The 115,343-nt window shown below is 70.1% G+C and carries 94 protein-coding genes and 3 pseudogenes (2 of these 97 cut by a window edge); 46 read left to right on the top strand and 51 right to left on the bottom strand.

The genetic code is table 11. The features are described from left to right. Nucleotides 1–1,685, top strand: the 3' portion of a protein-coding gene (gene metG / locus OG390_RS26645; RefSeq protein WP_406171689.1) for a methionine--tRNA ligase. The gene continues 31 nt to the left of window position 1, outside the view; 1,685 of the gene's 1,716 nt are visible here — the last part of the coding sequence; its start codon lies beyond the left edge, outside the window; the stop codon is at nucleotides 1,683–1,685. Nucleotides 1,686–1,887: 202 nt separating this feature from the next. Next, nucleotides 1,888–2,370 (top strand): hypothetical protein, encoded by a 483-nt coding sequence (locus OG390_RS26640; protein ID WP_406171687.1) that lies wholly within the window; start codon nucleotides 1,888–1,890, stop codon nucleotides 2,368–2,370. Nucleotides 2,371–2,656: 286 nt separating this feature from the next. On the opposite strand, the gene OG390_RS26635 is transcribed toward OG390_RS26640, so the two are convergent. The 4 genes from OG390_RS26635 to OG390_RS26620 form a co-directional block, all read right to left on the bottom strand. Then, nucleotides 2,657–3,316 (bottom strand): hypothetical protein, encoded by a 660-nt coding sequence (locus OG390_RS26635; protein ID WP_406171685.1) that lies wholly within the window; start codon nucleotides 3,314–3,316, stop codon nucleotides 2,657–2,659. A 121-nt stretch (nucleotides 3,317–3,437) separates the two neighbouring features. Continuing rightward, nucleotides 3,438–3,839, bottom strand: coding sequence for a hypothetical protein (locus OG390_RS26630; protein ID WP_406171683.1), 402 nt, complete (start codon nucleotides 3,837–3,839; stop codon nucleotides 3,438–3,440). Continuing rightward, nucleotides 3,836–4,015 (bottom strand): DUF397 domain-containing protein, encoded by a 180-nt coding sequence (locus OG390_RS26625; protein ID WP_406171681.1) that lies wholly within the window; start codon nucleotides 4,013–4,015, stop codon nucleotides 3,836–3,838. The genes OG390_RS26630 and OG390_RS26625 overlap by 4 nt, the downstream gene beginning before the upstream one ends. A 3-nt stretch (nucleotides 4,016–4,018) precedes the next feature. Beyond that, nucleotides 4,019–4,870, bottom strand: coding sequence for a helix-turn-helix domain-containing protein (locus OG390_RS26620; protein ID WP_406171680.1), 852 nt, complete (start codon nucleotides 4,868–4,870; stop codon nucleotides 4,019–4,021). A gap of 244 nt (nucleotides 4,871–5,114) precedes the next feature. Here OG390_RS26620 and OG390_RS26615 point away from each other — a divergent pair, with 244 nt between their 5' ends. The 4 genes from OG390_RS26615 (at nucleotide 5,115) to OG390_RS26600 (ending at nucleotide 8,589) form a co-directional block, all read left to right on the top strand. After that, nucleotides 5,115–5,546 (top strand): ATP-binding protein, encoded by a 432-nt coding sequence (locus OG390_RS26615; RefSeq protein WP_406171678.1) that lies wholly within the window; start codon nucleotides 5,115–5,117, stop codon nucleotides 5,544–5,546. 80 nt (nucleotides 5,547–5,626) lie between these two features. Next, entirely contained in the window at nucleotides 5,627–6,553 is a 927-nt protein-coding gene (locus tag OG390_RS26610; protein WP_406171676.1) for a hypothetical protein, read from the top strand. Continuing rightward, complete coding sequence (locus OG390_RS26605; RefSeq protein ID WP_406171674.1) at nucleotides 6,550–6,993, top strand: hypothetical protein; 444 nt, start codon at nucleotides 6,550–6,552, stop codon at nucleotides 6,991–6,993. Before OG390_RS26610 ends, OG390_RS26605 begins: the two co-directional genes overlap by 4 nt. A gap of 159 nt (nucleotides 6,994–7,152) precedes the next feature. Beyond that, a complete protein-coding gene (locus OG390_RS26600; protein ID WP_406171673.1) occupies nucleotides 7,153–8,589 on the top strand; it encodes a VCBS repeat-containing protein in 1,437 nt (478 codons plus the stop codon). 83 nt (nucleotides 8,590–8,672) lie between these two features. Here OG390_RS26600 and OG390_RS26595 read toward each other — a convergent pair whose 3' ends face one another. Next, entirely contained in the window at nucleotides 8,673–9,623 is a 951-nt protein-coding gene (locus OG390_RS26595) for an intradiol ring-cleavage dioxygenase (RefSeq protein WP_406171671.1), read from the bottom strand. A gap of 117 nt (nucleotides 9,624–9,740) precedes the next feature. Further along, on the bottom strand, nucleotides 9,741–11,501 hold the full coding sequence (gene aspS / locus OG390_RS26590) for an aspartate--tRNA ligase (RefSeq protein ID WP_406171669.1): 1,761 nt from the start codon (nucleotides 11,499–11,501) through the stop codon (nucleotides 9,741–9,743). Nucleotides 11,502–11,682: 181 nt separating this feature from the next. On the opposite strand from aspS, the gene OG390_RS26585 reads away from it, so the two are divergent. Continuing rightward, nucleotides 11,683–13,869, top strand: coding sequence for a SpoIIE family protein phosphatase (locus OG390_RS26585; RefSeq protein ID WP_406171667.1), 2,187 nt, complete (start codon nucleotides 11,683–11,685; stop codon nucleotides 13,867–13,869). Here OG390_RS26585 and OG390_RS26580 read toward each other — a convergent pair. The 4 genes from OG390_RS26580 to OG390_RS26565 all read right to left on the bottom strand — a co-directional run bounded on the left by OG390_RS26580 (nucleotide 13,836) and on the right by OG390_RS26565 (nucleotide 17,539). After that, complete coding sequence (locus tag OG390_RS26580; RefSeq protein ID WP_406171665.1) at nucleotides 13,836–14,885, bottom strand: AI-2E family transporter; 1,050 nt, start codon at nucleotides 14,883–14,885, stop codon at nucleotides 13,836–13,838. The two genes, OG390_RS26585 and OG390_RS26580, sit on opposite strands and share 34 nt — an antisense overlap. 91 nt (nucleotides 14,886–14,976) lie before the next feature. After that, nucleotides 14,977–15,765, bottom strand: coding sequence for a VOC family protein (locus OG390_RS26575; RefSeq protein WP_406171663.1), 789 nt, complete (start codon nucleotides 15,763–15,765; stop codon nucleotides 14,977–14,979). 189 nt (nucleotides 15,766–15,954) lie between these two features. Continuing rightward, on the bottom strand, nucleotides 15,955–16,926 hold the full coding sequence (locus tag OG390_RS26570) for a pirin family protein (RefSeq protein WP_406171661.1): 972 nt from the start codon (nucleotides 16,924–16,926) through the stop codon (nucleotides 15,955–15,957). 133 nt (nucleotides 16,927–17,059) lie between these two features. Continuing rightward, nucleotides 17,060–17,539: an SseB family protein gene (locus tag OG390_RS26565; protein ID WP_399075893.1), complete on the bottom strand. Its 480-nt coding sequence runs from the start codon at nucleotides 17,537–17,539 to the stop codon at nucleotides 17,060–17,062. Nucleotides 17,540–17,682: 143 nt separating this feature from the next. On the opposite strand from OG390_RS26565, the gene OG390_RS26560 reads away from it, so the two are divergent. The 3 genes from OG390_RS26560 to OG390_RS26550 all read left to right on the top strand — a co-directional run bounded on the left by OG390_RS26560 (nucleotide 17,683) and on the right by OG390_RS26550 (nucleotide 21,560). After that, the gene (locus OG390_RS26560; RefSeq protein WP_406171659.1) at nucleotides 17,683–19,509 is read left to right on the top strand and encodes an acyl-CoA dehydrogenase; all 1,827 of its coding nucleotides are present in this window, start codon (nucleotides 17,683–17,685) and stop codon (nucleotides 19,507–19,509) included. Nucleotides 19,510–19,919: 410 nt separating this feature from the next. Next, nucleotides 19,920–21,215, top strand: coding sequence for a M18 family aminopeptidase (locus OG390_RS26555; RefSeq protein ID WP_406171657.1), 1,296 nt, complete (start codon nucleotides 19,920–19,922; stop codon nucleotides 21,213–21,215). A 99-nt stretch (nucleotides 21,216–21,314) separates the two neighbouring features. Further along, complete coding sequence (locus OG390_RS26550) at nucleotides 21,315–21,560, top strand: DUF6458 family protein (RefSeq protein WP_406171655.1); 246 nt, start codon at nucleotides 21,315–21,317, stop codon at nucleotides 21,558–21,560. 21 nt (nucleotides 21,561–21,581) lie between these two features. Here OG390_RS26550 and OG390_RS26545 read toward each other — a convergent pair whose 3' ends face one another. Continuing rightward, the gene (locus OG390_RS26545) at nucleotides 21,582–23,465 is read right to left on the bottom strand and encodes an NHL domain-containing thioredoxin family protein (protein ID WP_406171654.1); all 1,884 of its coding nucleotides are present in this window, start codon (nucleotides 23,463–23,465) and stop codon (nucleotides 21,582–21,584) included. A 64-nt stretch (nucleotides 23,466–23,529) separates the two neighbouring features. Here OG390_RS26545 and OG390_RS26540 point away from each other — a divergent pair, with 64 nt between their 5' ends. Beyond that, nucleotides 23,530–23,751 carry a hypothetical protein gene (locus tag OG390_RS26540; protein ID WP_406171652.1) on the top strand — a complete coding sequence of 74 codons (222 nt, stop codon included), beginning with the start codon at nucleotides 23,530–23,532 and terminating at the stop codon, nucleotides 23,749–23,751. 318 nt (nucleotides 23,752–24,069) lie between these two features. On the opposite strand, the gene OG390_RS26535 is transcribed toward OG390_RS26540, so the two are convergent. The 4 genes from OG390_RS26535 to OG390_RS26520 form a co-directional block, all read right to left on the bottom strand. Continuing rightward, a complete protein-coding gene (locus OG390_RS26535) occupies nucleotides 24,070–24,918 on the bottom strand; it encodes a helix-turn-helix domain-containing protein (protein WP_406171650.1) in 849 nt (282 codons plus the stop codon). A 48-nt stretch (nucleotides 24,919–24,966) separates the two neighbouring features. After that, a complete protein-coding gene (locus tag OG390_RS26530) occupies nucleotides 24,967–25,425 on the bottom strand; it encodes a DUF6879 family protein (RefSeq protein ID WP_406171649.1) in 459 nt (152 codons plus the stop codon). Between the two features lie 34 nt (nucleotides 25,426–25,459). Further along, nucleotides 25,460–25,702, bottom strand: a complete 243-nt coding sequence (locus OG390_RS26525; protein ID WP_406171647.1) for a hypothetical protein — start codon at nucleotides 25,700–25,702, stop codon at nucleotides 25,460–25,462. Nucleotides 25,703–25,891: 189 nt separating this feature from the next. Then, nucleotides 25,892–26,545 carry a zinc ribbon domain-containing protein gene (locus OG390_RS26520; RefSeq protein ID WP_406171645.1) on the bottom strand — a complete coding sequence of 218 codons (654 nt, stop codon included), beginning with the start codon at nucleotides 26,543–26,545 and terminating at the stop codon, nucleotides 25,892–25,894. A 92-nt stretch (nucleotides 26,546–26,637) separates the two neighbouring features. Between OG390_RS26520 and OG390_RS26515 the strand changes: the two genes are divergently transcribed. Continuing rightward, nucleotides 26,638–26,910 carry a hypothetical protein gene (locus OG390_RS26515; protein ID WP_406171643.1) on the top strand — a complete coding sequence of 91 codons (273 nt, stop codon included), beginning with the start codon at nucleotides 26,638–26,640 and terminating at the stop codon, nucleotides 26,908–26,910. Nucleotides 26,911–26,978: 68 nt separating this feature from the next. Here OG390_RS26515 and OG390_RS26510 read toward each other — a convergent pair whose 3' ends face one another. Beyond that, complete coding sequence (locus OG390_RS26510) at nucleotides 26,979–27,371, bottom strand: cupin domain-containing protein (RefSeq protein WP_406177864.1); 393 nt, start codon at nucleotides 27,369–27,371, stop codon at nucleotides 26,979–26,981. Nucleotides 27,372–27,549: 178 nt separating this feature from the next. On the opposite strand from OG390_RS26510, the gene OG390_RS26505 reads away from it, so the two are divergent. Next, nucleotides 27,550–28,572 (top strand): GlxA family transcriptional regulator, encoded by a 1,023-nt coding sequence (locus tag OG390_RS26505; RefSeq protein WP_406171641.1) that lies wholly within the window; start codon nucleotides 27,550–27,552, stop codon nucleotides 28,570–28,572. After that, complete coding sequence (locus tag OG390_RS26500) at nucleotides 28,569–29,063, top strand: LURP-one-related/scramblase family protein (RefSeq protein ID WP_406171639.1); 495 nt, start codon at nucleotides 28,569–28,571, stop codon at nucleotides 29,061–29,063. The genes OG390_RS26505 and OG390_RS26500 overlap by 4 nt, the downstream gene beginning before the upstream one ends. Before the next feature lie 195 nt (nucleotides 29,064–29,258). Here the strand turns inward: OG390_RS26500 and OG390_RS26495 are convergent, their stop codons facing one another. Further along, the gene (locus OG390_RS26495; RefSeq protein WP_406171638.1) at nucleotides 29,259–30,086 is read right to left on the bottom strand and encodes a carbon-nitrogen family hydrolase; all 828 of its coding nucleotides are present in this window, start codon (nucleotides 30,084–30,086) and stop codon (nucleotides 29,259–29,261) included. A 154-nt stretch (nucleotides 30,087–30,240) separates the two neighbouring features. On the opposite strand from OG390_RS26495, the gene OG390_RS26490 reads away from it, so the two are divergent. Continuing rightward, nucleotides 30,241–31,065 (top strand): maleylpyruvate isomerase family mycothiol-dependent enzyme, encoded by an 825-nt coding sequence (locus OG390_RS26490; protein ID WP_399075910.1) that lies wholly within the window; start codon nucleotides 30,241–30,243, stop codon nucleotides 31,063–31,065. 152 nt (nucleotides 31,066–31,217) lie between these two features. Continuing rightward, nucleotides 31,218–31,979, top strand: a complete 762-nt coding sequence (locus tag OG390_RS26485; RefSeq protein ID WP_406171635.1) for an SAM-dependent methyltransferase — start codon at nucleotides 31,218–31,220, stop codon at nucleotides 31,977–31,979. 59 nt (nucleotides 31,980–32,038) lie between these two features. On the opposite strand, the gene OG390_RS26480 is transcribed toward OG390_RS26485, so the two are convergent. Together OG390_RS26480 and OG390_RS26475 are read right to left on the bottom strand one after the other, a co-directional pair. Continuing rightward, nucleotides 32,039–33,343: a nitrate/nitrite transporter gene (locus tag OG390_RS26480; RefSeq protein WP_406171633.1), complete on the bottom strand. Its 1,305-nt coding sequence runs from the start codon at nucleotides 33,341–33,343 to the stop codon at nucleotides 32,039–32,041. Next, nucleotides 33,340–34,026, bottom strand: coding sequence for a GntR family transcriptional regulator (locus OG390_RS26475; RefSeq protein WP_406171631.1), 687 nt, complete (start codon nucleotides 34,024–34,026; stop codon nucleotides 33,340–33,342). Before OG390_RS26475 ends, OG390_RS26480 begins: the two co-directional genes overlap by 4 nt. Nucleotides 34,027–34,248: 222 nt before the next feature. Between OG390_RS26475 and OG390_RS26470 the strand changes: the two genes are divergently transcribed. After that, nucleotides 34,249–35,145 (top strand): D-alanyl-D-alanine carboxypeptidase family protein, encoded by an 897-nt coding sequence (locus OG390_RS26470; RefSeq protein ID WP_406171629.1) that lies wholly within the window; start codon nucleotides 34,249–34,251, stop codon nucleotides 35,143–35,145. Between the two features lie 94 nt (nucleotides 35,146–35,239). On the opposite strand, the gene OG390_RS26465 is transcribed toward OG390_RS26470, so the two are convergent. The 4 genes from OG390_RS26465 to pdhA (OG390_RS26450) form a co-directional block, all read right to left on the bottom strand. Then, complete coding sequence (locus tag OG390_RS26465; protein WP_406171628.1) at nucleotides 35,240–35,803, bottom strand: hypothetical protein; 564 nt, start codon at nucleotides 35,801–35,803, stop codon at nucleotides 35,240–35,242. A gap of 266 nt (nucleotides 35,804–36,069) precedes the next feature. After that, complete coding sequence (locus tag OG390_RS26460; protein WP_406171626.1) at nucleotides 36,070–37,482, bottom strand: dihydrolipoamide acetyltransferase family protein; 1,413 nt, start codon at nucleotides 37,480–37,482, stop codon at nucleotides 36,070–36,072. Between the two features lie 10 nt (nucleotides 37,483–37,492). Beyond that, nucleotides 37,493–38,473, bottom strand: a complete 981-nt coding sequence (locus OG390_RS26455; RefSeq protein ID WP_406171624.1) for an alpha-ketoacid dehydrogenase subunit beta — start codon at nucleotides 38,471–38,473, stop codon at nucleotides 37,493–37,495. A gap of 2 nt (nucleotides 38,474–38,475) precedes the next feature. Further along, on the bottom strand, nucleotides 38,476–39,681 hold the full coding sequence (gene pdhA / locus OG390_RS26450) for a pyruvate dehydrogenase (acetyl-transferring) E1 component subunit alpha (protein ID WP_406171622.1): 1,206 nt from the start codon (nucleotides 39,679–39,681) through the stop codon (nucleotides 38,476–38,478). A 379-nt stretch (nucleotides 39,682–40,060) separates the two neighbouring features. On the opposite strand from pdhA (OG390_RS26450), the pseudogene OG390_RS26445 reads away from it, so the two are divergent. The 3 genes and pseudogenes from OG390_RS26445 to OG390_RS26435 all read left to right on the top strand — a co-directional run bounded on the left by OG390_RS26445 (nucleotide 40,061) and on the right by OG390_RS26435 (nucleotide 42,438). Beyond that, a pseudogene (locus OG390_RS26445) lies at nucleotides 40,061–40,721 on the top strand (response regulator). Nucleotides 40,722–40,825: 104 nt separating this feature from the next. After that, nucleotides 40,826–41,279 (top strand): annotated as a pseudogene (locus OG390_RS26440) (pyridoxamine 5'-phosphate oxidase family protein). Between the two features lie 103 nt (nucleotides 41,280–41,382). Then, nucleotides 41,383–42,438, top strand: a complete 1,056-nt coding sequence (locus tag OG390_RS26435; RefSeq protein WP_406177863.1) for a phosphotransferase — start codon at nucleotides 41,383–41,385, stop codon at nucleotides 42,436–42,438. A 112-nt stretch (nucleotides 42,439–42,550) separates the two neighbouring features. On the opposite strand, the gene OG390_RS26430 is transcribed toward OG390_RS26435, so the two are convergent. After that, nucleotides 42,551–44,125, bottom strand: coding sequence for a protein kinase domain-containing protein (locus OG390_RS26430; RefSeq protein ID WP_406171620.1), 1,575 nt, complete (start codon nucleotides 44,123–44,125; stop codon nucleotides 42,551–42,553). Nucleotides 44,126–44,507: 382 nt separating this feature from the next. On the opposite strand from OG390_RS26430, the gene OG390_RS26425 reads away from it, so the two are divergent. Further along, nucleotides 44,508–46,145, top strand: a complete 1,638-nt coding sequence (locus tag OG390_RS26425) for a protein kinase domain-containing protein (RefSeq protein WP_406171618.1) — start codon at nucleotides 44,508–44,510, stop codon at nucleotides 46,143–46,145. Nucleotides 46,146–46,261: 116 nt separating this feature from the next. Here OG390_RS26425 and OG390_RS26420 read toward each other — a convergent pair whose 3' ends face one another. Then, nucleotides 46,262–46,804, bottom strand: a complete 543-nt coding sequence (locus OG390_RS26420; protein ID WP_406171616.1) for a bacterial proteasome activator family protein — start codon at nucleotides 46,802–46,804, stop codon at nucleotides 46,262–46,264. A 168-nt stretch (nucleotides 46,805–46,972) separates the two neighbouring features. On the opposite strand from OG390_RS26420, the gene OG390_RS26415 reads away from it, so the two are divergent. Beyond that, complete coding sequence (locus tag OG390_RS26415) at nucleotides 46,973–47,404, top strand: hypothetical protein (RefSeq protein ID WP_406171614.1); 432 nt, start codon at nucleotides 46,973–46,975, stop codon at nucleotides 47,402–47,404. Between the two features lie 64 nt (nucleotides 47,405–47,468). Here the strand turns inward: OG390_RS26415 and OG390_RS26410 are convergent, their stop codons facing one another. The 7 genes from OG390_RS26410 to pdhA (OG390_RS26380) form a co-directional block, all read right to left on the bottom strand. Continuing rightward, nucleotides 47,469–48,449, bottom strand: coding sequence for an NAD(P)H-quinone oxidoreductase (locus OG390_RS26410; RefSeq protein ID WP_406171613.1), 981 nt, complete (start codon nucleotides 48,447–48,449; stop codon nucleotides 47,469–47,471). 88 nt (nucleotides 48,450–48,537) lie between these two features. Then, nucleotides 48,538–49,635 carry a potassium channel family protein gene (locus OG390_RS26405; protein ID WP_406171611.1) on the bottom strand — a complete coding sequence of 366 codons (1,098 nt, stop codon included), beginning with the start codon at nucleotides 49,633–49,635 and terminating at the stop codon, nucleotides 48,538–48,540. A gap of 102 nt (nucleotides 49,636–49,737) precedes the next feature. Further along, on the bottom strand, nucleotides 49,738–51,108 hold the full coding sequence (locus tag OG390_RS26400) for a molybdopterin molybdotransferase MoeA (RefSeq protein WP_406171609.1): 1,371 nt from the start codon (nucleotides 51,106–51,108) through the stop codon (nucleotides 49,738–49,740). Next, nucleotides 51,105–52,130, bottom strand: coding sequence for an NTP transferase domain-containing protein (locus tag OG390_RS26395; RefSeq protein WP_406171607.1), 1,026 nt, complete (start codon nucleotides 52,128–52,130; stop codon nucleotides 51,105–51,107). Before OG390_RS26395 ends, OG390_RS26400 begins: the two co-directional genes overlap by 4 nt. Before the next feature lie 75 nt (nucleotides 52,131–52,205). Beyond that, nucleotides 52,206–53,687: a dihydrolipoamide acetyltransferase family protein gene (locus tag OG390_RS26390; RefSeq protein WP_406171605.1), complete on the bottom strand. Its 1,482-nt coding sequence runs from the start codon at nucleotides 53,685–53,687 to the stop codon at nucleotides 52,206–52,208. Further along, entirely contained in the window at nucleotides 53,687–54,691 is a 1,005-nt protein-coding gene (locus OG390_RS26385) for an alpha-ketoacid dehydrogenase subunit beta (protein WP_406171603.1), read from the bottom strand. The genes OG390_RS26390 and OG390_RS26385 overlap by 1 nt, the downstream gene beginning before the upstream one ends. Further along, on the bottom strand, nucleotides 54,688–55,848 hold the full coding sequence (pdhA, locus tag OG390_RS26380) for a pyruvate dehydrogenase (acetyl-transferring) E1 component subunit alpha (protein ID WP_406171601.1): 1,161 nt from the start codon (nucleotides 55,846–55,848) through the stop codon (nucleotides 54,688–54,690). Before pdhA (OG390_RS26380) ends, OG390_RS26385 begins: the two co-directional genes overlap by 4 nt. Before the next feature lie 189 nt (nucleotides 55,849–56,037). Between pdhA (OG390_RS26380) and OG390_RS26375 the strand changes: the two genes are divergently transcribed. Then, the gene (locus OG390_RS26375; RefSeq protein ID WP_406177861.1) at nucleotides 56,038–56,523 is read left to right on the top strand and encodes an Lrp/AsnC family transcriptional regulator; all 486 of its coding nucleotides are present in this window, start codon (nucleotides 56,038–56,040) and stop codon (nucleotides 56,521–56,523) included. 3 nt (nucleotides 56,524–56,526) lie between these two features. Here OG390_RS26375 and OG390_RS26370 read toward each other — a convergent pair whose 3' ends face one another. Both OG390_RS26370 and OG390_RS26365 read right to left on the bottom strand, forming a co-directional pair. Further along, nucleotides 56,527–57,117 (bottom strand): TetR/AcrR family transcriptional regulator, encoded by a 591-nt coding sequence (locus tag OG390_RS26370; protein WP_399075957.1) that lies wholly within the window; start codon nucleotides 57,115–57,117, stop codon nucleotides 56,527–56,529. After that, complete coding sequence (locus tag OG390_RS26365; protein ID WP_399075959.1) at nucleotides 57,114–58,628, bottom strand: 3-hydroxyacyl-CoA dehydrogenase; 1,515 nt, start codon at nucleotides 58,626–58,628, stop codon at nucleotides 57,114–57,116. The genes OG390_RS26370 and OG390_RS26365 overlap by 4 nt, the downstream gene beginning before the upstream one ends. A gap of 148 nt (nucleotides 58,629–58,776) precedes the next feature. Between OG390_RS26365 and paaN the strand changes: the two genes are divergently transcribed. Then, nucleotides 58,777–60,468 (top strand): phenylacetic acid degradation protein PaaN, encoded by a 1,692-nt coding sequence (gene paaN / locus OG390_RS26360; RefSeq protein WP_406171598.1) that lies wholly within the window; start codon nucleotides 58,777–58,779, stop codon nucleotides 60,466–60,468. A gap of 43 nt (nucleotides 60,469–60,511) precedes the next feature. On the opposite strand, the gene OG390_RS26355 is transcribed toward paaN, so the two are convergent. From OG390_RS26355 to OG390_RS26345, 3 genes are read right to left on the bottom strand one after another with little or no spacing between them, the layout of a single operon-like run. Further along, on the bottom strand, nucleotides 60,512–61,354 hold the full coding sequence (locus OG390_RS26355) for a TrmH family RNA methyltransferase (protein ID WP_406171597.1): 843 nt from the start codon (nucleotides 61,352–61,354) through the stop codon (nucleotides 60,512–60,514). Then, nucleotides 61,351–62,571, bottom strand: coding sequence for an HTTM domain-containing protein (locus OG390_RS26350; protein WP_406171595.1), 1,221 nt, complete (start codon nucleotides 62,569–62,571; stop codon nucleotides 61,351–61,353). Before OG390_RS26350 ends, OG390_RS26355 begins: the two co-directional genes overlap by 4 nt. Further along, nucleotides 62,568–63,596, bottom strand: coding sequence for a DUF5819 family protein (locus OG390_RS26345; RefSeq protein ID WP_406171593.1), 1,029 nt, complete (start codon nucleotides 63,594–63,596; stop codon nucleotides 62,568–62,570). Before OG390_RS26345 ends, OG390_RS26350 begins: the two co-directional genes overlap by 4 nt. Before the next feature lie 261 nt (nucleotides 63,597–63,857). Between OG390_RS26345 and paaA the strand changes: the two genes are divergently transcribed. From paaA to OG390_RS26315, 6 genes are all read left to right on the top strand, one after another. Then, on the top strand, nucleotides 63,858–64,922 hold the full coding sequence (gene paaA, locus OG390_RS26340) for a 1,2-phenylacetyl-CoA epoxidase subunit PaaA (RefSeq protein WP_406171591.1): 1,065 nt from the start codon (nucleotides 63,858–63,860) through the stop codon (nucleotides 64,920–64,922). Further along, nucleotides 64,919–65,206 (top strand): 1,2-phenylacetyl-CoA epoxidase subunit PaaB, encoded by a 288-nt coding sequence (gene paaB / locus OG390_RS26335; protein ID WP_095935482.1) that lies wholly within the window; start codon nucleotides 64,919–64,921, stop codon nucleotides 65,204–65,206. The genes paaA and paaB overlap by 4 nt, the downstream gene beginning before the upstream one ends. Next, complete coding sequence (gene paaC / locus OG390_RS26330; protein ID WP_406171588.1) at nucleotides 65,203–65,922, top strand: 1,2-phenylacetyl-CoA epoxidase subunit PaaC; 720 nt, start codon at nucleotides 65,203–65,205, stop codon at nucleotides 65,920–65,922. Before paaB ends, paaC begins: the two co-directional genes overlap by 4 nt. Continuing rightward, on the top strand, nucleotides 65,916–66,449 hold the full coding sequence (gene paaD / locus OG390_RS26325; protein ID WP_406171586.1) for a 1,2-phenylacetyl-CoA epoxidase subunit PaaD: 534 nt from the start codon (nucleotides 65,916–65,918) through the stop codon (nucleotides 66,447–66,449). The genes paaC and paaD overlap by 7 nt, the downstream gene beginning before the upstream one ends. Next, nucleotides 66,449–67,513, top strand: coding sequence for a 1,2-phenylacetyl-CoA epoxidase subunit PaaE (gene paaE, locus OG390_RS26320; RefSeq protein WP_406171584.1), 1,065 nt, complete (start codon nucleotides 66,449–66,451; stop codon nucleotides 67,511–67,513). The genes paaD and paaE overlap by 1 nt, the downstream gene beginning before the upstream one ends. A 203-nt stretch (nucleotides 67,514–67,716) precedes the next feature. Then, the gene (locus OG390_RS26315) at nucleotides 67,717–68,859 is read left to right on the top strand and encodes an acyl-CoA dehydrogenase family protein (RefSeq protein WP_406171582.1); all 1,143 of its coding nucleotides are present in this window, start codon (nucleotides 67,717–67,719) and stop codon (nucleotides 68,857–68,859) included. A 167-nt stretch (nucleotides 68,860–69,026) separates the two neighbouring features. Here the strand turns inward: OG390_RS26315 and OG390_RS26310 are convergent, their stop codons facing one another. The 4 genes from OG390_RS26310 to OG390_RS26295 form a co-directional block, all read right to left on the bottom strand. After that, entirely contained in the window at nucleotides 69,027–69,356 is a 330-nt protein-coding gene (locus OG390_RS26310; RefSeq protein ID WP_399076064.1) for a rhodanese-like domain-containing protein, read from the bottom strand. Nucleotides 69,357–69,452: 96 nt separating this feature from the next. Further along, nucleotides 69,453–70,445: a hypothetical protein gene (locus OG390_RS26305; protein WP_406171580.1), complete on the bottom strand. Its 993-nt coding sequence runs from the start codon at nucleotides 70,443–70,445 to the stop codon at nucleotides 69,453–69,455. A 298-nt stretch (nucleotides 70,446–70,743) separates the two neighbouring features. Further along, complete coding sequence (locus tag OG390_RS26300) at nucleotides 70,744–72,180, bottom strand: DUF2252 domain-containing protein (protein ID WP_406171579.1); 1,437 nt, start codon at nucleotides 72,178–72,180, stop codon at nucleotides 70,744–70,746. Between the two features lie 156 nt (nucleotides 72,181–72,336). After that, nucleotides 72,337–72,732 (bottom strand): winged helix-turn-helix transcriptional regulator, encoded by a 396-nt coding sequence (locus OG390_RS26295; RefSeq protein ID WP_406171577.1) that lies wholly within the window; start codon nucleotides 72,730–72,732, stop codon nucleotides 72,337–72,339. A 138-nt stretch (nucleotides 72,733–72,870) separates the two neighbouring features. Here OG390_RS26295 and OG390_RS26290 point away from each other — a divergent pair, with 138 nt between their 5' ends. From OG390_RS26290 to argS, 12 genes and pseudogenes are all read left to right on the top strand, one after another. Next, nucleotides 72,871–73,524: an FMN-dependent NADH-azoreductase gene (locus tag OG390_RS26290; protein WP_406171575.1), complete on the top strand. Its 654-nt coding sequence runs from the start codon at nucleotides 72,871–72,873 to the stop codon at nucleotides 73,522–73,524. A 335-nt stretch (nucleotides 73,525–73,859) separates the two neighbouring features. Then, nucleotides 73,860–74,765, top strand: a complete 906-nt coding sequence (locus OG390_RS26285) for a SpoIIE family protein phosphatase (protein WP_406171573.1) — start codon at nucleotides 73,860–73,862, stop codon at nucleotides 74,763–74,765. Nucleotides 74,766–75,222: 457 nt separating this feature from the next. Then, complete coding sequence (locus OG390_RS26280) at nucleotides 75,223–75,420, top strand: hypothetical protein (RefSeq protein WP_406171571.1); 198 nt, start codon at nucleotides 75,223–75,225, stop codon at nucleotides 75,418–75,420. Nucleotides 75,421–75,722: 302 nt separating this feature from the next. Beyond that, nucleotides 75,723–77,969 carry an asparagine synthase (glutamine-hydrolyzing) gene (gene asnB, locus OG390_RS26275; protein WP_406171569.1) on the top strand — a complete coding sequence of 749 codons (2,247 nt, stop codon included), beginning with the start codon at nucleotides 75,723–75,725 and terminating at the stop codon, nucleotides 77,967–77,969. Nucleotides 77,970–77,979: 10 nt separating this feature from the next. Further along, entirely contained in the window at nucleotides 77,980–79,023 is a 1,044-nt protein-coding gene (locus tag OG390_RS26270) for a diiron oxygenase (RefSeq protein ID WP_406171567.1), read from the top strand. Next, on the top strand, nucleotides 79,020–80,267 hold the full coding sequence (locus OG390_RS26265; RefSeq protein ID WP_406171565.1) for an MFS transporter: 1,248 nt from the start codon (nucleotides 79,020–79,022) through the stop codon (nucleotides 80,265–80,267). The genes OG390_RS26270 and OG390_RS26265 overlap by 4 nt, the downstream gene beginning before the upstream one ends. A 46-nt stretch (nucleotides 80,268–80,313) precedes the next feature. Continuing rightward, nucleotides 80,314–81,102, top strand: a complete 789-nt coding sequence (locus OG390_RS26260; protein ID WP_406171563.1) for a hypothetical protein — start codon at nucleotides 80,314–80,316, stop codon at nucleotides 81,100–81,102. Next, entirely contained in the window at nucleotides 81,099–81,377 is a 279-nt protein-coding gene (locus OG390_RS26255; RefSeq protein ID WP_406171561.1) for a PqqD family protein, read from the top strand. The genes OG390_RS26260 and OG390_RS26255 overlap by 4 nt, the downstream gene beginning before the upstream one ends. A gap of 201 nt (nucleotides 81,378–81,578) precedes the next feature. Then, the gene (locus OG390_RS26250; RefSeq protein WP_406171559.1) at nucleotides 81,579–82,328 is read left to right on the top strand and encodes an ArsR/SmtB family transcription factor; all 750 of its coding nucleotides are present in this window, start codon (nucleotides 81,579–81,581) and stop codon (nucleotides 82,326–82,328) included. Nucleotides 82,329–82,356: 28 nt separating this feature from the next. Further along, on the top strand, nucleotides 82,357–85,218 hold the full coding sequence (gene lanM, locus OG390_RS26245) for a type 2 lanthipeptide synthetase LanM (protein WP_406171557.1): 2,862 nt from the start codon (nucleotides 82,357–82,359) through the stop codon (nucleotides 85,216–85,218). Nucleotides 85,219–85,333: 115 nt separating this feature from the next. Next, nucleotides 85,334–86,223, top strand: a pseudogene (locus OG390_RS26240) (IS701 family transposase); the annotation flags it as partial. 154 nt (nucleotides 86,224–86,377) lie between these two features. Beyond that, a complete protein-coding gene (argS, locus tag OG390_RS26235; RefSeq protein WP_406171555.1) occupies nucleotides 86,378–87,943 on the top strand; it encodes an arginine--tRNA ligase in 1,566 nt (521 codons plus the stop codon). Nucleotides 87,944–88,079: 136 nt separating this feature from the next. Here argS and OG390_RS26230 read toward each other — a convergent pair whose 3' ends face one another. From OG390_RS26230 to OG390_RS26185, 10 genes are all read right to left on the bottom strand, one after another. Continuing rightward, nucleotides 88,080–88,607, bottom strand: a complete 528-nt coding sequence (locus OG390_RS26230) for a cysteine dioxygenase (RefSeq protein WP_406171553.1) — start codon at nucleotides 88,605–88,607, stop codon at nucleotides 88,080–88,082. Beyond that, on the bottom strand, nucleotides 88,604–88,828 hold the full coding sequence (locus OG390_RS26225) for a hypothetical protein (RefSeq protein WP_406171551.1): 225 nt from the start codon (nucleotides 88,826–88,828) through the stop codon (nucleotides 88,604–88,606). Before OG390_RS26225 ends, OG390_RS26230 begins: the two co-directional genes overlap by 4 nt. 26 nt (nucleotides 88,829–88,854) lie before the next feature. Then, on the bottom strand, nucleotides 88,855–89,634 hold the full coding sequence (locus OG390_RS26220) for a thioesterase II family protein (protein ID WP_406171550.1): 780 nt from the start codon (nucleotides 89,632–89,634) through the stop codon (nucleotides 88,855–88,857). A gap of 25 nt (nucleotides 89,635–89,659) precedes the next feature. Further along, nucleotides 89,660–96,949 carry an amino acid adenylation domain-containing protein gene (locus OG390_RS26215; RefSeq protein ID WP_406171548.1) on the bottom strand — a complete coding sequence of 2,430 codons (7,290 nt, stop codon included), beginning with the start codon at nucleotides 96,947–96,949 and terminating at the stop codon, nucleotides 89,660–89,662. 62 nt (nucleotides 96,950–97,011) lie between these two features. Continuing rightward, nucleotides 97,012–102,666, bottom strand: coding sequence for an amino acid adenylation domain-containing protein (locus OG390_RS26210; RefSeq protein WP_406171546.1), 5,655 nt, complete (start codon nucleotides 102,664–102,666; stop codon nucleotides 97,012–97,014). A 31-nt stretch (nucleotides 102,667–102,697) separates the two neighbouring features. Then, nucleotides 102,698–106,522, bottom strand: coding sequence for an AMP-binding protein (locus OG390_RS26205; RefSeq protein WP_406171544.1), 3,825 nt, complete (start codon nucleotides 106,520–106,522; stop codon nucleotides 102,698–102,700). Between the two features lie 2 nt (nucleotides 106,523–106,524). Then, nucleotides 106,525–107,568 (bottom strand): TauD/TfdA family dioxygenase, encoded by a 1,044-nt coding sequence (locus OG390_RS26200; RefSeq protein ID WP_406171542.1) that lies wholly within the window; start codon nucleotides 107,566–107,568, stop codon nucleotides 106,525–106,527. An 8-nt stretch (nucleotides 107,569–107,576) separates the two neighbouring features. Next, complete coding sequence (locus tag OG390_RS26195) at nucleotides 107,577–108,890, bottom strand: MFS transporter (RefSeq protein WP_406171540.1); 1,314 nt, start codon at nucleotides 108,888–108,890, stop codon at nucleotides 107,577–107,579. Beyond that, nucleotides 108,881–110,395, bottom strand: coding sequence for a condensation domain-containing protein (locus tag OG390_RS26190; protein WP_406171538.1), 1,515 nt, complete (start codon nucleotides 110,393–110,395; stop codon nucleotides 108,881–108,883). Before OG390_RS26190 ends, OG390_RS26195 begins: the two co-directional genes overlap by 10 nt. After that, nucleotides 110,392–110,607: an MbtH family protein gene (locus OG390_RS26185; RefSeq protein WP_406171536.1), complete on the bottom strand. Its 216-nt coding sequence runs from the start codon at nucleotides 110,605–110,607 to the stop codon at nucleotides 110,392–110,394. The genes OG390_RS26190 and OG390_RS26185 overlap by 4 nt, the downstream gene beginning before the upstream one ends. A 289-nt stretch (nucleotides 110,608–110,896) precedes the next feature. Here OG390_RS26185 and OG390_RS26180 point away from each other — a divergent pair, with 289 nt between their 5' ends. From OG390_RS26180 to OG390_RS26165, 4 genes are all read left to right on the top strand, one after another. After that, a complete protein-coding gene (locus tag OG390_RS26180; RefSeq protein WP_406171534.1) occupies nucleotides 110,897–111,046 on the top strand; it encodes a hypothetical protein in 150 nt (49 codons plus the stop codon). Between the two features lie 185 nt (nucleotides 111,047–111,231). Further along, a complete protein-coding gene (locus tag OG390_RS26175; RefSeq protein WP_406171533.1) occupies nucleotides 111,232–112,470 on the top strand; it encodes a helix-turn-helix domain-containing protein in 1,239 nt (412 codons plus the stop codon). Nucleotides 112,471–112,983: 513 nt separating this feature from the next. Further along, on the top strand, nucleotides 112,984–115,218 hold the full coding sequence (locus OG390_RS26170) for an FAD/NAD(P)-binding protein (protein WP_406171531.1): 2,235 nt from the start codon (nucleotides 112,984–112,986) through the stop codon (nucleotides 115,216–115,218). A 56-nt stretch (nucleotides 115,219–115,274) separates the two neighbouring features. Then, nucleotides 115,275–115,343, top strand: partial view of a non-ribosomal peptide synthetase gene (locus OG390_RS26165; protein WP_406171529.1) — the 5' portion only. 1,767 nt of this gene lie beyond the right edge of the window; only the first 69 of its 1,836 coding nucleotides appear in the window; it begins with the start codon at nucleotides 115,275–115,277; its stop codon lies off the right edge, out of view.

Below are 115,343 nucleotides of genomic sequence, written 5' to 3'. Positions count from 1 at the left end.
CGTACATCAACGGGATCAAGCACCTGGGCAACATGGTGGGGTCCATGCTCCCGGCGGACGTGTACTCCCGGTACCTCCGCCAGCGCGGTCACGACGTTCTCTACATCTGCGCGACGGACGAGCACGGCACCCCGGCCGAGCTGGCAGCCAAGGAGCAGGGCCTGCCGGTCGACGAGTTCTGCGCGCAGGCGCACGACGCGCAGAAGGCCGTGTACGACGGCTTCGAGCTGGCCTTCGACTACTTCGGCCGCAGCTCCAGCCCGGAGAACCGCGAGATCACCCAGCACTTCGCGCGCCGCCTGAACGAGAACGGCTTCATCGAGGAGCGCTCGATCCGCCAGGTGTACTCGCCGGCGGACGGCCGCTTCCTCCCGGACCGCTATGTGGAGGGCACCTGCCCGCACTGCGGCTACGACAAGGCGCGCGGCGACCAGTGCGAGAACTGCACGCGCGTGCTGGACCCGACGGACCTGATCAACCCGCGCTCGGCGATCTCCGGCTCGACGGACCTGGAGGTCCGCGAGACGAAGCATCTCTTCCTGCTCCAGTCGAAGCTCCAGAGCGAGGTCTCGGAGTGGGTGGCGCGCCACGAGCACGAGTGGCCGCAGCTCGCCTCCTCCATCGCCCGCAAGTGGCTGACGGAGGGTCTGCACGACCGCGCGATCACCCGTGACCTGGACTGGGGCGTCCCGGTTCCGGCCGACACATGGCCGGAGCTGGCGGCGGAGGGCAAGGTCTTCTACGTCTGGTTCGACGCCCCGATCGAGTACATCGGCGCGACGAAGGAGTGGGCGGACCAGGACCCGGAGAACCGCGACTGGAAGTCGTGGTGGTACGAGGCGGACGACACGGTCCGCTACACGGAGTTCATGGCGAAGGACAACGTCCCGTTCCACACGGTGATGTTCCCGGCCACGGAGCTCGGCGTCCGTGAGCCCTGGAAGAAGGTCGACTACGTCAAGGCCTTCAACTGGCTGACGTACTACGGCGGAAAGTTCTCCACGTCCCAGAAGCGCGGTGTCTTCACCGACCACGCGCTGGACATCCTCCCGGCCGACTACTGGCGCTACTTCCTCATCGCCAACGCCCCCGAGTCCGACGACTCGTCCTTCACCTGGGAGCACTTCACGGCCACGGTCAACAAGGACCTGGCCGACACCCTCGGCAACTTCGTCAACCGCGTCCTGTCCTTCTCCAAGAAGCGCTTCGGCGAGGAGGTCCCGGCGGGCGCGGAGGCGGGCGAGGCGGAGGCGAAGCTGGGCGAGGAGATCGCGGGTCTCCTGGCCGAGTACGAGACCCAGATGGAGGCCCTCCAGTTCCGCAAGGCCGCGGCGGCGCTGCGCGCCCTGTGGTCGGCGGGCAACTCCTACCTGGAGGAGAAGGCCCCCTGGCTGGAGATCAAGACCAACCCCGAGGGCGCGGCGCTGACCCTGCGCACGGCGATGAACCTGATCCACCTCTACGCGGTGGTCTCGGAACCCTTCATCCCCGCGTCCTCCCGCGCGATGCGCTCGGCCTTCGCCCTCACGGACGACACGGCCGCCTGGGTCACGACCGACGAGGCCAAGTCCCTGGACTCGGTCCCCGCCGGCACCCCCTTCACGGTCCCCCCGGTCCTCTTCGCCAAGATCACGGACGAGGACCTGGAGACGTACAAGGAGCGCTTCGGCGGCGCACCGGAGTGATCCACCGGCGATCGGGGCCCGGGAGCGTACCGCTCCCGGGCCTTCGCCATACCCGCGCACCACCGGCGACGGAAAGGCCACAACATGGCGGAACGGCGCGACGGGAGCCTGAGAGCAAACCGCTCAGGAGCGGGCGAAGGCGGGTGTCGAAGGGGTGGCCCCCGCTTCTGGCATGTCCCCGCTCACCCGTATGGTTTCCGCCATGGCAGTCCCAGTCCCCGAGCTCATTCCGATCGCCTACGAGCCGAAGCACCGTACCGAGACCATCGGACGGTACGCGGACGGTCAGTTTCTGGCGACGATCACGTACGCCTTCCCCGAAGGGTTCCGTCCCGACGACGGCTGGGAAGAGCACAAGCGCCTCTACGTGGTGCTCCACACCTTCGACTCCGCGGGCAGCTACCGCGATTCGGAGATCTGGTGCGCCGGCACCTGGGCCGAACAGCAGCGCAACCCGCACGGCGACGACTCGGTGCTCTCCCGCGCCCGGGTCCACCTGGCGAAGCTCCTGCGCAGCCTCCCGCGCCGCTCCTACACGGACATCGCGATCCGCCCCTTCCACCTCACCGTCGACGGCGTGCTGTTCGGCCTGGTGACGGGAGAGGACGAGGGCGAGGCCTGGGCCGAGCTCTACCCGGACCGCCTCGGCTTCGGCGAGCCGTGGGACGGAACGTACGACACCTGAGCGACACCCCGCCGCCGCGCGGCACGGACCTCGCCCCGACCGTCTCGCCAGGGCCGATCCGAAAGGCCCGGGACAGAGGAAGCGCCCCGGGCCATTACCTGGGCTTTGGCCCGAGAGTTGATGGTGTAGAGGGGGATGCCAAGGATGAGTCCTTACGTGTTTGTGGAGCACGTGCTGTGCGTGTGGAGCCCCGGTGAACGGGGCTTCCGACTCATCAATGGTCGCGGGGAGGGGAAAGGTTGCCGGGATTTTCAGCCAGGGCGGAGATCGGCCGGGCGCCCACCGACTACGGCGTGAAGACCTGCTCCAGGCGGTGGATGGCCCCGTCGTCGCCGGTCTCGTACTTGAACACCAGGCCGGAGTCGGGGTGCGCATCGATCCAGTCGATCAGCTCCTGCACGCCGATCCGCTGGTTCTCACTGCTGTCGGTGATGGGGTTGGTGGCGGTGACATACGCGGCCTGGTCGAGTGCCCAGCGGCTGTCCTCGCCCGTGACGACGAAGGGCGCGCCGTCCGTGTCCTTCCCCGGGCATCCCCAGGCCCCGTGCTGGATGACGAGGTTCACCTTCCCGGTGCTGCCGTCGAGTTCCTCGACGCGGTAGACGGCGATCTCGTCGGGGTCGACGTGGTCCGGGCTCGGCGGCTCGTCGACACACTTGGCGGCCGGCGCGCCGGCCGCTGCTGATCCGGTGTGCTGGACGGCGGGCTTTGCGGCCGGCGTGCCGCTGTCGGCCGCACCGGACGACGAGGTGGCCGTGGCTCCCCCGCTAGGCGCCCCGTCGGGCGCCCCGGCCGTCCTGCTGAGCGATGGTGCGGCCGTGGCACCCGCGCTCGGCACCCCGCCGGCCCCGGTGGCAGAGCCGTCCTTCTGGCACCCGGTGAGCATGGCGGTCAGTGCGACGGCGGTGAGCGCGAGCACGGCGGGTCTGAGGCGGTTGGCATTCATCTGGGACGTCCCCCTGGTCACAAGCGGCCTCATCGGCCGCACCCCGGAGCGGGACCGTAGCAACGGCGTCGTCCCACCGCAGCACTGGAACGCCTGGTGTCACAGAGCCGGGACGAGGCCGTCACGGCGTGCGGACGGTGTCCCCCAGTGGGGGAAGTTCGCCAATGCGGCTCACGCTCACCCCGGTCTTCGGGCAGACCCACACCGCCACGCCCTCGACGACGGTCGCGGCCGACGGATGCGAGTCCGGATGGGCCGGGCAGCGCGGCCACACCGCCGACTCGCCCTCCGTCCACAGCGCTTCGACCGCCCACTCCTGCACCTGGTCCGCGACCTCGGCGAGCCGCACACCGGGCCGGTCGTCCGGCCCCCAGTACACGCCCTGGCCGGAGCCGTCGGGGGCGTGGAGCATGAGGCCGGGGTAGTCGTCTTCGGGCTCGCGCACGTCGGGCTGTACGGAGCACTGGGCGCGGAGGTCCCGAAGGACGGTTTCGAGGACGCGGGCGAACTCGTCGTCGCTCACGTACGGTCCGCGTGGATCCGCTTGAGCAGGGCGGCGAGGCCGTCTCGGGAGACGGGGAGTATTCGGGCGGGCTCGTCGCTTTCGCGGAGCAGCAACGTGCCATTGCCGTGGGCGAGTTCCACGCACTCGTCACCATCGCCGCCTCCGGAGTAGGAGGACTTCTGCCACTGGTTCACGCCCTACAGCTCCTTCGCCATACGGTGCACAAAGTCCCGCGACTTCGCCGGGTCGAGCGAAGCCGACTCCACCTTACGAAAGAGCGTTCGGAACCGGGCGAGCTGGGACTGCGCGTCCAGAAACGGGCCCCCGTGGGGCGCATCGCGCTTGGCGGTGTCCAGTTGAGGCAGGGGACCACCCGCGTACAGCATCGAAGCGTTGGCACCGGCGAAGCCGTCCACGTCGAACGGAATGACACGTACCGAGACGTTCGGGCGCTCCGACTGCCGCAGGATTTCCTCGAGTTGGGCCCGCGCTGCGCGGCGATCGGCAACACGTGTCCGGAGCACGGACTCGTGCACGACTGCCTCGTACGAGACCGCCTCGTCCTGCTCGACCACGACCCGCCTGCGCATACGGTGCGCGACGCGCGGCTCCAGCTCACTCGCCGGCAACTCCGGCACCATGTAGGCAAACACGGCTCGGGCGTACTCCTCGGTCTGCAGTACACCCGGCACGTGAGCTGTGGAGATCACCCGCAGGAAGCGCGCGTGATGCTCAAGCTCAGACAGGTCGAGGAAGCCGGGTGGCAGCACACCACGGAACTCCTCCCACCAGCCTCGCGTACGATCCGTCGCCATCGCCACCAGCGCCTCGATCAACTCCTCCTCCGCGCAGGCGTAAAGGGCGGCAAGCTTCCGTACGCGCTCCTCGCTGACCCCGGAAAGGCCGGACTCGACCTGGCTCATCTGCGCCGAGGTGGACGACAGGAGCTCTGCCACCTCACGGGCCGACATCCCTGCCGCGTCCCGCAGTTTGCGCAACTCGGCCCCCAGTCGCACCTGACGCGCGGTGGGCTGACTCCTCGGCGCCATGCGGTTCATCTCCTCAACGGCACTGCTTGCAGCGCCGGTTGGTGACCTCGTTCGGGTGCCAGATTACGCTCACGGCTTGCGCGAGGAGAAATTTCTCCCCTACCTTCAGTGACGCGACGCACACGCTGCGGAACCCCGGGGCCCCCGGAAGCGCACCGCCCCGCCACGCCATGACGGGGGCGGCATGCCACCGCCCGAAAACCACAGCTCCCCCCAACTCCCCCTCCCTGACCAGGAGTCCCGCATGCCCGAAACCGGAGAAACCACCGACGACCAACCCTGGGAGTACACCCTCTACATCCCCAACGACCCCCGCGCCGTCACGATCTGCCGCCGCACGCTCCGTCTGATCCTCACCGCCCACGGCCTCCCCCACTTCACGGAAGCCGCCGAGCTGCTGGCGACCGAGCTGGTCACCAACGCCGTACAACACACAAAGGGCCCCGCAGCCATAAAGCTCCGCGCGGAAAACGGCGCCCTCCGCATCGGCGTCTGGGACGCGGACCCCACACCATCGCACCCGCCCCGGCACACCACCCCGGACGCCGATTCAGGCCGCGGCCTCACCCTCGTCCGCAGCTGCGCCAACACCTGGGGTTGGGTCCCCCAACGGGACACCAAGAACGTCGTCGGCAACGGCAAGTACATCTGGTGCGAACTGGCCGCGACGGCGTGAACGTTTTCGCTGTCCCCGAAAGAGTGAACGCATAGCCATCGGCCGGGCACCACGGTCCTTGATCCACCTAGGTTGCGCACATGGTCACATCAGCTCACGAGGGCATGCACCGCATCTTCCAGGAGCGGCCCGAGATCCTGGCTCCCGTGTTTGGGGTGCTGGGCATCGAGTTACCCGAGAAGGCGGCCGTCTACGCGGTAGCCACCGACGCCACGGAGGCCAAACCCATGGCCCGGCACATCGACACCGTGCTGCGTGTCGGGCCCTCCGACGGGGACGACTTCCTGCTCGCCGTCGAGGCGCAGGAACGACGAGACCGCAAGAAGGAGTCAAGCTGGCCTTATTACGTCGCCTATCTCCAAGCGAAGTACAGCCTGCCCGTATTGCTTCTCGTCGTCTGCCGGGACCGGGCCACCACCAAATGGGCAGCCGGTCCATTCGACTGCGGAGCCCGCGGCTGGACCGCGCAGCGGACGTACCCGCTGGTCGTCGGGCCGGACAACCTCCCAGTGATCGCCGACGAGAGAACCGCGGCCGAGAAGCCCGCGATGGCCGCGTTCTCCGCCCTGGCACACGCCAACAGCCCCGACGTCGACGGCATACTGGACTCACTGGGCCGTGCCCTTGCGGGCATGGAGCCGGACGCCGCCAGCTACTTCTACCAGTTCCTGGACAGTGCCCTGGGGGCATCCCCCGCCGGAGACAAATGGAGGAACATCGTGACGTTCGTCAACTACTTCCCCGGCCGGGGCACACTGCTTGAGAAGACCTTCCTCGAAGGTGAGGCGAGGGGAGAGGCCAAGGGTGAAGCCAAGGGTGAAGCCAAGGGCATCCTGCGTGTCCTGGAGGTGCGCGGCCTCCCCATCTCCGACGTCGTCCGTGAACGCATCACCGCATGCACCGACCTCGATCGTCTGAACGACTGGCTCGACCGGGCCGGAACAGTCGCTCACGCGGAGGACCTGTTCACCGGGGACGGCGACGTCTCGGAGGACGCCACCCCATGAAGCCAGACCTCCAGTTCGACCGGCTGAGCCCGGAACTTCAGGAGAAGCTGAGGGGTCGCATGACGGTCACGGCGCTCTGCATGGCCATCGGCCTGCCCACAGATCAGGCGATCGCCGACCACAACGCGCACCTGAACGAAATCAGCCGACGCGATTCCCTCGCGCTGCACGAGGTCAGTTACCTGCGTTCCGAGGCAGGAGGCTGGGCCGAGGAATACACAGAGGGATGGGCCGACGGATTCGCCGAGGGGCGTGCCACGGCGGTGCTCAGGGTCCTGCAGGCCAGGAACGTCCACATCACCGGCAACACCTGGGAACGCGTCACAGCCTGCTCAGACTTGGCCACGCTCACCCGGTGGCTGAACCTGGCCTTCACCGTCACCCGTACCGAGGACCTGTTCGCGGCAGAGCCCGGACACGTACAGGAACCCTCGCCTTGACTGTCAGTGCTCCGGCTGCAAGTCCCTGTTCTGACCGCCAGGTTGAGCAATGAGTGGAGCACCCGGAGCACACGGCCCCGGGCGCTTTACAATCCCCGCGTGATGTCGGCGCACAGGTGCTGCGCCTGGGGCGAAGGGGCTCACATGACAAATGCTCGCATGACCAGAACCAGAGGCTGGTGGAGAGCCGCGGCGATCGTGCTGGCCGGGGTGGTCGGGGGCGCGCTGCTGCCCGCCGCTCCCGCCGCCGCCGTGCACGGGCCGGTTCCCCGCGACTTTAACGGTGACGGGTATCGCGACGCCGTTCTGCCCGCTCCCGGCGCGAACGTGTCCGGCAAGGAAAGCGCCGGTGCGGTAGTCGTGCTGTACGGATCCGCGTCCGGACTCTCGACGACGCGGCGGAAGACCATCACGCAGAACACCTCCGGAGTGCCGGGCACCAGCGAGGCGTACGACGGCTTCGGAACCGCCACCACCACGGCCGACCTGAACCGCGACGGCTACGCCGACCTTGTGGTCTCGACGCCCTACGAGGACACCTCCCAAGGCGCCGACTCCGGCCTGGTCACGGTCCTGTGGGGCGGCAGCGGCGGGCTGACCAACGGCACGAACCTGCCAACCCCCTCCGACGACCCCGGGTACTTCGGTCTCGATGTCGCCGCACTCAGCAGCGGGCCGGGCCCGGACACCGAGGTCCTGGTCAGCGGGTACGACGGATCCGTCCGCTTCCGGGGACCGTTCCGCCGTACCGGCACCTTTGGATCCGCCTCCCTGAACCAGAGAACCCCATCCGTCGAGACCGTCGCGCTCGGCGACGTCAATGAGGACCTGTCGCCGGACGAGGCAGTGATCACCTCACGCATGAGCGGGCTGACCGGCGGCGAGATCTATCTGAACCCCGAGTCCGGGGCCGACCGGCCGACCTCCCTGAAGAAGGGCAACGGTCTGGTCGCGGCCTACGGCGACCTCAACGGCGACGGGTACGACGACCTGGTGGTCGGCGACCCGGATGAGCCCGAAGTCCCGGGCGCGGACGGCGCGTTGGGCGGGAGTGTCTCCGTCTGGTACGGGTCGGCGGATGGCATCGCGACCGACGCGCAGCCCGTGCGCATCTCGCAGGACACCGCAGGCGTACCCGGCACGAGCGAAAAGTACGACGCCTTCGGCGGGTCCGTGGCGGTGGTCGACCTCAACCACGACGATCTTGCCGACATCGTCGTCGGGACCCCGTACGAAAGCCTCGGCGGCGCGAAGCGTGCCGGAATGGTGACCGTGATCCCCGGCCGGGCGTCGGGCGCGCTCGGCACCGGGTCGTACTCCTACACGCAGGACACCTCCGGTATGCCGGGCAGCTCGGAGACCGACGACTTCTTCGGGACCACGGTTTCGGCCGCCGACATCAACCGGGACGGCAAGCCGGAGCTCTTCATCAGCGCATCCGGGGAGAACCTCTCGCTCGGCGCGGTCTGGGTCCTGCCCGGCGCCTCCACACGCCCCACGACCACAGGCAGCAGGATGATCCTTCCCTCCTCGGTCGGCCTCACCCAGAGCACCCTGGTCCTGCTGGGCGGCAACGGCCTGCTCAATGTGATCTGAGCGGCAGGACAACCAAGAGGGGCATGGGGAAGGGCCCGGAACCGTGCTGGTTCCGGGCCCCTCGTGTCATGTCCGTACGAGGATCAGCTCGCCGAAGCCGACGCGCTCGGCTGCGTGTCCGTGCTGTCGTGAGTCTCGTCCGGGGCGACGCCCATCGTCAGGTGGGCGTGGACGCCCTTGGCCATGTTCTTCTTGTTGTACTTGAGGTACAGGAGGCCGCCTTCGTGGCCGTTGTCCGGGTAGATCGTGTCCTCGTCGAGGGTCGTGCGGGTGGTGGTGTTCGTGGAGTACGGGGACACCTCCGCCGATGCCAGGACCGCCTTCTCGGCGAAGAAGAGCTGGCCGGTGTGGCAGGTGTGGCCACCCTCGTAACCGGCGGACGTCCACTCGCCGTCCACGTGGACCTTCACATGGATGTGCACACAGCGGCCCTGGTACCAGCCCGGGAAGATCGTCTTGAAGGTGACGTAGCCGTGCTTGTCGGTCTTCCAGGTGCCGCGCAGGTACCGCTCGTCGTCGGTGGGCTCGGAGTGGCCGCCGCCGGTGCCGCCCGAGGGCGCGCCGGACGGGGGCTCGCCCGTGGGCGTCCCCGAGGGGGCGTCGGAGGGAGCACCGGACGGCGGGGTGCCACCGCCACCCGCTCCGCCGCTGCCCATCGCCTCGTAGCCGGAGTACACGCCGAGCGCCGTGCAGTGCCAGATGTCGACGGCCGCGTTCTTGACGGGCTTGCAGGTCTCCGCGTCGATCACCTTGAGCTCGAGGGTCACGGGGATGCCCTCCTGGTCCTCGGTGATGTCCTGGCGGATCTTGTCCGCGTCGATGTAGTACGGGCCCTCGGTGGTCTCCGTGGTGAGCTTGTAGCACGTCTCGGCGCTCGACGCTGATGACGAGGCGTCGCCGCCCGTCTCGCCCGCGAACGCGTTCACGGCGATGCCGCCGCCCACGCCCACGGCCGCGACAGCCGCTCCACCTGCTACGACGACCTTGCGTCGCGTCATGTTCCGTTTGTGCGCCGGTCCTTGGGTCTCAGTCATGCGCCGGACGCTAGGGACGGAACCTGTCAATGACGTGGGTAAGGACTGTGGTTTCGCGTGTTCACGCAAAAGTGGCTCGGAACCGGTGTCGGTTCCGAGCCACCCTCACACGAAGAACTACTTCGGCTGCGGCTTCCGCACCGAGAGGTGCAGCTCCCGCAGACGGGCCTCGTCCAGCTCCGTCGGCGCGCCCATCATCAGGTCCTGCGCGTTGCCGTTGAGCGGGAACGCGATCGTCTCGCGGATGTTCGGCTCGTCCGCGAGCAGCATGACGATGCGGTCGACGCCCGGGGCGATGCCGCCGTGCGGCGGGGCGCCGAAGCGGAAGGCGCGGAGCATGCCGGCGAACTGCTCCTCGACGGTCTCACGGGCGTAGCCCGCGATCTCGAAGGCCTTGAGCATGATCTCGGGCTCGTGGTTCCGGATCGCGCCGGAGGACAGCTCGACGCCGTTGCAGACGATGTCGTACTGCCAGCCGAGGATGTCCAGCGGGTCCTGGGTCTCCAGGGCTTCCAGGCCGCCCTGCGGCATCGAGAAGGGGTTGTGCGAGAAGTCGATCTTCCCGTCCTCGTCCTTCTCGTACATCGGGAAGTCGACGATCCAGCAGAACCGGAAGACGTTCTCCTCGAAGTGACCGGCGCGCTTGGCGGCTTCCACCCGCACCGCGCCCATGATCTTCGAGACCTCGTCGAACTCGCCCGCTCCGAAGAAGACCGCGTGGCCGGCGGAGAGCGACAGGCGCTTCGTCAGCTCCGCGACGTTCTCCTCCGTCAGGAACTTCGCGATCGGCCCCGTCAGTGAGCCGTCTTCGGCGACACGGACCCAGGCCAGGCCCTTCGCGCCCTGCGAGACCGCGAAGTCACCGAGCTGGTCGAAGAACTTCCGGGGCTGCGACGACACGTCCGGCACCGGCAGGGCGCGTACGTGCCGGCCCGCGAAGGCCTTGAACTCGGAGCCCTCGAAGATGTCGGTGATGTCGACGAGCTCCAGCTGGGCCCGCAGGTCCGGCTTGTCGGAGCCGTACTTCAGCATCGCCTCGCGGAACGGGATGCGCGGGAAGGGGGACGTCACATGACGGCCGTTCCCGAACTCCTCGAAGAGTTCCGTCATGAGCGTCTCGATGGGCTGGAAGACGTCTTCCTGCTCTACGAAGCTCATCTCCACGTCGAGCTGGTAGAACTCGCCCGGCGAGCGGTCCGCGCGCGCGTCCTCGTCGCGGAAGCACGGCGCGATCTGGAAGTAGCGGTCGAAGCCGGAGATCATCAACAGCTGCTTGAACTGCTGCGGAGCCTGGGGGAGGGCGTAGAACTTGCCCGGGTTCAGACGGGAGGGCACGACGAAGTCGCGGGCGCCCTCGGGGGAGGTCGCGCTCAGGATCGGCGTCGCCATCTCGTTGAAGCCCAGCGCCGTCATCTTGTGACGGATCGCCGAGATCACGGCCGTACGCAGCAGGATGTTGCGGTGCATGCGCTCGCGGCGCAGGTCCAGGAAGCGGTACTCCAGGCGCCGCTCCTCGTTGACCCCGTCCTCCGCGTTGATCGTGAACGGGAGCGGGGCGGCCGCACCGAGCAGCTCGACCTCGCTCACCTCGACCTCGATCTCGCCGGTGGGCAGGTCCGTGTTCACGTTGTCCGCGCCGCGCGAGACGACCTTGCCGTCGACGCGGACCGTCGACTCCTTGGAGAGCTTGTCGAGGGCCTCGTAGGCGGGCGTGCCGGGGCGGGCGACCAGCTGCGTGATGCCGTAGTGATCGCGCAGATCGATGAAGAGGATGCCACCCAGGTCTCGGCGATTGTGCAGCCAGCCGCTCAGCCGGACGTCGCTTTCGACGTCAGAGGCGCGGAGCTCGCCGCAGGTGTGGGACCTGTACCGATGCATCGTCGTTCATCCAGTCTTCGCGGATTGGGGGCTGATGATCCGGATCTGCTCATCCGGGTCTGTTTCACGTGAAACGTCGGGGCCGAAGCCCGGACCTCCCAAGGGTACCGGGCACCCCAAGATCGCCACTCCCCAATACTCTCGGTGGCAGGCATCGATTACCTCTTCATACAGTGGGGCAATGCGCACTGGTGAGCCCCTGCCCGGCGTGGGGGACGTCCTGGCCGCCCTCGCGACCGGCCTGTGGCGCTGGGACAACGCCGCGGGGCTGGTCACCTTCGATGCCGAAGCCGCCCGGCTCATCGGGCTGCCCCCGAAGCCCACGACACTCACCGAGGCGGGCACACGCGCCCATTTCCATCCCGTCGACTGGAACGAGATCGACGGAGTCGTGCAGCTCGCCGTCGCCGAGGGCACTCTCGCCGAGGCCCGGATGCGGATCATGGACGAGCACGGCCGGGTGATCCGGACCGTCCGCAGCCGCTCCAAGCCGATCATCGACCCGCAGACCGGGGAGTACGAGCTGATCGGCACCCTCCAGGAGGTCAGCGAGCAGCCGCCGGGAGCCGCCGCGCGCACCCCCGTCACCGGCGACTGGCGCCGCTCTCGGGAGGCGTTCCTGCTGGACGCGGGACGGGCGCTCGCCGAGGCGCGGTCCACGGCGGAGGTGCTGCGGGTCGCGGCCGGCCTGTCGATGCCCGGGTTCTCGCCGGACGGGCTCGCCGTCTTCGGCGCGAAGGGCGACCGGCTGACGATCATCGGTCATCACGGGCATCTGCCGGGGGCCGAGGAACCGTTCTCGCACATGTCCCTGACCACGGACTATCCGGCCGCCGAGGTCGTCCGCACCGGCCGTGCCGTCTATCTCTCCTCCCCCGAGGACTACAAAGAACGCTACCCCGTCTCCTGGCCGCTGGCTCAGACCTTCGGCCGGCATTCCTGGGCCTTCCTGCCGCTCACCGTCGCGGGGCGCACCATGGGCGCGTGGATGGCGGCCTTCGCGTATCCCGTCAGCTTCACGCCCGACGAGCGCTCGGTTCTGACGACCGTCGCCCGCATGCTCGCGCAGGCCCTCTCGCGCGCCGGAGCCGCCGAGACCGAGCGGGAGCTGACCGACGGCCTCCAGCGCTCGATGCTGCCCACGCTGGGCCCCGAGATCCCGGGCATGACCGTCGCCGCCCGCTATGTGCCCACCGGTGGCGGCCTGCAGGTCGGCGGCGACTGGTACGACATGATCCCGCTCCCCACCGGCCGCTTCGCCCTGGTCATCGGCGACGTCCAGGGCCACGACGTCCGCGCGGCCGGCCTGATGGGCCAGCTCCGCATCGCCCTGCGCGCGTACGCCTCCGAGGGCCACCGCCCGGACGCGGTACTCTCCCGGGCCTCGCGTTTCCTGTACGGGGTCACGGACTCGGTGACGTACGGGTCGAGCGGCGGCGGTACGAGTGAGGGCGCGGGCGGCGGGCCCGACGGGGACGACGGCGCTGACCTGCGCTTCGCGACCTGCCTGTACGTCGAGGTCGACCCGGCGACCGGGACGCTCGACATCGCCCGCGCCGGGCACCCGGACCCAGCGATACGCATGACCGACGGAACCGTGCTGATGCGGCCGACCGCGGGCGGGCTGCCGCTCGGCATCGATCCGGACGCCGACTACCCGACGACCCGGCTCGTCCTGGAGCCCGGGGAAACCATGCTGATCTGCACCGACGGGCTGATCGAGACCGGGGGCCACGACCTCGACACCGGCTGGCGGCGCATCCGCCGGACCCTCGAAGCCCACGACGGCGACATGGAGTCCCTCGCCGAAGCCCTGGTCCAGGCCGTGCATGGGCCCTCCTCGCACCACACCACCGGGCCGCTGGCCGACCGGCGCGAGGACGACATCGCCGTACTGCTGCTGTGCCGGGTGGCGCCCGGCTGCGGCTGCGGCGACACGGTCACGGCCGTACGGCCGCCGATGCGGCGCACGATGCTGACCGTGGCGCAGGCCGAGCCCGAGCGGATCGCCGGGGCCCGCCAGCAGGTGCGGGAACTCCTCCACGACTGGGCCTGCGAGGACCAGCGCGACTCCGCGGTCCTGCTCGTCTCGGAGATGGTCACCAACGTCCTCGTGCACACCGACGCCGACGCGCTGCTCGTCGCCGAGGTGGCGGGCGACCCGGGCAAGCGGCGGATACGCGTCGAGGTCACCGACGCCAGCGACGACCTGCCGCACCGGCGCCATCCCGGGGAACTGGCGTCCTCGGGGCGGGGATTGGTGCTCATGGAGCTCCTCGCGGAATCGTGGGGCGTGGACCCGCGGGGCGAGGGGAAGAGCATCTGGTTCGAGTTCTACGAGCCCGCCGAGCCGTCCGGCGAGGCGTAGCGCGTCCGCAGTTCCGAGACGACCCCGAACGCGGCCGCGGTCAGCGGGACGGCGAGCAGCATGCCCAGGATTCCGGCGACGGACGCGCCCCCCGTGATCGTGAGCATCACCACCGCCGGATGCATCTGCACAGTCCGGCTCTGGATCATCGGCTGCAGCACATGCCCCTCCAGGACCTGCACGGCGAGGACCACCCCGAGCGCCCACAGCGCGATGACGAACCCCCGGTCCGCGAGCGCGACCAGCACGGCCACCGAGCCGGAGAGGAACGCGCCGAGATACGGGATGTACGCGGTCACGAAGACGAGCGCACCCAGCCCCACCGCGCCCGGGACGCGCAGGATCAGCAGCCCGATGGTGATGCAGAGGGCGTCGATGAGCGCGATGATCGTCGTCCCGCGCATGAAGCCCTCGACGGCCTGGAAGGCGCGCCGGGCCATGGCTTCGACCGTGTCGGAGGTGCCGCGCGGCGCCAGCGACCGAAGCGCGCCGACCGCCCGGTGCGAGTCTCGCAGGAAGAAGAAGACGAGCAGCAACGCCAGTACGGCCACGGCGATGGACTCGCCCACGACGCTCACGCCGCTGATGACATTGGACGCGGCCGTGCCGCCGAACTTGGTCAGCAGATCCTTGGAGTTGGAGGCGAGGTCGTCGAGGGAGGTGCCCGCCGCCCCGAAGTGCTCCGCGACGGACTTCGCCGCCTGTTTGAGCGAGGCGACGATCTGGTCCCCGGTGTCGATGAGCGCGGCGACGACGATGTAGACGGCGCCACCGACGACCACGACCACGGCGACACAGGTGAGCCCGGCGGCGAGCGACCGGTTGACCCGTACCTTCACCAACTGCCGGTACAGCGGCCTGAGCAGCGCGGTCCCGAGCAGGGCGAGCAGTACCGGCACCACCGCCGTACGGAACTCCCCGCACAGCCGGACCCCGACCCACGCCACACCGGCGACGAGCAGGAGCACGACGCACCACGCGGCCAGCCGCCGGGCGCCTTCGGGGAGTAGCTGCACGCTTCCACCCGAACACGCGCCGGGCGCGCCGTCCTCCGGTGAGGGCCCGCCCGGGTGACACAGCGTCAGCGACCGGCGCCACGCGGTACGGTCAGGCCGTGGCGCTGGTGATCACGGCGAAGGGCGCTCCGAACGGGTCGAGCAGCATGGCGAGGCGTCCGACACCTTCGGCGTCGACGGCGGGGATGATGACCGTCGCGCCCAGCTCCTGGGCCCTGGCCACCACGGTGTCGCAGTCCTCGACCTCGAAGTACGGGTGCCATTCGGAGGACGAACCGCGCTGCATGTGCTCCGCCGGGAGCTGCATGATGCCGCCGTGCATGGTCGTCTCGCCGCCGCCCGCGGGACCGGCGATGGTGTAGACGACGTCCGGGCCCATGGGCATGTCGCGCATGTCCCACGACAGGACCGTGCGGTAGAAATCCTTCGCAGCCGCGGCATCGGTGGTGTAGAGCTCGATCCAGCTGAGGGTGCGGGGCTCGTTGACGACCTCCAGGCCGTCCATGTCCCGGGCTTCCCATACGGCGAACTCGGCGCCCGTGGGGTCCGTGAAACCGGCCATCCGCCCCTCGGTGAAGACGTCGGTGGGCGGGAAGCGGACCGTGCCGCCGGCCTGTTCCACCGCTTTCGCGGTGGCGTCGGCGTCCAGCGTGCGGAAGTAGACCGTCCAGGCGGACGACGCCCCCTCCTCGGTCAGCGGGCCGACCGCGGCCAGGGTCTTGCCGTCCTTCTGCAGGAAGCCGTACCCCCCGGCCTCCGGTCCCGCGGACTGGAACTGCCAGCCGAACGTGCCCTCGTAGAAGGCGGCGGCCGCGTCGATGTCCGGTGTCCCCAGGTCGAGCCAGTTCGGCCCGCCCGGAACGTCTGTCGAGGTGAGCATGGAGCGCTCCTAGCAGGTGAGTTGCGGTGGCTCGGAGGAGAAGAGCCGGGTCGCGATGACCCCGCCGACACGTCTGCCCGACAAGCTACCCGCCGAGCACCGAGCGGGCATGCCGAACAGCACGCGCGCACGGGAAAGCCCCGTCCGGTGAAACGGACGGGGCTTTCCCGTGACTCGTCCGACGGAGGCCTACAGCCCGCTCTCGGACATCCCGTGCACGGCGGGGATCGTCCCGAGCCGGCCCTTCTGGAAGTCCTCGAACGCCTGCTGGAGTTCCTCGCGGGTGTTCATGACGAACGGGCCGTAGTGCGCCATCGGCTCACGGATGGGCTGTCCGCCGAGAAGGACGACCTCCAGGTCCGGCGTGTGGGAGTCCTGCTTCTCGTCCGCGCGGACGGTCAGCGCGGAGCCGTCGCCGAAGACGGCGGTCTGGCCCAGCTTGACCGGACGACGGTCGGTGCCGACCGTGCCGCTGCCGGCCAGGACGTACGCCAGGCCGTTGAAGTCCTCGCGCCAGGGCAGGTTGAGCTCCGCGCCCGGTGCCACCGTCGCGTGGATCATCGTGATCGGGGTGTGGGTGATGCCGGGGCCCTGGTGGCCGTCCAGCTCACCGGCGATGACCCGCAGCAGCGCGCCGCCGTCGGGCGTAGTCAGCAGCTGGACGTTGCCGCCGCGGATGTCCTGATAGCGCGGCGGCATCATCTTGTCCTTGGCCGGCAGGTTCACCCACAGCTGGAGACCGTGGAAGAGGCCGCCCGAGACAACCAGGTGCTCCGGCGGGGCCTCGATGTGCAGCAGGCCCGCACCCGCGGTCATCCACTGGGTGTCTCCGTTGGTGATGGTGCCGCCACCGCCGTTGGAGTCCTGGTGGTCGAAGATCCCGTCGATGATGTAGGTGACGGTCTCGAAGCCGCGGTGGGGATGCCACGGGGTCCCTTTCGGCTCCCCAGGCTGATACTCAACCTCACCCATCTGGTCCATCATGATGAACGGGTCCAGGTGCTGGTAATTGATCCCGGCGAACGCCCGGCGGACCGGGAAGCCCTCGCCCTCGAAGCCGCTGGGCGCGGTCGTCACGGCGAGCACGGGACGGGCTACGGCGTCGGCGGGCGCGACCACACGGGGCAGGGTCAGCGGGTTCTCGACAGTCACTGCAGGCATGTCGGTACCTCCTTGTGGTCCGAGTTTAGTTGAACGATGAACTTTCCGCCACCCATAACAACGGACGCCCGGAGGGCATTCCCTCCGGGCGTCCGGGATGTCGTACGAGAGCGGGGCCTGTGGCCCCTGAGGCCTATCCGTACATACGACGCATCGCGAAGTCGACCATCTGCTCGACGGCCTTGGCATCGAAGACCATCCGGTGCTCGCCCTCCATGTCGAGGACGAAGCCGTAGCCGGTCGGCAGTAGGTCGATCACCTCGGCACCGGTGATCACGAAGTACTTGGACTCCTTGCCGGCGTACCGGCGCAGCTCCTTGAGCGAGGTGAACATCGGAATCACCGGCTGCTGGGTGTTGTGCAGCGCGAGGAATCCGGGGTTGTCGCCGCGCGGGCAGTACACCTTCGACGTCGCGAAGACCTGCTGGAAGTCCTCGGCGGACATCGACCCCGTGGTGAACGCGCGGACCCCGTCCGCGAGGGACGGTGGGGACGGCTCCGGGTACAGCGGGGGCTGCTGGCCGTAGCCGCCGGGCATCTGCCCGCCCGGCATCTGCTGCTGCGGCGGGACGTACCCCTGCTGGGCGCCTGCGCTCTGGTCGTAGCCGTACATGCGTCAAAGAGTAGTGGGCCACATATGGACCATCAGGGGTTGATTCTTATTACTGACGGGTAGCATCATCGTAGCTACTTGTTGGTACGTGAACTAGGTGCGAGGAGTCAGTGCCTCGCCGATCCCTTAACGGAGCCGTCGCCATGGGGCACTACAAGTCGAATCTCCGCGACATCGAGTTCAACCTCTTCGAGGTGCTCGGGCGCGACAAGCTGTACGGCACCGGCCCGTTCGCGGAGATGGACACGGACACCGCCAAGAGCATCCTCGAGGAGCTGACGCGCCTCTCGGAGAACGAGCTGGCCGAGTCCTTCGCGGACGCCGACCGCAACCCGCCGGTCTTCGACCCGGAGACCAACACGGCGCCCGTACCCGAGACCTTCAAGAAGAGCTACAAGGCCTTCATGGAATCCGAGTACTGGCGCCTCGGCCTGCCCGAGGAGATCGGCGGCACCACCTCGCCCCGCTCCCTGATCTGGGCGTACGCGGAGCTCGTGCTCGGCGCCAACCCGGCGGTCTGGATGTACTCCTCCGGCCCGGCCTTCGCGGGCATCCTCTACGAGGAGGGCAACGAGGTCCAGAAGCACATCGCGAAGATCGCCGTCGAGAAGCAGTGGGGCTCCACCATGGTCCTCACCGAGCCGGACGCGGGCTCGGACGTGGGCGCGGGCCGCACCAAGGCGGTCCAGCAGGAGGACGGCTCCTGGCACATCGAGGGCGTGAAGCGCTTCATCACGTCCGGTGAGCACGACATGGAGGAGAACATCCTCCACTACGTCCTCGCCCGCCCCGAGGGCCACGGCCCCGGCACCAAGGGCCTGTCCCTCTTCCTCGTCCCGAAGTACGAGTTCGACTTCGAGACCGGCGAGCTGGGCGAGCGCAACGGCGCCTACGCGACGAACGTCGAGCACAAGATGGGCCTGAAGGCCTCCAACACCTGCGAGATGACCTTCGGCGACCGCCACCCCGCCAAGGGCTGGCTGATCGGCGACAAGCACGACGGCATCCGTCAGATGTTCCGCATCATCGAGTTCGCCCGCATGATGGTCGGCACGAAGGCGATCTCCACGCTGTCGACGGGCTACCTGAACGCCCTCGAGTACGCCAAGGAGCGCGTCCAGGGCCCCGACCTGGCGAACTTCATGGACAAGACCGCGCCCAAGGTCACCATCACGCACCACCCGGACGTGCGCCGCTCGCTGATGACGCAGAAGGCGTACGCGGAGGGCATGCGCGCTCTGGTGCTGCACACCGCCGCGATCCAGGACGAGATCCAGGTCAAGGAGGCCGCCGGCGAGGACACCGCCGCCCTCGAGGCCCTCAACGACCTGCTCCTGCCGATCGTCAAGGGCTACGGCTCCGAAAAGGGCTACGAGCAGCTCGCCCAGTCGCTGCAGACCTTCGGCGGCTCCGGCTTCCTGCAGGAGTACCCGATCGAGCAGTACATCCGCGACGCCAAGATCGACACCCTGTACGAGGGCACGACGGCGATCCAGGGCCAGGACTTCTTCTTCCGGAAGATCGTCCGCAACCAGGGCACGGCGCTGAACTCCCTCGCCGAGGACATCAAGAAGTTCCTGGCGCTCGGCACCGGCGGCGAGGAGCTCTCCACCGCCCGTGAGCGGCTCGCCAAGGCGGCCGTCGAGCTGGAGGCCATCGTCGGCCTGATGCTCACCGACCTCGCGGCAACCGAGCAGGACGTCAAGAACATCTACAAGGTGGGCCTGAACACGACCCGCCTGCTGATGGCCTCCGGCGACGTGGTCGTCGGCTACCTGCTGCTGCGCGGTGCCGCCGTGGCCGCCGAGAAGCTGGAGACGGCCTCCGCCAAGGACAAGCCCTTCTACACGGGCAAGATCGCGGCCGCGAAGTTCTTCGCCGCGAACGTCCTGCCGGGCGTCACCGGCGCCCGCAAGCTCGCCGAGGGTGTGGAGCTGGACCTGATGGAGCTGGACGAGGCGGCGTTCTAAGAGATCACCCGCCGCGGCTGCGGGCAGTCCCACCGCAAGTGGCGACTGCCCGCCGGTCCTGGCTGCGGCTGCGGGCAGTCGTGCCGCTGGGGCGACCTACCCGCACAGCTGCGGGCATGCACGCCGGCCCTGCCCGGTACCCGGGCTCGGGGTTGCCGTCGGATGGGTGCGCTCATCGGCACCGGGCAGGGTGCCGCTCTCTTCGGGACGGGTGCCGCCCCTTGCGACACACCTGCCCGTAGCCAGGACGGTGATCTGCGCGCCCGGCGCGATCACCCCACCCGGGACCGGGTGGGGCGACTGACCGGACCCTGTCCGTCCGGTCGGTCGCCCCACCCTCCCCATCCCCCTTACGAGGGCCCGCTCCCATCCTTGGGGAGTGGGCCTTTGTGCGTCGTTAAGGTGAACCCATGAGTGCACCCTCCCGCTTCGATCGCGGCCATACCGACGACCTCATGTCCTTCCTGGCGGCGAGCCCGACGCCGTACCACGCGGTGGCGAACGCCGCCGAGCGACTGGAGAAGGCCGGATTCCGTCAGGTCGCCGAGACCGACGCCTGGGAGGGCACGAGCGGCGGGAAGTACGTGCTGCGCGGCGGCGCGATCGTGGCCTGGTACGTGCCGGAGGGCGCCGCGCCGCACACCCCGTTCCGGATCGTGGGCGCACACACCGACTCCCCGAACCTGCGGGTCAAGCCGCTGCCGGACAGCGGCGCGCACGGCTGGCGGCAGGTGGCCGTGGAGATCTACGGCGGACCGCTGCTGAACTCCTGGCTGGACCGCGACCTCGGCCTCGCGGGACGCCTGTCGCTGCGGGACGGCTCGACCCGCCTGGTGAACATCGACCGCGCCCTGCTGCGCGTGCCCCAACTCGCCGTCCACCTCGACCGTTCCGTCAGCACCGACGGGCTCAAGCTCGACAAGCAGCGCCATCTGCAGCCCGTCTGGGGGCTCGGCGACCCCCGCGAGGGCGACCTGATCGCCTTCCTGGAGGAGGAGCTGGGGCTCGCCACGGGCGAGGTCACCGGCTGGGACCTGATGACCCACTCCGTCGAGCGGCCCTCCTACCTCGGCCGCGACAAGGAGCTGGTGGCGGGCCCGCGCATGGACAACCTGCTCTCCCTGCACGCGGGTACGGCGGCGCTGGTCGCGGCGGCGGCGGGCGACTCCGGGCTCCCGTACATCCCCGTACTCGCGGGCTTCGACCACGAGGAGAACGGCTCGCAGAGCGACACCGGTGCCGACGGGCCGCTGCTCGGCAGCGTGCTGGAGCGTTCGGTGTTCGCGCGCGGCGGCTCGTACGAGGACCGGGCGCGCGCCTTCGCGGGCACGGTCTGTCTGTCCTCCGACACGGGCCACGCCGTCCACCCCAACTACGCCGAGCGGCACGACCCGACGCATCACCCGCGCGCCAACGGTGGCCCCATCCTCAAGGTGAACGTCAACAACCGCTACGCCACGGACGGTTCGGGCCGCGCGATCTTCGCCGCCGCCTGCGAGAAGGCCGGAGTGCCCTTCCAGTCCTTCGTCTCCAACAACGCGATGCCCTGCGGCACCACCATCGGCCCCATCACCGCGGCCCGGCACGGCATCAAGACCGTCGACATCGGCGTGGCCATCCTCTCCATGCACAGCGCCCGCGAACTCTGCGGCGCCGACGACCCGTTCCTGCTGGCCAACGCACTGGTGGCGTTCTTGGAGGGATAGTCCCCCGTCGTTCCCCCACGGCGATTCCGCATGGCCCGTGGGGTCGCGGGTACTCGGCTCCCGCCCGGAACACCTGGACCGGGCAGGGAGGCGAGACTTATGGGCCTGGGCGGATGCATCATCCTGATCGCCGCGGGCGCGATCCTCACGTTCGCGACCGACTGGAACATGCAGGGAGTCAACCTCGACCTGGTCGGGGTCATCTTCATGATCGTCGGGCTGATCGGCGTGGCGACGTTCAGCAGCATCGCCCGGCGCAGGCGGGTGGTCGTGCCGCCGACCACCCCGGTGGTCGAGGAGGAACGACACCACCGGGGCGGCTACAACGACGGATACGGCGTGTAAGCGCTCAAGTCCGGCCGTACGTCAGTCGTCCAGGCCCGCGAGGACGAGCGCCAGCCGGTCCGCACCGCCCTCGGTGAGGCGGACCGGTACTCCCCAGTCCTGCTGGTGGACGTGGCAGGCCGGGTACTCGTTGGCGGGATCGTCGTCGCAGGACGCCGCCATCGCGGAGACGTGCAGAACCCCTTCGGTGACAGCCGGGTTCAGCTCCAGGGCGCGGAAGAGATCGGTTCCCGCGCCCTCGCCCTCGATCAGCAGCTCGGGCGGGGTCGAGGAGACCAGCAGCCGGGTGGACGGGCCGATGGGGGTCCCCCCTGCTCGAGCGGAGTCGAGAACTTGGGGGAGGGTGTCCAGCTTCTGGCCGGCCGGCGCCTGGAAGATGACTTCCAACCGGAGGCCACCCGGGGCGACTTCGGTGGCCGCGCGCTGTGTGCGGTGGGCGACCGACTCGACCCGCACGGCCTCCTCGGGGAGCCGCAGCCGGGTCAGCCGGTGGCGGGCGGACTCGACGACCACGATGTCGTCGCCGACGAGGACCGCGTCGCTCGGTTCCCGCAAGTCCGTGGCCAGCGTGGTCACTTCGCCGGTCACCGGGTCGTAGCGGCGCAGCGCGTGGTTGTACGTGTCGCTCACCGCCACCGAGCCGTCCGGGAGCGCGGTGACGCCCAACGGGTGTTGGAGCAGCGCCTGTTCGGCCGCTCCGTCGCGGTGTCCGAAGTCGAAGAGTCCGGTGCCGACGGCGGTGTGCACGACACCGTCGAGGTCCACCCAGCGCAGCGCGGACGTCTCGGAGTCGGCCAGCCAGAGCCGGTCGGCGGTGGCGGCGAGCCCCGACGGCTGCGCGAACCAGGCCTCGGCGCCCGGCCCGTCGACGAGCCCCTCGTTGGTCGTACCGGCGGCGACCCCGACGGTCTTGTCGGCCGGGTCGTACGCCCACAACTGGTGCACACCGGCCATGGCGATCCACACGCGCCCGCCGAACACGGCCACGTCCCACGGCGAGGACAGGTCGACCGACCGCGCGGGCCCGGACGTCGGCGAGCCCTGCCACCACTGGCGGCCCGTCCCCGCGAGCGTCGTGACCTCGCCGGTCGCGAGATCGAGGCGGCGCAGGGCGTGGTTCACGGTGTCGGCGACGACCACGGCCCCGTCGTCCAGCAGCGCCAGCCCCTGCGGCTCGCTGAACCCGGCCGCCTCGGCCGCGCCGTCCACCAAGCCCCGTACACCGGATCCGATACGCCGTACGACGGTCTCGCCGTCGGCCTCCAGCTCCACCAGCTGATGCCGGGTCGTGTCGCTGACCAGCAGGTTCCCGCTCGGCAGGGCGAGTGCCTTGCCGGGGAAGCGGAGCGTCGTGGGCTCGGGCTCCGGCGCCACGTACGGTCCGTCGCCGCGCCGCAGAGTGCCCTTCGCCGCGTGCTCGGCCTCCAGTTCCTCCACCAGCCGGGCGATCGCGTGCGCATGCCCCTCGCCGGCGTGCTGTGCGACGACGTACCCCTCGGGGTCGATCACGACGAGCGTCGGCCAGGCGCGCACGGCGTACTGCTTCCAGGTCGCGAGCTCGGGGTCGTCGAGGACCGGGTGTTCCACCCCGTACCGCTCGACCGCGTCGACGACCGCCTGGTGCTCGGCCTCGTGCACGAACTTCGGCGAGTGCACCCCGATGATCACCACCGTGTCCCGGTGCTTCTCCTCCAGCTCCCGCAGCTCGTCCAGGACGTGCAGACAGTTGATGCAGCAGAACGTCCAAAAATCGAGAATCAATGTGCGACCTCGGAAGTCGGCGAGCTTCAGGTCCTTCCCACCGGTGTTGATCCAGCCGCCCTTGCCGATCAGCTCGGGGGCACGGACACGAGCACGCTTGCGGAGTGCGGGCGCGGGGGTGGGCGCCGGGGCAGCATCGTTCATGCTTCAAAGCTTGCCATCCTGGTATGAACGTCGGATCACACGCGTACGGCGGGGGGAGCGACGAATGGCTGCGGACGGGAACGAGACGACTGCCGGTGAGACGGCGCGGACGGAACAGAGCTTCATAGCGCTGCCGGACCGCACCGAGGACAAGCGGGAGCCATTCGCCACGTGTCTGGTGCATACGTCCGCGCTCCCGGTCGGCGCGGCTGTCCACTGGCAATCCGGGTTCAGGCATCGCGCCGTGGCCGTCGTCTCCGCTGAGGGGTGGCGGTGCATGACGTAGCTGACGTACCGGAGCACGGCTCTCACGGTCATGCGGCTCCCTCGGGGTGCGGGTGGTTCCGAAGCTCCACGTTGCAATCGCTGGCCCTGGAGTGGTCGCCCCGGAGGCGGGCTTCCCGGCGCTGTGTAGCCAGGGCGGCGCAGACCCCGCAGCCGGCCACCGGTACGGGCTCGGGGTCTGTTCGCAATGGCAGCTCTACCGGGGGTTGCGTATACGTGATCGCCTTCACGGCCCCGCTCCTTGTGTCGTCGGTGTAGCGACCACGCTAGGAACGCCGGAGCTGCAACTCCCGGGAGATTGCACGAGGTTGCACGGTTTTCACCTGAGTGTCTGCATGGCGCTCGTGATCAGCGCGCGGGCCTTCACTCCGTAGACGGCCATGTCGGCGAGTTCGGTGAACGTGTCCGCGTACGCGGCAACCTCGCTCGGCTGGGTCAGCGTGAGGTAGCCAGAGACCAGCTCGACGTTGACCTGTCCGGTGTCGAAGATCCAGAACCCTTCCACCGGCATCCGGGAGCGTTCGGTCCGTGTGGGGACCACGCCCAGGCTGACGCTGGGCAGTGAGCCGACCGTGAGGAGGTGGCGGAGCTGTTCCTCCTGCACGTCCGCCCCGCCGAGCCCGTTCCGCAAGACCGATTCCTCAACCAGGAACGCGAACCGCCGGTCACCCTCGTAGAGGACGCGCTGACGCTCCATGCGGACGGCGACCGCGTCGGCCACGTCGTCCACCTCTACTCGCCTCCACTGGACGGCCCGCAAAACCGTTTCGGTGTAGCCGTAGGTCTGGATCGGGCCCGGGATGAACCACGAGGAGTAGGAGCGGAACCGGCGGGTTCGCTCGAAGAGCGGGAGACGGGCTTCCTGTGCCTGCTTGAGCCCGGCGCGCTCCATGCGCCGCCACCCGACCCACATGCCTTCGGCGGTGCGCAGCGAGGCCAACAGGTCTTCCGTTTGATCTTCCGACCCGCACGCCTGGCACCACGCCCGGATGTCGTCAGCGGACGGGGGCGTGCGCGCGTTCATGATCCGTGACGACTTGGACGGGTGCCAGGAGCACAGACGGGCGATGTCCCGTCCGGTGAGGCCGGCATCCCGGCACAGCTCAGCGAGTCGATTCGCCAGAGCCTGCCGGGCCTGCTGTGCGCTTGATGAGGGTGAGACGGCCATGGTGGTGACAGCTCAGCGCGGTCGGTACTCCTCGTGCGGAACGGCCCGTTACCAGGCTGCTTCGAAGGCGACGGCGCACAGCTTCACCCGCTCGGGCTCCTCCGTGTACTCCCGCCCGTCCTGGTCGAGCTGCCCGTTCCCGGTGAAGTGGTGGAACAGCGCTTGCCCACCGTCGAACAGCCAGAAGTCAGTACCCGGCAAGGCCAAGTCCGTGGTCTGCCGCCGTGGCAGCCACCGGACCAGTTCACCCGCCGCGATGTTCGTGAAGGTGCAGTCGTGCTCGTACCGCACGTAGTCGCTGATCGGCTCCGACACGATCCGAAGCCGCCGGACCACGACCCCTCGGGCCGTCGCTTCGCTTACCGCGTCGTGCCAGCCGCCCCACCACGAAGACCGGTCACCGGGGTCGAGGCGCTTCCCCTGCTGCCACGCGATGAACTCGGGGTCATCGAGCATGTAGCTGTCACGCAACTCAAGGTGCACCGCCGAGTGCTGTGCTCGTGCCATTGCATGACGGGCGGGTGGCTGCACGGCCTGCCTCTCAGTTGTCGTCCGGGCGCGGGATGTAATTCAGCATCACCGCGGGCAACCGGATGATCGTCTCGTGGTCTGGAACGTCCATGGAGTGGCCCGGGATCGAACCGATCTCCTGGCACGCCTTCACCTCGTCCTCGGTCGCCTTGTACGACTGAATCAGAAGGTCGCCGGTCTCCTCGTGGAGCCAGATCGTCGGAGACTCGTCAGGCGGCGTGTTCGGGATGATGCCGAGGAACTTTAGGGTCATGGTCGCTCCCGCCGTCGAGTGGGTTGCACCAGCGTGCACGAGCCTCACCCCTGCGGCTGAGCCGCGCAAGAGGGCCTTCAGACAAGCGGTTGGGGTGCCAGCGAAGGGGCGAGAGCCCCTGCGCTCGCCGTCCCGATCAGAGGTGACGAGTGCGGAGGCTCGTGGTGTTGCCCTGCCCTCCGGGCGGCATCATAGATCCGCGCGCAGCCCCTCGATCCGGGTATGAAGTCGTCCGGCGAGCCGGTTGTACCGGTCGATCGCGTCTGCGCCGGTGAACTCGCCACGGACGTACCTGGCCTCCTCGTCCTCGATCTCCGCCTCGATGGCATCTCGCTTAGCGAACACCTCCGGGTCCTGCCTCTGCACCCAGCGATCGGCAATTACGGCGAGCAGCGAGTCCTGGGGCTCCAGGGACGGCAGGCGTGAGAGGAATGCCTGGGTCACGTAGTCGTCGATGCTCTCCACCCGAGCCGAGACGCCGGAGCATCCTCGCCCCATCCGGTGGCTGGAGCACTGGTACGACGTGCCGGCCTTGCTCATCCGAGCCCCGCAGAGCCCGCAGCGCGCTACGCCAGTGAGCAGTGACTTGCCCTGCTTGTGGCCGTGCCGCTTTCCCGCCAGAGGAAACGTCCGCGCTTCGAGCTGGCGGAGGATGAGCTCACGCTCCCCGACCGTGATGATCCCCTCACCGATACTCACGGTTTCGAGCGTCTCCGGATCCCGGTAGGGAGAAACCCGGTTCATGTACTCGAGGATGCCGATACATCCTCGCAGGTCGGCGGGGGTGTCCTGGGTGTCTCCCGTATTTCGTCGCCCGCCACGGGGTATCGGCACGGCGGTCACCGAGTGTGCGTGTTCGGCCACCGGATGCGCACGGACCGGGACGGAGAGATGCTCTAGTCACGCAGGGGGGCCACTGCGAAGGAGCAGTTTCCATGGGACGCAAGCCCAAGAACCCCGGTACGCACGAATCCGGCACGCCCGACTCCCAGATGCGCGATTCCGGCATGAGCGACGCCGCCGTGCGGGACCCCGGCGGCAAGCGGATGCGGGACGACGACCGGACGGAGCACCGCGGGCCGGGCTCCGGCATACGGGACGACCACAAACGCGACTCGGACATGCGTGACTCCGACATGCGCGACCGCGCCATCCGCGACGACCACCCCGTCGAGGACGAGGACGACATGCGTCGGGACGGCTTCTAGCAGCCGCGCAGCAGAACGCGTCGAGTCCCCCGCCGCCACGGCAGCGGGGGGCTCGACCGCGTCCGTGCTCAGGCCAGCGCGCGCCCCGTCGTCGCGTCCACGTGGTCCGGTACCTCGTCGTGGCGGTCGCCGACCGTGAGGGTGCCCGTGGGTTCGAACATCAGGATCGCGGCGCCGGCCGGGGCGTACGGCTTGTGCTCGGTGCCGCGCGGGACGGTGAAGACCGAGCCCTTGGGGAGGACGACGGTGCGCTCGCCGTCCGGTTCCCGTAGCGCGATGGTCAACTCGCCCTCCAGGACCAGGAAGAACTCGTCCGTGTGGTCGTGGACGTGCCAGACGTGTTCGCCCTCGACCTTGGCGATGCGTACGTCGTAGTCATTGACGGCGGTGACGATGCGGGGGCTCCACAGGTCGGTGAAGGAGGCCAGGGCGGCGGAGAGGGAGACGGGTTCGCCGCGCAGGACCGGTTCGCCGCGCAGGACGGGTTCGCCGCGCGGGGCGGATCCGCTGATCGGCTCGGGTTCGCTGATCGGCTCGGGTTCGCTGATCGGCTCGGGTTCGCTGATCGGCTCGGGTTCGCTGCTCATAGGGGGATCCTCGGCGGTGGCCGCGCGTCGCCGCGAGTGCTAGAAATCGCATATGCCGCAAGGATCCTCTCAGACGCCGCCCCGTGGGGTGACCCACCGCGGGGCCGCCCACCGCGTCGTCCTCGTGGTCGACGAGAACTCGAATCCCTTCGAGATGAGCTGCGCCATCGAGATCTTCGGGCTGCGCAGGCCCGAACTCGGGCGGGAGCTGTACGACTTCAGGCTGTGCGCCGCCGAGCCACGCACCCGGATGCGGGACGGGTTCTTCACGCTCACCGATGTCGCCGGGCTCGACGCCGCCGAGAGCGCGGACACGCTGATCGTGCCGAACCGGCCCGACACCGACGCCCCGCGCTCCCCCGAGGTGCTGGACGCCGTACGCCGCGCGCACGAGCGGGGCGCCCGGCTCATCGGTTTCTGCTCCGGCGCGTTCACGATCGCGGAGGCCGGACTGCTGGACGGGCGGCGGGCGGCCTGCCACTGGATGTGGGCGGAGTCCTTCCGGACGCGGTTTCCGCGGGTACGCCTGGAGCCGGACGTCCTCTTCGTCGACGACGGGGACATCCTCACCGCGTCCGGCAGCGCGTCCGCGCTGGATCTCGGGCTGCACGTCGTGCGGCGCGACCACGGCGCGGAGATCGCCAACGCGGTCTCCCGCCGGCTGGTCTTCGCCGCCCATCGCGACGGCGGGCAGCGCCAGTTCGTCGAGCGGCCGGTACCCGACGTACCGGACGAGTCCCTCGCACCCCTGCTGGCCTGGGTGCAGGAGCGGCTCGGCGAACCGCTGACGGTCGCGGACCTGGCGACGCGGGCGGCGCTCAGCCCGGCGACGCTGCACCGGCGCTTCCGCGCCCAACTGGGGACGACCCCCCTCGCGTGGCTCACCGGCGAGCGGGTCGCGCTCGCCTGCCGGCTCATCGAGCGCGGGGAGGAACGGCTGGACGTGGTGGCGGATCGCAGCGGTCTGGGGACCGCCGCGAACCTGCGGGCGCGACTGCGCCAGGCGACCGGACTCAGCCCGTCGGCCTACCGACGGCGTTTCGGACCGCCCACCGGGGAACCGGTGAGGGCATGAGATACCTCGTACGCGACCGGCTCCTCGGCCTCGGTGAGGACTACTGGATCGAGGACGACCGTGGCAACAAGGTCTTCCTCGTCGACGGCAAGGCCATGCGGCTGCGGGACACCTTCGAGCTGAAGGACACCGGCGGGCGGGTCCTGATCGACATCCACCAGAAGATGCTCGCGCTGCGCGACACGATGATCATCGAGCGGGACGGCGGTCCTCTGGCGACCATCAAGCGCAAACGCCTGTCCCTGCTCCGCAACCACTACCGTGTGTCCCTCGTCGACGGCACCGAACTCGACGTCAGCGGCAAGATCCTCGACCGCGAGTTCGCCATCGACTACGACAACGAACTCCTCGCCCAGATCTCCCGCCGCCGGCTCCACATCCGCGAGACGTACGGCGTCGACGTCGTACGCGAGGACACCGACCCCGCCCTGCTGATCGCGGTGGCGGTATGCGTCATCCACTTGGCGGAGAAGGAACGGTCGGAGGACTGACGTCGGCTCGGCTGCGAGCAGGCGTGCGGCGAGGGACGGCGCCCCACCCACCCGTCACAGCTGCGGGCAGTCGTGCCGCCGGGGCGGCACGGGTGGGCGCAGCGGCACCCACAGCGCCGGGCTGCGCAACCCACCCCGAGCTCGGCGCCGACGCCAGGTGCCGACGCCGGGCGCCGACGCCGGGTGCCGAAGCAATCAGCGGCGAGGAGCGGCAAGCCCCAGCAACCGGTCCTTCAGCGCAGGGAACTGCTCCCGCGTGGTCGCGACCTTGGCGGGGTCGAAGTCCACGGTGAGGACCTCCTCTCCGGACCCCGCCTCGGCGAGAACCTCCCCCCACGGGTCGACCACGATCGAGTGCCCCGCCTGGGGAACTCCCGCATGCGTGCCCGCAGTCCCGCAGGCCAGCACGAACGCCTGGTTCTCAACGGCCCGCGCCTGCGCAAGCAGCGTCCAGTGCGAGCGCCTCCGCTCGGGCCATCCCGCCGGGATGACAAATGTCTCGGCGCCCGCGTCGACAAGTCCGCGGAAGAGCTCCGGGAACCGCAGGTCGTAGCACGTGGCAACCCCGACCACCGTCTGCGGCAGCCGCACCGTCACCAGCTCGGCCCCCGCTCCCATCAGCACGGCCTCGCCCTTGTCGAAGCCGAACCGATGGATCTTCCGGTAGGCCGCGGCGAGTTCACCGGAGGGCGAGAAGACGAGAGAGGTGTTGTACAGGGGCCCCAGGGGCCCCTCGCCCGCGGCGGAGCCGCTGTCGGATGCCGTCCGCTCGGGAATCGAGCCCGCGTGCAGCCACACTCCCGCGTCGCTCGCCGCCTTGGCCATCACCTCGTACGTGGGCCCCTCCAGCGGCTCGGCCTCCGCCCCGAACCCCTCGTACGCGAACGCCCCGGTCGTCCACAGCTCGGGCAGCACCACGAGATCGGCACCGGCTTGTTCTCGTACGAGAGCCGCCACACGCTGCCGACGCGCATCGACCGATTCCGCCTCGTTTACGTCGATCTGGAGGAGAGAGGCGCGCACACTACCACCGTCCTGGCATTCGAGCCGTCCATACGGGCCTACGATCGTCACACGAAAGCACTGCCGGGGTGCCTCACAGCAGCGTAACTTAGCGTCCCAAGACACCCGCTGCCTGTGCACTGCCCGCGCCCAACCGCCCGAGGGGTCCCGTTCCGTGAGTCTGCATCCCAGCCTTCAGTCCTACGCCGACGCCTGGACCCATTCGATCGAAGCGATATCAGAGCTGGTGCAGCCCCTTGTGGAAGGCGAGTGGAACCGGCGGACCCCGTGCCCCGGCTGGTCCGTCCGCGACCTCGTCTCGCACGTCATCGGGATGGACTGCGAAATGCTCGGCGACCCGCGGCCGATCCACACGCTCCCCCGCGACCTGTACCACGTGACGAACGAGCACCAGCGGTACATGGAGATGCAGGTCGACGTACGCCGCCACCACACCGCGCCGGAGATGACCTCCGAGCTGGAGTACACGATCATCCGCCGCAACCGCCAGCTGCGGAACGAGTCCCGGCAGCCCGACACCAAGGTGCGCGGCCCCCTCGGCACCGAGATCACTCTCGAGCAGGCCATGCGCAACCGCGCGTTCGACGTCTGGGTGCACGAGCAGGACCTCCGCGCCACCCTCGGCCGGCCGGGCAACCTCGACTCCCCGGGCGCGCAGATCGTCCGCGACGAACTCCTCGCCGCGCTCCCGAAGGTGGTCGCCAAGGACGCGGGTGCCCCGGCGAACTCGGCGGTCGTCTTCGACGTCCACGGGCCGGTCGAGTTCCTCCGCACGGTCCGCGTCGACGCCGACGGACGCGGCTCCATAGACGGCGCCCCCTCCCTCGGCCCGGCCGCCTCCCTCGCTCTCGACTGGGAAACCTTCGTCCGCCTGACCTGCGGCCGCGTCCACGCCGACGCCGTCGCGGACCGCATCAAGGCAGAGGGCGACCCGGACCTGACGGCAGCGATCCTCAGGTCACTGGCCATCACGCAGTAGGAAGTTCTCGGCCCGTCCGGCGTTCGAGGACGAGGCCGTCAAGGCCGAAGCGGGGGTCCGGGGGGCGGCAGCCCTCCGGATACGGGACGGGCCAGGGGCGGTGGGGGCGAAAAGAACTACTGCCGCCGCCCCCGCGAACCTACCCTTCCCCCATGACCGATCCCTCGGCCCCACCCCGCCTCACCCGCCTCACCTTCCACGGCCCCCTCTCCGAGGCACGAGCAACGCGCCTGGTGCAGCGCCTGACCCGGACAAACCCCACCACCGTGCTCGACATCGGCTGTGGCTGGGCCGAGCTGATGCTCCGTCTCCTGGCCGCCGCCCCCGGCGCGAAGGGCATCGGCATCGACCTGAACGCCGATGACCTGGACCGCGGCCGACGCAACGCGGCGCAGCGAGGGCTTGCGAACAGGGTCGAGTTCGTCGAGGAGTCCGCACTCGGCACGGCTCACGGCCCCGCCGACGTCGTCCTTTGTCTGGGTGCCGGCCACGCCCTCAGCGAGGCCGAACCCCCCGGGCACACCGTCGAAGCCCTCCGCGAGCTGCGCCGCCTCGTCAGCGACGAGGGCCGCGTGCTGCTCGGCGAGGGGTTCTGGCAGCGCACGCCCACACCCGCCGAGCTGTCCGGGATGTGGCCGGGCGCCTCGGCGGACGAGCAGTACGAACTCCCGGCACTCGTCGATCTCGCCGTCGCGGCCGGTTTCCGGCCCGAGTGGATCGAGACGGCCTCCCTGGAGGAGTGGGAGGAGTTCGAGTCGGGCTACCAGGCGGACGCGGAGGTGTGGCTCGCCGGCCACCCCGACCACCCCCTCGCGGCCGAGACCCGGGAACGCCTGGACCGCCACCGCCGCGCCTGGATGGGCTACCGCGGCGTCCTGGGCCTGGCCTACCTCACGCTGGTCCCCACGACCTGACGTACCACTGCGCATTGACGCACCGCGGCCCCTGACGCATCGCTGGGCCATACGCACCGCTACGCAGGCACGTGCACCGTCTCCACCCGGCTCGCGACCAACCGCTCCCGCTCCCTGCGAGCCGCCTGCTTCCGCAACCGGAAGATCTGGCTCAGGCCGACCGCCTGGAGGACGAACACGGCGGCGAAGGCGACGCGGTAGTTGTCGCCGGTCGCGTCGAGGAGCACGCCGATGGCCAGCAAGGTCGTCATGGAGGCGACGAAACCGCCCATGTTGGTGATGCCGGAGGCGGTGCCCTGACGCTCGGGCGGGTTGGCGGGCCGGGCGAAGTCGAAGCCGATCATCGAAGCCGGGCCGCAGGCCCCCAGCACGACGCACAGCACGATCAGCAGCCACATCGGGTCGTGCTCGGCGGGATAGGCCAACGCCACCGCCCAGACGATCGCCGTCGCCGTCACCGTGCCGAGCGCCAGCGGAAGCCGCGCCGCGTGATGCCGGGCGACGATCTGCCCGTAGATCAGGCCGACCACCATGTTGGAGAGGACGACGAGCGTCAGCAGCTCACCGGCCGTCGCCCGGCTGAGCCCCTGCGCCTCGACCAGGAACGGCAGGCCCCACAGCAACAGGAACACCATCGCCGGGAACTGCGTCGTGAAGTGCACCCACAGGCCGAGCCGCGTGCCGGGCTCCCGCCAGGACGCGGCGATCTGGCGACGGACGTATGCGGCCCCCTGGTGCGGGAACGGCTCCGGCTCGTGTCCGTCGGGGTGGTCCTTCAGGAACAACAGCAGGAGTACGAGGACCACGACGCCGGCGAGGGCGCTGCCCGCGAACGCCGCCGTCCAGCCCACCCCGTGCAGCAGCCGCGCGATGACGAGGGTCGAGACCAGGTTGCCCGCCATGCCGACCAGACCGGCGAGCTGCGCCACCATCGGACCGCGCCGGGCCGGGAACCACCGGGTGCCGAGCCGCAGCACGCTGATGAACGTCATCGCGTCGCCGCAGCCCAGCAGCGCGCGCGAGGCCAGCGCCATGCCGTACGAGGAGGAGAACGCGAAGCCCAACTGCCCGGCCGTGAACAGCAGGACGCCGATGGTCAGCACCTTCTTCGTGCCGAGCCGGTCGACCAGCAGGCCGACGGGTATCTGCATGCCCGCATAGACGAGGAGTTGGAGGATCGAGAAGGTGGACAGCGCGGAGGCGCCCACCTGGAAGCGGTCGGCGGCATCGAGCCCGGCCACCCCCAACGACGTGCGGAAGATGACGGCGACGAAGTAGACGGAGACACCGATGCCCCAGACGGCGATCGCGCGCCGACCGCCGGGCGGGTCTCCGGGCAGCGACAGGGCGGAGCTGGAGCTCATCGGACCTCGCCCCGCGCAAGGTTGGAGAACCAGGAGACGTGCCGGTGAATGATGCCGACGACCACTTCCGCGTCGCCGGAGCGCAGCGCTTCGAGGATCTGCTGGTGTTCGGCGAGCGTCTTGGTGATCCGGTCGGGGTGCGCGTGCATGACGGCGACTCCCATCCTCAACTGCCGGTCTCGGAGCTGGTCGTAGAGCCGGGAGAGGATCTCGTTGCCGCCGCTGCGGACGATCTCCGCGTGGAAGCAGCGGTCGGTGATCGCGGCTCCCGCCAGATCCCCGGCGGCGGCCTGCTCCCTCTGCTGCGCCAGCAACTCCTCCAGACGTGCGATGAGCTGGGGAGAAGCCGGCACGGCCTTGCGCGCGGCATGCTCCTCGACGAGCTGCCGGGTCTCGACCACGTCCGCGATCTCCTGTGCGGAGACGGGCAGGACGAGCGCACCCTTCTTCGGGTAGAGCTTGATCAGCCCCTCGGCCTCCAGCCGGAGCAGCGCCTCGCGCACCGGCGTGCGCGAGACCCCCACGGCCTCGGCGAGCTCGCCCTCGGTCAGCAGCGTCCCGCCCTCGTAACGGCGTTCCAGCACACCCTGCTTGACGTGCGCGTAGACACGGTCGGCGGCGGGGGGTTGCTTCATGGACTGCTTCAGCGACTGGTTCGCGGGCACGGATGGGGCTGAGGGCATGCGCACATCATAGATACAACACGCACCCATGGCCGCGGGCATTCCAGCATGCGGACCACGGGAGATGCCCATGGATCACGCGACGCTTCCGATGTAACCCGCGTCACAAAACTCTCACCCCTTCGCCGTACATCCCTTTCCGCGCCTCACTGGTCCGTACGGGAGACGGCACTGCCATGTGTCGTTCTCCCAGGGGCATTTCGCGCATTCGGAGCGTTCATTTTGATTACCGGCATTAAGGGCACGCGTTTCCGCAGGGCCGCCGCTGTGACTCTCACGACCGGCGCCGTGCTGGCCGCCGGCGCCTTGGGTGCGGCGCCCGCGGGCGCTGTGACCACGCCCACGATCGCCGCCGCGGGCGGCTATGTGATGAACAACGGCACGGGCACGACCCTCTACACCAAGGCCGCGAACACCCGCCGTTCCACCGGCTCCACCACCAAGATCATGACCGCCAAGGTGGTGCTGGCCCAGTCGAACCTCAACCTGGACGCCAAGGTCACCATCCAGAAGGCGTACAGCGACTACGTCGTCGCCAACAACGCCTCCCAGGCGCACCTGATCGTCGGTGACAAGGTGACGGTTCGTCAGCTCCTGTACGGGCTGATGCTGCCGTCCGGCTGTGACGCCGCCTACGCGCTTGCCGACAAGTTCGGCAGCGGCACGACCCGTGCCGCGCGCGTGAAGTCGTTCATCGGCAAGATGAACACCGCCGCGCAGAGCCTCGGCCTGAAGAACACGCACTTCGACTCGTTCGACGGCATCGGCCACGGCGCCAACTACTCGACGCCGCGCGACCTGACGAAGATCGCCAGCAGCGCGCTGAAGAACTCCACCTTCAAGTCGATCGTGAAGACGGTCAGCACCAAGCAGAAGGCCACCACCAAGAGCGGCGGCTACCGCTACTACTCCTGGGAGAACACCAACAAGCCGCTGCTGACCGGCTACACCGGCACCATCGGCGTCAAGACCGGTTCCGGTCCCGAGGCCAAGTACTGCCTCGTCTTCGCCGCCACCCGCAACGGCAAGACGGTCATCGGCACGGTCCTCGCCTCCACTTCCATCGACGCCCGCACGGCGGACGCGAAGAAGCTGATGAGCTACGGCTTCGCCAAGTAGCCGAGGCACACGGACCTTCACCCAGGAGGCCCGCGCACACGACGAAGAGGGCCTGCCGCGAGCCGCGCGGCAGGCCCTCTTCGGTCTGCGGGGATCAGCCGTGCATGAGCGGCGAGCCGTACAGCTCCTTGGTGATCGCGCCCTTGCCGTCGCCCTCGATGTCGTACACGACCGTCGAGTCCGAGGACCAGTACAGGTCCTTGTTGTACGTCACCGACGGCACGGTGCAGGTGCTCGCGGGACCGGGCTCACCGGGGCCCGAGTAGTCGTTGTTGAACAGGGCTGTCCAGTCGTACGTCTTCGAGGCCACGATCGTGTCGCTGCCGCCCGAGTCCGCACGCGACTCGACTCGCGTGGTGATCTTGAACGAGGTGAATCTCTTGCTGTTGTCGATCACCTGGTCGTCGACGATATTCCAGGTGACATTGCTCGACGCGGTCATCTTCCCCGAGGTCACGGCGGCACAGTTCTCTATGTAGTACGTCGTCTCGGGCTTCTGACCCGGGAAAACAATGTTGAACTGGTGCGCGAACGCATCCGAGCACGAGCTGACCGCGGCCGCCGGAGAGGCGAACGCGATATCGCCGGCGAGCGCGCCGCCCACGAGGGCGAACATGGCGAGAGACTTGCCCATCGTCCGGGAATTTCCAACCGTCAAGGGATTTCCTTTCGAGTAGGGCCCACGTCCGAAAAGGTGGGCCCGCCGAACGACTTCCGAGTCGGCGGGCTCGAGCCCTTTTCCCCCCGCCAGCTGCCGAATGGCTGGTCGAACCACCCGACGGTGGTGATCTCAGGCAGGCAAAGATCAAGGAAAGCAGGTAATTCGAAACTTGGCTGGTTCCATTCGCTCGGAACACTCGGGATCCCACGCACAGGGCGCCCCTTCTCGTTCGAGAAGGGGCGCCCTGTGACGGACTGCGGGCTTTACGCCCAGGTGATCAGCCGCTTCGGCTGCTCCAGGATCGCCGCCACATCGGCGAGGACCTTGGAGCCCAGCTCGCCGTCGACCATGCGATGGTCGAAGGAGAGCGCCAGCGTGGTGACCTGACGGGGCTTGACCTTGCCCTTGTGGACCCAGGGCTGGAGCTTGATCGCGCCGATCGCGAGGATCGCGGACTCGCCGGGGTTGAGGATCGGCGTGCCCGTGTCGACGCCGAAGACGCCGACGTTCGTGATGGTGACCGTGCCGCCCTGCATCGCGGCGGGCGAGGTCTTGCCCTCACGGGCCGTGGCCACCAACTCGCCGAGTGACTCGGCCAGTTGGGGCAGGGTCTTGGCGTGGGCCTCCTTGATGTTCGGCACGATCAGGCCACGGGGCGTGGCCGCGGCGATGCCCAGGTTCACATAGTGCTTCTGGACGATTTCCTGGTTGGCCTCGTCCCAGGACGCGTTGACCTCGGGGTTGCGCTTGATCGCGACCAGCAGGGCCTTGGCGATGAGCAGCAGCGGGTTCACCCGCAGCCCCTGCATCTCCTTGTCCTGCTTCAGCTCCTCGACGAGCTTCATCGTGCGCGTCACGTCGACCGTCACGAACTCGGTGACATGCGGCGCGGTGAACGCCGAGCCGATCATGGCCTGAGCGGTCGCCTTGCGGACGCCCTTGACCGGGATACGGGTCTCACGCACCGTGTCGTACGTGACGGCCGGGGCGGGCGCCTGGGCCCGAACCGGAGCCGGGACCTCCGCCACGACCGGGGCCGGGGCGGGTGCCGGGGCGACCGCCGCGTGCACGTCCTCGCGCGTGATGATGCCGTCCGGGCCCGACGGTGTGACCGTCGCCAGGTCGACGCCGAGGTCCTTGGCGAGCTTGCGGACCGGGGGCTTGGCGAGGGGACGCTGCTGGGTGTGTCCGTGGCCGTTGAGCTCGCCCTGGATCGCCGTGGCCGCCAGGAACGGCTCGGGCTGCTGCGCCGGGACCTCGACGCCCTTGCGGGGGCGGCGCTTGGTGGAGGACTCGGCGACGCCGTACCCGACGAGCACAGGCGTGCGCCCCTCGGGCTTGGGCTCTTCGGCGGGAGCCGGCTCCTCGGTGACGGTCTCCTGGGCCGGGACCTGCTCGGCGGGTGCCCCACCGGCCACGTCCACCGCGATGATCACCTGGCCCACGTCCACCGTCGTCCCCTCGGGGAAGCGGAGTTCGCGCACCACACCGTCGTAGGGGATGGGCAGTTCCACGGCGGCCTTGGCGGTCTCGACCTCGCAGACGACCTGGCCGTCGGTGACCTGGTCACCGGGCTGGACGTACCACTTGAGGATCTCCGCCTCGGTGAGTCCCTCGCCCACGTCGGGCATCTTGAACTCGCGGAGCCCCGACGCGTTCTCAGTCATCGTCGTCACGACCCTCTCCTCAGTACGCCAGCGAGCGGTCGACGGCGTCGAGCACCCGGTCCAGGCCCGGAAGGTACTCCTCCTCCAGGCGCGCCGGCGGATACGGGGCGTGATAGCCGCCGACCCGCAGGACGGGTGCCTCCAGGTGGTAGAAGCACCGCTCCGTGATGCGGGCGGCGATCTCCGCGCCCGTACCGAGGAACACCGGGGCCTCGTGCACCACGACCAGGCGGCGGGTCTTCTCGACCGAGGCCTGGACGGAGTCGAAGTCGATGGGGGACATCGAGCGCAGGTCCAGGACCTCGACCGACTTGCCCTCCTCCTGGGCGGCCGCGGCGGCCTCCAGGCAGACCTTCACCATCGGGCCGTACGCGGCGAGTGTCAGGTCGGCGCCCTCGCGCACCACGCGTGCCTTGTGCAGGGGGCCGGGGATCGCCTCGGTGTTGACCTCGGACTTGTCCCAGTAGCGCCGCTTGGGCTCGAAGAAGATCATCGGGTCGTCGCTCTGGATGGCCTGCTGCATCATCCAGTACGCGTCGGACGCGTTCGACGGAGAGACCACCTTCAGCCCCGCCACGTGGGCGAACAGCGCCTCGGGGGACTCGGAGTGGTGCTCGACGGCGCCGATGCCGCCGCCGTAGGGAATGCGGATCACGACGGGGAGCTTGATCTTGCCGAGCGCCCTCGCGTGCATCTTCGCGAGCTGCGTGACGATCTGGTCGTACGCCGGGAAGACGAAACCGTCGAACTGGATCTCCACCACCGGGCGGTAGCCGCGCAGCGCGAGGCCGATCGCCGTGCCGACGATGCCCGACTCGGCGAGCGGGGTGTCGATCACCCGGTCCTCGCCGAAGTCCTTCTGCAGGCCGTCGGTGACCCGGAAGACACCGCCGAGCTTGCCGACGTCCTCGCCCATGATGAGGACCTTGGGGTCGGCGTCGAGGGCCGTGCGCAGCGACTCGTTGATCGCCTTGGCCAGCGCCATCTTCTCTGCAGCCATCGCTACTTGCCCTCCCCAGCATCCGCGAACGACGCCTGGTAGGCGGCGAACTGGGCCCGCTCCTCGTCGACGAGCGCGTGCCCGTCCGCGTACACGTTCTCGAAGATGGCGAAGTGGTCCGGGTCCGGCATGGCCCGTACGACTTCGCGTACTCGTTTGCCCAACGCTTCGCTCTCGGCCTCGAGTTCCGCGAAGAATCCCTCGTCCGCGTGGTTCGAGGCTTCGAGGTACGTACGCAGGCGCAGGATCGGGTCCTTCGCCTCCCAGGACTCGCGCTCCTCGTCGGCCCGGTACTTGGTCGGGTCGTCGGAGGTGGTGTGCGCGCCCATGCGGTAGGTGTACGCCTCCACCAGGGTGGGGCCCTCGCCGCGGCGGGCCCGCTCCAGCGCCCACTTGGTGACGGCCAGGCAGGCGAGGACGTCATTGCCGTCGACGCGGACGCCCGGGAAGCCGAAGCCCTGCGCGCGCTGGTAGAGCGGGACGCGGGTCTGCTTCTCGGTCGGTTCGGAGATCGCCCACTGATTGTTCTGGCAGAAGAACACGACGGGGGCGTTGTAGACCGCGGAGAAGGTGAACGATTCGGCGACATCGCCCTGACTGGAGGCGCCGTCTCCGAAGTACGCGATCACGGCCGAGTCGGCGCCGTCCTTGGCCACGCCCATGGCGTAGCCGGTGGCGTGCAGCGTCTGCGAGCCGATGACGATCGTGTAGAGGTGGAAGTTGTTGCTGTTCGGGTCCCAGCCGCCGTTGTTCACGCCGCGGAACATGCCGAGCAGGTTGGTCGGATCGACCCCGCGGCACCAGGCGACGCCGTGCTCGCGGTAGGTCGGGAAGACGTAGTCGTCCTCGCGGGTGGCCCGGCCGGAGCCGATCTGGGCGGCCTCCTGGCCGAGCAGCGAGGCCCACAGGCCCAGCTCGCCCTGGCGCTGCAGGGAGGTGGCCTCGGCGTCGAAGCGACGGGTCAGCACCATGTCCCGGTACAGGCCGCGCAGCTCTTCGGGGGTGATGTCGGCGACGTACGGGTCGTACGTCGCGTCCTTGACCCGCTTGCCTTCCGGGGTCAGCAGCTGAACGAGCTCGGGCTCGGCGCCCGTCGTACCCGGCGATTTCTTGGCGGCCGGGCTGGTGCGCTTGGCACCGGCGCTCGCGGCGCTCTTCGTACCGGCGCTGCGTCGCGGCTTGCTCGCGGCAGTGCTCTCCACGGTCACGTGTGCTCCTCCGTCGGTCCGGCCCCAGGGGTTGCCGGGTGGCCAGTGCGGCTCGCCTGTTCCAGTACCCGTGCACGGGGTGGGTGCACTCGGCCGGGAACAGGCGTGACAGGTGCCCCGGCGAGCGCCCTGCAACAGTCACGTTACCCAGTGCTTCACAATTCTGTGAAACCCCTCCTGACCTGCGTTTTTGCTTGGATTTCCAAGTACTTTTTAGTCGGATTTCCAAGTAATTCGCGTCCGTCGGGAACAGTCGCTGGTCACAGCACTGGTCACAGCCTTGCAGGAGGCCGGAACACCGGCACGTTATCCCGGCCACCCCGGACTCGGGAAGAGTTCACTTCCGGCAGGGCCGATGGCTGTGTGTGACACTGACTTTGTGCGCGAAGACGGAAAAGTCACCGTATTTCTTCTCGACGACCATGAGGTGGTGCGCCGAGGAGTTCATGAGCTGCTCTCGGTGGAGGACGACATCGAGGTGGTCGGCGAGGCCGGCACGGCGGCCGATGCGCTGGTGCGGATTCCCGCCACCCGACCGGACGTGGCCGTCCTGGACGTACGGCTCCCGGACGGCAGCGGCGTGGAGGTCTGCCGCGAGATCCGGTCCCGCAACGAGGACATCAAGTGCCTGATGCTGACCTCGTTCGCCGACGACGAGGCCCTCTTCGACGCGATCATGGCCGGCGCTTCGGGCTATGTCCTCAAGGCCATCCGCGGCAGTGAACTGCTCTCGGCCGTACGGGACGTCGCCGCCGGACAGTCCCTGCTCGACCCGGTGGCCACCGCCCGCGTCCTGGAACGGCTGCGCGACGGCGGCGGCGCCAAGAACGACGCCGAACTCGCGCACCTCACCGAGCAGGAGCGCAAGATCCTCGACCTGATCGGCGAGGGCCTCACCAATCGCGCGATCGGGGAACGGCTGCACCTCGCCGAGAAAACGATCAAGAATTTCGAGTCTGCTGTCCAAGCTGGGAATGGCACGGCGGTCCCAGGCGGCGGCGTACGTGGCGCGGGTACAGGCGGAGAAGCAGAACCGCTGAGCCGGCTTTTCGCGCACGCCGCCGATTGATTCGGGACTTTCGGCCCCCCACAGGGGGGCGGGTGCCCCTTTTCCGGCGCCCCGAGGTGCCGGAGATTGGGAGGCATGCCCACCGACGAACGGTCCGCCGACGAGCGGTCCGCCGACGAAAAGCTCGCCGTGGAGCTGATCGGCCGCACCGATTACGGCCGGGTGGCCGATCAGCATGCGCGCACTGCCCTTCCTCGCGTTCGCCCGCCACATCGTGGTCGACGGCCGCGTGCTGCTGCGGATGCCCCGCAACTGCGGCTATCACCACGCCTGCGCGGGCAGCGTCATCGCGTACGGCACCGACAACCTGAGCTCCGCGCGACCGGGCGAGAGCCTGTGGTCCGTGCAGGTCGTGGGCCATTGCGAGCCCATCGCGCCGACCGAGGCCGAACGGGAGCTCTTCGGTCCCGCTCCGCGTTTCGTCGACGGCGAGCCCTTCGAACCGGTCTATCTGGGCATCGACCCGCAGTTCGCCACCGTGCACTCGACGGACGGTGGCCTGGAACGGCAGTTCCAGCACATCCTGTGACTCTGCCGTGATCGAAGACGACTGTCTGTGACAACGTCGAGGTCAGGGCCCCGACTCGTGCCCTAGCATCTGCCGCGTGCCGCGTTCCTCTGTACCACCCCCGGTGTCTCACGCGCCCCCTCTGGGCGCCCTCCTCCGCCAGTACGCCGCCGGGTCCGCGCTCACCTGCGATCCCGTCGACCAGGGGCTGCTCAACCGCGGCTACCGGCTGTGCACCACCCGCGGCCGGTACTTCCTCAAGCACCACTTCGACCCCGAGACCGCCGACCCCGCCGCCATCGCCCGCCAGCACCGGGCGACCCAGCGCCTCGCGGACCTCGGCGTTCCCGTCGCCCCACCGCTGACCGGCACCGACGGGCGCACGGTCGCCATCGTCGGGGGCCACTCCTACGCGCTGCACCCGTGGATCGACGGGCGACACCGGCACGGCGGCCAGCTCACCACGGAGCAGTGCGCGCGCCTGGGGGCGCTCCTGGGCGTCGTACACGCGAGTCTGGAACGGGTGATGCCGGCGCAGGGGCGGGCGGCGGCGAGACCGGCCGACGGCGAGTCCACCAAGGGCGCCTGGACCACGGAAGGCGTCGATCCCGCCCGGGGCGCCGACCCCGCCGACACCTTCGCCCTCATCGACCGCCTGCTCGCCCGGGTACGCCGGCACCGTCCCCCCGACGCCTTCGACGAGCTGGCCCGGCACCGGCTCCTGGAACGGCGCGCCCTCCTGGAACGGCACGCCGACCGACGGCCCCCGATGGGCGGCTCGGTGGGCTGGGTGCACGGCGACTTCCACCCGTTCAACCTGCTGTATCGCGACGGCGAACCGGCCGCGATCGTCGACTGGGACCGGCTGGGCGTCCACCCCCGCGCCGAGGAGGCGGTCCGTGCCGCGGTGATCTTCTTCGTACGCCCCGTCGGCACACTCGACCTCACGAAGGTGCGGGCCTACGCGCGCGCGTACCGGCGCGCCGCGGGGGCCACACCCGGCCAACTCACGGCCGCTGTGCACCGCGTGTGGTGGGAGCGCCTCAACGACTTCTGGATACTGCGCTGGCACTACGAGCGCGGGGACACCCGCGCCGATCCCCAGTTCCCGGCGGCCTCGGCGCTGGCGGTGTGGTGGACCCGGGAGTACGAGTCGGTGTGCGAGGCGTTCGTGGGGTGATCCTCACACCCCGGGCAGCCTGGTCGAACGCCACGCGCGCGTGGAGCCCGATTCGGGCCGCACGCGCGCGTGGAGGGCGTTTTCGCTCAGCGGGTCAGCCGAACAGCGTGGGTCAGGGACCACCCTCGCCACCGGCTGTCGTGCCACCGATGTCGACGCCGCCGTCCGTCGGAGCCGCCGTCGTCGGGTCGTCCGTCGGCGTCGTCTGGTCGTCCGTCGGCTCATCGGTGGTCGGCGTCGTCTTGGTCGGCTCGTCGGTCGGCTGGTCCGTCGGCCGGCTGGTGTCGCTGGCGGAGGGCGTGTACGACGGGGTGTAGTCCGAGCTGCCGCCGGTGCTGGTGGAGTCGTCCGTGGAGGTGTCCGTGGCCTCGTCGGTCGCCTCGTCGCTCGGCGTCTCGGTGGACTGGTCTTCGGTGCTGGCGTGCGTGGTGGCCGGCGAGTGCGTCGTGCCCGTGTCCCCGCCGCTGCCGCCGCCCGTCTTGTGGAGCGCGAGCGCGACACCCGCCGCGATCGCGATCACCGCGAGCACCGCGAGGATCCACAGCTTGCCGCGGCCGCCGCCCCGATTGCCGTGCCCCTCGAAACCGCCGTCGTCCCCGCCGCCGTATCCGGCGGGCAGGATCGGCTGCGGGATCTGCGTGGTGCCCGAGTCGGTGGGGTGCGGCAGCACCGTCGTGCCCGCGAAACCCGCCGCCGGAGTGTGCAGGCCCTCGTGCACGGTGACCGGGCCGGTGTTCCAGGTGCCCGTGTGGCTGCCCTGGTCGTACAGCATCTGCAGCCCGTACTGGACGAGCCCGCGCATCTCCTCGGCGGTCTGGAACCGGTCGTCCGGCTCCTTCGCGAGCGCGCGCATGACGAGCCCGTCGAGCTCCGGCGGCGCCGCGTCCGAGACCTCGGAAGGGGGTACCGGAGTGTCCTGGACGTGCTGGTAGACGACCGACAGTGGCGTCTCACCGGTGAACGGGGGCCGCAGCGCGAGGAGTTCGTAGAGCAGGCAGCCGGTCGCGTACAGGTCGGAGCGGTGGTCGACGGCCTTGCCGAGCGCCTGCTCCGGGGAGAGGTACTGCGGCGTGCCCATGACCATGCCTGTCTGCGTCATCGTCGACTGCGCGCCGTGCAGGGCGCGCGCGATGCCGAAGTCCATGACCTTGACCGCGCCGGTGTCCGTGATGATCACGTTCGCCGGCTTGATGTCGCGGTGCACGATGCCGTGCTGGTGCGAGTAGGCGAGCGCCTCGAGGACACCCGACACGATGATCAGCGCCTGCTCGGGCCCGGGGGCCTCGGCGTTGATCAGCAGATCGCGGATCGTGCGGCCCTCGACGATCTCCATCACGATGTACGGGACGACGCCGTGGCCGACCACGTCCTCGCCGGAGTCGTACACGGCGACGACCGCGTGGTGGTTGAGCCCGGCGACCGACTGTGCCTCGCGGGTGAAGCGGGCCTTGGACACCGGGTCCTCGGCCAGATCGGAACGGAGCAGCTTGACCGCGACGGTCCGTCCGAGGCGCACGTCCTCGGCCGCGAACACCTCGGCCATGCCGCCCCGGCCGAGTCTGCGGGTCAGCCGATATCGGCCGTCGCCGACCAGCCCGCCGTTACCCCACATCTCCGGCGCATCTGACATACCGCCGCCAGTCGCCTCGGGGTCGGACGGGCCCTGAGCGCGCTGCTGCTGTGCCATCAGTCCTCGCCGTCGTTTCTGCCCGCGGTCTGCGCGGTGGTTGTTACGGTCTCCGTCGGGCCACGCTACAGGCTCGGCGCAAGGCGCCGAGCCGAGATGGACGTGAGATGGACCGGCCATCAAACCCGTCACAGGGGCCCGCATGCAAATTCTGTGTACCGGCCGTACGGCACCTGTAACGCTTCCGCGACGCTTCTTTCGCAGACGGTCACGGAACGGGCACCGAGCTTGACGTGTCAGGGCCCTGGGGCAGACTTGGCCGGGAATAAGCCAATCGATCACCGAAGACCGGCCGCGCACCGCTCAGTTGCGCGCCACACAACAGATCACGGACCGCGGGAGCAACCAGCCGCTGCCGCCGCGCCGATGGGGGACGCAGAACATGAGCCAGGACGGCGCACAGGGCCGGTACGCGGGGCGTGCGGTCGCCGGCGGCCGCTACCAGCTGCGCGATCTGCTCGGCGAGGGCGGCATGGCCTCGGTGCATCTCGCGTACGACTCGGTGCTCGACCGCCAAGTGGCGATCAAGACCCTGCACACCGAGCTGGGCCGCGAGCAGGCCTTCCGCGAGCGCTTCCGCCGCGAAGCCCAGTCGGTGGCGAAGCTCACGCACACGAACATCGTCTCGGTCTTCGACACCGGCGAGGACGACCTCGACGGCATGACGACTCCGTACATCGTCATGGAGTACGTCGAGGGCCGCCCGCTCGGCTCCGTGCTCGACCAGGACATCGCGCAGTACGGCGCCATGCCCGCCGACAAGGCCCTGAAGATCACCGCGGACGTGCTCGCGGCCCTGGAGATCAGCCACGAGATGGGCCTGGTCCACCGGGACATCAAGCCGGGCAACGTGATGATGACCAAGCGTGGCGTCGTCAAGGTGATGGACTTCGGCATCGCCCGCGCCATGCAGTCCGGTGTCACCTCGATGACGCAGACCGGCATGGTCGTCGGCACCCCGCAGTACCTCTCCCCGGAGCAGGCCCTCGGCAGAGGCGTGGACGCCAGATCCGACCTGTACTCGGTCGGCATCATGCTGTTCCAACTGGTCACCGGGCGGCTGCCGTTCGAGGCGGACTCCCCGCTGGCCATCGCTTACGCGCATGTTCAGGAGGAGCCGGTCGCGCCCTCCTCGATCAACCGCTCGCTCCCGCCTGCCGTGGACGCGCTGGTCGCCCGCGCACTGAAGAAGAACCCGAACGAGCGTTTCCCGAGCGCCGAGACCATGCGCGACGAATGCCTGCGCGTGGCCCAGTCGTTCCAGGCCGCCGCTCCGAGCATCGTGCCGGGCGCCCAGACGTCGAGCGGCGCGGGCGTCGGCTCCGCCGTCTTCCCGCCGGTCGAGCAGGGCACCCCGGCGCCGGGCCCGGTACAGATGCCGTACCAGCCGGGCCCGTACGGCACCCCGACTCCGGCGCCGGGCCCTGCCCCTTCCCCGGCGTACGGCTATCCGCAGCAGGGCGGCTACCAGACTCCGCCGCAGACCGCGGCGTACTCCCCGCAGCAGGGGACGTCCACTCCGCCGCCGTACAACCTGACGCCTCAGCCCACGACCCCCGTCTCGGGCGGTTCGGGGAGCAAGAAGAGCAACAAGGGCGTCGTCGTCGGGTCGATCGTGGTCGCGCTCGTCGCGATCGGCGGCCTGATCACGGCACTCACGCTGAACGGCGGCAGCGACGACGACAAGGGCGGCAGCGACGCCAGCAAGTCGCCCTCCGTGGTGGCGGGGCACAAGGGGCCGGACACGACGAAGACGATCGAGACGGCCAAGTGCACGGAGCCGCAGGAGTCGTACGACGACCCGGACAAGATCCAGGTCCCCGACTTCACCTACAAGTACATCAAGTCGGTCAAGTCCTGCTTCCAGGCCGCGGGCTGGCAGATGAAGGAGACGAAGGTCGACGAGAACACCTTCGGCGAGGGCACGGTCATGGACCAGTTCCCCTCCGCCGGGACGGACGTCGACCCGAAGGAGATGCCCGAGATCGAGCTCAAGATCTCGACGGGCAACCCGTCCTGATCCACGTTCGGCGCGCGCTGATGCGCCTCTGACAAGCGAAGGGCCCGGCACTTTCGTGCCGGGCCCTTTCGTAGGGGGTGTAGCTCCCCGGTTTCGTAGGGGGTGTCGCTCCCCGGCTACAGGTACGGTCCGCCCGAGCGGCCGCCCGCGCGGGGGTCCTCGTCGCCGTCGGGGCCTCCCATGCCCGGCGGGAGGGCGCGGCGCATCTGCTCCAGCTGGGCCCTGGCCGCCATCTGCTGGGCGAACAGGGTCGTCTGGATCCCGTGGAACAGTCCCTCGAGCCATCCCACCAACTGGGCCTGCGCGATCCGCAGTTCCGCGTCGCTGGGCGTCGCCTCGTCGGCGAAGGGCAGGGAGAGCCGCTCCAGTTCCTCGACGAGCTCGGGGGCCAGGCCGTCCTCCAGCTCCTTCACGGAGCTCGCGTGGATCTCCTTGAGCCGGACACGGCTCGCCTCGTCGAGAGGTGCGGCTCGCACTTCCTCCAGCAGCTGCTTGATCATGCTGCCGATGCGCATCACCTTGGCGGGCTGTTCCACCATCTCAGTCACCGGGACCTCGCGGGAGTCCTCGTCTCCGGTGCCACCGAGAGCCATTCCGTCCTGGCCTACGACCAGGATCTGAGGGTTCTCCGGCGACCTTTCGTTCCTCGGCATCTCCATGCCGCCATTCTCTCGCACCCGTGGACCACATCTCTGTGGTGCCCCCACTGCGGGGTGATCCACCGTGTATGTCCCTCAATGGGCGGCCGCTGGGATGCCGGGGCAAAAGGAGCGTGTGAGGCTTGTCCCGTTGATCTCGGGACTCCTCACCAGGAGGGGGTCACCGGCATGACTCCATGGCTTCGCACGCTGCGCGTGACAGGACTGCTGCTCGCCCTCATGACGGGCGCCGTACCCCTGTCGTACGCCGCCGATCCCGCCCCCTCGGCAGACGCCTCCCGCGCGGGGAGCGTCGCAGGTGAGGGGCGCGCCCGGCCCGGGCGCGCGGAGCCGATGGAGCCGGACACCCCTGACGACCCCGACACCGGGGACGGGGAGCCGACGGACGCCGGCCTCGATCCCGCAGTCCCCGGCCGCCCGGAGGCGAGCGCCGCCACCGAGCCGCCCGGGAACGCGGTGATCCCCGTCCGGCAGAACGGGGTCGGCCCGGCGCCCGCCCCCGAACCGGTCCTGCAGATCCTGCCCCTCGGAAGCGGACTGATCCTGATCGGGCTGGGCCTGGGGCTGGCCTTCGTCGGCCTGCGCGTACGGCGCCGCTGAAGGCGTACGGCGCCGCACGGCCAGTGCGCTCGCCAGGGGGTGCGCTCGCCAGGCAGTGCGCTCGCTAGGGTGCGACGAGCAGCACCTTGCCGATGTGGCTGCTCTCCTCCAGGACCCGGTGCGCCGTCGCCGCGTCACTCATCGCCAGCTCGCGGTCGATGATCGGGCGTACATGGCCGGAGTCGATCAGCGGCCACACATGCTCGCGTACGGCCGCCACGATCGCCGCCTTCTCGCCGAGCGGGCGGGCACGCAGCGAGGTCGCACTGATGGCGGCACGCTTGTTGAGGAGAGCGGCGATGTTCAGCTCGGCCTTGATTCCGCCCTGCATTCCGATGATCGCGAGCCGTCCGTTGACGGCGAGGGTGCGCACATTCGGATCCAGGTACTTGGCGCCCATGTTGTCGAGGATGACATCGGCGCCGGCGCCGTCCGTGGCCCGCTTGATCTCCTCGACGAAGTCCTGCTCGCGGTAGTTGATCAGGATGTCCGCGCCCAACTCGGCGCAGAAGTCGAGTTTCTCCTTGCTGCCCGCCGTGACCGCGACCGTCGCGCCGACGGCCTTCGCCAGCTGGATCGCCATGGTACCGATACCGCTGGAGCCGCCGTGCACGAGCAAGGTCTCGCCCGGGCGCAGGTGGGACACCATGAAGACGTTGGACCAGACGGTGCAGGTCACCTCGGGCAGCGCGGCCGCCTGCTTGGCGTCCAGGCCCGCCGGCACGGGCAGCAGCTGCCCGGCCGGAACGACGACCTTCTCGGCATATCCACCGCCCGCGAGCAGCGCACACACCTCGTCACCGACCGCCCACCCCGATACACCGGGACCGATTTCGACAATGCGTCCCGAACATTCGAGCCCGGGGTACGGGGACGCGCCGGGCGGCGGGTTGTAGAGGCCCTGCCGCTGCAGCAGGTCGGCGCGGTTGACGGCGCTGGCCACCACCTCGACCAGCACTTCGCCCTCGGCGGGCACCGGATCCGGGACCTCGTCCCACACCAGCGCCTCGGGCCCACCAGGTTCTGGAATCGTGATCGCGTACATGAGGGGGACGCTACTCCTCGGCCGAGGCCGGGATGTCGGGAGACTCCGCGCGCGGATGGCGAGCCCGGCCTGATCCGAACGACAGGCCCTAGTCCTGAGGAAGCGGTCGCATGTGGGGCGCCACCTGTGTGCCCGGTGTCGCCCGCACGATCGTGATGAGGCGGTCCGTCAACTGGAGTGTCCCGACGGCCGGATCGTCGTAGCCGAGGACCCGGTGTCCTCGTACGACACTGACCACCAGGTCGTCCGTCTCGCGTACGCCCTTGCCGACCTCGGACTTTATGACCGGCCGTTCGACGATGTCGAGACCGGTGCCCTGCTGGATGAGGTCCTCCATGACCATACCCGCGGCGGGGCTGAGCACGGAGAGTCCGAGCAGCCGGCCGGCGGCACTGGCGCTGGTGATGACGGCGTCGGCGCCGGACTGCTTGAGAAGCGGCGCGTTTTCCTCCTCTCGTACGGCGGCGACGATCTTCGCCGCACGGTTGAGCTGGCGGGCGGTCAATGTGACCAGCACGGCGGTGTCGTCCCGCTGCGTGGCGATGATGATCTGCCGGGCCTTGCGGACCTCCGCCCGTACCAGCACATCGCTGCGCGTCGCGTCCCCGACGACCCCCGCATACCCCTCGGCCGTTGCGGCGTCGACCACCTTGGAGCTGGGGTCGACGACCACGACCTGCTCCTTCTTCAGCCCGGTCGCGCAAACGGTCTCGATGGCCGACCGGCCCTTGGTCCCGAAGCCGACAACGACGGTGTGATCCCTCAAGGCCGCCCTCCAGCGGTTCAGCCGCCACTCGTCCCGGGTGCGTTCCGTGAGGACCTCGAGCGTGGTGCCGACCAGGATGATCAGAAACAGCACACGCAGCGGCGTGATGACGAAGATGTTGGTGAGCCGGGCGGCGTCGCTGACCGGGGTGATGTCGCCGTATCCGGTGGTGGAGAGGGTGACGGTCACGTAGTAGAAGGAGTCGAGCAGGTCGACCGCGCCGTCCGAGTTGTCGTTGTAGCCATCGCTGTCCGCCCAGACGATGAGCGCGGTGGCGACGAGCACCAGCAGCGCCATCGCCAGCCGCTTGAGGACCTGGCGGATCGGGCGTTCCACGACTCTCCTCGGGAGTCTCACGCGATGGGTCACGAGATGTTCGTCCGCTTGGCGGGCGATCGCGTCATGGCCCGGAAGTTTCACGTGAAACACACCCCGTTCGGATTCATCTGAACCGCGCCCCGTTCGGATTCATGTGAACCGCACCCCCCATGTGGATTCATGTGAATCGCGGCCTGTCCTCGCTCACGTGAAGCACGCGTCGATCCCGGCGGTGGCCCAGGGCAGGTCGAGAAGTTCCAGCTCCTGACCCGCCCGTGCGCCGCCCGGCGGTACGACCACGAGGGCGTCGGACGCCGCGATGCCCCGCAGCATCGCCGGACCGTTGTAGTGCAGCGGCACGGCCCGGTCGGCGCGCAGCGCAACGGGAACGAGTCGGGTGTCGCGCGGGTGCCCGTGCACGGCGTCCTGGAGGGGCAGCGTGTACGGCTCCGGGGCCGTGTGTCCGGCGAGGGTGCGCAGCAGGGGCTCGGCGAGCGTGAGCAGGCCGGAAACGGCGGCCAGCGGGTTGCCGGGCAGCCCGACGAGGTGCTGGTTCTCCTTGGTGCGGGCGAGGAGCATCGGATGCCCGGGACGCACCTTGACGCCGTCCACGAGGAATTCGGCGCCGATGCGGCGCAGGGTGGGGTGGACATGGTCGACAGGGCCCGCCGCGGTACCGCCGGTGGTGACGATCAGATCGGCGTTCGAGCCGGCGATGGCCTTGTGCAGCGCCTTGGCGTCGTCGCCGAGCCTGCGCACCGCGACGACCTCGGCGCCGAGCGCGCGCAGCCACGGCGGCAGCATCGGGCCGAGCGCGTCCCGGATGAGCCCCGCCTGGGGCAGTCCCTCGGTGAGCAACTCGTCACCGAGCACGAGGACTTCGACCCGCGGACGGGGTACGGCTGCGAGCGTGTCGTACCCGGCGGCCGCGGCGAGGCCCAGCACGGCGGGCGTGACCAGCACACCGACCGGCAACAGCTGATCGCCGCTGCGGCACTCCTGGCCGCGCGGGCGGATGTCCTGCCCGTGCACGACATCCCGGGTCGCGTGCAGCCGCCCCTTGTCGTCGATCCGCCCGTGCTCACTGCGCAGTACGGCGGTGACGTCCGACGGGATTCTCGCCCCGGTGGCGATGCGGACCGCCTCGCCGTCGGTGAGCGGCTCCGGCTCCGCGTGCCCGGCGAGCACGCCGTTCTCCCGGACCTCCCAGGGCCCGGGTCCCGCGACCGCCCAACCGTCCATCGCGGAGGTGTCGAAGGAGGGGAGGTCCGTGAGCGCGGTGAGGGGGGCGGCGAGGACGAGGCCGAGGGAGGCGTCGAGGGGTACGGAGACGGGGGCCCGACGGGGCACGGACCGGGCGGCCCGCTCGGCGACGACGCGGGCCTCGGGCCAGGGAGTGGCCTTGTGATGGGCGTGCCCGGACCGTCGTCCGGGCTGCTCGGCTCCGGGGGCGGGCGCAGGCACCGAACGGCCCTCGGGGGCGGATGCGCCGTCTTCCTTGACCAAGGCGAGCGCCTCCTCGACGTCGAGGTCGTCGGCGTCCTGGCTGTCCCGGGTCGAGTGGGCGGGCGTCATCCGGCGTCCGTCCCGGCTTGAGGGGTGCTTCCGGTGTCCGGCTTGGCGGCCGAAGGGTCTGCGGTGCCCGGCTTGGCGGCCGAGGCGTCCTCGTCGGCCCAGCGGAGCGCCAGCGCCGCGGCCTTGCGGGCTGCCTCCGCCACGGCTTCCGGGCCTCCGCCGGCCCGCGCGGCCGCGTACCCCACGAGGAACGTGGTCAGCGGTGCGGCAGGCCGGGCCACCCCGTGCGCGGCGTCGCGCGCCAGGTCGAGCAGGACGCCGGTGTCGACCTCCAGGTCGAGGCCCAGCTCGTTCTTGACTGCGGAAATCCATTCGTCCAACACGTGTCCATGCTCCCTGATACGTGCCCGGGCGGCGGCGATGTCGTCCCAGGTGTCGCAGTCGAAGGACGCGACGGGGTCGGAGATGCGGGTGAGGTCGAGCGCGGCGGTGAGCCGCCGCAGCGGCAGCCCGGTGAGTGCGCCGTGGGTGGCGGCGAGCGCGGCCAGCTCGCGGCGCAGGGCCTGCGCGCGGTACGCGGCCACGAGGGGCTGATCCCGGCCGTCGGGGTCGGTGAGCAGCACACCGTCCGGTTTCGCCGGCTGCTGCGGGGAGCGGCTCTCCAGAAGGGGGGTCAGCAGGCGCCGTACCGTTCTCTCGTCCAGGAACGGCAGATCGGCCGAGAGCACGACGACGTACTCCGCGCCGGTGTGCCGCAGCCCGGCGTCGAGCGCGGCCAGTGGTCCTCCGCCGGGTGGGTCCTCGCGGGCCCACTCCACAGGGCGTGCCGTCGCCCTGGGCTCGGCCACGACCACCGTGGTGACGGCATCGGCGCAGGCGGCCAGCACCCGGTCGAGCAGCGCCCGGCCGCCCACGCGCACGCCGGGCTTGTCCGCGCCGCCGAGCCGCCGCGCGGCTCCGCCCGCGAGCACGACAGCGTCGTACGGGACATCGGCGCCGGGGGTGCCCGGTGGCACGGGGCTGTCCGACGGCCCGGGCGTACCCGGTGTCTCGGGCGTACCTGGTGGCTCGTACGCGGTCATCCCCCGAGTATGGGCGTCCGAAGGATCATTGCCATCCCCGTGCACAGCATGTGGACGGGGGTGGCCGCGGCGGGGCTACAGCGTCCGCAGCAGCACCGCCGGATGTTCCACACAGTCCGCCACATACCGCAGGAAGCCGCCCGCCGTGCCACCGTCGCACACCCGGTGGTCGAAGGTGAGCGAGAGCTGGACGACCTGCCGCACCGCCAGCTCGCCCTCGTGCACCCAGGGCTTGGGGACGATGCGGCCGACGCCGAGCATGGCTGCCTCGGGGTGGTTGATGATCGGCGTGGAGCCGTCGACGCCGAACACCCCGTAGTTGTTCAACGTGAAGGTGCCGCCCGTGAGTTCCGCGGGCGTCAGTGTCCCGGTCCGCGCCGCCTCGGTCAGCCGGGCGAACTCCGCGCTCAGCCCCTCCGCGTCGCGCGCATGCGCGTCCCGTACAACGGGTACGACGAGCCCCCGCTCGGTCTGCGCCGCAAAGCCGAGGTGCACCTGGTCGAGTTGGACGACCTCGCGGGCCTCCTGGTCGACGGTCGAGTTGAGCTCGGGGAAGCGCGCCAGCGCGGCGGTACAGATGCGGGCCAGCAGCGCCAGCAGGGAAATCTTCGGACCGCCCGCGGAATTCATCGCCACGCGCGCGTGCATGAGCTCCGTCGCGTCGGCGTCCACCCAGCAGGTCGCGTCGGGTATCTCGCGGCGGCTGCGGGAGAGCTTGTCGGCGACGGCGCCGCGGACGCCCCGGAGAGGGACCCGGATGCCGTGCGCGGGAGACGACGCCCCGGTGAGCCCGGGTGAGGCGGGCGCTCCCATGCCGCGCGTGGCGGGAGGGGTCTGCAAAAACTCCCCGGAAGCAGGAGTCGGCGCCGACACGGGGGCAGGCACAGGCGCGGGCGTCCGCACCTGACCGGCCGCCGCACGCAACGCGTACTCCACATCCGCCCGCAGGATCAGGCCGTCGGGCCCGGAGCCCTCCAACTCCCGCAGATCCACTCCGTTCTCCCGGGCAAGCCGGCGCACAAGCGGTGAGATGACGGGGACGGGACCGTCGGCGTGCAGGCGCGCGGCGTTGTGGTGACCGCCGCCGCGCGCGTCGGTGAGCTGCCCTGTCCGCCCCGGCTCGCGACGCACGGGAGTGGTGGCCGTGCGGCGGTCCTCGCCCGCGGGCGGACCCGCCGACGGGCGTACCGGAACCGCCCCGGCGGACGGCCGCACCCTCCTGCGCCGCGCCGGAGGCGCTCCCGTGCCGTACCCCACCAGCACATTGCCGGATCCCTCTTCGCCCGCGTCACCGCCGACGGAGGATGCCGGAGCACCCACGGCGACAGTCAGCAGCGGCGCGCCCACGGGCAGTTCCGTGCCCTCCTCGCCGAAGCGGGCGGTGACCACACCGCCATAGGGGCAGGGGACCTCGACCATCGCCTTGGCGGTCTCCACCTCGACGACTGGCTGGTCGATGGCGACGACGTCGCCGACCTCCACCAGCCAGCGGACGATCTCCGCCTCGGTGAGCCCCTCCCCGAGGTCGGGGAGCTTGAACTCCAACACCTGCGCCATCAGCTGTCCGCCTCCCACTGCAGACGCCCCACGGCGTCCAGGATCCGGTCGACGCCGGGCAGATGGTGCCGCTCCAGCATCGGAGGCGGATACGGGATGTCGAACCCGGCCACGCGCAGCACCGGCGCCTCCAGGTGGTGGAAGCAGCGCTCGGTCACGCGGGCCGCGATCTCCCCGCCCGGGCCGCCGAACCCGCCCGACTCGTGCACGACGACCGCGCGCCCGGTCCGCCGCACCGAGGCCGACACCGTCTCGTCGTCGAACGGCACCAACGAGCGCAGATCGACGACTTCGAGGTCCCAGCCCTCGGCCCGTGCCGCCTCGGCGGCTTCGAGGCAGACGGGCACGGACGGCCCGTACGTGATGAGCGTGGCGCTCCGGCCGGAGCGCCGCACCACCGCGCGGCCTATCGGCTCAACGGCCGGCGGCTCGTCAGGGTTCCAGGAATCCTTCGACCAGTACAGCCGCTTGGGCTCCAGGAAGACGACCGGGTCGTCGGAGGCGATGGCGGCGCGCAGCAGCCCGTAGGCGTCGGCGACCGTCGCGGGCGTGACGACATGGAGCCCCGGAGTCGCCACGTAGTACGCCTCGGAGGAGTCGCTGTGGTGCTCGACGCCGCCGATGCCGCCGCCGTAGGGAACGCGGATCGTGATGGGGAGCGGCATGGCGCCCCGCGTGCGGTTGCGCATCCGCGCGACATGGCTGATCAACTGCTCGAACGCGGGGTAGGCGAACGCGTCGAACTGCATCTCCACGACCGGCCTCAGGCCGTACATGGCCATGCCGACGGCCGTCCCGAGGATGCCCGCCTCGGCCAGCGGGGTGTCCGTACAGCGGTCCTCGCCGAACTCCTTGGCGAGCCCGTCGGTGACCCGGAAGACACCGCCGAGGGTGCCGACGTCCTCGCCCATGACGTGGACCGTCGGGTCGGCGGCCATGGAGTCGCGCAGGGCCCGCCCGAGGGCCTGCGCCATGGTCGCCGGTTTGAGGGCAACGGTGGTCATCGCCCGGCTCCTTCCGACCCGTGGTGATGCGGACCGTCCGCCTCGGCGTCGAGCTCGGCCCTCAACTGGGTCTCCTGCTCGAGCAGTTGAGTGGTGGGCTGGGCATACACATGGGCGAACAGATCCATGGGGTCGAGCACCGGTTCCTGGTTCATACGCTCGCGCAGATCCGCGGCCATCGTCTCGGCGTCCTCGCGCGCGGCCCGGATGCCTTCGTCGTCGAGCAGCCCGCGCTCGGTCAACTCGTGCTCCAGGAGCGCGATCGGGTCGTGCGCACGCCAGGTCTCCACCTCGGCGTCGCCGCGGTAGCGGGTCGCGTCGTCGGCGTTGGTGTGGGCGTCGATGCGGTACGTGACGGCTTCGACGAGCGTCGGACCGCCTCCCGCGCGCGCGTGGGCGATGGCCTCGCCGAGCACCTCGTGCACCGCGGCCGCGTCATTGCCGTCCACCAACCGGCCCGGCATCCCGTAGCCGACGGCCTTGTGGGCCAGCGACGGGGCGGCGGTCTGCTTGGCGAGCGGGACGGAGATGGCGAAGCCGTTGTTCTGGACGAGGAAGACGACCGGGGCCTGCCAGACGGCGGCGAAGTTCAGTGCCTCGTGGAAGTCGCCCTCGCTGGTGCCGCCGTCGCCGACCAGGGCGAGCGCGACCACGTCGTCGCCCTTGAGGCGGGCGGCGTGTGCAAGGCCCACGGCGTGCGGGAGCTGGGTCGCTAGGGGGGTGCACAGGGGTGCGACGCGGTGCTCGCGGGGGTCGTACCCGGTGTGCCAGTCGCCGCGCAGGAGGGTGAGCGCCTGGACGGGGTCGAGGCCGCGGGCGACGGCGGCAAGGGTGTCCCGGTAGCTGGGGAAGAGCCAGTCACGGTCTTCCAGGACCAGCGCGGCGGCGACCTCGCAGGCCTCCTGGCCGGTGCTGGAGGGGTAGACGGCGAGGCGGCCCTGCTTGGTGAGGGCCGTGGCCTGCGTGTTGTAACGGCGGCCACGCACCAGTTCCGCGTACAGCCGGCGCAGCAGTCCCGGGTCGACCTGCGCGGCTGCCTCGGTGCCGAGGACGCGGTACGGCAGCGCGTCGGGCAGCAGCGGCGCGGGGTCGGTGCGGGGCTGCCAGGCGGGCGGCGGCGTTGGCCGGTAAGCGCCTCGCTGCTCCATGACCGTCATGACGGCACCTCCTCGTGGGAGCGGCTTCAGGCGCACCACGGGTGTGAGGCGCCTCACCTACCGATTGTTCGGTCGTCGGCACATTTTGGCTACAGGCACCGCCAGGCTGTGGACAAACGGTTCTGCACAGCCTGAGATGGACGCAGTACGTCCATGGTAGGGAGGCGGGGGGACATGGCACCTGAACAAATGGCCGAGCCACCGGAGGCCGGCCCCGTCCTTCCGCCCGCCCGCCCGCTCGACGCCATCGATCAAGACATCCTGCAGATGCTCCAGGCGGACGGTCGCGCCTCGATACGCTCCGTGGCCGAACGCGTCCATGTGTCTCGGGCCAACGCCTACGCGCGGATCAACCGTCTCATCGAGGACGGCGTGATCCGTGGCTTCGGGGCCCGCGTCAACCACGAGCGCGCCGGACAGGGAACCTCGGCGTACATCACCCTCAAGATCGTGCAGAACTCCTGGCGCACGGTGCGCGAGCAGCTGAGGGCGCTCCCGGGGGCTTCCCACATCGCGCTGGTGGGCGGCGACTTCGACGTACTGCTCCTGGTGCACACGCCGGACAACAAAACACTCCGCGAGCTGGTGCTCACCCGCCTCCAGGCCATTCCGGAGGTGCTCAGTACGCGCACACTGCTGGTCTTCGAGGAGGAGGACCTGGAACCGGAGGGCTGAGTCTCAGCGCTCGCTGCGCAGTCCCGCGAAGACCAACTGCACCACCGCGTCGGCCACTTCCCGCTCGCCCATGCCCCGCCCGTCCGGCCGGTACCACTCCACGATCGAGTTGATCATCCCGAACACCAGCCGGGTCGCGAGCCGGACCTCCACGTCGCCGCGGAGGTCCCCGTCGGCGGCCGCGGCCTTCAGGAGCTCGGCCACCTGGTGGTCGAACTCGCGGCGCCGCTCCAGGGCCCAGCGCTCGGTGTCCGTGTTGCCGCGCACCCGCAGCAGCAGCGTCACATACGGAAGCTCGGCGGTGAGCACCTCGACCATGCGCCGCACGACGTACTTCAGGCGCTCCACGGCACGCCCCACGCGCGCGTGCTCCTCGTCGAGGATCCCGAAGAGGCCGTCGAGGGCCCTGCTGACGGCCCGGCGCAGCAGCTCCTCCTTGCCCGCGACGTGGTGATATATGGACGACTTGGAGATGCCGGCCGCCTTGGAGAGGTGCTCCATGGAGGTGCCGTCGTAGCCGCGCTCATTGAAGACCCGGACGGCGACGGAGAGCAGGGTCTCCGGGGTGTAGGTGTCGCGCTTGGCGGTGGTCATGAGGTGCCCTCCCGCTTCTCGGAGGCGTACGCGTGGCGGTAGAGCGCGAGGGACGGCGCGTAGCGCCCGGAGGGGTCACGCTGGTGCAGATCGTCCAGGACGGAGCACGCCCAGCTCCTGCCGAGCCTGCGGCTCCATTCGAAGGGACCCAGGGGGTAGTTGACGCCGAGCCGCATCGCGGTGTCGATGTCCTCCTCGGTGGCCACTCCCTTGGCGACGGCGTCGTGCGCCAGGTCGACGATCCGGGCCACCGTCCGGGCGACGATCATGCCGGGGACGTCCCCGATGACGCTGACGTCCTTGCCGAGCGCCTGGAAGAGTCCGACGGCCTCGGAGAGCGTCCGGGGAGCGGTGTCCTGGGAGGCCGACAGGGCGATCCGGGTCGCCTTGCGGTAGTCGAGCGCCAGATCGAAGTAGACGACGTCGCGGAACTCCACCGAGGTCTGGCCGTCGGCGAGGACCAGTTGGCCGCCGCTGGGCAGCACCAGGCGGGTTCCGTGGTCCTCCTCGTCCTCGCGGACCTGGATGCCCGCCTCGCGGATCAGGGCGAGCAGCTCGGAGGCCGGTCCAAGATCGCCCTCGGCAACGACGTACGCGGGCGCCTGTGCCTTCTCCGCGGTGTGCGGTTCGGAGCGCTCGGCGTCGTCCGCGTAGTCGTACCAGCCATGTCCCGTCTTGCGGCCCAGTCGGCCGGACTCGACGAGGCGCCGCTGGGCCAGCGAGGGAGTGAACCGCACGTCCTGGAAGAAGGACTGCCACACGGAGTGCGTGACGGACTCGTTGACGTCCTGGCCGATCAGGTCGGTGAGCTCGAAGGCGCCCATCCTGAAGCCGCCGGATTCCCGCAGGATCGCGTCGATGGTGGCCGGGTCGGCGGCCTGGGCCTCGTACACCGCGAAGGCCTCGGCGTAGAAGGGCCGCGCGATGCGGTTGACGATGAAGCCGGGGGTGTCGGCGCAGGCGACCGGCGTCTTCCCCCAGGCGCGAGCCGTCTCGTACGCGCGCGTGGCCGACGAGAAGTCGCTCGCGTACCCGGAGACCACCTCCACCAGGGGCAGCAGGGGCGCGGGGTTGAAGAAGTGCAGTCCTACCAGACGGCCGGGGTTGCGCAGGGCGCCGCCGATGGCCGTGACGGACAGGGAGGAGGTGTTGGTGGCGAGCAGGCAGTCGTCCTCGACGATGTCCTCGAGATCGCGGAACAGCTGCTGCTTCACGTCGAGTTGTTCGAGTACCGCCTCGACGACGAGCACGCAGTCCGCGAGGTCGGTGAGGCTCCCGGCCGGCTGGAGCCGGGCTCGGGCGGCGTCCCGGTCGGCGCCGGTGAGCCGGTCCTTCTCGACGAGCCGGTCGAGGCGCGCGCCGATCGCTTCGGCCGCGGCGTCGGCACGCCCGGGAACGGCGTCGTAGAGCCGCACGGGGTGGCCCGCTACCAGCGCGACCTGGGCGATGCCCTGGCCCATGGTGCCGGTGCCGACGACTGCCACGGGGCTGCTGAGGTCGAGTGCTGTCATGTGCGCGATCCTCCCGCACGGGGTTTTCCACAGATGCGGCGGACCCCCTTGTCCCGACCGATCGTTCGGTTACTCTAACTCTGTCCGGCTGTTTCTGCCCAGGTCATGAGTTCAACGAAGAGCTCTTGAGACGAGGAGTTGGTCCCGCATGGCCGCCGAACTGTCCGCGCACCAGCTGATCGCCCAGCACCGGCCCACTCTCGACCAGGCGCTGGAAGCGATCCGCACGCGCGCGTACTGGTCCCCGCACCCCGAGCACCCCAAGGCGTACGGCGAGAACGGCAGCCTGGGCATGGCGGAAGGCAAGGCCGCCTTCGACGCCCTCCTGGGCACCCGCCTCGACCTCGGCCAGCCCGGCACGGACGACTGGGTGGGCGAGGAGAAGTCGCCGTACGGAATCGATCTGGGCGTCACGTACCCGCACGCGGACCTCGACGTGCTGCTGCCCGCCATGCGGGCCGGACAGCGCGCCTGGCGCGACGCGGGCGCGGAAATCCGCGCCGTGGTGTGTATGGAGATCCTCAAGCGCATCAGCGACCGCACGCACGAGTTCGCGCACGCGGTCATGCACACCAGCGGCCAGGCCTTCATGATGGCGTTCCAGGCGGGCGGCCCGCACGCGCAGGACCGCGGCCTGGAGGCGGTGGCGTACGCGTACGTGGAGCAGGTCCGCACCCCGGACAACGCCGAGTGGACCAAGCCCCAGGGCAAGCGCGACCCGCTCGCGCTGACCAAGCAGTTCACGCCCGTCCCGCGCGGCATCGCGCTGGTGATCGGCTGCAACACCTTCCCGACGTGGAACGGCTACCCGGGCCTGTTCGCCTCCCTCGCCACCGGCAACGCGGTCCTGGTCAAGCCCCACCCGCGCGCGGTGCTGCCGCTCGCGCTCACCGTCCACGTCGCGCGCGAGGTGCTCGCCGAAGCGGGCTTCGACCCGAACCTGGTGGCACTGGCCGCCGAGCGCCCCGGAGAGGGCATCGCCAAGACCCTGGCGGTCCGGCCCGAGATCCGGATCATCGACTACACGGGCTCGACGGCGTTCGGCGACTGGCTGGAGACCAACGCCCGCCAGGCGCAGGTCTACACGGAGAAGGCCGGCGTCAACACGGTGATCGTGGAGTCGACCGGCGACTACAAGGGGATGCTGTCCAACCTGGCGTTCTCGCTGTCCCTGTACAGCGGCCAGATGTGCACGACCCCGCAGAACCTGCTGATCCCCCGCGACGGCATCCGCACGGAGGAGGGCCCCAAGTCCTACGACGAGGTGGTCGCCGACCTCGCGAAGTCGGTCGGCGGACTCCTCGGCGACGACGCCCGGGCCAACGCGCTGCTCGGCGCCATCGTGAACCCGGACGTGAAGGCCCGCCTGGAGGCCGCCACGGGTCTCGGCGAAGTCGCCCTCCCCTCACGGGAGATCAGCAACCCGGAGTTCCCGAACGCGGTCGTCCGTACGCCGCTGATCGTGAAGCTCGACGGCGCCAAGCCGGACGACGAATCGGCCTACATGAGCGAGTGCTTCGGGCCCGTCTCCTTCGCCGTCGCGGTCGACTCCGCCGCGGACGCCGTGGAGCTGCTGCGCCGCACCATCAGGGACAAGGGCGCGATGACGGTCGGCGCTTACACCACCGACGAGGAGGTCGAGCAGGCCGTGCAGGAGGCCTGCCTGGAGGAGTGCGCCCAGCTCTCCCTGAACCTCACGGGCGGGGTGTACGTCAACCAGACGGCGGCCTTCTCGGACTTCCACGGCTCAGGCGGCAACCCGGCCGCCAACGCCGCGCTGTGCGACGGGGCTTTCGTCGCCAACCGCTTCCGGGTGGTCGAGGTGCGCCGGGAGGCATAAGCGTTTGCGCCGGGGCGGCGCCTACACCGGCGCCGTGCCGTGGCTACGCCGATGCGCTCCCCGTCGCACTCCAGTGGAACAGCGTCATGGCCACACTGGTCGCGAGGTTGTAGCTGGAGACCTGGGGGCGCATCGGCAGCGACACCAAGTGGTCGGCTCGGGCGCGGAGTTCCGGGGAAAGGCCGCTGCGCTCGGAGCCGAAGGCGAGCACGGCGTCGTCGGGAAGCTTCAGCCCCCGGATGTCCTCACCCTCCGGGTCGAGGGCGAACACCGGGCCCGGCGGCAGCTCGTCCACCCGCAGCCGCTCCACGGCGGTCGCGAAGTGCAGGCCGGCCCCGCCGCGCACGACCGTGGGGTGCCAGGGGTCGAGCGTGCCCGTGGTGACCACACCGGTCGCGCCGAAGCCGGCCGCGAGCCGGATCACGGCACCGGCGTTGCCCAGGTTGCGGGGGTTGTCGAGGACGACGACGGGCGTGCTGCGGGGCGTGCGGGCCAGCGTCTCCAGATTGGCCGCCCTGGACGGACGTACGGCCAGAGCCGCCATCGCGGTGGGGTGCGGGCGCGCCACGAGAGACGCGAACGTCGCCTCCGAGACCTCCACCAGCAGCGCGTCGACGGCCTCGCGTACGTCAGGGGCCAGTTCGTCGGCCAGCGCGAGCGCCGCCTTCCGGTCGGTCGTGACGGCCGCGGGGATACGCGCCTGGAAGCGCACCGCGTGCTTGAGCGCGTGGAAACCGTCGAGCAGGACGGACCCGTCGGCGAGCCGTCGCCAGGCGCGTACGGCATGCGCACCGCCCGAGACGTCCGGAGTGCCGGCAGCGCGCTCGTCGCCCGGCGTACCGGCGCCGATCTCCTCGTCCGGCGTACGGGCGTCCGTCTCGTTCATGCCGTGAAGCCTACGTGGGTGTCCTCGGCCTGCTCCGGGATGCGCTCCTGCTGCTCGCGCGGCCCCGGCACCGTACGGCCACGGCCCGCGAACAGCCCTCCACGCGCGCGTGCCGCCCGTCCGCCGAGGCTCCGCAGGAAGGGGGTCGGCAGAAACACCGCGTCGGCGGCGATCATCGCGAGCGAGAAGAACGGCAGTCCGAGGACCACGGCGATCACGGCGTGCTCAGTCATCATGGCCGCCAGGAGGACGTTCTTGACCCGTCGGTTGAACAGGGTGAAGGGGAAGGCGACCTGCGCGGCGACCGTCCCGTACGTCACCACCATCACGATCGTGCCGTGCGCGGACATCAGGTCGGACAGCGCGGGCCAGGGCGAGAAGTAGTCCAGGTGGAGGGGGTAGTAGACGGCGGTGCCGTCCTGCCAGCGCGAGCCCTGGATCTTGTACCAGCCGGCGGTCGCGTAGATCAGACACGCCTCGGCCATGATCACGAGCAGCGCCCCGTTGTGCACGAGGTTGGCGAAGACGTCCAGCAGGACCCGTGGCTCCGCGGTGCGGGCGCGGCGGCCGACGACCCACCACAGGGCCTGCGCCGCCCACAGTCCCCAGAAGAACACCAGCCAGCCCGGGCCGACCCGGCCGGTGAGCGTCACCCCGGCCAGCGCCAGACCTAGCACCGCCCACAGGGCCGGCCCGACGCGGTCGGGTCCGGTCCGCTCGCCACGCGCGCGTGCCTCCCGCGCGAGCCGCGCCCTCCAAGCGTCCAGCGACCACACCTGGCCGCAGCGTGTGAACACCAGGTAGATCGCCATCAGGTGGATGACGTTGTCGCCGCCGTCCCCCATGAAGACGCTGCGGTTCTGCAGGGAGAGCACGCCCACCATGAAGAGCACGGACATCGTGCGGGACCGCCAGCCCACGAGCAGCAGGCCGCTGGAGAGGACGGCAAGGGCGTAGACGATCTCGAACCAGACCTGGCTGTCGGACCACATCAGGGCCGTGAACGAGTGATTGGTCGCTATGAGCTGCTGGGCGAGGTCCCAGTTCCACGGTCCGTCGGGCCCGTACATCTCCTGGCGGTGCGGGTACTCGCGCAGCAGGAACAGCAGCCAGGTGGCGGCGAAACCGATGCGGATCACGGCGCTCTGGTACGGGCCGAGGGCGCTCTCGGTGACTCGGGTGATGCCGCGCGAGACCAACAGGGCGAATCGGCTCATCGGGCGCTCGCCTCCATCAGCCCGCCCCTGCGGTCGCTCTCGGGGACGGACCACCAGGGCAGCTCGCGGACGATGGGCTTGTCGGACACCTTCTCCTCGCTCCACTTGGGGGGCGGAACATTGGTGGTGCGGGAGCGGACCTGGACGCGTTCGACGACGGCGCCCGCGCCACCCGCGTGCTCGCGGTCGAGGCGCAGTACGGCGATCCGGCGCAGATAGCGTTCGGAGAGGTCGCCGCGCAGGCCCGCGGGGCGGTTCTGGCCGTCGTGCGTACTGGCGTAGAAGTCCCAGGCGCGGCGCAGTTCGTTCTGCTGGGTGTGGCTCGGCAGCAGATTGCCGTCGATGGCCTGGCCATCGAGCGCGGACAGGTCGTACCAGCCGGTCTCGCGGCTGGTGCCGTCCGAAGCGCGGACCAGGGCGCGGACCTGGATCGCGATGTTCTGCTGCAGCGGGTTGGGGGCGAAGAGTTTCCAGTTCTGCTCGAACTCGGGATAGATCCATTCGTCGATCGCCCGGCCGTGCTGCTTGGTGACCGTGTTCGAGGGCGCGACGTGCAGGAACACCATGCCGAGGTGCACACAGGCGACGACCGCGACGACAGCGAGGGCGAGGGCGGCGGCGATCTGGGAGCGAAGGGGGAGGGCGGCGATGCCGGTGGGTGTGGAGGGTTCGACGACGGGCTCCGTCTGTTGGCGGGCAGGCGCCTCGGACGCTGATACCTCGAAGGCGGGGGGCCCGGGGGGCGCGGGAGGCGCGGGAGGCGCGGGAGGCGCGGGAGGCCGGGGGGAGGCGGGAGGCTCGGGGGAGGCGGGAGGCCGGGATGTGGCGGCCTCGGATGTGGGGGTTTCCGATGTGCGGGGCTCGGTCACGGAGCTGTCAGGCACCGAACTGTCACGCGCGGCCCGGTCACGCGCAGACCCATCGCGCACAGACCCGTCCCGCACAGACCCATCGGGCAGGGAAGCGTCCGGCGTGGCACCGTCCGGCCCTGGCCCGGTCCTCGCGCTCTCGTCGTACGCGTCCATTCCGCCCCGATTCACGATCCCGAATCCGATGCCGGCCGCCGGGCCGCGGGCACCGTACCGTCACCGCGTACCGCGCCGCGACGTTCGCACCGGCACCGTACTCAGACCGTGCCATCCGGCACAGCCCCATGAGACACAGCGGCCACACCAGTGCCCATGAGGTTATCCACAGCGGTTGACACCTTACGGCGCTCGGCCGACCATGGATTCGAGCGGACCGAACGATCGGTCGGTCGGGAGTGAGAGGTCGAGGGGGACCGCATGGCGACAGCAGCAGCGCACCACACGGCCCGTGTACAAGCGGACGGACCGGCGGCCGAAGCGGCGCGCACCGCGGCGCACGAGGCCGTCTTCGACGCCGCGGTGGCGGCCGACGAGCGCATCGAGCCCCGCGACTGGATGCCCGACGCCTATCGCTCCACCCTGGTCCGGCAGATCGCGCAGCACGCCCACTCCGAGATCATCGGCATGCAGCCGGAAGCCAACTGGATCACGCGCGCGCCCTCCCTGCGCCGCAAGGCGATCCTGATGGCGAAGGTCCAGGACGAGGCCGGACACGGGCTGTATCTGTACAGCGCGGCCGAGACTCTCGGCACCGGCCGCGACGAGCTCCTGGACAAGCTGCACACCGGCCGCCAGAAGTACTCGTCGATCTTCAACTACCCGACGCTGACCTGGGCAGACGTCGGCGCCATCGGCTGGCTGGTGGACGGCGCCGCGATCACCAACCAGGTCCCCCTGTGCCGCTGCTCGTACGGGCCGTACGCACGCGCGATGGTCCGCATCTGCAAGGAGGAGTCCTTCCACCAGCGCCAGGGGTACGAGCTGCTGCTGGCCCTCAGCCGCGGCACCCCCGAGCAGCACGAGATGGCGCAGGACGCGGTGAACCGCTGGTGGTGGCCCTCCCTGATGATGTTCGGCCCGCCCGACGACGAGTCCTCGCACTCGGCGCAGTCGATGGCGTGGAAGATCAAGCGCCATTCGAACGACGAGCTGCGCCAGCGCTTCGTGGACATCTGCGTCCCCCAGGCCGAATCACTGGGCCTGACCCTGCCGGACCCGGACCTGGTGTGGAACGAGGAGCGGGGGCAGCACGACTTCGGCGCGATCGACTGGACGGAGTTCTGGGAGGTCCTCAAGGGGAACGGCCCCTGCAACGAACAGCGCATCACGCAGCGCAAGCGCGCACACGACGAGGGCGCGTGGGTCCGGGAGGCCGCCGCGGCGTACGCGGACAAGCAGGCCGACCGTGCGGAGCCCGCCTCCGGGCGCGGGGACGAACACAGCGGCGGCACGGCCGGCGAGAACGGGAAGGCGCGAGCATGACAACCAACGACTGGCCCCTGTGGGAGGTCTTCGTGCGCTCGCGCCGCGGCCTCTCGCACACCCACGCCGGCAGCCTGCACGCGCCGGACGCCGAGCTGGCCCTGCGCAACGCACGCGATCTGTACACGCGCCGCGGCGAGGGCGTCTCGATCTGGGTCGTCCCGTCTGCCGCCATCACGGCTTCCTCGCCCGATGAGAAGGACCCGTTCTTCGAACCGGCCGCGGACAAGCCCTACCGGCACCCGACGTTCTATGAGATCCCGGAAGGGGTGAAGCACCTGTGACGATCACCGTGAACACCGCGGCCGCCCTGGCCCTCGGCGACGACGCCCTGGTGCTCTCGCACCGTCTGGGGGAGTGGGCGGGCCACGCTCCCGTCCTCGAAGAGGAAGTCGCCCTGGCCAACATCGCTCTGGACCTGCTGGGCCAGGCCCGGGTGCTGCTGACCATGGCCGGTGACGAGGACGAGCTGGCCTATCTGCGCGAGGAGCGCGCCTTCCGCAACCTCCAGCTCGTCGAGCAGCCGAACGGCGACTTCGCCCATACGATCGCCCGCCAGCTGTACTTCTCCACCTACCAGCGGCTCCTGTACGCGCAACTGGCCTCCGGGGAGGGTGCCTTCGCGCCGCTCGCCGCGAAGGCGGTCAAAGAGGTCGCCTACCACCAGGACCATGCCGAGCAGTGGACGCTGCGGCTCGGCGACGGCACCGACGTCAGCCATGAGCGGATGCGACGGGCATGCGAGGCGCTGTGGCGGTTCACGGGCGAGATGTTCCAGCCGATCGAGGGCGTGGACATCGACTGGGACGGCATGCAGGTCGCCTGGCTGGACTCCGTGGGGAGCATTCTGCGCCGCGCCACCCTGTCCCTCCCCGAGGGACCGCAGTCCGGGGCGTGGACGGCCGGCGCGGGTCGCCAGGGTCTGCACACCGAACCCTTCGGGCGGATGCTCGCTGAGATGCAGCATCTGCACCGCAGTCATCCGGGGGCGTCATGGTGACGACCACCGCCCTCGAGGAGGAACTGCGCAGACTGGCCGGTTCGGTTGCCGACCCCGAGCTGCCCGTGCTGACCCTGGAGGAGCTCGGCGTACTGCGCGCCGTGCATGTCCGAGGCGCGGACTCGGTCGAGGTCGAGCTGACCCCGACGTACACCGGCTGTCCGGCCATCGAGGCGATGTCCGTGGACATCGAGCGGGTGCTGCACGAGCACGGTGTACGGGAGGTGTCGGTCCGTACGGTGCTCAGCCCGGCCTGGTCGACGGACGACATCTCGGACGAAGGCCGCCGCAAACTACGGGAGTTCGGGATAGCACCGCCGCGCGGCGGACGCCCGACGGGGCCGGTGACCGTCGCACTGGGGCCCACTCGGACGGTGACCGCCAAGCCGGAGCTGGAGCCGGTGCGCTGTCCGCACTGCGGATCCGCCGACACCGAGCTGCTCAGCCGCTTCTCGTCCACCGCGTGCAAGGCGCTGCGCCGCTGCCTGTCCTGCCGCGAACCGTTCGACCACTTCAAGGAGTTGTGATGGCCCGGTTCCACCCGCTCCCGGTGGCCGCGGTCGACCGGCTCACCGACGACTCGGTGGCCCTGACCTTCGCGGTACCGCCCGCCCTGCGTGAGGACTACCGGCACGCGCCCGGCCAGCACCTCGCGCTGCGCCGCACGGTCGACGGCACGGAGGTCCGCCGTACGTACTCGATCTGCTCACCGGCGCCCGCCTCCGCCGACGAGGGCCCGCGAACGCTGCGGGTCGGGGTGCGCCTGGTCGACGGCGGGGCGTTCTCGACGTACGCGCTCAAGGAGATCGCCGTCGGCGACGAGGTGGAGGTGATGACGCCGGCGGGACGCTTCACGCTCGAACCCGCGGCCGGGCTGTACGCCGCCGTGGTGGGCGGCAGCGGGATCACCCCGGTGCTGTCGATCGTCTCGACGCTGCTGGCGCGCGAGCCCGAGGCGAGGTTCTGCCTCATACGCAGCGACCGGACGTCGGCGTCGACGATGTTCCTGGAGGAGGTCGCCGACCTCAAGGACCGCTTTCCCGAGCGGTTCCAGCTGGTGACGGTGCTCTCCCGGGAGGAGCAGCAGGCGGGACTGCCGTCCGGGCGGCTCGACCAGGAGCGGCTCACCGGGCTGCTTCCGGCGCTGCTGCCCGTGGACCGGGTCGCCGGGTGGTTCCTTTGCGGGCCGTTCGGTCTGGTGCAGGGGGCGGAGCGTGCGCTGCGCGGACTCGGCGTGGCGCGGACGCGCGTCCACGAGGAGATATTCCATGTGGACGAGGGGGCCGCGACGGCTCCCCGTGTGTCGGCCCCCGCGCACAGCATGGTGACCGCCCGGCTCGACGGCCGCGGCGGGACGTGGCCCGTCCACGACGGCGAGTCGCTCCTGGAGGCGGTCCTGCGCAACCGGCCGGACGCGCCCTACGCCTGCAAGGGAGGGGTATGCGGGACCTGCCGCGCCTTCCTGGTCTCGGGCGAGGTGCGGATGGACCGCAACTTCGCGCTGGAGCCGGAGGAGACGGAGGCGGGGTACGTACTGGCCTGTCAGTCGCATCCGGCCACGGAGAAGGTGGAGTTGGACTTCGACCGGTAGGTCGAGGCCGGCAGGCTCGATGCCGGCCGACGGCTCGCTCCGGCCGACGGCTCTGTGCAGTCGGCGGCTCTGCGTGACCGTCGGTGAGTCGAGGCCGACCGTTCCCTTCTCACAGAACCTGTTCTATCTTGACGGTCCGTCAGATCAGGAGCCCGGAGATCCGGAACTCCGGTCGGTTGGCCGGCGCGTGGGAGGACAGGACCGTGGACTTCACCTTCACCGAGGAGCAGCAGGCGGCGGTCGAGGCGGCGAAGGCGGTGTTCGGCGGGGTCGCGCCGGACGGGGTGCCCAGCCCCGCGCTCACCGCGGGCGCCGTCGCCGAGGACTTCGACCGGCCGCTGTGGACGAGGCTCGCCGACGCGGACCTGCTGAGCCTGCTGCTCGACGCGGAGTACGGCGGGGTGGGCCTGGACGCGGTCGCGCTGTGCCTGGTGCTGCGCGAGTCGGCGAGGGTGCTGGCGCGAGTGCCACTGTTGGAGAGCTGTGCGGCGGCGGTGGCCGTGCAGACGTACGGCGGTGCGGAGTTGAAGGCGGAGCTGCTGGCCCGGGCGGGCCGGGGCGAGCTCGTGCTGACCGTCGCCGCCCATGGCCGCACCGGCCACGATCCGGCCGAGCTCGCCGTGACCGCACGACACGACGGCCGGGACGGTGACGTGTGGGTGCTGGACGGAGTGCAGACGGCGGTTGCCTGGGCCCACAACGCCGACTACATCGTCGTACCCGCGCACACGGACGCCGACCGGGCGGTCCTCGCCCTCGTCCCCCGCGTCCACGAAGGGGTCGTGCTCGCCGAGCAGATCTCCACCACCGGTGAGCGGCTCGGCGAAGTGCGTCTTGAGTCCGCGCGGATCTCCGTCCGGGACGTCATCGACGCGGAGGGGGCGTGGGAGTGGCTGCGCGAACTGCTGGCCACCGGGACATGTGCGCTGGCGCTCGGGCTCGGGGAGGGCGTCCTCGGAATGACCAGTGAGTACACCAGCAAGCGCGAGCAGTTCGGGTTCCCGGTCGCTACGTTCCAGGCGGTCGCCGTGCAGGCCGCCGACCGCTATATCGACCTGCGCGCCATGGAGGCCACACTGTGGCAGGCCGCCTGGCGGATCAGTACGGGGGCCGGGGGTGCGCTGCCGGCCTCGGGGGACGTGGCTGTCGCCAAGATCTGGGCTTCGGAAGGGGTACGGCGAGTCGTCCAGACCGCCCAGCACCTGCACGGAGGATTCGGCGCCGACATCGACTATCCGCTGCACCGGTACCACGCCTGGGCCAAGCAGCTGGAACTCTCGCTCGGACCGGCGCCGGCGCACGAGGAGACGCTGGGGGATCTGCTGGCAGCACATCCGCTGGGGTGAAGGCCGGGGCGACCGCATCCGCCGGGCTGATCCCGCCACGCCACAGTGCACCGGCCGGGCGGCGCAGTTGTCAGGCACCGCACTGGCCGGGCTGATCGCCGGGCCGGCGCCACCGCGCGGGCTCACCTTCGCCGCCGCGGGTGGCCGGCACCCCCGGTCACCGGGGGCTACAGCACGAAGCCCGGCTGACCCTTGTCGTCCACGACCGGGCGGCCGACGGCTGCCCAGACCTGCATGCCGCCGTCGACATTCACGGCGTCGATGCCCTGCTGAACCAGGTACTGCGTGACCTGGGCCGAACGGCCACCGGAGCGGCAGATCACATGGACCCGACCGTCCTGCGGGGCCGCCTCGGTCAGCTCGCCGTAGCGGGCGACGAACTCACTGATGGGGATGTGCAGCGCGCCCTCGGCATGACCTGCCTCCCACTCGTCGTCCTCCCGGACGTCCAGCAGGAAGTCACCGTCCGTGAGATTCCCGACCTCGACCGTGGGCACACCAGCTCCGAAACTCATGCCTCCGACGCTACCTGACCGCGTGGGCAGCCCGGTGCCCTGTCGACAGCCCGCTGTCCTTCAAGGACGTCGGAGTCCTCAGGGAGCCTGGGCGATCAGCTGGGCCAGCTCCGCCTTGCGCTCGTCGACCTGGGTCAGCAGCTGTTCGGCGATCTCCTCCAGGAGGCGGTCCGGGTCGTCCGGGGCCAGCTTGAGCATCGCACCGATGGCGCTCTCTTCCAGTTCGTGGGCGACGAAGGTGAGCATTTCCTTGCGCTGGGCGAGCCATTCGAGGCGGGCGTAGAGCTCCTCGCTGCGGCTCGGCTTCCACTCCTCGGCAGTAGGACCCGCGGCCCACTCCTCGGAGAGCTCCCGCAGCAGCGCCTCGTCGCCCCGGCCGTACGCCGCGTTCACCCGGGCGATGAACTCGTCGCGCCGCTTGCGCTCGTCCTCGTCCTGTGCCAGGTCCGGGTGGGCCTTTCGGACCAGCTCGCGGAAGAGTTTGCGGGCCTCCTCACTGGGGCGCACGCGCTGCGGGGGCCGTACGGGCTGGTCGGTGAGCATCGCCACAGCCTCCGGGAACAGGCCCTCCGAGTCCATCCAGCCGTGCAACAGCTCCTCGACGCCGGGCATGGGCATGACCCGGGCCCGCGCCTCGTGCGCCTTGCGTATGTCCTCCGGGTCGCCGGTGCGCGCGGCCCGCGCCTCGGCGATCTGGGCATCCAGCTCGTCGAGCCGGGAGTACATGGGTCCGAGCTTCTGGTGGTGCAGCCGCGAGAAGTTCTCGACCTCGACCCGGAAGGTCTCCACGGCGATCTCGAACTCGATCAACGCCTGCTCGGCCGCCCGCACGGCCCGCTCCAACCGTTCCTCGGGCCGCGCGGCACCCTCGGTGTCCGCGGGCTGGGGCGTCTCGCCCTCGGGCGCCGCCTCCGCCTCCGGGAACGTCTCGCCCTCGGGAGCCTCCTGCGGCGACCCCGTCGCGTCGGACCGGGCGGACTCGTCCGCACCGCCCTTCAGGGCACCGGACTGCTCCCGTCCCCCCTCATCGGTGGGCTCGGACTGGCTCTGCTCGGCTTCCGGCGTCGTCACGCGACCAGCGTAGGCCACGGGCGGGAGGCGGTGGCCGCGGAGTCGTGCGGTGGCCGCGAAGTCCTTCGCCGAGCCTCTGCTCTGCCCACGCCACACCTGCGTGCCCCGCCGGCGCCACGCCCGCGTGCCCTGCGGGCGCCGAGCTCCCTGCCACGCCGGCGCCAAGCCCAAGCCCCTATGCGCCGCCGACGCCAAGCCCCGCGCCCCACCGGCCGATCACCACCTGCCGGACACCACTCCGCGCCATGTCCATTCCGCCCCGACGACCGCGTCCGCAGGGGATCCTTCAGCGCCGAGCTCAAACCCCCAGCTCAGCCGCGACCCGCCCGTCCCGCACCGCCGCCACCAACTCCGCGTGGTCCGCCTCCGTCCGGTCCGCGTACGCCACGGCGAAGGACGCGACGGCCTCGTCGAGCTCCTCGTTCTTGCCGCAGTACCCGGCGATGAGGCGTGGGTCGGCACTGTGGGCGTGGGCGCGGGCGAGGAGGGCACCGGTCATGCGGGCGTAGTCGTCCACCTGGTCGGCGGCGAGGGCCGCGGGGTCGACGCTGCCCTTGCGGTTGCGGAACTGGCGTACCTGGAAGGGGCGGCCTTCGACCGTGGTCCAGCCGAGCAGGATGTCGCTGACGACCTGCATGCGCTTCTGGCCGAGGACCACACGGCGGCCCTCGTGCGACACGTCGGGTATCGGGTGTCCGGCGGTCGCCAGGTGCGGGAGCAGCGCCGAGGCACGGGCCTCCTTCACTTGGAGCACGAGGGCTTCGCCGCGGTGGTCCAGGAGCAACACGACGTACGAGCGAGTGCCCACGCTGCCGGTGCCGACGACACGGAAGGCGACGTCGTGCACCGTGTACCGGGCGAGGAGCGGGAGGCGGTCCTCCGAGAGCGTCGTCAGGTAGTGCTCCAGGGAAGCGGCGACCGCGGCCGCCTCCGCGTCGGGTATCCGGCGCAGCACCGGCGACGCGTCCACGAAGCGTCGGCCGCCGCCCTCCACCGGCTCCGTCGACTTCGCGGCGAACCGGCCGCTGGTGTTGGCCCGCGCCTTCTCCGAGACCCGCTCCAGCGTGCCGAGCAGATCATGGGCGTCGGTGTGCGAGACGAGCTCCTCGTCGGCGATCGCGTTCCACGCGTCCAGCACCGGCAGCTTGGCCAGCAGGCGCATGGTGCGGCGGTACGCGCCCACGGTGTCGTGCGCGGCGGCCCGGCAGGTGTCCTCGTCCGCCCCGGCCTCCCGGCCCGCGAGCACGAGCGAGGTGGCGAGCCGCTTGAGGTCCCACTCCCAGGGGCCGTGCACCGTCTCGTCGAAGTCGTTCAGGTCGATGACGAGGCCGCCACGCGCGTCCCCGTACAGACCGAAGTTCGCCGCGTGCGCGTCACCGCATATCTGGGCGCCGATGCCGGTCACGGAGGTGCGCGCGAGGTCGTACGCCATGAGGCCCGCCGAACCGCGCAGGAAAGCGAAGGGGGTGGCCGCCATCCTGCCGACCCGGATCGGCGTGAGCGCGGGAATCCGGCCGCGGTTGGACTCCTCGACCGCGGTCACGGCGTCCGGCCGGCCGGCGTCCACCGTCAGCTCGGCGTGCGCGCCGCGCGGCATCTGCCCACGCAGGGCCTTCCCCTCTTCTTTGGGCGAGCCCTGAACGGGCCGTGCGGCAAATCCGCGCACCGCGAATTCCCGTACCCCGAAAGCCCTGGGCGCGTTCTGCGCCGGAACCGCTGTCCCGAGCTCGGTCATTCCGACCGCCTCCCCCGTGCACGAACATCAACTCGTGCTGACCGTACAGCCGGTCGCCGAAACGCGTCAGACCCTGTGGACAACTCCACAGCCACAGAGATCCGGGCTGCTCAGCGAGAAAAAGTGCCGGACTGCTCAGCCACGGGAGCACCAGGGCTACTCAGCCACAGAAGCACCGGGATGCTTCCGGAGCTCCCCCGGGCACGGTCCGCTCTCCGGCAGGTACCTCTCCGCCCAGGACCCGAGCTCCTTGAGTGCGGGTTCCAGTGCCGCTCCTGCCTCCGTCAACCGGTACGAGACCCGCAGCGGAGGCCCTTCGTCGACCTCGCGCACGACCAGTCGGGCCGCGCCGAGCTCGGTGAGCCGGTCCGAGAGCATCCGTTCGCTGATGCCGGGGATCGCCCTGCGCAGCTCGGCGAAGTGGACAGGACGTTGCAGCAGAACGGCCACGACCAGGCCCGTCCAGCGTTTTCCGAGGAGCTGGAAGACGCGCGTCATGCCGTCGTCGACCTTCTGACAGGGCCCCGCTTCGTGGCTTCCCAGTTCCGCCATGGGTTCAGAGTACTGCGTCCTCGTATGGGGATGAAAAAGAGTAAGTAGCTGTGTTATCTCTAGTCGAGTACGAAACGGAAGCCCACCCCGGGCCCCCGGTTCCACGACCCATTCACACCCGCTTGTTCGGAGAACCCCATGGCCACCCTCCTTCACATCGACTCGTCCGTGTTCCCGGGCTCCGCCTCCGCCTCCCGCGTGGTGACGGACGCCTTCCGCAAGGCATGGGAGGAGCAGCACCCCGACGGCACGGTGATCTACCGCGACCTCGCCGCGAACCCCGTGCCGCACATCACCGCCGACGCCCACACCGCCGGTTTCGCCGCCCCGGACACCCACACCCCCGAGCAGGCGGCCGCATTCGCCGACCGCGTGCGGCTCATCGAGGAGCTGGAGCAGGCGGACGCGATCCTGATCGGCGCGCCCATGTACAACTTCGCGATCCCGTCGACCCTCAAGGCGTGGCTGGACAACGTGGTCCTCATGGGCCGCACCGCCATGGCGGAAGAGTCGAAGGTGAAGGGCACCCCGGTCACCGTGGTCGCCAGCCGTGGCGGCTCCTACGCGCCGGGCACCCCGCGCGAGGGCTACGAGTACGTGCAGAACTACCTGGAGGCCCTCCTGCGCGACATGCTCGCCCTGGACGTCGACTTCATCGTCCCGGAGCTCACGATGGCACCGCACAACCCGGCGATGTCCGAGCTGGTCCCCCTCTTCGAGGCCTCCCGCAGCAAGGCCCTCGACGACGCGGCCGCCAAGGCCAAGGAGCTCGCGGAGCGCCTCGCCGCGTAACGCCGACCAGATGCGTGCCCGCCGTCATCTGGATCTCGCCCGCGAGGTGGCCGAGCGAGTAGGAGGATCCCTGGACGTCGTGCGCACTGCGCAGGACCTTGCGGACGTTCTCGCACCTGCGTTCGGGGATCTCGCCGCAGTCGACCTTGCGCACTCCGTTTTCGACGGGGACGAACCCTCGAAGCAGCTAAACGGTGGAGACATGGCCAACGCGGCCCTTGCGCCGACCACTGCGGTGTGGCCGGCTGGCATCAAGCGCGGCCAGTCCATCCCGCCCCTTCCCGACCACCCCCTGCTGCGCAGCTTCCGACACGGCGAACCAGTCGTCTTCAGCCTTGACGCTGCTCACCCGGATCGCCGACCTGGTCCAGCGCCTCGCGGCCGAAGCCCCACGCGGCGACCGCGACATCGTCGGCGGCACATGCCTGTACGCGGTCTACGACCCGGTCACCAGGCGCTGCACCATGGCCAGTGCCGGCCACCCCCCACCCGTCCTGGTCCGGCTCGACGGGACCGCCGAAGCAGTCGGGATCTCCCCGGGGCCACCACTGGCCCTCAGCGGCATGCCGTACGAGACCACCGTGATCGACGTTGAGCCGGGCAGCGTCCTCGCTCTCTACACCGACGGCCTGATCGAACGGGGCGATCGCGACATGGGCCAAGGCCTGCGGCGCCTGACGGAAGCCCTCGCCGCTTCCTGCCGTCCGGATCGTGCCCTGGACGAAACCGGCCGGACTCTCCTCGCCGACCTGGCAGACCAGCCGCCGCGCGACGACGCGGCCCTGCTGCTGGCCCGCACCCGCGCCGTCCCAGCGGCGGACACCGCTCACTGGGACATCCCGGCCGATCCGGCCGCCGTCTCCGAGGCTCGAGAGTGGATAACCCGCCGACTCACCATGTGGGGCTTGGACGACCTCCTCTTCACCACCGAACTCATCGTCAGCGAACTGATGACCAATGCCATCCGCTACGGTCGTCCGCCGATGGACCTCCGTCTGATTCGCCACAACGTCCTGGTGTGCGAGGTAACCGACTCCAGCAGCACTCAACCCCGCCTGCGGCGTGCCCGCACAACCGACGAGGGAGGACGCGGCCTGTTCCTCGTCGCTCAACTCGGCGGACGATGGGGCTGCCGCCATGGCCAGAACGGCAAGACGATCTGGTCCGAGCAAACCATCCAGGGCTCCCCTGAAGCTACAACTCACCAAGGTGGCTCGCGGCAGAGTCACCCACAGCTTTGATGTCACTCGCCCCGGTGTGCCGTGACAGCAGCCACCCGAGGCCGGAGTCTGCGAGCAGGAGCAGCCTCCTACCTCGTGGCCGCGACGCGGCTCGGCTCGATGGAGGCGCAACGCGAAATCCTGTGCCGCCCCCCTTGGGAAGGAGTCCTGGCTTCTGCCGCCGACCGCCTCGCCACCCCAGGCACTGCCCGGCACCTTTTCCGCCCCAACTGCCACAGCCGCGGCACCAACACCGTCACAAACTTCCTGGCCCGCAGTCAGCCCAGCCTGAATGGCCCACGCCTGGTCATGGGCCGTCTGTTGTCGACCTGGCTGGTTGAGCTCTTCGATGCGGGGCTCCCCATCACGGTCATCGTGGCTGCTGCCGGGGTCGACACCCTTCACGGCCTGTCCCGCATCCTCCCGTTCCGCCCGCCGTCACCGCCGAGGAAGCCGCCCGTCTGCTCAGAGGCGGCCCATGACCAAGACCCAGTCCCGCTCGCCCAGCGACCGTCACGAGCGCCTCCTGGAGATGCGCGCCGAGCGCACGTTCATCGACGACCTGCCGTCACGGCAGCGATCGAGGAGGTGGACAACAGCGGACCAGTCCCGCTCCGAACGCTACGGCTCCCTGGCTGACCCGTGGGAAGCGGACCGCGCAGACTCGTCGAAGTGATCCGGCCCAAGTCCCCGGGCATGGCCGTCACACCACTTCGCCGGACCACTGACTCACGATCGCTGACGAGTCGCGGTTTGAGGTGTTCGGTCAGAAACGAATGCCTGGTCGTGCAGTGCGGGGTGGTGCTTAGATCCTCTCACCGGAGAGGCAGGGGCCCTAAAAGGGTTCTTGAGAAGCCGGGAATTCCCGAAAAAGTGAGGTGATTCGCATGCGTAAGTACACCAAGCCGTCCGCCAAGACCGTCTCGCAGGGTACCGTCCTGCGTCGGACCGTCTGATTTCAGGCGCATTAGTCAGGATATGCGTGTTCTCAAAAAGACACGCATATCCTGCCCACACGTTTCCACGCCGAGTACAGGCGGACTCGAAGGAAGACACATGTGCGGTCTCGCAGGCGTTGCCCGTCTTGATGGGCAGAAACTTGGTCCAGAGGCAGATGTCCTGCTGAACCAGCTGGCTGACATCTTGCGGCACCGGGGCCCCGATGAGCAGGAATTGCTCCGCAGTGGGCCCGTGGGACTGGCCTTCACCCGACTGTCGCTGGTAGACCCTGAGGACGGCAGCCAGCCTTTGGTCAGTGACGACGGAAATCTCGTCCTGATCGCCAATGGCGAGGTCTACAACCACAAAGAGCTCGCCGCGGGACTGCCTTCTGACGTCAAGCTCAAGACCGGTTCGGACTGCGAGGTTCTGCTCTACCTCTACCGTCAGCACGGTCTGGACTTCCTTCGCGGTGTACGCGGTATGTTCGCGATCATTCTGTGGGACCGCGTCAAAGGGCAATTGGTCCTCGCGCGGGACCGGTTCGGCATCAAGCCGCTCTACTACCACCGCAACAGTGAGCGCATCGTCCTGTCGTCGGAGATCAAGGGACTGTTCGCCGATCCCGCGACGCCCCGCCGTTTCGCCTGGGAGGAAGCGCTCGCGGATCCGCTGGTCGCAGCGGCACCACGCTTCATGGCACCCCAGCTCCCCACGTGCTTCGAGGGCGTCGAGAGCGTACCCGCGGCAACGATCCTCCGCATCGACCTGCACGACGGACGGACGACGGAGCATCGCTACTGGGAACTGTCTGCCGAAAGCGATGAGTCACCCGACGCGGAGTCCTTCGTGGAGCGCTACGGCGAACTGCTGCGGGAATCCGTTCGGGAGTGTGCCACCGCAGACGCTGAACTCGGCCTTTTCCTGTCCGGCGGGATCGATTCCGCCAGTGTGCTGGCGCTGGCGCTCGCGCAGGTCGACGAGATACACACGTTCACGGTCCTCTCCGGAGGAACACGGGTCAACGGGGATGCTGAAAACGCTCACTGGCTCGCCCGGGAGCTGGGGGTCCACAACCATCAGGTTGTCTTCGCGCCGGATCACGTGCCCACTCCTGAGGAATGGGTTCGCCTGCTCTGGCTGACCGAGACTCCCATGACCGGGCCGGAGATCTACTACAAGCACGAGCTCCACCGTTTCGCCCGCAGCGAGCGCCCGGAACTGCGCGGCATGCTCCTCGGCGCTGCCAGTGACGAGTTCAACGGCGGCTACTCGGACGACAACGGCGACAACTGGGACAGCTTCCTGGCCAATCTGGAGGGAATGGACCGGCAGACGCGGCTTGACCGACGGTCGGGGCTGCGGCACTGGTGGTCCGGTCAAACGCCCTTCCTCTCGGACCGAATACTGGGAGAGTTGCGCAGCGACCGGAAGTCGGACGCCTACCGCGCGTACATCGAGTCCGAATACCGCAAGGTGCAGCAGTACAACGTCTGGCACGAAGACCGGACCGCTGCGGGAAGCGGTATCGAGGCACGCGTCCCATTCCTCGACCATCGGCTGGTGGAACTGAGCGCGGCGGTCCCGGAGCATCTACGTCCGCAACTCCTGTGGGACAAGCGCATTCTGCGCGATGCGATGAAGTCCCATCTCCCTCAACGGATCGCCGAGCGGCCGAAGGGCCCCTTCTTCTACGGCGCCGGAACCAATTTCGCCTACCGCATGCTCGTGCGCCTGATGCGGAGCAACGACCAGGAGCTGATCGAGCGGGCGCTTGCGGCTCCGGGAGCGGACACGTATCTCAACGGGGATGCCATCAGGCAGCAACTGGCCGGCTTCGGCAGTGGTGACACGGACTCCGCGTCCGTCGAGCTCTTGATGCGTGTGGTGAACATGGGGCTGCTCGCGGACATGGTGGTGCAGCAGCCTCGGCTCGAGGAGATGTCCGCCGGCTCGCCGCGTCCCGCTCTGCAGGCCGGACATGATCCGGTCGTGACCACCGGCGACCTGTTCGCGCCAGCCCGTGAGTACGACCTCGAACTGGTTCCTGTGCCAGGTGAGGAGGTTCTGCTGCTCACGGACGGTGAGGGGAACTGGTACCTGACGAATGAGGGTCAGATCGAGTTCGCGCTGGAGGAGGACACTCCGATCCTCACTGTCCTGCGCCTCATGGAGGGTCAGTCCAGCCTTGCCACGATCCTGAGCAAGGCAGGCGTGGCCCTGGACGACGTCCGGACAGAGCTGGACACTCTCTTCGAGCAGCAACTGCTCTCCACCTCCGGTTGACGGTGGCGGCATGCACGTGCGCGCGTTCCAGGAGCAGTTGTTGAGAGGGCTTGCCCCAGCCAGATTTCACAGCGGGGATTACATCAGTCACTTCGAACGCTGGGACGCTCTCGCGAGTGTGCGCCGGAAGCCCCGACGAGAGTTCGAGGTAGAGGGACTCGGGCTCTACTTTCCGCCGGAGCTGTACCCCGTGGTACTGCACCCGATCGTTGCGGACAAGGGTGAAGCCGTGGTCCGAGGACTGCTCCTGCAGCGCCTCTATGACTACCTGGACTTCACGACCGAACTGGAGAACCTCGCCGTCATACCGGTCGCGACCAAAATCAGTCGGGGACGGTCAGGCCTGATTCTGCCCGAGCGGATGAGGGCGGACGCCTACAAGATCGTCACCGATGAGGCTTGGCATGCCCAGTTCTCCTATGACTTCGCCCATCAGATCGCGACCACGACGGGTTGTTCACGGCTCGACGCCGACGCGTCACACGGCCCTGCATTCCTGTCCAGACTCGACGAGCTGCGGGAGCGGTTGCCCCACGAGCTCAGAGGAGTGGAGTCCCTCCTCTTCGCCATCGTCAGCGAAACGCTGATCTCGGGCATCCTCTCCGACATTCCGCGCGACGGGAGGCTACCGCAGGCCGTGCGGGAGGTGGTTCGCGACCATGCCGAGGATGAAGGCCGTCACCATGTGTACTTCCGCTCGGTACTGAGGCATCTCTGGCCCGCGCTGACGCCCGCCGAGCGACGTGCCGTGGGCCCGCTCCTACCCGATGCGATCCTTGCGTTTCTTGAGCCGGATTACGCTCGCGCTGCCTGTCACCTGCGCTGGATCGGCTTGACCCGCGAGGAGATCGACCAGGTCATCGCCGAATCCTGGCCTGTTCACAAGGTACGACAGGGCATTTCCGGTGCGGCCTCCCAGCTGATGCGCTACTTCACCGAAGCGGGCGCGCTTGATGATGCCCGGACACTGGCCTCATGGGAGGAGGCGGGGTTGCTCAGCCGTCCCCAGGATTCCGAGACGACCGCCTATGTGCCGAGTGAGGTCACAACATGACCGCGCAAACGTCCCTTGCCCACAAGTCCGGTGCATCCCAGGTGTTCTGGAGATACTGGCTGGCCACGACCGTGAGCGGGGTCGGCTCGGCCATGACCGCCGTGGCACTGCCCTTGGTGGCGGTCACCGTTCTCGACGCGACGGTGCTCCAGACGACGCTGCTCGCCGCAACGAGTCAGGTGGCATGGCTGATTCTCGGACTGCCCGCCGGAGTCATCGTCCAGCGCTACCCGCTGCGCGGACTGCAGGTGACGTTGGACCTGGTGCGGCTGGCGTCGATCGGCTCCATACCGGCGGCCTGGTGGATGGGGCACCTCACCTATGTCCACCTGTTGCTGGCAACCTTCGTCACCGGTCTGGCGACCGTGCTGTTCGACATCGGGAACTCGACCTTCCTGCCGGCCATCGTCGACAAGAGTGAGCTGAACTCCCGGAACAGTCTGATGTCGGGGACCCTCGCGGTGACCGAGACCGGAGGCCCTTCCGCGAGTGGCCTGCTCATTCAGCTCGCAGGCCCTGTCAGTGTGCTGACCATCGACGCGGTCAGCTACCTGGTCTCGGCCCTGACGCTGCGCACCCTGCCCGAGCGCAGGCCCGAGGTGCAGTCAGGCACCAAGGCGCTGCATCTGATCCGTGAGGGCTGGAACTATGTGATCCGCCACCCGGTGATGCGTCCCTGCATGATGTGGGCCACGATGATGAACTTCGTCATCGCGGCATTGTTCGCGCTGACGCCGCTGTACCTCGTGCGTGAGGCGAAGGTGTCGGCCACCGTCGTCGGCATGGTGATCGCCATGGACGGCGTAGGCGCACTGGTTGGCTCCGCTGTTGCGACGCGGCTCGCCCGGCGAGTCGGAACCGCCCGCACCGTCATCGTGGGCAGCCTCTTGGGGGGGCTGCTGGCGTTGCTGATGCCGCTGACCACCTCGCTCTCGGACATCTACTTCTACGGGCTCGGCATGGCCGGCGTCTCGTTCGGCGCTGTCGTCGGCAGCATCATGACCCGGACCCACCGGCAGACGGATTCGCCCCCGGAACTGCTGTCCCGCGTGATGGCGACAGTCCGCTTCGTCTCGTGGGGAGCGCTGCCTCTCGGCGCCGCGCTGAGCGGTCTTCTCGCCTCGGCGGCGGGGCTGAGAGTGGCGCTCTGGGCCACCTGCGCAGGTGCGCTCGCCGCCCCCCTGATGCTCCTGCTGACGTCGGTACGTCATCGCCGTGATCTGAGTGCCGCACACCAGGAATGACGGAGGGGCAGCACTATGATGCGCACACCAATGAAGGGTTCATGACATGCAGAAGATGACACCGGACGACCGGCTGGCGATCCTGAAAGCGCGAGACCTGCTCCCTGAAGAGACTCTCGCGGCCTACGTCGTGGGCTCCACGGCCCGCGGCTGGGACAATGCGCGCAGCGACTGTGACGTCTATGTCGTCCTCAGCGGGAACGGACTGCCGGAGGCAGCGGACTCGATTCCCGTGCCGCTTGATCCGCCCTTCGTTCGGAGTGAGAGCTTCTACGAGGCAGGGAAGCGCTGGGAAGTCGTGTACTGGCTGGACAACCAGGTCGATCAGATGCTTGCCAAGGTCTCGTGGCAGGCATACGAGGCGGGAATCATCGCCGAGAACGCGCTCACCAGCAAAGAGGAACTGGCGCTGGCACGTCTCGGCAACTGCCTGCCGCTGGTCGACGAAGACTGGCTGGAGAAGGCCAGGAAGCGCCTCACGGACTCGGCTTTCCGCTCTTTCACGGTCGTCCGTTCCTTGGGGGCCGCGGATGACGCCGTCGAAGACGCCCTCGGCCAGATGGAATCAGGCGACCTGTACAGTGCGACGATCTCCGCTCGTACAGCCTTCGGACACGCCATTGACGCCCTTCTTGACGGAGCGGGCGAATACGGAAGTCCCTTTCCCAAGTGGCGAGCCAACCGTTTCAAGGCCGCTGCTCCGTCGGTGATCTCGTTCGAGGATTACTGGGCGCTCGAGACCATGCAGGCGTACGACCCAACGGATCCCCGGCCTTGGATCACGGACGTTCTGACTGTTTGCCAGGACATCGCGATGCGTGTGGAGACCTCATGAGTGACAACGGCCTGCGCAGCCTTGATGACGTGCCCCGCCGGGTGCTCGGCACCCGCATACGCCTGGTTCGGGGTGACTACCACATTGGGGCGGATGACGTAGCACTCCATCTCACCGGTCCCGGCAACATCATCTTCGCTTCCCTGGACGGACGTCGTAGCGTCGCGGACGTGGCGCGGCTCCTCGTGGCCGAGTTCGGCATCGACCAGGAAGAGGCGATAGCCGACGTGCGGGAATTCCTCGACGAATTGACCGACAGGGGCATCGTTGAGTAGTAGCGCGTCACTCTCCAGTCTGGTGCCGGCGCCTTGATACGCCTGCAGGTCGATGATGCGAGTCTGAACACGATACGCCTGACGACTAGCCCGCTGTGGGAAGCGATAGGAAGCCTGGCCATCCTGGCTCGCTACCGAGGTGAGGCTCCCTCCCCGTACGCGAAGTGGGTTCGGTCTGTGCGTCCTGGAATGCCGGCCGACTTGAGCCATGAGCTCGTGGAGGCGATACGGCAGCGTGTCTCCCCGCTTCTCGCCCCGGGCTTCATACCCGTCCCTGACCCGTCGCGGATCGGCATTGCGGATGAATTGGAACACCTGCGTGCAACGAACCCCCGTACACGTGAGACAGACCGCCTCATCCAGCTGATCGAGCGCTACTGGGACTGGTCGATCGCCCCGCACTGGCCTTCGATTCGCGCCTCGCTGGAAGAGGAAACACTTTTCCGGGGGCGCACTCTCGTGGTCCAGGGGCCCGAAGCCATGCTAGCCGAGCTGGGCGGCCGGGTGATGTGGTCGCGGCCCACGCTGACAGCGCCGTATCACCGCGACATGGCCGTGTCCGTGACCCGGTCGCACCTGCTGCTCGTGCCGACGGTCTTCGCCGGCGGCCTCCGGCTCTTCCGAGAGGCAGAGGGCACAGTGGCCATGTCGTATCAGGCTCGGGCCAGCGGCCACGTCCGCGTGCTCACGGGGTACGCACGGGGCCAGGAGACCGATGACCGGCTGGCGCTCCTCCTCGGCAAAGGACGGGCGCAGGTGGTTCGCGCGCTGGAATCGCCGCAGACCACCACCTCGTTGGCTGCCGCGGTGGGCCTGGCGAAGAGCACGGTGTCACAGCACTTAACCGTGCTGGCCGACACGGGAATCGTGTGGAAGCAGCGTGTCGGGGGCAGCGTCTTCTACTCACTTGATGACAGCGGCCGAGCCCTGCTCAAACAGTTGGGACTTTGAAGCGGTGACAATCGAACTGGACCAAGCGATGGCTTCGCAGCACGATCTGCTCGCCGAGGCGTGGCAGCGCTTCTCCGGCGGTGGTTACCCGGAACCGGTTGCGGCCGGCGATGGCGAGCTGCTCGGCTGGATCGGCCCGCTGGCCCGCTGGGCTCAAGCGGAGCTGCGACAGAGGCTGGAGGCCACGCGGACCACGGCTCGGCTCGGTCAGGCGCCCGGTGTGCTCCCCCTGCCGACCGACCGGTTGCTCCGCATGATCAAACCCACCCTTGCCGCGGAACTGCGAACCGCACGCCTGGCCGGTGAACTCACGGGTGACTCGTCTGTCGAGCGTTTCGCCTGCTTCGCGGATCGCCTGGCCGATGCCGACTACGCCTGGAAGCTCCTGGAACGCTACCCCGTGCTGGGTGGGGAGATCGTCGCAGAACTTCAGCGCTGGTTGATCACGCGTACGGAGTTCGCTTCCCGGCTGGCAGCGGATCTTCCCCTGCTGCGCGAGCAGTTGGCCGTCACAGCGGCCTCGGTCGCCGATGTCACCGCTGTGGATTTCGGCGCCGGAGACGCTCACTACGGTGGCAGGAGCGTGGCGATGGTGTCCTTCAGGACCGGGCCCGGAGTCGTGTACAAACCGCGTTCCCTGTCCTGTGACGTTCACTTCGCCGATCTCATCTCCTGGCTGAACCGGACCGGGCTGAGCAGGCCCCTGCGAGCGACCGAGGTGATCGACCGTCACGACTACGGCTGGGTCGTCCGCTATCAGGCAGCCGACTGCCCCGACGAGACCGCGGTCCAGTCGTTCTACCGGCGACAGGGCGCTTTCCTCGCCGTGTTCCATCTGCTGCGCGGTTACGACCTGCACTTCGAGAATGTCGTCGCTGTCGGCGAGCATCCGGTGTACTTCGATCTCGAAGCCCTCTTCTACACCCAGCCGGCGGACCCCGTATGGGCCGAGGAAGCCGATGATCCCATCGCTCGTCTGATACGCGAGTCCGTACTGGCCGTCGGTCTGCTTCCGTACCGGAGCGTGACCGGCGAGGTCGATGACCTTCAGGCCATGGACGTCAGCGGTCTGACCGGCGGCGCGGAGCCTGGAGCGCGGTGGTTCCAACCTGAGATCAGCTATGTGGGCAACGGCACCGACCAGCTCGAACTGGTGCGTCTGCGGCAGCTTCTGCCCGAGACCGGCAACCGTCCTGTCCACGAAGGCGGACACCCGGACCCTCGTCGCTGGAAGAACGACCTGATCGACGGTTTCACCGAGTGCTACCGCCTGCTCCTCGCACACCGGGGCGATCTCCTGCAACCTGACGGCCCGTTGGCGGCCTTTGCCCAAGACCGCGTTCGGCCGGTGCTGCGCGACACCTCGGACTACCGGGCGCTGCTCAACGAGTCCTGGGACCCCGATCTCCTGGCCGGCCCCGACAAGCGAGCGGAACACCTTGCCGGGCTGCTTCCGGCTACGGACATCACCCCCATACATCTCAGTGAACAGCGCCAGCTGACCGCTGGTGACATACCGGTCTTCTCCGCCGTTCCCGGCGAGACCGCGCTGTCCGATGACGTCGGGGTACTTGACGGGGTGTTCTTCTCGGTGAGCGGCATGGAGGCAGCCGAACAACGCCTCGCCTCATTCTCCGAGGGAGATCTTCAGCAGCAGGTCTGGTTCATCGAAGCAGCCGTGGCCAGTCTCACGGAGGGCGGCCACACCGAACACGCCCGGACATCCATGACGCCACTGCCCGCTTTCGTGAATCCCGGCTCCGACCCGGAACTGAACGTGGCCGCGGCCATCAGAATCGGGGACAGGATCTGCGCTTCAGTCGTGGCGGACGAGGAGTCCGGGGCCTTCGAATGGCCGTGCTTGAAACTGCTCGGGGGACGCTACTGGATCACCGGTTCCAGCGGGCTGGATCTCTACACGGGCGTGAGCGGCATCGCCCTGTTCCTTGCCGAGTTGGGCGAGGTGACCGGAAAGGCCAGGTACCGGGCCTTGGCCAAGGACGTTGTCCAGGCCCTGGCGGATCCCAGCGACATGCCGGAGGCAGAGGAACTTGCAGATCTGGGCATCGGAGCATTCGCGGAGCTGGGCGGTGTCGTGAGACTGCTGACCCGCCTGGGAGATCTTTGGCTCTCCCCCCAACTCCTGAGCACTGCCGGGCTGTTGGTTCCCGCATTCGATGTCGCTTTGAAATCCGCTCAACCTCCCGGCGTCACCAATGGAGTTGCCGGAGCCGTGCTGTCCCTGATCACCTTGTACCGCGCTCAGCCGACCACCGCCCTGCGCAAGACCATCGACGACATGGGCCGTCATCTGCTGAACGAAGGGATGCCGGCCGATGCAGGCTTTTCATCCGGCGCCGCAGGAGTCAGGTACGCGCTCGCCGCTGTCGCGGCCTTGGGCGGGGCCACGCAGGCTGCCAAGTGGCGGAGCTCCGCACCCGACAGTCCCGCGCCACAGGAGAATTCCTGGTGCCGCGGCACGGCAGGCCTTGTCCTGGCCGACTCGGGCGTCTGTGCCCTGACTCCAGACGGTCTCTCCCTTTCCAGTTCGGTTCTCTCTGCCGTGGAAGGCGCTCTCGCCCGAGGAATCGACAATGACTCGCTGTGTCATGGCACTCTCGGACTCGTCGAGGCCCTCCAGGCAGCGGGGCACCTGTTGGAGCGAGAGGATCTGATTCGGGCAGCCCATGCCGAAGCCGGGAACGTTGCCCGGCGTGTTCTCGCCGGGCAGGTACGCACGGGGGTGCCCGGGGGCATCTGGTCCCCTGGCCTCATGGATGGTGCGGCGGGCATAGGTCATGGCCTGCTGAGGGCGGCGACTGCGCACACCGTGCCCAGCGTTCTGCTACCTGCCGCTCCGGGCGCGTGGCCGTACACGGGCGGATCTTGATGGGGTCTCCGTACCCGGCTAGTAGGACTCCGTCAGGTCTGTGTGTCGCCCATGTTCAGGGGCATGAGGACGGTGTGGACGCACATGAAGTGTTCGGGCGACGTCGGCGTTATTCGTGGCGGATGTGTTCGCCTCGGTGAACCAGTCCACCTGGGATCCGGTGGCTGTGCGCCGACGGATCGCCGAGCGGCTTGTGCCGCGGATCGGCCCGGACGCCTGGGCGGTCGATGACGTGTCGTTCCCCGAGGACGGCAGGATGTCGGGTCGGCGTCGCCCACCAGTACCGCGGTGCGCTGGGCAGGCAGACCAACTGTCAGGTCGCCGTCAGCTTGCACGCGGTCTCCGACGCGGCCTCGTGCCCGCTGAACTGGCGGCTGTTCCTGCCCCAGGAATGGGCAGACGCCGTCCGGCGTCGACGGACCGGCGTCCCCAAGGACGTCGGGCACCCCAGAACGCCGGCTTCCGCGCCGGCCTGGCCGAGCGGGGGCACGCGTACGTGGTCGGCCTCCGCGGCGACATCACCATCCAGCCACATGACGCGCACCCCGATGCCCCGGCCTGGTCCGGCAACGGCCGCCCGCCGCTGACCCGTTACCGGCAGCCACCGGAGTCGGTAGCCAACCTGGCAGCGGCCGCCGGACGGGACGCCTTCAAGGAGGTGACCTGGCGGGAAGGCTCCTGGGGCCCAAGGCCTCGCGGTTCCTCGCGATGCGGGTCCGGCGGGTCGGGGTACGCTCGCGTCGGCCGGCCCAGGCAGCCGCGGTGGCCGGGCACGGCCAGTGGGACGGTGTCCTGCCCGACGTGCGGTTGCCGGCCGAGTGGCCCGACAGCGAGGACGCACCGACCCGGTTCTGGCACATCCGCCGGCACATCGAGCACGACTACCGCGAACTCAACCACGACCTGGGCCTGGACCGCTTCGAAGGCCGCTCCTGGAACGGCTGGCACCACCTCGCCACCCTCGTCACCGCCGCCCACGCCTTCCTCACCGAACAGCGCCTGGCCCAGCATGACCACACCGAGATCAAGACAGACCTGACCGAGTACTGCATAGCCTTGTCTCGTGACTCCAGAAGAGCTTGCCACCGTCATTTTAGGCCGCATACAGGAAGCGATTCAGTCGGGACTGATAGCCGCAGATCCGCCCGAATCAGTCCAAGTGGAAAAGCCTCGCCGGCGAAGTCATGGTGACTACTCCAGCAACGTAGCCCTGCAGATCGCCAAGTCGGCAGGCGTCTCCGCCCGTACGGTCGCGGAGGTGCTGGCGCCGACGGTGAGCGCCGCCCCCGGTATTCACACAGTGGAAGTGGCGGGCCCCGGCTTTCTGAACGTCACGCTGGAAAGTGCCGCCAGGGGGGCCATCGTCCGTGACATCGTCGCGGCCGACACGGAGTACGGTCGCACGGACCGCATGGCGGGTCTGCGACTCAATCTGGAATTCGTCTCGGCCAATCCCACCGGTCCCGTGCACATCGGCGGTGCTCGGTGGGCGGCAGTGGGAGACGCACTGGCCAGACTCCTCGAAGCTACCGGCGCGGACGTCACCCGGGAGTACTACTTCAATGACGCGGGCGGGCAGATCGACCGTTTCGCGCGGTCGCTGCTCGCCTCGGCGAAGGGCGTCCCGGTACCCGAGGACGGTTACAGCGGCGCCTACATCGAGGAGCTGGCCCGCACCATTCTGGAGCGGTGTCCCGAGACCCCGGACCTGGACAGTCCGGAAGCGCTCGGTGTCTTCCGGACCGAGGGAACCTCCCTCATGTTCGACGAGATCAAGACGTCGCTCGCCGGGTTCGGCACCCACTTCGACGTCTATTTCAACGAAAAGGACCTCCACGACCGGAGGGATCTGGACGCGGCCGTCGCCCGCCTGCGGGAAGGGGGGCACGTCTTCGAGGCCGGCGGCGCGGTCTGGCTGCGCACCACGGACTTCGGTGACGACAAGGACCGCGTCCTGCTGAAGAGCGACGGCACCTGGACGTACTTCACCGCGGACTGCGCCTATTACCTCAACAAGAGGACGCGTGGGTTCGAGAAGATCGTCATCATGCTGGGCGCCGACCACGTGGGCTACATCGGCCGCATGAAGGCCATGGCGGCCTGTTTCGGTGACGATCCGGACAGCACCCTGGAGATCCTGATCGGCCAGTTGGTCAACGTGGTCGAGGACGGCCGACCCGTGCGCATGAGCAAGCGCGCGGGCACGGTGGTGACGCTGAACGACCTCGTCGAGGCGGTCGGGGTCGATGCGGCACGGTATGCGCTGGCGCGCGCGAGCATCGACGCGACGATCGACCTCGACATCGGTCTGCTCACCCGGCGGTCGAACGACAACCCGGTGTTCTACGTGCAGTACGCCCACGCGCGGCTGTGCGCCATCCGGCGCAGGGCCTTGGAGAACGGGGCGGACAACGGTGGCCCGGAGGACTTCGAGCCGTCTCTTCTCGGCCATGAACGTGAGACCGACCTGCTCGGCGTGCTGGGCGAGTTCCCGCAGGTCATAGCCACCGCCGCCCTGCTGCGTGAACCCCACCGGCTGGCCCACTACCTGGAGCAACTGGCGGGTACATACCACCGGTTCCACGACAGCTGCCGGGTCCTTCCCCGGGGCGGCGAGGAGCCGGACGCGCTGACCCGGGCCCGGCTGTGGCTGACGGACGCCAGCCGCGTGGTGCTGCGCAACGGCCTGGACCTGCTCGGCGTCTCCGCGCCCGAGCGGATGTGACCGGGCACGGCTCACCGCGGGGACGACCCGGCGCAGACCCCGAAGCAGCCGTGCGGGGTGCGCGGCACACGTCGCGCACCCCGCACGGCCGTTGCTCCGGTGATCCGGTGATCCGGTGATCCGGCTGCGCGATCGGCTACCACCGCCGAGCGTGCACATCACCGAGTCGGGGGCTCCACCGATGCCACGCCTCGCAGTGCGGGGCCGTGTGCATCGGCATCTCGGTCAGGCCTGGGTAGTACACGTGCATACTGACCGCGGGCTCGAGTGCGTCGTTGACGACCCGGTGCACGTACCCGGGTGCGAACACCCGCTGCGCGCCGTCCCCCAACGCGCGCGTGCCCCGCTCCGTCCACTCGGTCAGCGTGCCCTCCAGCACGGTCAGCACCCCGGACGAGCGGCCGTGGTCGTGCAGCTCGCTGCCCTGCCCGGGTACCCAGGACAGCAGCCACGCCTCGTAGCCGGGGCCGGTGCGCAGCCGGTGGTACCAGCGCGAGGTGGCGTCGTACTGGACGAGGTGCTCCCACTGCGAGCGGTCGGCGGCGATGGAGCGGGCCATGCCGACGAACTCGGCGACGGTGACCGGATGCTCGCGCGGGGCCTGGAGGAGGTGCTGGACTTCGAGGATGTCGCCGGCGATCTGGAGGTCGTTGTCGCTGTTCATGAAGTGCGGTGAGTCCTCCGCGGAGAAGTGGGGTGGCCGAGGTCCTGCCGGAGCACGGTGGGCTCGACAGCTGCCGCCGGCTCCGAGGCCCGGGCCCTGGTCGAGAGCCCTGCGGGGACGGCGTCGGTGTGAGTGCGGGCGGTGCGCGGGCCGCCGTCCCAGGACATCAGGTGGGCGCAGCACCGGGGAAGCGTCAGGCCGTGGGCCTCCATCGTGTTCATCACTGCTCCTTTCGGATCGGGTCGTCTCATCGGGTCGATCGGGTGACCAGCGCGGCGCGGACCGTGTCCAGGAGCGCGGTCCGCGCGCTGTGCAGGAAGAAGTGGTCGCCGGGCAGGACGTGGCGGGCGAAGCCGCCCGTCGTCTGCTCATTCCAGGGCGCCACGTGATGGGGCGGCACCTCTCGGTCCTCCGTCCCGGCGAAGGCCACGACGGGGCACCCGAGCGGTGGCTCGGGCCGGTGCGCGTACGTCTCGACGACCGAGAAGTCCGCGCGGATGGTCGGCAGGAGCAGTTCGAGCAGCTCCGGTTCGGCGTACACGTCCTCCGGGACGGCACCCAGGTCGCGCAGCCTGGCCACCACGACGTCGTCCGGCTGGTCGTGAATCCGCGGCAGCCGGCGCGGGAGCTGGGGTGCGGGACCGGCCGAGACGAAGAGGACGCGCGGCTCGTCGGCGCCGCGCCTGCGCAGCGCCCGGGCCAGTTCGAACGCCAGAACGGCGCCCATGCTGTGCCCGAAGAGTGCGTAGGGGACGTCGAGTTCGCCCTCCAGCGCGGTGGCGAGCGCCTCGACGAGCGGTTCGGCCCGTTCGAAGGCGTTCTCGCTCCAGCGGGTCAGCCGGCCGGGCAGTTCGACCGGACACACTTCGACTTCGTCCGGGAAGGAGGCGGGCCATGCGGCGTAGGTCGAGGCACCGCCTCCGGCGTACGGGAGGCAGAAGAGACGGACGGCCGGTGCGGCCGGGCGCCGCGCGCCCACGATCCAGCCGTGGGCACGCGTCGCGCGGGGTGTTGCGGTTCGGTTCACGTTGAGGTCTCCGTGACAGATCGGCTCAGTCGGCGAGCAGCGCCTGGGCTACTTCCTCGGTCATTTCCTCGATTTCGGCGAGGATGTGGTCCTCGACGACGAGCGCGGTGTCCTCCAGCGTCTGGCTGTCGAACAGGACGCGGATCGGCAGTTCGGTGCCGAACGCCTTGCGCAGGCGGACGACCGCGCGCATGGCCATGAGCGAATCTCCGCCGAGGGCGAAGAAGTTGTCGTGGACGCCGACGCGCTCGACGTCGAGCATGCCCGCCCAGACCTCCGCGACGGCCTCCTCGACCGGCGTCCGCGGGGCCACGTAGGGCGGTCCGGCCTCCTCGGCCACCTGCTCGGGAACCACCAGTGCCCGCCGGTCCACCTTGCCGTTCGCGGTGAGCGGCAGTGCGTCGATCTCGACATAGACGTCCGGCACCATGTAGCGGGGCAGCTTCGTGCCGAGGAAGTCGCGGAGATCCCGCGGGACCTCGTGTGCGGTCTGCGGGACGACGAAGGCGACCAGCCGCTTCGCGCCGCGCGGCTCTCCCTGGACCACGGCCACCGCTGCCCGGATCTCCGGGTGCTGCATGATCGCGGTCTCGATCTCGCCGAGTTCGATGCGGTAGCCCTGCACCTTGACCTGGAAGTCCTCGCGGCCGAGGAACTCGATGTCGCCGCTCGGCAGGAAGCGTCCGAGGTCTCCGGTGCGGTAGAGGCGCCGGCCGGTCTCCGGGTGGACGATGAAGCTGGCCTTCGTCTTGGCCTCGTCGCGCAGATAGCCCTGGGCCAGGCCCACGCCGCCGATGTAGAGCTGGCCCGGAACGCCAGTGGGCCGCGGCCGGAGCGCCTCGTCAAGGACATGGAACGTCTGGTTCCGCATCGGCCTGCCGTACGGAATGCTCGGCCAGTCGGCGGGCACCTCGCCGATCGGGTAGAGGATGGACCAGATCGACGCCTCCGTCGCACCGCCGAGGCTGACGACCTCGGGGGCGCCGAGCACCTGCCGGATGCGGTCCGGCAGCGTGACAGGCAGCCAGTCGCCGCTGAGCATCACGAGCCGCAGCGCCGTGCTGGTCACCTCCTTCACACTCATGTGCTCGACGAGCAGCTCCATGAGCGCCGGCACGGAGTTCCAGAGGGTGACCCGGGCCGTTTCCATCAGGTCGAGCCAGGCCGCCGGGTCGCGGTGCGCGCCCGCGTCCGGCATGACGACGGCACCGCCGACCGACAGCGGGCCGAAGACGTCGTACACCGACAGGTCGAAGCTCAGCGAGGACAGGGCCAGGACCCGGTCGTCCGCCCCGACACCGAAGCGGTCGTTGATGTCGACGACCGTGTTGAGGGCGCCGCGGTGGTCGATCATCACGCCCTTGGGGAGACCGGTGGAACCCGAGGTGAAGATGACGTACGCGAGATCGTCCGGCGTGGCGGGACCGTCCAGCCGCAGCCCCTCGGCCGCGTGCTCCTCCAAGGGGAGTTCGTCGACCCGGAAGACGGCCGGCACACCGGCGAAGCGGTCCTCGCCACCCTGTGCGACCCGGCCCTGGGTGAGGACCGCGCGGGCCCGTCCGTGCTCGAGCAGGAGCCGGACGCGCTCATCGGGCAGTTCGGGGTCGACGGGCAGGTAGGCGGCGCCTGCGGCGAGGATGCCGAGGACGGCGGCGCACTGCTCCCAGCCCTTCTCCATCACCACGGCGACCAGGTCGCCGGGGCGCACGTCGAAGCCGGTCAGACGGCGGGCGATGCCGCCGGCCCGCGCCGCCAGTTCCCCGTAGCTGAGCGTGCGGCCCGGGGTGATCACGGCGGTGCGCTCGGGTGTCCGGGCCGCCGTGGCGAAGAACGGCGCGTGCAGGAGCCCCGACGGCAGTGGGCCCTCGGTCCGGTTGTAGGCCTCCCGCTCGGCCAGTTCGGCGCGCGGCACGAGCAGGGGCGCGGGCCGGCTCCAGTTCTCCTCGTCCCGCGCGAGCCACTGCAGCAGTTCCAGGGTGGCCGCGTGGATCGCACCGACCAACCCCTCGGGGAAGAGCTGTTCGACGGCGTCGATGTCGAACGCGAGCGCGCCGTCCACCTCGTAGACCTGTGCGTCGATCCAGACCTGCGGCGTCTGCGAGATGCTGTACGCCACCTCGCCGATCGGCGTGTCCTGACCGTGGTCCAGGAAGAGGCTGGTGAACACGACCGGCATGGCCGCTGCGGCGTCACCGCGCACCTTCTTCATCTCGCGTATGACGCGGACACCACTGAACACACGGTGGTCGATGTCGGTGATGAGCCGGTCCCGCACGGCACAGGCCCGCGCCTCGAACGATGCCTCGTTCGCCGCGTCGACCTCCAGCAGCGTCACCGAGGTGAAGTCACCGACGATGGCGTCCACCTCCGGGTGGAGCGGAAGCCGGTTCGCCATGGGGAGGTTGAGCGTGAAGCGGCGGTTCTTCGACCACGTGGCCAGCGCCTCGCTGTAGGCGGCCAGGAGCAGTGCCGTGGGGGTGATGCCACGCTGCGACGCCCATCCCTTGACGCGCTCCCAGGTCTCCCGGGGCAGCATGCCCTCCACCCGCTTGAAGCGCGGGGAGTCGACGGTGCGCGGGTCGCAGGCCAGCGGCAGCTCCGGGGCGAGCGCCAGGCCGGGGATCCGCTCCCTCCAGTAGGTCTCCGCGCGGCGGTACAGCTCGGAGGACTCCAGGCTCTTCTCCGCCAGCACGTAGTCGCGGAAGGACAGTTCCAGCGCGGGCAGTTCGACGTCCGGGTGCTCGTAGAGGTGGGCGAGTTCGCGCAGCAGGACGTTGGAGGCCCGGGCATCCGTGACCAGGCCGTCGATGCTGTAGTGCAGTCGGGTGCGGTCGCCGTCCAGGACCGAAGCGCGCAGTTCGAACAGCGGCCAGCGGTCGGCCTGGAAGTTCTGGTGGGACATGGCGGCGCGGGTGCTCTCGAGCGCCGCGTACACCTCGTTCTCGGGCAGCCCGCGCAGGTCCTCCGTCTCGATGACGTAGTCGGGGACGTCCGTCAGGATCTGCTGATCGCCGTGCGGGAGCACGATGGCGCGGAGCATGCCGTGCCGCCGGATGAGCCGGCGAAAGGCTTCTTCCATGCGGGGCAGGTCCAGGTCCTGGACGTCGAACTCCTCGTACCCGTGCATACCGACGTTACCGATGTCGAAGACGCCGGTACGGCCGATCCAGTACGCCTGCTGGACGTCCGTCAGCGGGAAGGGCACGCCCTCGTTCGCCGGGTCCGGCACCACGGCCGGCAGCGCTTCCAGCAGGGTGTCCCCGGCCTCGGCGCGGGCGGCGCGCACGACAGCGGCCAGACCCCGGATCGTCGGCTCACCGACGAACGCGCGCAGCGGGACCTCGGCGCCGCAGACCGTGCGGACCTGCGCGACGAACTGCGCTGCGAGCAGGGAGTGGCCGCCGAGCTCGAAGAAGTTGGTGTCCGGTGCGATGTCCGGGACGCCGAGGAGGTCCGAGAAGATCGTGGCGACCTGGCGCTCGGTGTCGTCGGCGTAGTCCGCGCGGCCCTGCGGGGTCGCCGTCTGCGCCGCGGGCGCGGAGTCCTGCGCGAGGTCGGCCCTCGGCTCCACGACCGCCTGGCAGCTGCCGGGAGCCGCGCCCACCACGCGCGCGGCCCGCCGCTCGACCGTGGCGTGGTCCGCGTGCGACCAGACGAAGCCGGTCCACGAGATCTCGGACTCGCGGCGCACCAGCGCGACCTGCGTTTCGACGGCGGCGGCGACGGGCGAGCGGGACGGCTCGAAGTCGTCGCCGCCCACGAGATGGACCTCGCAGGCGAGCACGGTGCCCTCGGATGCCTGGGCGACCGCCGTGGTGGCGCGCTCCAGGTCGTCCAGCACACGGGCCTGCGGGGCGCTTGCGTCGAGCAGGACCAGGACGGTGGACCGTACCGCCGGGGCGGCGGACAGCGGGGTCACTGTGGCGCCCGCGTGGGTCAGGGCCCGGCTGAACACGGTCGCGACCCGCTCGTCACCCGTCGACGTGTAGTACGCACCGGCGTGCCGGCCGGTGTCGGCGCCCACCGCGGTGTTCAGGGGCTCCAGATCCGGCACGAAGCGGTGCCCGCCGCGGAACGCGACCACGGGCTCCGCGGGTGTGCCGTCGACCTCGGCGACCACGGCGGTGGCCAGACGGCGGGCGGCCGCGGCGGTCCCGGGCGCGGGCACGTCGAGGAGCGTCCGGGAGCCCGGCCGTCCGGCGCGCGCCCACGCGGTCAGCGCGCCCCGCCCGGGCGCGAGCGGTTCCTCACCGGTGACGTCGAGCGCGCCGGACACCACGGCGAGGAGCCGTGCGCCGTCGTCCCCGCGTGCCGCGAGGGCGAGCTCCAGGGCCTCCAGTTCCTCCGGCGCGCGACCGGTGCGGGCCTCGGCGCCGGTGCCGAGCAGCGCCGTGTGGACCACGCCCGCGATCCGCTCGTCCGCGGGCAGCGAGGACGCGAGGATCCGGGCGCAGTCGTCCTGGGTGCCGACGGCGTCGACCGGGACCTCCACCACCCGGGCGTGCGTGCCGCGCAGCCGCTCGGCGAGGCCGTCGAGGGCTCCCGCCGGGTCCGTGACCACCAGCCACGCGGCCGGTGCCGCGCCGTCCCGTACGCCCGTGGGGGTCGCCGGGCCCACCCTGCGGAAGCCGCGCACCGCAAGCCCTTCGGGGTTCGCGCGCCCCGTGCGGGTGCCGCGCGGCGGGTCGACCCAGACCCGCTCGCGTTCGAAGGGATATGTCGGGAGCACGGTGCGAAGCGGCGTCTCCTCGCCGTGCAGGGCCTCCCACGCGAGGGGCGCTCCCAGGCGCCACAGCTCGCCGGCGGCGGTCAGCACCTCCTGCTCGGCGTCGGCGTCCGGGGTGGCCGACGGGAGCGAGGCGACCGCCCCGTGCAGGTCGTTCGTGCCGCGCGCGAGGCCCGTCAGGACGCGGCCCGGGCCGGCCTCCAGCAGGATCGCGTCGGGGCGGGCGACCGTGCGCAGGCCGTCACCGAACCGCACCGTGGAGCGCAGGTGGCGGGCCCAGTACGCCGGGCTGGTGGCCTCCTCGTCCGTGATCCACGCGCCGGTCTCATCGGACACGAAGGGGATCCGGGGCGTCGCCAGCGCGACGCGCGCGACCTCCGCCTCGAACGCGTCGGCGGCGTCGTCCATCATGCGCGAGTGGAAGGCGTGCGAGGTGCGCAGCCGCTTCGTGGTGACCCCGCGCTCGGCGAGGCGCTCCTCGACCGCGCCGACCGCGTCGAAGGGACCGGACACCACGCACTCGCGCGGACCGTTCACCGCGGCCAGGGCCACCTCCGCGCCGAGGAGCGGCGTGACGTCGCCCTCCGGCAGCGGCACGGCCACCATCGCGCCGGCGGGCGCGTCCTGCATCAGCCGGCCGCGCACGGCGACCAGGCGCAGCGCGTCCTCGTACGACATGACGCCCGCCAGGCATGCGGCCACGAACTCGCCGAGGCTGTGCCCCAGCATGGCCGCAGGGCGGATGCCCCAGGAGATCCACAGCTGGGCGAGGGCGTGCTCCACGACGAAGAGGGCGGGCTGCGCGTACGCGGTCTGCCGGATCCTCTCCTGGGCGCTCTCCCGCTCCGCCTCACCGGGGTACAACAGGCGGCGGATGTCCTCGCCGAGGACCGGCAGGAGGATCTCGGCGGCGCGGTCGACCTCCGCCCGGAAGACCGGCTCGCGCTCGTACAGGGCGAGCCCCATGCCGATGCGCTGTGCGCCCTGCCCCGGGAAGGCGAAAACGATCTCGCGGTCCCGGTCCGTCTCGGGCTCGGCGGGGCGCGCCGGGGCGGGCCCGCTCAGCGCCTCGGCCGCCTCCTGCGGAGTGTCGGCCACGACGAACCGCCGGTACGGCAGAGTCCAGCGGCCGCGCTGCAGGGTGTAGGCCACCTCGTCGAGGCGCTCCTGCGGATGCGCGCGCAGATGGGCAGCGAGTGCCGCGGCCGCGGCGTCGAGCGCGGTGGGCGTGGCGGCCGAGAGGGGCAGCACGTGCCGGCCGCGACCCGGCCCGGCGGCGGGACGCTCCGGCACCTCCTCCAGGATCACGTGGGCGTTGGTGCCGCCGATCCCGAAGGAGCTGACGCCCGCGCGCAGCAGGTCGCCCTGCCACGGCGTCAGGGCGGCGTTCACATAGAACGGGCCCTCGTCCAGGCCGAGTTGCGGGTTCGGCTCGGTGTAGTGGAGGGACGGCGGGAGCTCCCGCGCCTTGAGCGCCAGCACCGTCTTGATCAGGCCGACCACGCCCGCGGCGGTGTCGAGGTGGCCGATGTTGGTCTTCACCGAGCCGAGGGCGCAGCGATGCGCCGCGCCCACGTCGGCAAAGGCGTTCTTGAGCGCGGCCACCTCGATGGGGTCGCCGAGCTGCGTGCCGGTGCCGTGGGCTTCCACGTACGACACGCTGGCCGGGTCGACCTCGGCGACGTCGAGCGCCTCCGTGATCACGTCGGCCTGTCCCTCGACGCTCGGGGCGGTGAAGCCGACCTTGCGGGCGCCGTCGTTGTTGATCGCGGAACCGCGGATCACGGCGTGGATCACGTCGCCGTCCGCGAGGGCGTCCGCGAGGCGCTTGAGGACCACGACACCGGCGCCGCTGCCCGGCACGGTGCCGGACGCGCTCGAGTCGAAGGCCCGGCAGCGGCCGTCCTCGGACAGGACGCCGCCCTCCTCGTACCGGTAGCCGCGCCGGTGCGGGACGACGGTCGCCCCGCCGGCGAGCGCGACGTCGCACTCGCCGCCGATCAGGGCCTGACACGCGGTGTGCACGGCAACCAGCGAGGTGGAACAGCCGGTCTGCACGCTGACGCTCGGACCGTGCAGGTTCAGCTTGTACGAGACCCGGGTCGGCACGAAGTCCTTGTCGTTGCCGATGGAGGTCTGGAAGGCGCCGATGCGCTCGACGAGGCCGTCGTGGGCCAGGAGGTTGTGGCGCAGGTACGCGCTCTCGCCCACGCCGGCGTAGACGCCGGTGACGGCGTCGGTGGTGTCCGAGGGCCGGCCCGCGTGCTCCAGGGCCTCCCAGGCGCATTCCAGGAAGATCCGGGCCTGCGGGTCGAGCATCTGGGCCTCGCGCGGGGAGAACCCGAAGAACCGAGCGTCGAAGCGCTCCATGTCGTCGAGGACGCCGAGCGCCGGACGGTGGTCAGGGTGCGCGATCTCCTCGGGGGCCGCGCCGTCGGCGAGCAGTTCCTCGTCCGTGAGGGTCGTGACGCTGTCCACGCCGTCGCGCAGGTTGCGCCAGAAGGCGTCCGGCGTGCGGGCGCCGGGAACCCGCAGGGCCATACCGACGACGGCAACGGCGCCGGCGGGCAGGTGGTTTTCGTCGCTCATCGCTTCTGTCTCCAAGTGGTCCGTCATCGGTGGCTTCACATCCGTCCGCGGCGTCTGCGGTCTCATGTCGGCTGCCTCCTGGTCCTCGCCGCCCGTGCGCCCTGCCGCTGCCGGCGGGCGGCGGCGCGGCGGCGTCCCTCGCCGCCCGCGGCCGCCGTGGCCCCGTCGCCGGCGGCGAGGTGCCGGGCGAGGGTGCGCACCGTCGAGTACCGGAACAGGTCGACCACGGGCACCGCCGTGCCGAGCGTCTCGGTCAGCCGCGACTGCACCCGCACGACGAGGAGCGAGTGGCCGCCCAGTTCGAAGAAGTTGTCGTCCACGCCGACGTGCTCGGCGGCGAGGACCTCGCGCCAGATCGAGGCGACCACGCGCTCCACGTCACCCATGGGCCCGTCCGGCGTCGTGGTCGTCCGCTTCGGGCGCGCGGGGGGCGGCAGGGCGCGCCGGTCGGTCTTGCCGCGCTCACCGCGCGGCAGCCGGTCGAGCGTGACGATCGCGGTGGGCACCATGTAGCCCGGCAGACGCTGCTCCAGGTGCGCGCGCAGCTCCGCCTCCGACGTGGCGCCCGCGAACGCCACATACCCCACGAGCTCCGGCCGGCCGGGGGTGTCCTCGCGCAGCACCGCCGCCGCGTCCCGCACCCCCGGGTGCGCGGCGAGGGCGGCCTCGATCTCGCCGAGTTCGATGCGGAAGCCGCGCAGCTTGATCTGGTCGTCGGTGCGCCCGAGGAACTCCAGTTCGCCGTCGGCACCGCGGCGCGCGCGGTCCCGGGTGGCGTACATGCGCTCGCCGGGCCGCCCCCAGGGGTCGGGCAGGAAGGACCCGGCGGTGCGCCCGGGGTCGCCGAGGTAGCCGTGCGAGACTCCGGGACCGGCGATGTAGAGGTCGCCGGGGACGCCCTGCGGAACCGGCCGCAGCGCGGCGTCCAGCACGTAGGCGCGCACCCCGGGCAGCGGTCTGCCGATCGGGACGGTGCCGCCCGGCGCACGCCCGGACACCGCGGCGGCGGACGGCTCGTGGACGGTCGCCGTGATGGTCGTCTCGGTCGGACCGTAGGCGTTGAGCAGCCGGATGTGCGCGGGCGCAGTGGCCTGCCACTCGGCGAGCTTGGCACCGTCGACGCGTTCGCTGCCGACGACCACGAGGCGCAGCGCGTGGCACGCCGCCGGCGAGTGCCGGTCCAGGGCGGACACCCACTCGTGCCAGTACGACCCGGGCAGGTTGAGCACCGACAGGCGTTCGCGCCGGGCGAGGGACGTCAGCTCGTCGATGCCCGGTACGTGCCCCGTCGGCAGCAGGACGACGCTCGCGCCGCGGACGAGGCTCGCGAAGAGCTCCTCCGCCGCCACGTCGAAGGTGAGCGACGCGAACTGCAGGACCCGGTCCTCCGCGCCGAGTCCGTACCGCTCCGCGACCGCCTCCAGCGTGTGCACGAGGTTCGCGTGGCTGACGCACACGCCCTTCGGACGGCCGGTCGTGCCGGAGGTGTACAGGATGTACGCGGTCGACGCGGGGTGCACGGCGTGCTCCCCGACGGGCGCGTCGGCCCCGGCCTCGAAGGCGTCCTCCACGGCGGCGAAGGGCACCGCCACGTCCTGCGGCGCGCCGTCCGCGCGCGACCCGAGGACCAGGGCGGCCGCCGCGTCGCGCAGCACGTGGCCGAGGCGTTCCGGCGGGGTGCCCAGGTCGACCGGGACATACGCGGCGCCCGCCTTGACCACACCGAGAAGCGCGGCGGGCCACTCCAGGCAGCGGTCCATCCGTACGACGACGGTGTCGCCCGCGCCCACCCCGTGCGCGCGGAGATGCGCGCACACGGCGTCCGAACGCTTCCGCAGCTCCGCGTAGTCGATCGACCGGTCGCCGTGGGCCAGTGCCGTGCGCTCCGGCGCGCGTGCGGCCGCGGCGTCGACGAGCCCGTGCAACGTGGCGGCCGGCCGCTCGGGCGCCTCGACCACCGACCCGACCAGGGCGGTGAGTTCCTCGGCGCCGATCATCTCCAGGTCGGTCAGGCGTGCGTCGGGCCTGGCGAGCGCGGAGCCGAGGAGCGTGACGTAGTGCCGCATCATCCGCTCGACCGTCGTGCGGTCGAAAAGGTCGACGTCGTACTCCACCGAGCCGCACAGCTCGCCGGAGTCCAGTGACGCCTCCTCCCACGCCACGGTCAGGTCGAACTTGGCGACCCTGACCGCGCCTTCGCGCAGTGACACCGTCAGGCCGGGCAACGCGGTGGTGCCCGCCGGCGCGTTCTGCATCGCCAGCATCACCTGGAACAGCGGCGTCCGGCTCGGGTCGCGTGGCGGCCGTACCGTCTCCACGACCTGCTCGAACGGCACGTCCTGGTGCTCGTAGGCGCCCAGCGTGGTCTCCCGCACCCGGGCGAGGAACTCCGCGAACGTGAGTCCGTCCTCCCAGCAGGTGCGCAGTACCAGCGTGTTCACGAAGAAGCCGACGAGATCCTCGAACTCCGGCCGGGTGCGCCCCGACACCGGCGTGCCGACGCTGACGTCCCGCGCCCCCCCGTACCGGCCCAGGACGAGCTGGAAGACGGCCAGGAGCATCATGAAGCGGGTCACGCCGTGCGCCCGGCTCACCTCGCCGAGGCGCTCGGTGAGCTCGGGGGTCAGCCGCAACGGGAACACCTCCCCCGAGTGCCGGGGGACAGGGGGACGCGGGCGGTCGGTCGGCAGGTCGAGCCCGGCGGGCGCCCCGGTGAGGCGGTCCTTCCAGTAGGCGAGTTGCTCGTCGCGCGCGCCACCGTCGAGGAACCGGCGCTGCCACGCCGCGTAGTCCGCGTATTGGAACGGGAGGGGCGGCAGCGATGCCGCCGCGCCGCTGCGGGCCGCCTCGTACAGCGCGCCGAGGTCGCGGATCAGGACGCCCACCGACCAGCCGTCGGAGACAGCGTGGTGCATCGTGAGCAGCAGCAGGTGCCGTTCCTCGGCGAGCCGCAGCAATCGGACCCGGGCCAACGGCCCCCGGGCCAGGTCGAAGGGTCGTTCGGCCTCGCGCTGCGCGCGCTCGTCCGCCTCACGCTCGCGCACCGCCTCCGGCAGGTGCCGCAGGTCCTCGACCTCGACGGGGAGTTCCGCGTCCGCGTCGACCACCTGGAGCGGCTCGTCCCCGTCCGCCACCAGCCGGGTGCGCAGCGAGGCGTGGCGCCGCACCAGCGCTCGGACGCCCTCCCCGAGAGCGGTCACGTCGAGCGGTCCGTCGACGGTGAGCACCAACGGCACGTTGTACAGGGGGCTGCCCGGAGCCAGCCGGTCCAGGAACCACATGCGCTGCTGGGCGAAGGACAGCGCGTGCGGGCCGTCGCCGGCGGCGGCGACGGGAAGGTGGGTGTCCCCGCGGCGGGCCGCCGCGGCGCGCGCGGCGAACCCCGCGACCGTCGGTGCCTCGAAGACCGCACGGACGCCGAGTTCCACCCCGAGATGCGCCGCGACGCGCGCCACGGCCTGCGTCGCGAGGAGGGAGTGACCGCCGAGCGCGAAGAAGTCGTCGTGGGCGGAGATCCTCGGGACGTCCAGGAGGTCGCCCCAGACCCGCGCGACGAGCTCCTCGGTCGCGCCACGCGGCGCGACGTACGTCTCGGCCTGGACGCCGTCCGCGTCCGACGGCGCGGGCAGGGCGCGGCGGTCCAGCTTGCCGTTGGGGGTGACCGGCAATTCGGGCAGCGTCACGTACCGGGCCGGCACCATCGCCTCGGGCAGCCGGGACGCGACGTACGCGCGCAGCTCGCGCGGCGCCGCCCGCCGCTCGCCCCGCGGGACGACGTACGCGACGAGGCGCTCGGAGCCGTCCGCGCCCTGCACGTCGACGACGGCCGCCCGCACGTCCTGGTGCGTCGAGAGCACGCCGGCGATCTCGTCGGGCTCGATGCGCACGCCCCGGATCTTCACCTGCGTGTCCGCGCGCCCCAGGTACTCGAGGACACCGTCCTCGCGCCAGCGCACCACGTCGCCGGTGCGGTACAGGCGCTCGCCCACGCCGAACGGGCTCGGCACGAACCGCTCCGCGGTCAGGTCGGGCCGTCCGACGTAGCCGCGCGCGAGGCCCGCGCCGCCGATGTACAGCTCGCCGGGCACGCCGATGCCGGACTCCCTGCCGTACGGGTCTAGCACGTGCAGGCGGGTGTCGGCGATGGGCCGGCCGATGGGCATACGGGCCGCGTCCGGCGCCGTGTCCACGACGTCGTACGTGCTGGCGATGGTGGTGCCCTCGGTGGGCCCGTACGCGTTCACCAGCCGCAGCCCGGGCGCGACCGTACGCAGGGCCGCCACCCGCCGGGCGTCCGCCGCCTCGCCGCCAAAGAAGAGGGTGTGCAGCGAGGCGAACATGGTCGGCGCGGTGTCGACGCACCGGTGGAAGAGGGCGGTGGTGAGCAGCATCGCGGTGACGCCGTGCTCCTCGATGCGGGCCCGCAGCAGGTCGGGCGTGAGCGCCTCGTCCTTGCGGATCCCGACCAGCCGGGCACCGTTCAGCAGCGCGCCCCAGACCTCCCAGGTGGCCGCGTCGAAGGAGGTGTTGGCCACCTGCGCCACGACGTCAGAGGGCCCGAAGCCGAGGTAGTCCGCGTCGCACACGAGGCGCACGATCCCCCGGTGGGTGATCGCGACCCCCTTGGGCCGGCCGGTGGATCCGGAGGTGTAGAGCACACACGCCTGCTGCTCCGGATGCACCGCACGCACCTCCCCCGTGGGCCGGGAGGGGTCCGCGCCCGACGCGCCCAGTTCGTCGGCCCGTAGGACCGGCACCCCGTCGGCGAAGTCGACGTCACGGTCGGCGAGCACGAGGCACGCCCCGCTGTCCTCCACCATGAACGCCAGCCGCGCCTCCGGGTGTCCCGGGTCCAGCGGCAGGTACGCCGCGCCCGCGGTGAGGACGCCGAGCATGGCGACGACCAGCGACGCCGACCGCTCCATGGCGAGGCCGACCACGCTCTCCGGCCCGACGCCGCGCTCGATGAGCCGGTGTGCCACGTGCGCGGCACGCTCCCGGAGCCGGGCGTAGGTGACGGTCTCGTCGCCGTAGACCAGCGCGACGGCGTCCGGGGTGGCCTCGGCCCGGGCGTGGAAGGCTTCCACGACGCTCCCGGCGCGGGCCGCGCCCCCTTCGGTTCCCCAGGCGGCCAGCAGGGAGCGTTCCCCGGGCGTGGTGTGTGCCAGGTCCGCGATGCGTGCCTCGGGCGAGGCCAGCGCCGATGCGAGCAGGGTGAGGTAGTGCGTGGCCAGCCGCTCGACCGTCGCGTGGTCGAGCAGGTCGCCGTCGTACTCGGCCGTACCGCGCAGCGCGCCCGGACCCGAGTGCTCCGCCGGCTCCGCCTGCCACGCCACGGACAGGTCCTCGGTCCAAAACGGTGGCACTGTGCCCGGCACGTCCGACGCCCCGAGGGCCGCCGGTACGCACTCCCTTACCTCTCGCAGGAACTCTGCGAAGCTCTGCTGGTCCTCCCAGCGCGCCCTGACGACGACCTGGGTGCCGGGGGCGGAGCGGTCGTCCGACGACACCCGTACGTCGACGCCGACGTCCCGCACGCCCGCGTACCGGCCCAGGACGAGCTGGAAGACGGCGAGGAGTGTCGTGGAGCGGGTGACTCCGTGCGCCCGGCCCACCTCGTCGAGGCACCGGACCGTGGCCGGGTCCAGGGTGAACCCGAGGGACTGCGTGCCGCGGCGCCGCTCGGCGCAAGGCACCCGGTCCGTCGGCAGACGCAACGCGGACGGCTCTGGGACTGGCTGTCGACGTTCAGTCACGGTCGCCCCGCCCCCGAGTCGTGGGCTCCTCGACGGCCCGCGCCACCAGGTCGGCGAGCTCGCCCACCTCGGGCGCGCGCATGATGCCGTGGTGGTCCGCGTCGACGGAGGCGCACGAGAGACCGGGCCCGACCAGCGCACGCCAGCCCCAGGTCCGGTCCTCGTCCTGCGGCTCGCCCGCGGGCTCGGCGCGGACCAGCAGGACGGGGTAGTCGGGAGTCCTGGTGCTCGTGTCCGTGTCCTCGGAGAGCCCTTCCAGCGCGGTCATGTTCGAGGCGTAGACGTCGAACAGCGTGCGCAGCTCGTCCCCGCCGGCGGTCGGCGGCAGATGACCCTTGCTCTGCATGGCCTCCAGGAGCAGGTCGTACGCCGCGGGTCCCGAGGGCAGCTGCTCGGGCAGCTGAAGCTCGTAGTGCCAGGCGAAGCGGCCGACGAGGACCGATTCGGTCAGCGGCTGTGGCGCGTCACCGGCCTCGTCCTCCTCGTCGTACCCGGGCGCCGGGCAGTCGACGATCACCAGCCTGGCCACCTCGCAGCCCTTGCGACGCAGGGCCCGGGCCGTCTCCAGGGCCATCAGTCCGCCGTAGCACCAGCCGATGAGCACCGGCGGCTCGTCGCAGGCCGCGGCGATCGTCTCCGCGTAGTTCTCCGCCATCTCGTGGAAGTCCACGTGCGGCGGCCTGCCGTGCAGCCCCCAGGACTCGACGCCGAGCACGGGCCGGTCGGCCGGCAGCAGGCGGGCGAGTTCCCAGTAGCTGAGTGTGCTTCCGCCACCCGGGTGGATGCAGAAGACCGGGGCGGCGCCCTTGCCGTGCCGCAGCGGCACCAGGTTGGAGTCCTGCGCATCGCTGCCGCGCACCAGTTCGGCCATGGTGGCGACGGTCCGCGCGCTGAAGATCGAGGACATCGGAAGCCGGCAGCCGAAGGCGGCGTTGGTACGGGAGATCAGCTTGATCGCGCGCAGCGAGTGCCCGCCGAGCTCGAAGAAGTCGTCCTCGGGTGAGATGCCGTCCACGCCCAGGACCTCGGACCACAGCACGAGCAGCCGCTGCTCGACGGAGTCGCGCGGGCGGCCGGCCCGGGTGCGCTGCGCCTCCACCGGCGCCAGGGCCTTGCGGTCGAGTTTGCCGTTGCGGGTCAGCGGCAGCCGGTCCAGGACCTGCCATCCGGTCGGGACCAGGGCCGCGGGGAGCTCGCCGCCGAGAGCCGTCCGCAGGTCCGCGACCGACGGAGGGTTCTCCTCGGCGGTTCCCACGACGTAGGCGTCGAGGTGGGACACCAGGCCGTTGTCGTCGGTACGCGCGACCACGGCCGCGGCGCGCACGCCGGGCTGCCAGTGCAGCAACGCCTCGACCTCACCGAGCTGGAGCCGGTAGCCGCGCAGCTTGACCTGGTCGTCGAGGCGGCCGATGACCTCGACGCCGACACCGGGCACCAGCCGGCCGACATCGCCGGACCGGTAGCCTCCCTCGTCGCCCGGCCGGCCGAAGCCGGCGCGCCCCTCGTCCAGTTCGGACAGGTAGCCGAGGGCGACGCCGGGGCCGCTGATCAGCACCTCGCCGGGGCACCACGGCGGCAGCGGCCGGCCCTCGCCGTCGACCACGGTCAGCGTGTTGCGCCCGAGGCCGGTGCCCACCGGCACCGAGGAGCACCGCTCGTCGACCGCCGCCCCCAGCGGCAGACACGAGGCTCCGATGGTGGTCTCCGTGGGCCCGTAGTGGTTGAACACCCGCAGCCCCGGAGCGAGTTCGCGCAGCCGGTCGTGCAGCGCGCGCGGCAGCGGCTCGCCGCCGAGCACCAGCACCTCGCGCGGGAGCAGCTCCCGCGGGTCGTCGGCCTCGGCCAGCAGCGCGGAGAGGTGCGAGGGTACGAGCTTCATCGCGGCCACGGGGTGGGCGCGCAGCCGCTCGGCGAGCACCCGCGGGCTGGTGGCGACATCCGTGTCGAAGAGATGGACGCAGCCGCCGCTCGCGAGCGTGGGGAACACGGCCGTGTAGGAGAGGTCCGCGGCCAGGGTGGACACGGCCGCGAACCCGGCGCCCTCCGGCAGCCCGAACCGGTGCAGAGCGGCGTCGGCGTAGTGGGCCAGCTGGCGGTGGCCCACTACGACGCCCTTCGGCAGCCCCGAGGTACCCGAGGTGAAAATCACGTACGCGGGGCCCTCGGCGGTGGCCGAAACCGGCGTGAGGCCGGCGGGCAGGCCGTCGGGGTCCGGCACGGGCAGCGACGGGACGGAGAGCGCGACATGCGCGGCGGCCCGGGGCACGAGAACCGGTGCGGAGCCGAGTTGGCCGACCACGGTCTCGATGCGCTCCGTGGGCCACGCCGGGTCGACGGGCGCGAACGCGGCCCCGGCCAGCCAGATGCCGAGCATGGCGGCCAGCGTGTCCGCCGATGCCGGGGCCAGCAGGGGTATCCGGTCGCCCGCCCGCACTCCCCGGGTGCGCAGCAGGGCACCGACCGCCTCGGCCCGCCGGGCCAGTTCGCGGTAGGTCAGCGTCTCGTCCCCGCTGCGGACCGCGGCCAGGTCGGGCGTTCGCCCGGCCTGCTCCAGGAAGCGTCGCAGTACCGTCTCCTGCTCGTCGGCGAGGTCGGCCGGCGGCACGGACGCGGTGGCCGCGACCAGACGCAGGGTGCCCGCGGCCCGCCCGAGGTCGGCGAGGGCGTCGGCGAGCAGCTGCTCGTACGCCTCGGCGAGCGGTACCAGGTCACCGAGGGCGATCCGCGCGCCGGTGCCCGCGAAGGTCAGGTACAGGCTCTCGGGGCCCTCGATGCACTCCAGGTGGAGCGTGCCCGGCGTCTCGGACCTGTCGAGGAGCCCCGGTTCGGTGGCCGCGGCCCAGGGGTCCCGCTGGTAGCGGAAGGAGAGTACGGGGCCGGAGTCGCCGCTGACGGTGGTCTGCGGGTCGCAGTGGCACTCCTTCGCCGCGGCGTCCCGCAGGGCACCGGCCGCGGCACGCGCGGCGCTCGCGTACGCGTCCTCCGGGTCGAGGGGCAGGCGCGTGACCACCGGGCGGTCGAACGGGCCCGGCATTCCGCCCAGTCCGTCCGCGGAGCGCCCGTCCGTGACCATCAGGACCCGGTCGTCGCTGTTGTGGGTGTAGCGCGCGTACAGGGACCGCCATGCGGCGAGCAGCAACGCCGCCTCGTCCACGTCGAGGTCACGGGCGGCGGTCCGCAGCCGCTGGAGCACCGGGCCCTCGACCGTCAGGGTGAGCGTCTCGGGCTCGGCGTCGGGGTTCCACAGGCGGGCGGGAGCGAGGAACGGAAGTGCGGTCCGGGTGCCGGCCGTCTCCTCCGTCTCCTCGGCGGGGTCCGACGAAGCGAGTTCATCGGCGAGCCAGTCGGCGACGTCGGCGTACTGGAGCCTCTCCTCCGCAGCCTGCGCGTCGGTGTCCTGGGGCGCCTGGCCGAGCAGGAACCCGATGATCAGACTCCAGGTCGTACGGTCCACGCTCAGCCGCGGCAGACCGAGGCGGAGCAGGGTGCCGTCCGGGCTGTCGGTGTGCTCCACCGTGAACTCGCCGGCCCGCAGCAGCGTGCTGCCGAGCGGTCCGGGCCCGACGTCGACCGGTCCCGCCGCGTCCACCACCTGGACGGGCAGCCGCAGCCCGGGAAGGGACACGTACCTGGTGCGCAGGATCTCGTGCTCCGCGACCAGTGCTTCCATCCGCCCGGCCAGCAGGCCCGGGGCGATGTTCGACGGGCAGCGCACGCTGCGCTCGGCCCGGTTGCGCGCACCCTCCCGCAGGAACACCGCCTGCTGCTGGGGCGAAAGCTGGTAACCCTCGATCTGCTCGGGTTCGACCGCGGTCATTGTCATTCCCCCGTACATTCGTTCTGAGATCCGTTGTGCTCGTCGGTCATCGCCACCAGGACCCGGCGCGGGCCCTCGTACGGGTCCCGCCCGTGCGAGACGAGCATGTTGTCGATCAGCAGGACATCGCCCTCCTGCCAGGGCTCGCGCACCGTCTCGGCGGCGAAGGCGGCGCGCACCTCGTCGAGAACGGCGTCCTCGATGGACTCGCCGTCCCCGAAGTGGACCTGCCGCGGGATGTCCGCGGGGTCGCCGTCCAGCAGTTCGGCGCTCACCTCGTCGGGCAGTGCGGAGGTGTGGAAGAGGTGCGCCTGGTTGAACCAGAGCTCCGCCCCGGTCACGGGGTGCTCGATCACGGCCTGGCAGATCTGCGAGGTACGCAGCTGGTCGTCCCCGTGCCAGGTGAACTCGATGCCCTGGGCCCGGCAGAGAGCCTCGACCTCCGTACGGTCTTCGGTCTCGAACGCCTGCTGCCAGCTCAGGTCGAACCCGGTCCCGTAGTTGCGCACGTAGCGCACCCCCCGCCGGGCGAACTCGTCCAGCAGCGAACGGTCCAGGTGCGCCGCGACGCGGCGGCTGTCCGCGAGCGGTGTCGCGCCGCCCGCAGCGGCGGCCTGGTGGCAGTAGAACCACAGGTACGTCGGCCAGATCCGTGCGTAGGCCATCTCGTTGTGCTGCGGGATGGTCTGGTCGGCGGGATATTCGGTGGAGGTGTACACGCCGGCCACGTCCGCGCGGCTGCGCGGCGTCGATCCGTAGGTGTAGTTGAGCAGCTGCGGGGACCACGACTTGACGACGGCGTGGAAGTCCTCGGCCGAGGATATGGAGAAGCCCCGGAACAGCACCGCGCCGCGCTCGCCCAGCAGTGCCTCCACGCGGGAGCGGTTCGTGCGCACCCAGTGGCCGAGGTCGACCGAGGGCGCCGTGGGCTCGATCACGGAGATGACGGAGTGCGGGCTGTGGCCGACGGACACCAGGTCCTGCGTGCCGGACACAGCGACACGACGACGGATGCCCCGGACGCTCGTGGGAGACGTTGCGGTCATGACGGTCCTCACTGGTCGAGTTGGAGAGGCGGCTGGGCGAACTGCGCCTGGGCTGCGGCCTGTGCGGCCTCGTCCAGCCGGCGCACACCGCGAGCCGGGGAAAGAAGCAGAATCACGGACGGCACGAACAGGCCGATCGCCGACACCAGGACGGCCTGCCGGAGGCCCAGGGCCGAACCGAGCACGCCACCGAGCAGCGAGCCCACCGAAAGGGCGCCCCAGGCGAAGGTGCGCACCGTGGCGTTCACCCGCCCCAGCAGGTGGTCCGGGGTCACCGCCTGCCGGAAGCTGATGACGGTCACGTCGAAGACGGGGATGCCGAAGAGGGCGACGAAGCTCGCGACCGCCGCGGTGGCGACCGCCCCGAAGGAGTTCCCGTGCACGCTCGCGAGGACGAGGTAGCCCAATGCCGGGAAACCGAGGGACAGCACCAACGTCGGGCCGACGCCCAGCCGGAGCGTCAACCGGTCGGCGACCAGCGCACCGCACAGGGCACCGGCGCTGCCGATTGCCGTGATCACGCCGATCTCGGCTGCTCCGACCTTGGCCTCCCTGATGAGGAAGAGGAAGTACACGGCCATCACGGCACTGAAGAAGAGGCTGGTGAAGACGGCTGCCACCGTGCACCAGCACAGCAGGGCATGCTGCTTGATGACGCTGAATCCCTCGCGCACAGACGCCCACACCGAGGGCGCTTTCCGATCGGTGTCCTTCGGGGCCTGCGGAGCCGCGTCCGCCGGCAGCTTCAGGAGGGTCAGGGCGGAAACGGCGTAGCTCACGGCGTCCAGAAGGATCACCACGGGCGCGCTCAGGGCGCTGATCAGCACTCCCGCGGTGCCGGGGCCGGCGACCTCCGCCACGGACTCCGACACCTGGAGCTTCCCGTTCGCTTCCATCAGCCGTTCGCGGCCGACCAGGCCGGGAACATAGGACGGATAGGCGATCTCGAAGAAGACGGTCATCGTGCCGACGACGAAGACGACCAGGAACAGCTGCCCCATGGTCAGCATGTCCAGCATGTAGGCGAACGGGATCCAGGCCAGCGCGGCGAACCGGACGGCGTTGGTCCAGACGAGGATCGGGCGTCGGGCCTGCCGGTCCACGAAGACGCCGACGAAGAGTCCGAACAAGAGGAACGGCAGCTTCTCGAGCGCCCCCACCAGCCCGGATTCCATGGGCGTCGCGTCCAGAACCAGCACCGCGGTCAGGGGGAGTGCGACATAGGTGATCTGCGTCCCCAGGAACGAGACGGACTGACTGGACCACAGGAGGAAGAAACTTCGGTGCCGGAAGAGCGAGCCCGGCTTGGCGGTTACCGCCACTGGAGGACCTCCAGATCGGATGTACGGGGTGCGATCTCGGAAAGCCGGCGGTCCGGGTCGGCCGCGGCAGCCGTGAGGAAGGCGCTGAACTCCTCGACCAGGCCGCGCACCGTCGACTCGTCGAACAGCGAGGTGTCGTACTCGACTCGGAGTTCCAGCCGATCCCCCGCGGGGAGGAGATGGAACGTGAGGTCGAACTTCGTCGCCTCGATGACGTCGGCCGTCTCCTCGACCTCGAGGCCCGCCATCTCCAGCGGCGCGTCGGGAACGTTCTGCAGGGCCAGCCAGGCCTGGAACAGCGCCTTGCGTCCGCCGGTCCGCTCGCCCACGCACTCGACGACCTGCTGGAACGGCACTTCCTGGTTCTCGTAGGCATGGAGCGTGCGCTCCCGCACCCCGGAGAGCAGCTCGGCGACGGTGGGGTCACCGGACAGGTCCGTCCGCATCGCGAGCGTGTTGATGAAGCATCCGATCAACGGATCGACCGCGGGGTCGGGCCGGCCCGCCACCGGCGTTCCGACCACCACGTCCTCGCGGCCCGCGCGGCGGCCGAGGACCGCCGAGTACGCCGCGAGCAGCACCATGAACAGGGTCGTCCCCGTGCACTGGCTCAGCTGGAGGGCCGGATCCGCCGGGATCGCGGCGGTGAAACAGCGCCCCGGGACCAGGGGCCGGTGCTCCGCCGGCCTGGGCCGGTCGGTGGGCAGCCCGAGGTCGCGCGGCACGCCGTCCAGCGTCTTCTGCCAGTAGGCCAGTTGCCGGGCGAACCGCTCGGCCTGGGCGCGCTGCCCACGTGCGTGGTCGCGGTACTGGACGGTGAGCGCGGGGAGCGCGGGCCGCTCGCCCCGGGCGTGCGCGGTGTACGCGGTCTTCAGCTCCTGGAGCAGGATGTTGGTCGACCAGGCGTCCGTGACGATGTGGTGCAGTGTGATGTGCAGGTAGTGCTCTTCGTCGGAAAGCCTCAGCAGCACAGGACGGATCGGCGCGTCGACCTCCAGGTCGAACGGTGCGGCAGTGGCACGGTCGAGCAGTTCCCACGGATCGCCCGCCACGTCCCGGCAGGGCAGGTCGACGGGCTCGTGGGCGCCGACAACGGCGATCGGTTCGCCTTCGGGGCCGATCGGATAGCGCGTGCGCAGGATGCTGTGCCGGGCGGTCAGTGTCCGCAGCGCCTCCGTGAGGGCCGGCACGGACAGTGCCCCCTTGAGGTGCAGGGTGACCGGCACGTGGTAGGCGGACGACTGGTCCTCGAAGGTGTAGGCGATCCAGAAACGTTCTTCGGGAAAGCTCAGCGGTCCGCGCCGCTGAGCGGCGGAGAGCGGACGGGATTCCGCCTCGTCCGTGGAAGCCTGTGTGGCGCCCGCCCCCCGGCCTCGGCCGGCCAGGCGCTTCGCCAGAAGTGCGCGCTTCGCCGGCGACATGGAGTCCAGCCGCGTCTGGGCGGCCGGATCTGGTTCGGCCGCATCCGGTGTTCGGGCACCTCGCTGCCCGGCGACGGTGGTCACCGGCCCGCACCCATCTGCGCCACGAGGCTCAGCGGCCTGATGTCCGTCCAGTGCGCGTTGACGTAGTCGATGCACGCCGGCCGGTCGGCCGGCCCATGAACGACCGCCCACCCGGCGGGTACGTCGGAGAACTCCGGCCAGAGCGCGTGCTGACCGTCGTCGTTCACCACCACGACAAACCGCCCCTGGGGATCATCGAGCGGATTCACCATCAAGCCTCACTCCTCGGGTTACCGACCACCAGAGCGACGCGGCAACGCCGTGTCATCTTGCGTGACACAGCTTGGCACGTCGCTGTCACGAATGTTGGCACATCGGATCGAGACTTGCCAAGAGGTTGTCAATCCTGTGCCAGATCGCTAGCGTGAGTCACGTCCACCCCGGAGGTCACCTTGGCACCGGGCGGACGGGTACACGACGACCCATACCGGGCACGACCGTGCGCAACTCGCGCCGAGCACCAGGTCAACAGGTGCTTCACACTTACTGGGGGAATTGGACATGCGATACATAGCCCGCTGCGGAGCCGCTCTGAGCCTGTTCGCCATCCTCTTCGGCATCAGCCACGTCGGGGACACCACGCCGAAGGGCTCCTCGTCCCACACGGCTTCCATGGCAGGCCCCGAGGGCACGAGGATTGACTGGCCGTAAGCTCCGTTTACCGAGGCGCACTGAGCGACTTGCCAGAGCATTGCCGAGTTGACAACAGTAAATATTACCAAAAATTGACAAGCGCTCTGGCAACTGTCAAGCTGCCAAGCAGTGGGGGGTGGGAGGCAACCATGCGGTTGCCTCCCACCCCCACGTGCACGGCCTGGCCAGGAAGGGGTTCCGCGATGCTCGATCAGCCACATTTCGGCAGGCGACTGCGCACGCTCAGGCAGGAAAGAGGACTCTCCCAGGCAAAGCTGGCCGGTGACAGCATGTCTCCGGGCTACCTCTCCCGCCTGGAGTCCGGCGCGCGGCCGCCCACACCGAAGGTCGTCGCCTACCTCGCCGACGTGCTGGATGTGCCTGTCTCGGCCTTCGAGGGGCCTCCCCCTGTGGAAGGGGCACCGACCGAGGATCTGGTCAAGGCAGTCACCGCACCCGACAGCGGCGACGGCCATGCCCTGGCCCTGCTCGAACGTGTCGTGCACGACCAGGCCGACCTGTCGCTCGCATTGCGGTGGCTGGCACTGTGGTCACTGGCCGAGCTGCAAGTGGAACGCACCTCCCGTGAGGCGCAGCTGACCGTCGGCCAGGAGCTGCTCAAGGCTGCCGATGAGAGCGGGGTGCCGGAGCTGCGCGTCCGCTCCCGTGTCCTGCTGTCGCGCCTGCACCGCTCCATCGGCGACATGAAGGCAGCCAACTCCTTCGCGTCCGATGCATACGCGGACGCGATCCAGCACGAACTTCCCAAGGCCGATGTGGTGCGGACCCTCATGGTGCTGATCTCCACCGAGGCCGAAGTGAGTCGGCTGCCCGACGCGCTGAAGCACGTGGCGGACCTCGAAGTGCTCTCGCGGGACGTCTCTGGAGCCATGCGGGTCGAAGCCCTGTGGACCGCGTCCAGTGTGTACGTCCGGCACGGAAACCACACAGCCGCCGCGACCTGCCTGGCCGAGGCCCTGGAGCTGAGCAGCAGCGGCGACGACCTCAAACAGTGGATGCGGCTGCGCTTCGCTGCCGCATCGCTCTACTTGCAGATGCATCCCAGCCGCCTGGCAGAAGCCCAGCAGGCCATCAACGAGGTGGAGCCGGCCCTGGCTCTGGTCGGGACGCCCAGGCAGCGCCTGGAATTCCGCGTGATCCGCACCCATGCGCTGTTCCAGGCCGGGGAGCTCGACGCGGCGCGCGCCCTGTGCGCGGAGATCGGCTCCGACGCCGAGGATCTCGAGTTCCGCGACAGGGTCCGGTTCGAAGTGGTCGTCCATCTCCTCGACATCGTGTCCGGACAGGTCGAGGCCGGTGTGCAGGCCATCGAGAAGCTGGCACGCGAGGCGCACGAGGCGTCCAACATGGATCTGGCCGCGGAGATCTGGAAAAACCTCGCGGAAACCCTGGCCTCTGTCCAGTCTTTGAAGTCTGCCTGAGTCGGAGCGGAGCCCGCGCGGAAAGTGAGGCTCCGCTTCCGATTCTCCCTCGGTCCTCGCCGGGCGCCGACAGTTTCAAATTCAGGTAAACCCCGCTGTGCACCCTTGCGGCCCGCGGACCCCCACCAAGCTGGATTCACCCCGTGACCAGCAACTTCAAGCTGCAGAAGGCTTACTGACGCACCAATCGCCCCTCGCTTCCGCACTGCATGGGCTAGATCAAATGCAGTAGTCAAAGGTCATGCCGGGAGCTAAACTCCAGCGACCTCGAGCACTTCCCCGTGCGGCACATGCCGAACGTCCGGGGAAGTGAAACGAGACACGGGGAGGGGGCTCGACGGCAGATTCTGCGGCACATCCAGCGCGGTCATGACGCGCTGAACGGTGGCACTCACACCACTAATCCCTTTTGACCAGACGGAATCGAAGGTGTGTGTGCATCTACGGTAGGTCCGAACATGGACAGCCATGTCCGGATTCACCTTTATCAGTAACAACGGGGTAGAGATAGTTGTGAGTCCGATATGCCTGGCAATTGTCGGTGGCGGTCCGTACTGCACATACGCGATGGAGCGGCTGGCCGCTTCAGTGGCCGCGCGCAACGGGGCGGCCCTCGACATTCATGTCTTCGACCGCACCGGCCAGTTCGGCGCAGGCGGGGTGCACAGTCCCCTGCAGGCTCCCACCAGCTTCCTCAACCGCATGGCCGACCATGTGTCGTTCGGTGCGGACGAAAGCAACGAGGTGGCAGGCGCTCTCCTGCCCGAGCGGGACCGCCCCAGCCTGTACGCGTGGTGTCGGCGTAAGTTCGCGGAGACCGCCGACCCGCGCTTCGACATCGAGCCCGACAGCTGGCCCAGGCGCTATCTGCACGGCATGGCCCTGCGCGAGCAGTTCTCCCGGTACGTGGAGTCGCTGCGCTCCTGGCCCTCGGTCACCGTCACGCTGCACCATGCCGAAGTCACCGACATGGAGGATCTCGCCGACCTCCCGGGGGCGGACGGGCCGTTGCTGATCACCTCGGTCGCGGTGGTCGACGACGAGGCCGGCACTCCCGTACGAACGGCCGTCGACCAGGTCTTTCTTCTGACAGGTCACTCCTGCAACGACCCCATGCGCGCCGGGCGCACCCGTCACTGGGCCCAGTGCGCCGAGGCCGTACCCGGTGCCGTCTACGTGCCGAGCGCCTACCCGCTCCATGAACGCCTCACCCCCCGCACGGCAGGGCCCGGCAAGGTGGTCGGATGCGCCGGCACCATGCTGACCGGGATCGACCTCATCCTGCACCTCACCGAGGGACGCGGCGGCCGCTTCCGCAGAACCGACACCGGTGGACTGCGCTACGTGCCGTCCGGGGAAGAACCGCGTTCTATCGTCGCCTTCAGCGAGTCCGGCCTGTTCGCCTTCGCCCGGCCCCATGAGTTCAGCCCGCCCGGGGCGCCGAAGCCGAAGCACCAGGGCGTCTTCCTCACCGTCGACGCCGTCGACCGGCTGCGCCGCGACTTCGGCAGCGACCCGGTCCGCGTCGGTGAGGTGACGGCGCGGCAACTCGACTACGACCGCCATCTGTTACCGCTCATCGTCGCCGAGATGTGGTTGCTGTACTACGCGACCTTGTTCGGCCCCGACTTATCTCGGCACCTCACGCAGGTATCGGCCGCCGCCCGCGAGGACTTCCTCGGCCGGACCGCGGGGACCGCGCCGGCGGAGGATTCGGTCCGCTCGCTGACGGCCCCCATGCAGGAGAGCGTCGCCGAGGCCGTCACCGCCCTCGAGTCCCTGCTGCTGGGTCGGTCGTCGTACGCCTCGCTCCGGTCCGCCGAGCGGCCCTGGTCCTTCGAAGCCCTCCTCGAGCGGTACGCGGAAGTGGTCCTGGGCGAGGACGCCCGGAAGCGTCTGGAAGCCGTCCTTGACGATCCGGCGGAGGTCGCTTCACTGATCGCCGGCCTGGAGTCACCGACCCGGCACGCCGTGCTTCCCTCCGGCAACCTGTTCTCCTGGGAGCGGACGCTCAACCCGATCCCGGAGAGTGAGCAGACGTCGCCGGAGCAGTACCGCAAGGCGATGGTCGAGTTCATGACCACCGACCATCTCCGGGCGCGTCAGGGCGTCTTCGTCAACCCTGCCAAGACGGCGGCGGACGGCGTGTGGCGCGGGCTGCGCCCCGTCATCGTGCACGCCGTCAACTTCGGTGGCCTGCACGCCGAGGCGCACCGGAAGTTTCTCAGCACATGGCTGCGTCAGCACAACCGGCTGGCGTACGGTCCGGTGCCGGACGTGATGGAGCGGATCCAGGCACTCATCGAGCACGGCATCCTCGACGTGTCACCGGGACCGCAGGCCCGGGTGGACACCCGCGGTGACGACCTGGTGGTCGTCGGACCGCGCACCGGTGCCGTGCGCCGGATCGACGTCCTGGTGGATGCCCGCGTCCCCTCCTTCGACGCCTCGGACGACATCGCGCCGCTCTACCCGAACCTGCTGCGTCGCGGCATCGTGCGGAAATGGCACAACCCGCAGCCCGGCGGCCCGGGTTTCGAACCCGGCGGACTCGACCTCACGGAAGACTTCCAGGTCGTCCGTCCGGACGGCTCCGTCGACCGGCGGATCACCGTGCTCGGTCCCGCCATCGAGGGGCAGAGGTTCTTCCAGGGCGGGGCCCTGAAGCCGGATGTGAACCACCACGCCATGCGCAACGTCCTGTGCTGGCTCGCCAACTTCTGGAAGCTGGCCGACTCCGCGGGATAGGGCGAACTCCGTCGAGCCACCGCCCGTATCCGCCCTCTCAAGAAATCCCATTCCTCATGGACATCCAGCAGCATGCCCGCTTGCGGGTCGAACCTTCGGACCCCGTGCACCAAGTGGTAGGTGAG

The sequence above is a fragment of the Streptomyces sp. NBC_00996 genome, assembly GCF_045162675.1.
In the GTDB taxonomy this organism is placed as follows: domain Bacteria; phylum Actinomycetota; class Actinomycetes; order Streptomycetales; family Streptomycetaceae; genus Streptomyces.
Note: the sequence above shows the minus strand (reverse complement) of the source record. Positions and strands in the feature narration are given on the sequence as shown.

Excerpts from the sequence above, each read along its gene's own strand:
- OG390_RS26545 (WP_406171654.1), bottom strand. The coding sequence starts at position 23,465 with ATGAACGATGCTGCCCCGGCGCCCACCCCCGCGCCCGCACTCCGCAAG.
- OG390_RS26640 (WP_406171687.1), top strand. The coding sequence starts at position 1,888 with ATGGCAGTCCCAGTCCCCGAGCTCATTCCGATCGCCTACGAGCCGAAG.
- OG390_RS26355 (WP_406171597.1), bottom strand. The coding sequence starts at position 61,354 with ATGAACGAGACGGACGCCCGTACGCCGGACGAGGAGATCGGCGCCGGT.
- OG390_RS26385 (WP_406171603.1), bottom strand. The coding sequence starts at position 54,691 with ATGACCACCGTTGCCCTCAAACCGGCGACCATGGCGCAGGCCCTCGGG.
- OG390_RS26185 (WP_406171536.1), bottom strand. The coding sequence starts at position 110,607 with ATGGTGAATCCGCTCGATGATCCCCAGGGGCGGTTTGTCGTGGTGGTG.
- OG390_RS26365 (WP_399075959.1), bottom strand. The coding sequence starts at position 58,628 with ATGACAGCACTCGACCTCAGCAGCCCCGTGGCAGTCGTCGGCACCGGC.
- OG390_RS26295 (WP_406171577.1), bottom strand. The coding sequence starts at position 72,732 with ATGGCGGAACTGGGAAGCCACGAAGCGGGGCCCTGTCAGAAGGTCGAC.
- lanM (WP_406171557.1), top strand. The coding sequence starts at position 82,357 with ATGGCTTCGCAGCACGATCTGCTCGCCGAGGCGTGGCAGCGCTTCTCC.
- OG390_RS26290 (WP_406171575.1), top strand. The coding sequence starts at position 72,871 with ATGGCCACCCTCCTTCACATCGACTCGTCCGTGTTCCCGGGCTCCGCC.
- OG390_RS26480 (WP_406171633.1), bottom strand. The coding sequence starts at position 33,343 with ATGAGCTCCAGCTCCGCCCTGTCGCTGCCCGGAGACCCGCCCGGCGGT.
- paaN (WP_406171598.1), top strand. The coding sequence starts at position 58,777 with ATGGCCGCCGAACTGTCCGCGCACCAGCTGATCGCCCAGCACCGGCCC.
- OG390_RS26515 (WP_406171643.1), top strand. The coding sequence starts at position 26,638 with ATGGGACGCAAGCCCAAGAACCCCGGTACGCACGAATCCGGCACGCCC.
- OG390_RS26230 (WP_406171553.1), bottom strand. The coding sequence starts at position 88,607 with ATGAACAGCGACAACGACCTCCAGATCGCCGGCGACATCCTCGAAGTC.
- OG390_RS26425 (WP_406171618.1), top strand. The coding sequence starts at position 44,508 with ATGAGCCAGGACGGCGCACAGGGCCGGTACGCGGGGCGTGCGGTCGCC.
- aspS (WP_406171669.1), bottom strand. The coding sequence starts at position 11,501 with ATGCATCGGTACAGGTCCCACACCTGCGGCGAGCTCCGCGCCTCTGAC.
- OG390_RS26255 (WP_406171561.1), top strand. The coding sequence starts at position 81,099 with ATGAGTGACAACGGCCTGCGCAGCCTTGATGACGTGCCCCGCCGGGTG.
- OG390_RS26225 (WP_406171551.1), bottom strand. The coding sequence starts at position 88,828 with ATGAACACGATGGAGGCCCACGGCCTGACGCTTCCCCGGTGCTGCGCC.
- OG390_RS26390 (WP_406171605.1), bottom strand. The coding sequence starts at position 53,687 with ATGGCGCAGGTGTTGGAGTTCAAGCTCCCCGACCTCGGGGAGGGGCTC.
- OG390_RS26265 (WP_406171565.1), top strand. The coding sequence starts at position 79,020 with ATGACCGCGCAAACGTCCCTTGCCCACAAGTCCGGTGCATCCCAGGTG.
- OG390_RS26395 (WP_406171607.1), bottom strand. The coding sequence starts at position 52,130 with ATGACCGCGTACGAGCCACCAGGTACGCCCGAGACACCGGGTACGCCC.
- OG390_RS26525 (WP_406171647.1), bottom strand. The coding sequence starts at position 25,702 with ATGACCCTAAAGTTCCTCGGCATCATCCCGAACACGCCGCCTGACGAG.
- OG390_RS26500 (WP_406171639.1), top strand. The coding sequence starts at position 28,569 with ATGAGATACCTCGTACGCGACCGGCTCCTCGGCCTCGGTGAGGACTAC.
- OG390_RS26280 (WP_406171571.1), top strand. The coding sequence starts at position 75,223 with ATGACCAAGACCCAGTCCCGCTCGCCCAGCGACCGTCACGAGCGCCTC.
- OG390_RS26635 (WP_406171685.1), bottom strand. The coding sequence starts at position 3,316 with ATGAATGCCAACCGCCTCAGACCCGCCGTGCTCGCGCTCACCGCCGTC.
- OG390_RS26300 (WP_406171579.1), bottom strand. The coding sequence starts at position 72,180 with ATGACCGAGCTCGGGACAGCGGTTCCGGCGCAGAACGCGCCCAGGGCT.
- OG390_RS26415 (WP_406171614.1), top strand. The coding sequence starts at position 46,973 with ATGACTCCATGGCTTCGCACGCTGCGCGTGACAGGACTGCTGCTCGCC.
- OG390_RS26575 (WP_406171663.1), bottom strand. The coding sequence starts at position 15,765 with ATGCTCACCTCGACAGACGTTCCGGGCGGGCCGAACTGGCTCGACCTG.
- OG390_RS26610 (WP_406171676.1), top strand. The coding sequence starts at position 5,627 with ATGGTCACATCAGCTCACGAGGGCATGCACCGCATCTTCCAGGAGCGG.
- OG390_RS26605 (WP_406171674.1), top strand. The coding sequence starts at position 6,550 with ATGAAGCCAGACCTCCAGTTCGACCGGCTGAGCCCGGAACTTCAGGAG.
- OG390_RS26215 (WP_406171548.1), bottom strand. The coding sequence starts at position 96,949 with ATGAGCGACGAAAACCACCTGCCCGCCGGCGCCGTTGCCGTCGTCGGT.
- OG390_RS26565 (WP_399075893.1), bottom strand. The coding sequence starts at position 17,539 with ATGTACGGCTACGACCAGAGCGCAGGCGCCCAGCAGGGGTACGTCCCG.
- paaB (WP_095935482.1), top strand. The coding sequence starts at position 64,919 with ATGACAACCAACGACTGGCCCCTGTGGGAGGTCTTCGTGCGCTCGCGC.
- OG390_RS26205 (WP_406171544.1), bottom strand. The coding sequence starts at position 106,522 with ATGACCGCGGTCGAACCCGAGCAGATCGAGGGTTACCAGCTTTCGCCC.
- OG390_RS26595 (WP_406171671.1), bottom strand. The coding sequence starts at position 9,623 with ATGACTGAGACCCAAGGACCGGCGCACAAACGGAACATGACGCGACGC.
- OG390_RS26615 (WP_406171678.1), top strand. The coding sequence starts at position 5,115 with ATGCCCGAAACCGGAGAAACCACCGACGACCAACCCTGGGAGTACACC.
- OG390_RS26375 (WP_406177861.1), top strand. The coding sequence starts at position 56,038 with ATGGCCGAGCCACCGGAGGCCGGCCCCGTCCTTCCGCCCGCCCGCCCG.
- OG390_RS26200 (WP_406171542.1), bottom strand. The coding sequence starts at position 107,568 with ATGACCGCAACGTCTCCCACGAGCGTCCGGGGCATCCGTCGTCGTGTC.
- OG390_RS26455 (WP_406171624.1), bottom strand. The coding sequence starts at position 38,473 with ATGGCTGCAGAGAAGATGGCGCTGGCCAAGGCGATCAACGAGTCGCTG.
- OG390_RS26560 (WP_406171659.1), top strand. The coding sequence starts at position 17,683 with ATGGGGCACTACAAGTCGAATCTCCGCGACATCGAGTTCAACCTCTTC.
- OG390_RS26430 (WP_406171620.1), bottom strand. The coding sequence starts at position 44,125 with ATGGCACAGCAGCAGCGCGCTCAGGGCCCGTCCGACCCCGAGGCGACT.
- OG390_RS26535 (WP_406171650.1), bottom strand. The coding sequence starts at position 24,918 with ATGGCCGTCTCACCCTCATCAAGCGCACAGCAGGCCCGGCAGGCTCTG.
- OG390_RS26555 (WP_406171657.1), top strand. The coding sequence starts at position 19,920 with ATGAGTGCACCCTCCCGCTTCGATCGCGGCCATACCGACGACCTCATG.
- OG390_RS26420 (WP_406171616.1), bottom strand. The coding sequence starts at position 46,804 with ATGGAGATGCCGAGGAACGAAAGGTCGCCGGAGAACCCTCAGATCCTG.
- OG390_RS26485 (WP_406171635.1), top strand. The coding sequence starts at position 31,218 with ATGACCGATCCCTCGGCCCCACCCCGCCTCACCCGCCTCACCTTCCAC.
- OG390_RS26600 (WP_406171673.1), top strand. The coding sequence starts at position 7,153 with ATGACCAGAACCAGAGGCTGGTGGAGAGCCGCGGCGATCGTGCTGGCC.
- OG390_RS26570 (WP_406171661.1), bottom strand. The coding sequence starts at position 16,926 with ATGCCTGCAGTGACTGTCGAGAACCCGCTGACCCTGCCCCGTGTGGTC.
- paaA (WP_406171591.1), top strand. The coding sequence starts at position 63,858 with ATGGCGACAGCAGCAGCGCACCACACGGCCCGTGTACAAGCGGACGGA.
- OG390_RS26270 (WP_406171567.1), top strand. The coding sequence starts at position 77,980 with ATGCACGTGCGCGCGTTCCAGGAGCAGTTGTTGAGAGGGCTTGCCCCA.
- OG390_RS26410 (WP_406171613.1), bottom strand. The coding sequence starts at position 48,449 with ATGTACGCGATCACGATTCCAGAACCTGGTGGGCCCGAGGCGCTGGTG.
- OG390_RS26530 (WP_406171649.1), bottom strand. The coding sequence starts at position 25,425 with ATGGCACGAGCACAGCACTCGGCGGTGCACCTTGAGTTGCGTGACAGC.
- pdhA (WP_406171601.1), bottom strand. The coding sequence starts at position 55,848 with ATGACGGTCATGGAGCAGCGAGGCGCTTACCGGCCAACGCCGCCGCCC.
- OG390_RS26175 (WP_406171533.1), top strand. The coding sequence starts at position 111,232 with ATGCTCGATCAGCCACATTTCGGCAGGCGACTGCGCACGCTCAGGCAG.
- OG390_RS26345 (WP_406171593.1), bottom strand. The coding sequence starts at position 63,596 with ATGGACGCGTACGACGAGAGCGCGAGGACCGGGCCAGGGCCGGACGGT.
- OG390_RS26260 (WP_406171563.1), top strand. The coding sequence starts at position 80,314 with ATGCAGAAGATGACACCGGACGACCGGCTGGCGATCCTGAAAGCGCGA.
- OG390_RS26475 (WP_406171631.1), bottom strand. The coding sequence starts at position 34,026 with ATGCCCTCAGCCCCATCCGTGCCCGCGAACCAGTCGCTGAAGCAGTCC.
- OG390_RS26400 (WP_406171609.1), bottom strand. The coding sequence starts at position 51,108 with ATGACGCCCGCCCACTCGACCCGGGACAGCCAGGACGCCGACGACCTC.
- OG390_RS26585 (WP_406171667.1), top strand. The coding sequence starts at position 11,683 with ATGCGCACTGGTGAGCCCCTGCCCGGCGTGGGGGACGTCCTGGCCGCC.
- OG390_RS26370 (WP_399075957.1), bottom strand. The coding sequence starts at position 57,117 with ATGACCACCGCCAAGCGCGACACCTACACCCCGGAGACCCTGCTCTCC.
- OG390_RS26180 (WP_406171534.1), top strand. The coding sequence starts at position 110,897 with ATGCGATACATAGCCCGCTGCGGAGCCGCTCTGAGCCTGTTCGCCATC.
- OG390_RS26350 (WP_406171595.1), bottom strand. The coding sequence starts at position 62,571 with ATGAGCCGATTCGCCCTGTTGGTCTCGCGCGGCATCACCCGAGTCACC.
- asnB (WP_406171569.1), top strand. The coding sequence starts at position 75,723 with ATGCGTGTTCTCAAAAAGACACGCATATCCTGCCCACACGTTTCCACG.
- OG390_RS26550 (WP_406171655.1), top strand. The coding sequence starts at position 21,315 with ATGGGCCTGGGCGGATGCATCATCCTGATCGCCGCGGGCGCGATCCTC.
- paaE (WP_406171584.1), top strand. The coding sequence starts at position 66,449 with ATGGCCCGGTTCCACCCGCTCCCGGTGGCCGCGGTCGACCGGCTCACC.
- OG390_RS26540 (WP_406171652.1), top strand. The coding sequence starts at position 23,530 with ATGGCTGCGGACGGGAACGAGACGACTGCCGGTGAGACGGCGCGGACG.
- paaD (WP_406171586.1), top strand. The coding sequence starts at position 65,916 with ATGGTGACGACCACCGCCCTCGAGGAGGAACTGCGCAGACTGGCCGGT.
- OG390_RS26505 (WP_406171641.1), top strand. The coding sequence starts at position 27,550 with ATGCCGCAAGGATCCTCTCAGACGCCGCCCCGTGGGGTGACCCACCGC.
- OG390_RS26620 (WP_406171680.1), bottom strand. The coding sequence starts at position 4,870 with ATGGCGCCGAGGAGTCAGCCCACCGCGCGTCAGGTGCGACTGGGGGCC.